This is a genomic window from Herbaspirillum rubrisubalbicans (assembly GCF_003719195.1).
Lineage (GTDB): Bacteria > Pseudomonadota > Gammaproteobacteria > Burkholderiales > Burkholderiaceae_D > Herbaspirillum > Herbaspirillum rubrisubalbicans.
In genome coordinates this window covers 3,620,793-3,736,135 of sequence record NZ_CP024996.1, presented here as the reverse complement: position 1 = coordinate 3,736,135, position 115,343 = coordinate 3,620,793, and the positions used below count along the sequence as shown (strand labels likewise).

The window sequence follows — 115,343 nt, the reverse complement described above, 5'->3', positions numbered from 1 at the left end:
TGGGCTTAGCGTATTTATTTTCTGTTTTCTGAGATGACACCTACGACATCGAAGGGAGTCGTAGGCGTCCTTTGCTGACAGGGCAGGCGCTCAGAGCTCTGATATCTGCCATGGCTTGGTCATCGACCAGAAGCGAGCAAGAAGATCGTCTCCGAGATGGCCTGCCTTTAATTCATGTAAATCATTTATAGGATTATTGGGGCGAGGCTCAGTTCAGCGCCGGCCTCGCCATCCCCCTGACCTGCCTGGCAGGTGCCGGCAAACCGCTCGCAGCCACGCCTGGCAGGGTCGCCAGCGCAGCATCCTCCAGCGTGAACATCGAGACCGCCTCGGTCAGCGCCTGTGCCTGTTGCATCATGGCTTGTGCAGCGGCTGCCGCCTGTTCGACCAGGGCCGCATTCTGCTGCGTGACCTGGTCCATTTGCACGATGGCGGTATTGACCTGGCCGATGCCTGCGCTCTGTTCTTCGGAGGCGGCGGCGATTTCCTTCATCAATGTCGTGGTGCGGCTGCTCGATTGCAGGATCTCGGCAATCGTGTCACCGGCTGCTTCGACCAGGCGCGTGCCGCTCTGGATGCGGTTCACCGAGTTCTCGATCAAGTCCTTGATTTCCTTGGCCGCTGCCGCGCTGCGTTGGGCCAGCGCGCGCACTTCGGTGGCGACCACCGCAAAGCCGCGTCCATTTTCGCCGGCACGCGCCGCTTCTACGGCAGCATTCAAGGCCAGGATATTGGTCTGGAAGGAAATGCCCTCGATGACGCTGATGATGTCAGACATCTGGTGTGAGCTCACGCTCATCTCCCGCATGGTCGTCACCACCTGGGCGATTTCGGCTTCGCCCCGGTGCGCCACTTCCGCCCCTGCACTGGCCATGCCGCTGGCCTGGCGGGCGTTGTTGGCGTTCTGCTGCACGGTGCTGGTCAGTTGTTCCATGCTGGAGGCGGTTTCTTCCAGCGAGGCCGCTTGTTCCTCCGTGCGTTGCGAGAGATCGATATTGCCTTGCGCAATCTCGTGCGCGGCCACGTGGATCGAGCTGCTGGCGTGCTTGATCTGGCCCACCAGGCCGCTGAGCTGGTCGCGCATGATCATCAGCGAACGCATCAGGCTGCTGGTGTCATGGCTTTTCAATTCCAGCCGGGCCGCCAGGTTGCCGGCCGCAATCTGGCCCGACAGCCACATCGCCTGGCCCGGCTCGCCACCCAACTGGCGGGTGAGGCGGCGGCTGATCAATAGCGCAATGGCCAGGCCGGCCACGGTGGCGGCCACGGTGAAGGCGATGATGATCCCGTGACTGCGGGTATAACTGGCTTGGCCCTGTTCGGCGGCCTGGGCGGCGCCTTGCTGGTTGATGCGGATGATCTGCTGGATCTTCGCTTCCATGGCGGTGCGCACCGGATAGAGCGTGTCCTTCATGATATTGGCGGCTTCGATTTCATTGCCTTGCTCGACGGTCTGCAGCAACTGGTCGCCGATCTGCTGGTAACGGGTCAGCAAGTCCTGCAGCTCATCGAAGGCCTTCTGTTCCTCTGGCGTGCTGATGAGATGTCGATACTGTTCGGCAGCCTTGCTGTAGCGCCCCAGGGCAGCTGCGATGCGGGTCTTGGCATCCTGCATCCGTTGCGCGTTGTTGGCGGTGAGGGCGCGGTATTGCGCCAAGTTGACCGCCCGCATTTCGGCCAGCATGGTCTGTGCTGTCGTCACGCTGGGCATCCAGTTGGTCTGGACGTCGTTGAGTTGCCTGTTGATGTTGCCCATCAGGTAAAGAGCATTGCCGCCCAGCGCGGCCATGAACAGGATCAGGATGGAAAAGCCCAGCATCAACTGGGTGGCGACTTTGGTGTTTCGGAAATTCACGATAGACCCCGGGGGATGCAACCAGCGCCCTCAAGGCGACCGGCGCGGTGGATGACGGATGCTCGGGCTGCCTGGCCTGGTGGCTTGCGCGCCTCGGCCAGTCACTATTTCCTGGCATGGTACCGACGAAGTTTTTCATCGCTATGAAGAGCGTGTCTGGCGGCTTCGTCGGGGTCGTCGGGCTACGTCTGCAGGGCATACCGGAACGCGAATGTACGTCTCACCAGGTATTGCCAGGCGTTGCTTTGGCGAGACGCGCACCGCACTTTAATGGGGGTAAAACCCAAACACAATATGTAGTTTATTGCCGATGTGCACGGACGGCAGAAGCCAACGGGAAGTGATCGCGCCCGGTGAGAAAGCGATTCGGGGCAGGGCGGAAGGAAGGCCGCCCCGGCAGGGTCGGACCTGCTGCCGTAGCAGGCAGCAGGTCGTTTCGATCAGCGCAGACGCAAGACGTAGCGTGCCGCCGTCGAGGCCGCCAGGCTCAACACCGCGCCGAAGATGACGAAGTAGCTCACCGACAGCTTGTCGCCGGTGACGTCGATGAGCCAGGTGATGATGAGGCCGGCAAAACCGCCGAACAGGGTCACGGCGATGTTATAGGCCAGCGACATGCCGGTGCCGCGCGTGGCCACCGGGAAGATGTCGGCCAACAGCGCCGGCATGGCCGCGAAGTACATGGTCATGAGCACGCCGATGACGGTCTGCAGCAACAGCAGTTGCAGGAAGCCCGGCGAGTTGGTCAGGAACACGAACATCGGATAGGTCAGCACGATGTAGAGCGCGCTGCTGGCGATCATGAAGGGCGTGCGGCCGATCTTGTCGGACAGCGCGCCCACCAGCGGCGAGCCTATGAACATGATCAGGCCGGCCACCGACATGGCGGCAAACGAGGACCAGGCCGGCAGGCCCAGTTGCTTGACCGCGTAGGTCGGGATGTACAGCGACAGGTAGACCGAGACGGTGGCCATGATGACGCTGCCGGCGCCGATCAGCAGGCGCATCTTCTGATGGGCGAAGGTATCGCGCAGCGGCGCCTTGGTCTTTTCGCTGGCTTGCTCGAACTCGGGGGCTTCTTCCAGGTTGCGACGGATGTAGATGCCGGCCGGTGCGATCAACAGGCCGAAGATGAAAGGCACGCGCCAGCCCCAGGAGGCCAGTTGTTCGGGCGTGAGCAGGTTGTTGAGCACGGCGCCGAAGACGGCGGCCAGCAGCAGGCTGATGCCTTGGCTGGCGACCTGCCAGCTGGAGAAGAAGCCGCGGCGGTGCGGTGCGTGTTCCACCAGGAAGGCGGTGGAGCTGCCGAATTCACCACCGGCCGAGAAGCCCTGGATCATCTTGCCCAGCGCGATGCCGGCCGGGGCCAGCAAGCCGATGCTGGCATAGCTGGGCATGAAGGCGATCATGGCCGTGCCGATGGTCATCAAGGTGATGGACAGCATCAGCGCCGCCTTGCGGCCGGCGCGGTCGGAGTAGGCACCCAGCACCACCGCACCCAGCGGACGCATGAAGAAGGACACGCCAAAGGTGGCAAAGGTCAGCAGCAGCGACACGCTGTCGTCCCCGGTGGGGAAGAACTGCTTGGCGATCACCACGGCAAAAGCGCCGTAGATGAGGATGTCGAACCATTCGAGCGCATTGCCGATGGACGAAGAGATGATCGCACGCCGCGCTTGCGGATGCGTGGTGCCGGCGCCTGGCGCCGTGGTGTTGCTGGTCATGGGGACTCCCTGATGGATGGCTGTGGATGGAGGAACAGCACGCTGCGCCGGCCTCTGCTGGGCCAAGATCGCGGCCTGACTATGGGTGGTTGTGGTGGGCTCCTGTGACGGTACTGGCCGTTACAGCGGGCGAGGATAGGCGGCGCGATGCGGCACTGTCAAGGCGCAGTGCAGGGGATTATCAGGGTGCAGGAAGTGCGGGTGAATTTGATAAATGATTTTCTCTTTGCGCGCGTTTTTCACGCATTCTGAACTCATTCTTGCGCCTCTTGCTGCGCGTCCTTCAACTTGCGCCACAAGGTAGTCCGGCTCATCCCCAGGTGACGTGCAGCAGCGGCCCGGTTGCCGCGGAAACGACGCAGCGCGGCGTGGATGTCTTCCAGGTCGGGGGCAGTTTCCATGTCGTCCACAGCAGGCAGTTCCGTGTTTGCATCGACCGAGCGCGCCACCAGCTCGGGTGCCACACGCTGGATCAGCGCCGCCGTCAACGCCTGCAGCGGTTCGGCGGCCAAAAACAGCGCCAGCCGCTCCATCAGGTTGCGCAGCTCGCGCACATTGCCCGGCCACTCATATGCACACAGCAGCGGCGCGCAACGCAGGATTTCCGCACTCAGGTTGGCGTGTGCTCGCGCATCCAGCGCCGCCAGCGCGTGCTTGAGATGCCACTCGGCCAGCGCCGGGATATCTTCGCGGCGCGCGCGCAAGGGCGGCAGTTGCAGGCGCAATACGCTTAAGCGGTAATACAGGTCGGCCCGAAAACGCCCCTCGCGCACCCGCGCCTCCAGGTCGCAATGGGTGGCGCTGATGATGCGCACCTGTACCGGAATCGGTCGGGTACCGCCCACCCGCACCACTTCCCGTTCTTCCAGCACGCGCAGCAGGCGCGTCTGCAAGGGCAGTGGCATCTCGCCGATTTCATCGAGCAGCAGGCTGCCGCGATGGGCGGCCTCGAATACCCCGGGGCGTCCACCGCGGCGCGAGCCGGTGAAGGCGCCCTCTTCATAACCGAACAGTTCGGATTCCAGCAACGACTCGGCCAGCGCCCCGCAATTGATGGCCACGAAGGGATGCGCGGCATGGGTCTTGCCCTGCATCAGCGGATGGGCGCGGTGGATGGCTTGCGCTGCCAGTTCCTTGCCGGTGCCAGTCTCGCCCTGGATGAGCACATTGGCCGGCGAGCGGGCAAACAGCGTAATGGATTGGCGCACCGTTTCCATCACCGCCGAGTCGCCCCGCAAATCCTTGAGGTGATGCCGGGCGCGCAGGTTCTCGGCCACCGGCAGGCTGGGGCCGCGGGTGCTTTCCAGTTGCGTCAGGCGCGCCAGTTCCAGCGCATCCTCGAAGGCTTGGCGCACGGTGGCCGCGGAATACAGGAAGATGCCCTGCATTCCCGCTTCCTCGGCCAGGTCGGTGATCAGGCCGGCACCGACCACTGCCTTGATGCCGGCGGCCTTCAATTCATGCACCACGGCGCGTGCATCTTCCTCGGTGGCATAGGTGCGCTGGACGATATCCAGGCCAAACATCTGCTGGAACTCGCTCAAGGCCGGCATGGCTTCCTGGTAGGTGACCAGGGCGATGCGCGCGCTGATCTGGCGTGCGCGCGCCAAGGCCTGCATGACGTCGAAGCCGCTGGCACGGGCCACCACCACCGGCACCGGCAGGCGGCTCTTGAGATAGGCTCCATTGGAGCCGGCCGAGATCACCACGTCGCAGCGCTCGCTGGCCAGGCGCTCGCGGATCTGCCGCACCGCTTCATCGAAGCCCAGTTGGATGGGCTCGATGTCGGCCACGGCGTCGAATTCCAGGGTGATGTCGCGGAACAGTTCCGACAGGCGCGAGACCGAGACGGTCCAGATCACGGGTTTGTCGGTATCACGATCGTAGTGGGCAGGGCGTTTCATGGCGGCAGCTTGTTTCAGCCTAAGTGTTCGATGTGTTTCAGTGAAACGTTAATGTAACACTGGTGAAACCGGGATGCTTGTGCCAGATCAAGTCCGGGTAGCCACAAAGCTTGCTCGCCGCCGACCAGGGTCGGTGCTGACATCCCCCATCTGACGTGGGTTCCAGCCTGTATGAAGGTTTATTCGCAGGACCAAGCATCCCATGCTGCACTGCGATGGCACGACCGTTGCAATAGTGAACGACAAGCACCGCAGTCGGCAGCCCCGCTACCGCTGCCACGCCAGCATCCCGTCCATCCAGCAACCTACCCTTATCAAGAAGGTGTCCACCATGGCTCTCCACTCCGCAGGCGCAGCGTTTCGCCAGGCCGTCAAGGAAGAATCCCCGCTGCAAGTCATCGGCGCGATCAACGCCAACCATGCTTTGCTGGCCAAGCGCGCCGGTTTCCGTGCGATCTACCTGTCCGGTGGCGGCGTGGCCGCCGGCTCGCTGGGCTTGCCCGACCTGGGCATTTCCAGTCTGGATGACGTGCTCACCGACGTGCGCCGCATCACCGATGTGTGCGACCTGCCGTTGCTGGTGGATGTGGATACCGGCTTCGGTGCCTCGGCCTTCAACGTGGCGCGTACCGTCAAGTCGATGATCAAGTTTGGCGCGGCTGCCATGCATATCGAAGACCAGGTCGGCGCCAAGCGCTGCGGCCATCGTCCCAACAAGGAAATCGTCAGCAAGCAGGAAATGGTGGACCGCATCAAGGCCGCCGTGGATGCCCGCACCGATGACAACTTCGTCATCATGGCGCGCACCGATGCGCTGGCCGTGGAAGGCCTGGAGGCCGCCGTGGAGCGCGCCGTGGCTTGCGTCGAGGCCGGTGCCGACATGATCTTCCCGGAAGCCATCACCGACCTGGCCATGTACCAGCAGTTCGCCAACGCGGTCAAGGTGCCGATCCTGGCCAACATCACCGAGTTTGGCTCGACCCCGCTCTTTACGGTGGAAGAATTGAAGGGCGCGGACGTCGGGCTGGTGCTCTACCCGCTGTCGGCCTTCCGCGCCATGAACAAGGCCGCCGAAAACGTCTACCAGGCGATCCGCCGCGACGGCACCCAGAAGAACGTGGTCGATACCATGCAGACCCGCATGGAACTGTACGACCGCATCGATTACCACAGCTACGAGCAGCGCTTGGATGCGCTGTTTGCCCAGCAGAAGAACAAGTAAGACGTCAATCAGTAATCCCTTCCGATAATGGTTTTCACCGAATAGCGAATACGAGGAGCACACGATGAGCGAACAACAAGCCGCAGGTTTCAAGCCCAAGAAGTCCGTTGCCCTGTCTGGCGTCACCGCCGGCAACACTGCCCTGTGTACCGTGGGCAAGACCGGCAATGACCTGCACTATCGCGGCTACGACATCCTGGATGTGGCCGATAGCTGCGAGTTCGAAGAAATCGCCCACCTGCTGGTGCATGGCAAGCTGCCCACCGCGGCCGAACTGCGCGCTTACAAGGCCAAGCTGAAAGCCCTGCGCGGCCTGCCGGCCAACGTCAAGGCGGCGCTGGAATGGCTGCCGGCCGCCTCGCACCCGATGGATGTGATGCGCACCGGCGTGTCGGCTCTGGGCTGCGTGCTGCCCGAGAAGGATGACCACAACACCCCCGGCGCGCGCGACATCGCCGACCGCCTGATGGCTTCCCTCGGTTCCATGCTGCTGTACTGGTACCACTACAGCCACAACGGCAAGCGCATCGAAGTCGAGACCGATGACGACTCCATCGGCGCCCACTTCCTGCACCTGCTGCATGGCGAAAAGCCCTCCGAGGCCTGGGAAAAGGCCATGCACACTTCGCTGATCCTGTACGCGGAACACGAATTCAATGCCTCCACCTTCACCGGCCGCGTCATCGCCGGTACCGGTTCGGACATGTACTCGGCCATCACCGGCGCCATCGGTGCGCTGCGCGGTCCCAAGCATGGCGGCGCCAACGAAGTGGCCTTCGAGATCCAGAAGCGCTATGACAATCCCGACGAAGCCGAAGCCGACATCCGTCGCCGCGTCGAGAACAAGGAAGTGGTGATCGGCTTCGGTCACCCGGTCTACACCATCTCCGACCCGCGCAACAAGGTCATCAAGGAAGTGGCACGCAAGCTCTCCAAGGAAGCCGGTTCGACCAAGATGTTCGATATCGCCGAACGCCTGGAAACGGTCATGTGGGACATCAAGAAGATGTTCCCCAACCTGGACTGGTTCTCGGCCGTGTCCTACCACATGATGGGCGTGCCCACCGCGATGTTTACGCCGCTGTTCGTCATTGCCCGCACTTCGGGCTGGGCCGCGCACATCATCGAGCAGCGCATCGACAACAAGATCATCCGCCCCTCGGCCAACTACGTGGGCCCGGAAGACTTGAAGTTCGTGCCGATCGGCAAGCGCAAATAAGCCGATCAGCCAATCAGCAATATGCAATATGTATTGATGGCAGGAAGCCAACACGCAGTGCATTGATGGGGCAAGGGAGGAAGAGGGCGCGGGAGCAGCAAGAAGAAGGAAGCGGCGGCCAGGGCTGGTCGCCGCATTCCCCAGGTGGTAGCCGATCACAACAGATTGTAGATTTGTAACAAGCGTTACATGTGGTCGAGTCCGGTGCAATAACTTGTTAAGATGCGGTCGGATCTTTTTCTTCCCCGCGTCCACCCCCGACTCTCCATGGATCATCCGATGATTGCTGCCATCGTTTCCTGCGGTATTTCCCGCCGTATTTCCCATTTTCCTTTCAAGTCCCTGGGACTGGCCGCTGCCGCTGCTGTAGCACTGGCCGCCTGTTCTTCCACCCCGGTGCCGGTCACCGAAACCAAGCCGGTCTTGCCGCAGTTGCTGCAAGCGCCCGCAGCCACGCAACCGACCTGGGCCACTCAGTTGAAGACCGGTGCCTTCAGCTGCGAGATGGGCAACAAGGTCGAAATCCGCATGGATGGCCGCGTCACCGATGGCGTCACGCTGGTGTGGAAAGGCAGCAGTTACATGATGAACCCGGTCAGCACCTCGACCGGTGCAGTACGCCTGGAGAACAAGGGCGAAGGCCTGGTGTGGATCCAGATCCCGTCGAAGTCCATGCTGCTCAATTCCAAGATCGGGCAGCAGCTCGCCAACGATTGCCGCACGCGCTAAAGGCGCAGCGCGTCGTGGTGATGAGCTGACTGCGGCGCGTTCTTCTTTCCTCCCGTTTCCTCTTCCCTTGTCATGCCGTCGGTCTTGTGCCAGCGGCATCGATTCTGCTTGCCGGTGCATTGCATTGCGTGGCGTAGCGTGGCATTGCGTCGGCAGCACCAGACTTGATCTGCATCAGTGGCAACCCGGCATGGCGCGGGCCGATTCAGCCCACCGTAAGCTTCAGGTGCAAGACTGATCAGAACGTCGCATGAAGGCCGAGCAAGCACCTTGCACGAGAGCCACCCGACGCACGACCCGCAAGCCACGATAGCCCAGGGCGACAGCCGTTTTCAATTCGAAAGTCATGAGGAGACGTCATGCAATACGAGGATTTCTATCGCCGCTCCATCGAGCATCCCGACACCTACTGGGCCGAGGAAGCACAGCGCATCCACTGGGAGACGCCCTTCACCCGCACCCTCGATTATTCGCGCGCGCCGTTTGCGCGCTGGTTCATCGGCGGCACCACCAATCTGTGCTACAACGCGGTGGACCGTCACCTGGCCGAGCGCCCCACGCAAGCCGCGCTCATTGCCATTTCCACCGAAACTAATAGCGAGCGCGTCTACGACTTTGCCGAACTGCACCGCGAAGTGCAGGCCATAGCCGCCACCATGCTGGCGCTGGGCGTGCAGCGCGGCGACCGCGTGTTGATCTACATGCCCATGATCGCCGAGGCCGTGTTTGCCATGCTGGCCTGCGCGCGCATCGGGGCGGTGCATTCGGTGGTGTTCGGCGGCTTTGCCTCCAACAGCCTGGCTTCGCGCATCGATGATGCGCAACCCTGCCTGATCGTGTCGGCCGATGCCGGCTCGCGCGGCGGCAAGGTGATTCCCTACAAGGGGCTGCTGGATGAGGCGATCAACCTGGCCCAGCACAAGCCGCAGCGGGTGCTGCTGGTGGATCGCGGCCTGGCCGAGATGGCGCGCACGCCGCAGCGTGACGTCGACTACGCGCAGTTACGCCAGCAGCACCTGGACCAGCCGGTGCCGGTCACCTGGCTGGAATCGAACGACACCAGTTACGTGCTCTACACCTCCGGTACCACTGGCAAGCCCAAGGGCGTGCAGCGCGATGTGGGCGGCTATGCGGTGGCGCTGGCCTCATCCATGCAGCACATCTTCTGCGGCCAGCCCGGCCAGACCTACTTCTGCACCTCCGACATCGGCTGGGTGGTGGGCCACTCCTACATCGTCTATGGACCGCTGATCGCCGGCATGGCCACCGTGCTCTATGAAGGCCTGCCGATCCGGCCCGACGCCGGCATCTGGTGGAGCATCGTCGAGAAATATAAGGTCAGCCGCATGTTCTCCGCGCCCACCGCGATTCGCGTGCTCAAGAAGCAGCCGCCCGAATGCATGGAGCGCTACGACACGTCGTCGCTCAAGGCGCTCTACCTGGCGGGCGAGCCGCTCGATGAAACCACCTCCAGCTGGATTTCCGGCGCCCTGAAGGTGCCGGTCATCGACAACTACTGGCAGACCGAATCGGGCTGGCCCATCATCTCGATCGCCAAGGGCATCAGCGACAAGCCCACCCGCCTGGGCAGTCCGGGCGTGCCCATGCCGGGCTACCGCCTGGCCATCCTCAATGAAGCTACCGGCGAGCCTTGCGCGGCCGGCGAGAAGGGCGTGGTGGCCATCGAAGGGCCGTTGCCGCCGGGATGTATGCAGACCGTCTATGGCGACGATGCGCGCTTCGTGAACACCTACTGGCGCAGCCTGCCGCGCGAGGTGTATTCCACCTTCGACTGGGGCATCCGCGATGCGGACGGTTACTACTTCATCCTGGGCCGCACCGACGACGTCATCAACGTCGCCGGCCATCGCCTGGGCACGCGTGAAATCGAAGAAAGCATTTCCAGCCATCCCAATGTGTCCGAGGTGGCCGTGGTCGGGGTGGAAGACAAGTTGAAGGGGCAGGTGGCCTTTGCCTTCGCCATCCCCAAACAGGCCGATGCCATTGCCACACCGGAACAGAGGAAGGCGCTGGAAGCCGAGATCATGGGCGTGGTCGATAAGCAGATCGGCGCCGTGGGGCGTCCGGCGCGGGTGTTCTTCGTCAGCGGCTTGCCCAAGACGCGCTCGGGCAAGCTGTTGCGCCGGGCCATACAATCCATCTGCGAAGGCCGCGATGCGGGCGACCTGCCCACCATCGAGGATCCGGCTGCACTGGAACAGGTGCGCGCGGCACTGCGCGATTGAGCCGGTTGAGCGGTCGCTTGTGCCATCGGAGGTGTGGCGGTCATGCGCGCAGCATGGCCGCCATGGCGGGCTTAATTTGGTTACACTGACGGCTTCGATTCCGTTTGCTCTTCCATTCGCCCATTCGCCCATGCAGCCTTCCATCCGCCCGGCCACCGCCGCCGACGCTGCCGCCCTGTGCGGCATCTACAACCATTACGTCCAGACCACCGTCATCAGCTTCGAGACCGAAGCGGTCAGCGTCGAGGCCATGGCCGCGCGCATTGCCGAGGTGCAGGCGCAGTTTCCCTGGCTGGTCTTTGAAGAGAACGGTGAGGTGCTGGGTTATGCCTATGCCAGCAAATGGAAGCCGCGCGCGGCTTACCAGCACTCGGTGGAAAGCTCGGTCTACCTGCGTCACGATGCCGGTGGACGTGGCATCGGTAAGCAGTTGTACCGTGCATTGATCGCCCGGCTCAAGCCCCTGGGCGTACACCTGGTCATCGGCGGCATCGCCCAGCCCAACCCGGCCAGCGTGGCCTTGCATGAGAGCGTGGGGTTCGTGAAGTGTGGCGTCTTCACGGAAGTGGGTTACAAGATGGGGCGCTGGATCGACGTGGGCTATTGGCAACTCAAACTGCAGGAGGCCCACTGATGAGATCGACCCGCGCCGCCAGCGCCATCGAGCGTCTCAACAATCGCACCGAATCGCGTGAATATTCCATGCTGCGCACCTCGGATGAACGTTTCATCCTGACCCGGCGCGTAGTGGGCCAGCCGCTGGAAAAGCTCAACGAAGCCATGGAACTTGACGACTTCGTCACCTTCGTCAATGCCCAGGGGCCGCAGAAGGCCAAGCGCGTGAGCAAGCTGGACGTGCAGTTCGAAAAGAACATGCGCAACAAGAAAGAATAAACGCCACCCGAGGGTGGCGTTGAGCAGGATCATCCGTAAATGATATAAATCATTTACGGATGATCTGAATCGATTTCAGTCTGCCAGCGTCGCGATCACCGGCGCGTGATCCGAAGGCTGTTCCCACTTGCGCGGCACCTTGTCGATCACGCAGGCGGTGCAACGCGGCACCAGTTCTTCCGACAACAGGATGTGGTCGATGCGCAGACCCCGATTGAGGCGGAAGCCCATCTGCCGATAATCCCACCAGCTATACATCTTTTCCGGCTGTTCGAAGAGGCGATAGGAGTCGGTGAGGCCCAGCGCCTGCAGCTTGCGGAAGGCCTCGCGCTCGGGTTCGGACACCAGCACCTGGCCTTGCCAGGCCACTGGATCATGCACGTCGCGGTCTTCGGGGGCGATGTTGTAGTCGCCCAGCAGGGCCAGGCGCGGATTGCTGGCTTTCTCCTGGGCCAGCCATTCATGCAGCGCTGCCAGCCAGTTCAGCTTGTAGGGATACTTCTCGGAGTCCAGCGACTGGCCGTTGGGAATATAGGCGCACACATAGCGCACGCCTTCGATGGTGGCGGCGATGATGCGTTGCTGTTCATCGGGGAACAGCGGATTGTTCTTGACCACGTCATTCATCGGATGGCGCGACAGGATGGCCACGCCGTTATAGGTCTTCTGGCCCGAGAACTCGACCAGGTAACCGGCCGCGGCGATCTCGGCGGCGGGGAACTTGTCGTCGGTCAGTTTGGTTTCCTGCAGGCAGAGCACATCGACCGGGTTTTCTTCCAGCCATTTCAAGACTTGCGGCAGGCGGACCTTGAGGGAGTTGACGTTCCAGGTGGCGATTTTCATGGGGACAATGCGGTGGTGAATCGGAGACAACCCTTGCGGGCGAAGGTCGCCATCTTACCGCATTCATGCCAGCCACATATCGATCGGGTTGGCGCCGGTCGGCAGGCAGAAGGGGAGCGCCGTCTCCGGTGCTCCCCTGGTTGCGACATCGATAGTCAGGACATCACCATCAACCGTCAGCACCCGCCCATCACGCCGCCATCATCTGCGCGCCGTTCATCTGCTCGCTCTTGTCACCGGACTTGCGGCGACGATAAGCCGCAAAGCCGATCAAGCCCAGGCCACCCAACATCATGGCGGTGGTCGAGGCTTCCGGCACCGCTGCCACGCTGATGTTGCCTGCGAAGCTGCCGCCCTTGCTGCCCAGCACACTGCCTGCTACCGACAGTGTGTACAAGCCGGGGTTCAGGCCATTGGTGCTCAGGCTGAAGGTCTGCAGGTCACCGCTGCTTTGTTGGATGCCGGTATAGGTGTGGCCGTTGCCGCTTAAGGTGAAGCTGCTGATGCTCACGCTGGAGATGTTGCCCAAAGCAATCGAGACCAGCGCCGAGGAGACCGAGGAGCCGACGCTGCTGACGGTGAAGGTGAATTTCTCCAGGAAGCTCTTGCCGGTGGTGCCAGTGCCGAAACTCGCATTGAAAGTGGACGTGGCATCGGTCCACACCAGTGCTTGCGAGTGTTGGATGTCTGCCGCACTGGCTGAGCAAGCCATGGCGAGGAGGGCGGATGCAACAAGGAAACTGCTCGACAGTTTTTTCATTACAACACCTCTTTCAAGTTCGATGGACTGCGATTTGACGACGAAAGCATTGCAAGGAGGAGTGCTCAGACGGGTTTCACTGTTGCTGCTGGCGAGGCCGGATTAGCAACTCCATTTGTGATATTTAGTCATGGTGATGAAATTAGATTAATATAAAAATACTAATTATCGCAACTGAATATTACGTTTTATTTTAATTTGTATTGTGGTTCGGAAACGCTGAAAGCCGCTCTGGTAAACGCTTTCAGGAATTGTGCTTGTTTTTGCAAGGCAATTTGTTTTGGTGCGGAAATTAAGTTTCCTCAGTTAATTTATTTTTCTTGTGGGCTGAAAAATAGGACAAAATTTACATGAGAAAAAGTGACGTATGAAAATATTCTAAAATGTTTCCGTGCGGATCAAGGCGTATCCATGAAGCAAGGCGCCATAAGAGGAAAGGGAAATGAGCAGGGCAATATCGCCCGCAAGAATGAGGCGGCGATGATGGAACGCAGAGGAGGAAGGCGGCGCTTGCGCCCTGTCACACGTCGCTACGCTCGTGTGACAGGGGGCGTGCAGTGGGAGGGCTTACTTGAAGTGGTAGCTTAGTGCGACGATGGCGGTGTCGTCGGTGCGGCGACGAACCAGCGGGCTGTCGCTCACGGTGTTGTCGAGCCACTTGCGGCGCCAGTGCAGGTTCAGATGCCAGTCGCCGCTTAATGGTACATCGGCTGCCAGGCCGAAGATCGGGCTGGTGGAAGAACCCACACTGTATTGGCGTAGGCCGCTGGCGGCGGACTCGCTGGCGGAGACGCCGAAGTAATAATCGTTGTAGCTGCTGCTGCGATATTCCACCCCGGCTTCCGGGTAGATGCTGACCCGGCCCAGGTCGACCTGGGCGGCATAGATGGCTTCGGCCAGCGTGCCATGCGAGGTATTGAAGTCGCGGAAGACATTGAGGAAGAAGGCGCCGAACGGAGTTTCCTGGTAGGTGCCCAGGCCCAGCGGGATGGGATTGGAGCGACGGTGCAGGCCGTGGTCGGCGTTGAAGCCTTCGACGTTCACGCGCCCAGCCAGTTCCAGATAGCCATAGCCCATGCGGGCGGTCTTGATGCCGAAGGTATCGACGCGGGCGAAGAAGCGGCCATAGTCAAAGTAGGCATAGGGCAATGCCAGCGTTTCACTGCGGCGCTTGAGGTCGTTGCGGTCGAGCCGGTAGAGGCCGGCGCCAAGGTCGCCGGTGATGCGGTCCTGCAGTTGCAGGGGATCGGTGGCACTGTCGGACGGTGCGACCTGCTGGGCCTGCACGGACAGGCTGCCGCAGGCCAGGATAAGGGCGGCGAAATAATTTTTCATGTTGGGCGGTGGATGAGAACGCAACCGGCATTGTAACGGGCCGGGGCAGCGTCTCGTACGAAATGCGTGAAGCCGCTGCAGGAAACGTCACATTCCAGCACAGCCGAAAAAACGGCCTGCCAGGTGGCAGGCCGTGCTGGGCACTCGGCGCTTGGGCCGCTCTCAGACCACCATCATGCCGGTTGCAGCGGCGGGTAATCGGTATAGCCTTCGGCGCCGCCGCCGTAGAGCGTGGCCTGGTTGATCTGGGCCAGTGCGGCACCGGCCTTGAAGCGTTGCACCAGATCGGGGTTGGCGATCCATGGCCGGCCAAAGGCCACCAGGTCGGCCAGGTTGCGCGCGCGGGCCTGGACTGCCATCTCCAGGTCATAGCCATTGTTGGCGATGTAGAGGCCCTGGAAGAGCTCGCGCAGCACCTGCAGGTCGAAGCCGCCTTCGACTTCGCGCGGGCCACCGGTGGCGCCTTCCACCACGTGCAGGTAGACCAACTGGTAGCGGTTCAATTGCTGCACCACGTAGCGGAAGAGGGCTTCTGGATTGCTGTCGGCGATGTCGTTGGCCGGGCTGATGGGCGAGAGGCGGATGCCCACGCGCTCGCTGGGTATGACCGAGGTGACTGCTTCCACCACCTCCAGCAGCAGGCGGGCGCGGTTTTCGATGCTGCCGCCGTAGGCGTCGGTGCGCTGGTTGCTCTTGTCGCGCAGGAACTGATCCAGCAGATAGCCATTGGCAGCGTGGATTTCCACGCCGTCGAAGCCGGCTTGCATCGACAGTTGCGCGGCGGTTTTGTATTGCTCGACGATGCCGGGCAGTTCGGCGATCTCCAGCGCACGTGGTTCGACGAAGGGCTTGAAGCCGCTTTCGGTGAAGGCATTGCCTTCCGGGCGGATGGCCGATGGCGCCACCGGCAGGGCGTGGCCGGGTTGCAGGTCGGGGTGGGAGATGCGACCCACATGCCACAACTGCAGGAAGATGCGGCCGCCCTTGGCATGTACGGCATCGGTGATCTTTTTCCAGCCGGCCACCTGAGCCTGGTTATAGATGCCCGGCGTCCAGGCATAGCCCTTGCCTTGCGGCGAGATTTGCGTTGCCTCGGCGATGATGAGGCCGGCCCCGGCGCGCTGGGCATAGTACTCGGCGGCCAGGTCGGTGGGGACGTCACCGGCCAGGGCGCGACTGCGGGTGAGCGGGGCCATGACGATACGGTTCTGCAATTGCACTGCGCCCAGTTGGACGGGCTGGAAGAGGTCGCTCGCGAGATGGGCATTGGCGTTGGTCATGCTGATCCTTTCTGCTTGCAGGGAGGGAAGAAGTGCGTCGGCGTTCTTGCTTTCTGACCGACCACGATTGGTGCGCAGTGTTCCGCAAAAGGAGGATCAGTCTAGACCGGAACGGTCGTCTTTGCAGCCGGTCGTCCGCACTTTGTGCAGCGGCAACTCAGGGCTGGATCGGCAGCCGGTCCAGCCAGGGGCCCAGGCGGGTGAGGGCATCCTGGCGTGCGGCCCGGTTGGCATCGATGGCCTGGCGGGCGCGCTCGGGGTCGTCGAAATCATGGGTAGCACCGGGGTAGAGCGTCACCACCGGGGCGCTGGCCTGGCGGATGGGGATGGCATGGCGCAGCACGCGCTGGCAAGTCAGCGGCGAGACTTCGGCATCGGCCGCGCCCAGCAGCACCTGGATCGGTTTATCGATCTCGGGCCTGCGCGAGAGCAGGGCTTGCGGCCCGCAGCCGGGGTAGAACACCAGGGCGGCGGCAAAGCTGGGGCTGCCTGCGGGGCGTTGCGCCTGGCGCTGCATGACGTTCAAGGCGGTGCTGCCGCCATTGGACCAGCCTTGCAGCATGATGCGGCGCGGATCGACCTCTTCGCGCCCGGCCAGCCAGGTCAGCGCACCTTCGGCATCCAGCGGACGCACGCTCAGTTCGTTGACGGCAGCGCGCTGGGGTGTGCCGTGGGTATGGCGACCGAAGCCGTGGGCCACGCCGCGTGGCCCGAAACTGTCCACCAGCAGCACCAGGTAGCCACGCGCCAGCCAGTAGGCGGCCCAGGCGCGGTGGCGCGCCGATAGGGTGCTGGCGTCGCAGGGCGAGGGAATGGCCGGGCCGATCTGCGTGCATTGGGCGTTGATGCGGCTGGAATAGAGGCCGGCGCGGCCATGCAGCAGCACCATGGCCGGATGTGGCCCCGGGCCGAACGGCGAAAACAGATAACCGGTCAGCGCGGTGCTGCCATCGGCCGACGGAAAGCGCACGGTCTGGGCCGGCGGCAAGCTGGCGGCCGGTACCAGGGCCGGCCAGGCCAGTAACAGGCCGTATATGAAGAAAAACCACCGCCAAAGCGGTGGTTTCCGGGACAGTGCCGACGGCTGCGGCGCCCAGGGCTGGCGCAGCGACAGGGCAGATAGATACGTGAATATTATTTCCACCATGTACTGCGCCCCTGCGGCGGCCTCAGGCGCGGGCCGACTTGGCGCGTGCCTGGTTGAGCAGCCAGGTGGTCAGCAAGGGGACCGGACGACCGGTGGCACCCTTGGCAGCGCCGCTCTTCCAGGCGGTACCGGCGATGTCCAGGTGGGCCCAGGTGTACTTGCGGGTGAAGCGCTCCAGGAAGCAGGCGGCGGTGATGCTGCCGGCCGGTTGGCCACCGATGTTGGCGATATCGGCGAAGTTGGACTTCAGTTGCTCCTGGTAGACCTCCTGGATCGGCATCCGCCAGGCGCTGTCGCCGCTGTCGCGACCGGCGGCCAGGAGGGCGTTGGCCAACTGGTCGTGGGCTGCATCTTCGCGGGTGAACAGGCCCGAGTTGTGGTGGCCCAGGGCCACGACGCAGGCGCCGGTCAAGGTGGCGATGTCGACCACGGCGGCCGGCTTGAAGCGTTCCACGTAGGTCAGTGCGTCGCACAGGATCAGGCGGCCTTCGGCATCGGTGTTGAGCACTTCGATGGTCTGGCCGGACATCGAGGTGACGATGTCGCCCGGCTTGGTGGCGCGGCCCGAGGGCATGTTTTCGCAGGTCGGGATGACGCCGATGACGTTCAGTTTCAAGCCCAGTTCGGCGATGGTACGGAAGGTGCCCAGCACCGAGGCGGCGCCGCACATGTCGTACTTCATCTCATCCATGTTCAGGCCCGGCTTGAGCGAGATGCCGCCGGTGTCGAAGGTGATGCCCTTGCCCACCAGCACGACCGGCGCATCCTTGGCCTTGCCGCCCAGGTGCTTGATGACGATGAACTTGGGCGGCTCGTCGCTGCCGTTGGTGACCGACAGGAAGCTGCCCATCTTCAGCGCTTCCAGTTGCTTGCGGTCCAGCACTTCCACGCCCAGCTTGAAGTCCTTGGCCAGCTTCTTGGCGGTATTGGCCAGGTAGGTGGGGGTGCAGACGTTGCCGGGCAGGTTGCCCAGTTCCTTGGTCAGGGCCATGCCATTGGCCAGGGCCACGGCTTCGGACAGGGCAGTCTTGGCGGCGGTGCCTTCGGTGGCGGCCACCAGCAGGGTGATCTTCTTGACGCCGGTGGGAGCCGGGTCTTTCTTGCTCTTCAAGGTGTCGCAACGATAGACCGCGTCGCGTCCGGCCAGCACCACGGTGCGGATGGCCCAGGCCAGGTCGCGCTCCTTGACGTCCTCGAAAGGCAGGGCCAGGGCGGCATCGCTGCAGCCCAGCGTGGCCAGGGTGCGCACCAGCGCGCCGGCGGCGGTGGCAAAGCTCTTGTCGCTGATCTCTTCTTCGGCGCCCAGGCCCAGCAGCACGATGCGTTCGGCGGCGATGCCGGTCACGCCGCGCAGCAGCAGGGTGGTGCCGGGCTTGCCGGAAATGTCGCCCGACTTCAGGGCGGCACTGATGGCGCCCAGCTTGTCCAGGGCGCCAGCGGCCTTGGATAGTTTGCGGTTTTCATAGATGCCAACGACCAGGGCGCCGGTCTTGACGCCGGTGATGGCGTTTTTTGCGTCCAATGTTTTTGTGCTAAAGTCCATCGTTCGTCCTTTATATGAATTACTTGGCGATTATAGAGCGCATTGACACGCAATGTGCGATGAGTTCGGCCAGGTGAGCCAGCCCTGGACACGATGCCGGGCCCAGGCCACGGAAGCAATGACCCCGACACCAGAGACCAATCCAGTATCCCCATGATTTTCCAGCGCGCCCTCAGACGCGAATTGACCAGCACCGCAGGTGGGGTCTTCACTACGCTGTTCACCATCACGCTGACCGTGATGCTCATCAAGATCCTCGGCCAGGCCGCGGGTGGCCAGGTGGCGTCGCAAGACGTGCTGGCCCTGATCGGCTTCCAGTCGCTGAACTACATGCCCATCATCCTGATCCTCACCGGCTTCATTTCGGTGCTGCTGGTGATGACGCGCAGCTACCAGGATTCCGAGATCGTGGTCTGGTTCTCCTGCGGCATGTCGCTCACGCGCTGGATCGCCCCGGTGCTGCGCTTCGGCTGGCCCATCATGGCGCTGGTGGCGGTGCTGTCCTTCGTGGTCACGCCCTGGGCCAATGAGCAGAGCAGCGAATATCGCAGCCGCTTCGAGCAGCGCGAAGACATCGCCCGCGTCTCGCCGGGCAAGTTCCAGGAATCGGCGGCGGCCAACCGCATCTTCTTCGTCGAAGGTATTTCCGGCGATGCCTCCAAGGTGCGCAATATCTTCGTCAATACCATCAACCAGGATGGCAAGAACAGCGTGGTGGTGGCCAAGGAAGGCGAGACTACGGTGGATGCCGATGGCGAGAAGTTCGTGGTCATGCAAAAGGGACGCCGCTATGACGGTTCGCCCAGCCTGCCGGATTTCCAGATCGTCGACTTCGAGCGCTACGGCCTGTTGATCGGCAACCAGTCGCAGACGGCAGCCGGTGAACGTTCGGCGCGCGCCCTGCAGATGAACGAGTTGCTGGCCAAGCGCGATGGCTTTGCGCGCGGCGAACTGCTGTGGCGTATTGCGCTGCCCTTGATGGCGCTGGCCCTGATGCTGCTGGCCATTCCGCTGTCCTTCGTGAATCCACGTGCCGGCCGTTCGCTGGGCCTGCTGGTGGCGCTGCTGCTGTTCGTGGTCTACAGCAATACGGTGAGCGTGTTCCAGGCCTCGGTGGCGCAGCAACGCATGAGTTTCGTGATGGCCTGGTGGCCGGTGCACCTGATCGTCGCGCTGCTGATCGTGGGCATGTTTGCCCTGCGCCTGAACATCAACCATCCTTTCCACCCATCCCGGTTGTGGAGCCGAGTGCGGCGCGCCATGACGTTCCAGCGCGAGGCCTGAGATGAGAGTCATCCAACGTTACTTCACCACCGAGATCACGCGCTCGGTATTCTTTGCGCTGGCAGCCTTCCTGGCCTTGTTTGCCTTCTTCGAGATGATGGGGCAGCTGGAACAGGTCGGTCGCAATGGCTACAAGTTGCAGCAGGCAGTGTTCTATGTGTTGATGGGCTTGCCTGGCAATGTCTATGAACTGATGCCCACCGCCGTGCTGATCGGTACCATCTATACGCTCTCGCAACTGGCGGCGCGTTCCGAATTCACCATCATGCGTGTTTCCAGCATGTCCACCGGCATGGCGGCCAAGGTGCTCTTGCGCATCGGCGTGGGCTTTGCGGTCATCACCATCATCTTTGGCGAACTGATCGCACCCAAGGCGTCGGAGTGGGCCGAGAAGCTCCGATTGCAAGCACAGGGCTCCTCGATGTCCTCACAGTTCCGTTCCGGCATGTGGGCCAAGGACGTGATCAAGGACCACGGCCTGGAAGGCAACGTCACCGGCAGCCGCTTCATCAACATCCAGACCGTGCAACCGGATGGCCGTATCGAAGGCGTCAAGCTCTACGAACTCGATACCGACTTCCACATGGCGCGCATGGTCACGGCCAAGAGCGGGATGTACGAAGGCGATCATCAATGGGTGTTGAGCGACGTGGTGCAATCGGACTTCACCGGCGACAAGGACCGCAAGATCACCGAGCCGGTCAAGACGATGAAGCTGGCGCAGATGAAGCTGGTTTCGGAGGTGACACCGGAAATCCTCTCGGTGCTCTTCGCCGACCCGGACCGCATGTCGGCCTATGACCTGCTGGCCTATACCAAGCACCTGGAAGCCAACAACCAGCGCACCGACCGCTACGAGATCGCCTTCTGGAAGAAGATCGTCTATCCGCTGTCGATCTTCGTGATGCTGGCACTGGCCTTGCCCTTTGCCTACCTGCATTTCCGTGCCGGTGGCGTGAGTCTGAAGATCTTCACCGGCATCATGATCGGGGTGTGCTTCCAGCTCATCAATAGCCTGTTTTCACACCTGGGCTTGCTCAACACCTGGCCGCCCTTCATGACGGCGGCGCTGCCTAGTCTGTTGTTCATGGTGCTGGCCATCGGCTCGTTGTGGTGGGTGGAGCGCACTTGAGTCCGACCGTTTTATCTCATTAGCCTGAAAGACCTGTTGCCCATCATGAGCGAGTCCGTCACCCAAAGCCTGATCCTGTTCGCCCACGGCGCACGCGACCCCGCCTGGGCCGCGCCTTTCGAACGCCTGCGCGCACTGACCCAGGCGGCCATGCCGGGGGCCAGCGTGCAACTGGCCTTCCTGGAACTGATGCAGCCCGATCTGCCCACCGTCGCGGCCCAACAGGTGGCTGGCGGTAGCCGGTGCATCACCGTGATCCCGGTGTTCCTGGGGCAGGGCGGCCATGTGCGTCGCGACTTGCCGGAACTGCTGGAACAACTGCGCCAGGCGCATCCGGGCGTAGAGATTCGCACGGTGCCGGCAGTGGGGGAGGATGAAGCGGTATTGCAGGCGATTGCAGCGTATTGCGTCGGGACGGCGCGTCAAGCCTGAGTAGCGGGTTGCGCTGGCTTCGCTGGCTTTTTCATTCGGCAATCAGCGTCCAGGTTACTGTTTCACGGCCCAGGTATTGGCCGTGCGGTCCCAGGGGGCGTCGTAGCGCCTGACCAAGATTGGCGAATTTTTTTCGCCAGTCAGGGTGTCGGGTTGTACGGAGTGGGATAAAAACGACGGGGTGAGGGGACGTGTTGGGTAGCCGGCACATACGTACCGCCTGTGCCGTCTCCACGCCAAACACATTGCGCAAGGCGGCATCGCGCCGTTTCAGTTCCGATCCGCCAGTGCCGGTCCGATCATTACCAGCACCGGTCCGCTGCAGGCTTGCAGCCCGGCTTCCAGGCCGGCCAGTTGCAGATGGTAGATGTGCTGGTCAGCGCGGCTGCAGTTTTCCACCACCACCACTGGTGTCTCGGGCGCATGGCCCAGGGCCAGCAGGCGTTGCGCGGTGGCCGTGGCTTCGCGGCCACCCATGTATTGCACCAGCGTATCACCATTGGGCATACGCACTTCGTCCGGTTCATCGACCCCCGTGCTGGACGTAAACAGCGAGACGCTGCGCGCAATCCCGCGCCGCGTCAGCGGGCGCTTGGCGGCGGAGGCAGCGGCCAGCGCGGCGGTGATGCCGGGGACGATCTCAAAGGGAATGTTGTGCTCTTCCAGCGCCCGCATTTCTTCATCGGCACGGCCGAAAAGCATGGGGTCGCCGCCTTTCAGACGCACCACACGGCGATACTGCTGGGCTGCCTCGACCAGCTTCTGGTTGATGACGGGCTGGGCCGTGGAGCGCTGGCCGCTGCGCTTGCCCACCGAGACCAGCACGGCTTGCGGGCACAGGGCCAGGATGTCGGGGGTAACCAGGGCATCGTGCAGCACGATCTCGGCTTGCGCCAGGAGACGTGCGGCACGCACCGTCAACAGGTCAGCGGCGCCAGGGCCGGAGCCGACCAGCCATACCATGCCCGGATGTTCCGGGCTGGGGGCGGGTGAATCGGAAGAAAGTGAAGTCGCTGCCTGTTGGGTGGCCATGGCCTGGTCGAAGATACGATTGCGGATCGAAAGAAAATCAGTCGATCCGAATCATACCAGCGGCGACCGTCTGGTGGCTCACTTCGTCGATCAGGATGAAGGCGCCGGTGGCGCGGATATCCTGATAGGCATCGGCGGCGATGGGCTGCTGCACGTTGACGCTGATGCGGGCGATGTCGTTGAGCTTCAAGGTCTCGGCCGGGCGGCGTTCCTGGGTGTTGATGTCCAGCAGCGTATCGACCTTGGCTACGCGCGCGGCCACCTGCTTGGTGGTGTGCTTGAGCCAGTACTTGCGACGCAGGTCCAGCGGTTCTTCGGACAGCCAGCACACATCGGCGTTGACGCTCTTGAGGATGGTCGAAGGCTGGGCAGCCGACGCCAGCAGATCGCCGCGCGAGATGTCCAGGTATTCGTCCAGCAGGATGGTCACCGACTGGCCGGCCGCGGCCGATTCCAGCGAGCCGTCCAGGGTCTGGATGTCCTTGACGGTGGCGCTCTGGCCGCTGGGCAGCACCACCAGCTTGTCACCACGGGCGACCTTGCCGGCTTCGATGCGGCCCATGTAGCCACGGAAGTCATTGGCTTCATGGCCGTTGTGGCGCGCCACCAGTTGCACCGGGAAGCGGAAGGCTTCTTCGTGCGCATCTTCATACACTGACAGCGATTCCAGCAGGGTGATCAGCGTCGGCCCCTGATACCAGGGCATCCGCGCGCTGGCTTCCACCACGTTGTCACCGGCCAGGGCCGACAGCGGGATGGCGTGTACGTCCTGCAAGCCCAGTTGCTGCGCGAACTGCTGGTAGGCGCCGACGATGCGGTCATAGACGGTCTGGTCGTAGTCCACCAGGTCCATCTTGTTGACGGCCACGATCACGTGCTGGATCTGCAGCAGGTGGGCGATGGTGGAGTGGCGCTTGGTCTGGGTCAGCAGTTCCACGCTGCCATCATCGCCCAGCTTCACCTTGGAGACGTCCACCAGGATGATGACGGCGTCAGCAGTCGAGGCACCGGTGACCATGTTGCGGGTGTACTGCTCGTGACCGGGGGTGTCGGCGATGATGAACTTGCGCTTGGGCGTGGCGAAGTAGCGATAGGCCACGTCGATGGTGATGCCTTGCTCGCGCTCGGCTTCCAGGCCATCGGTGAGCAGCGACAGGTCTACCGTATCGCCCACGGTACGCTTGTGCTTGGCGCGCGAGATGGCGTCGAGCTGATCGGCGAAGATGCCCTTGCTGTCGAACAGCAGGCGACCGATCAGGGTGCTCTTGCCATCGTCCACGGAACCGGCAGTGATGAAGCGCAGCAGGCCGCGTTCGTGCGATTGTGCGGAGGCCTGGGCCAGTTGTGCTTGGGTTGCGGCGGCGTTCATCAGAAATATCCTTCCTTCTTGCGTTTTTCCATTGAGGCTTCGGACGTCTGGTCGTCCATGCGGGTCGCGCCGCGCTCGGTAATCTGGGTCACTGCGGTCTCGGCGATGATGGCTTCCACCGAAGCGGCATCGGAGGCGACCGGGCAGGTGCAGGAGATGTCGCCCACGGTACGGAAGCGGACGACCTGCTTTTCCACGGTCTCGCCTTCGCGCGCCGGGGTGAGGTCGGTCAGCGGGACCAGCAGGCCATTGCGCGGGATCACTTGGCGCTCATGGGCGAAGTAGATCGAGGGCAGGGCCAGCTTTTCGCGGGCGATGTATTGCCACACATCCAGTTCGGTCCAGTTGGAGATGGGGAAGACGCGCATGTTCTCACCCGGATGCACGCGGGTGTTATACAGGTCCCACAGCTCGGGGCGCTGGGCCTTGGGGTTCCATTGGCCGAATTCGTCGCGGAAGGAGAAGATGCGTTCCTTGGCGCGGGCCTTTTCTTCATCGCGGCGCGCGCCGCCGATACAGGCGTCGAACTTGAATTCCTCGATGGTTTCCAGCAGCGTCACGGCTTGCGCAGCGTTGCGCGAATCGGTTTGCGGATTGCGCAGGCGCACGGTGCCACGCTTGATCGAGTCTTCCACCGAACGCACCACCAGGCGCTCGCCCAGTTCAGCGGCGCGGCGGTCACGGAATTCGATGACTTCCGGGAAGTTGTGGCCGGTATCGATGTGCACCAGCGGGAAGGGGAACTTGCCGGGGCGGAAGGCCTTCTCGGCGATGCGCAGCAGCACCACCGAGTCCTTGCCGCCGGAAAACAGCAGCGCCGGGTTGCTGCACTCGGCCGCGACCTCGCGCATGATGTGGATGGCTTCCGATTCCAGCCAGTCGAGGTGACGGTTGCTGGCGTTGTCCAAAAAGAGTGTGTCTACCGCTGTGTTCATGCCGGACCTTCCGATGCTTTGCTTGTTGTTGCTCTGGTTGAATTCTGGTTCAGCTCGCTGCGTGCGCCTTGATGCGCACCAGCTTGCCATCGACCACATGCAGGCCGCATTCCTTGGAGTCTGGGTTCTCCCACCACCAGCGGCCGGCGCGGATATCCTCGCCGGGCTGGATGGCGCGGGTACAGGGCTCGCAGCCGATGGACGGATAACCCTGGTCGTGCAGCGGGTTGTAGGGCACGTCGTTGGCGCGGATGTAGTCCCACACGTCCTGTTCCGACCAGTCGGCCAGGGGGTTGAACTTCTCCATGCCGTGGGCTTCGTCGCGTTCCTGCACGTGCAGCTCAGCCCGTGTGACCGATTGCGCACGGCGCTGGCCGGTGACCCAGGAAGCCTTGCCTTGCAGAGCGCGGTTCAGCGGCTCCATCTTGCGGATGTGGCAGCATTCCTTGCGCAATTCCACGCTGTCGTAGAAGGCATTGGCGCCGTTCTTCTGTACGTAGGTCTCGACCGCTTCGGGCTGCGGACGGTAGGGCGCGACTTCGTAGTCGTAGGTTTCGCGGATGCGATCGATCATCCCTACGGTTTCCTTGTGCAGGCGACCGGTTTCCAGGGTGAAGATGCTGATGCGATCCTGCAGCTTGCCGCGCAGGATCAGGTCGGTCAGCACCATGTCTTCGGCCGCGAGGCTGGAGGCCAGCGCAGCCGGGGCGTACTCGGCGGCGATGCGTTCCAGCGTGGCCTGGGTCTTGGCGATGAGGTCTTGCAAGCCTGGGTTAGCCATGGGCTGTCCTTCCTTCTTCACAATCTGGGTTCAGCGGTTCAGTCGGCGGTCTGCACGGTCTCGCGCTTGACGCGGCGGAACAGCGGGTTTTTCTCGTCCCAGGAGGTCTGGTACTTCTCGGAGAAGTCGGTCAGGCCCTTGACGGCGTCATGGATGTTCTTGTCGGCCCGCACGGCGAAGGCGTCGAAGCCCACGCGCTGCATGTAGAACAACTGGTCGCGCAGCACATCGCCGATGGCGCGCAACTCACCGGTATAGCCCAGGCGGGCGCGCAGGTTGTAGGCGATGGAATAGCCACGGCCATCGGCGAACTTGGGGAAGTCCACGGCGATGACCTTGAAGCTGTCCAACTGGCCCTTCAGTTCTTCCGGGCGCTCATCGCTGGCCAGCCACACGCCGATCTCGGCACGCGACTTCAGGGCTTCGCCCTGCGCCTGCCATACCTTGAGCGGCACGATCACGCGGCCTTGCGGGACGTTGACGTTCTCTGCGGTCTCGCCTTCAGCCAGGCGCAGCACGCTCCAGTCGTCACTGACGACGGTCTTGTTCTTGATGATTTCAGGCATTTGCGTCTTCTCCTGCGACATACTCGGCCGAACGGATCGGCGTTGCGTAAACGAATTCCTTGAACGGGGTCACACCGATGCGGCGCACGGTGTCGATGAAGCGTTCTTCCTCGGTGCGCTGCTTGACATACACCTGCAGCAGGCGGTCGATGACAGTGGGCATCTGGGTGGCCGAGAACGAGGGGCCGATGATCTTGCCCACCGAAGACTCGTTGCCCTGGGCGCCGCCCAGCGACACCTGGTACCACTCGGAACCATCCTTGTCCACACCCAGGATGCCGATGTTGCCCACGTGATGGTGGCCGCAGGCATTGATGCAACCGGAGATGTTCAACTCGATGTCGCCGATGTCATGCTGGAAGTCGATGTTCTCGAATTTCTCGGCGATGGCCTGGGCGATCGGGATCGACTTGGCATTGGCCAGCGAGCAGAAGTCGCCGCCGGGGCAGCAGATGATGTCGGTCAAGAGGCCAATGTTCGGGGTGGCCAGGCCATGCGACTTGGCCGCTTGCCACAGCGCGTACAGCTCGGATTGCTTGACGTCGGCCAGCACCAGGTTCTGTTCGTGGGTCACGCGCAGCTCACCAAAGCTGTACTGGTCGGCCAGATCGGCCACAAAGTTCATCTGATCGGCGGTGATGTCACCCGGCGGCACGCCCGGTTTTTTGAGCGACAGGATCACGGCAGCATAGCCGGCCTTCTTGTGCGCCTTGACGTTGCGCTTGATCCAGTTGGCAAAGCCGCGGTCTTCCGCCTTCAGGCGTTCATATTCGGCATCCACCGCCGGCAGGGTTTCATAGGCCGGGTCGGTGAAGAACTTGGCTACGCGTTGCAGCTCTTCTTCGGTCAGGGTGGAGGGGCCATCCTTGATGTCGGCCCATTCTGCTTCCACCTGGCGGGCGAACTCCTCGGGGCCGATGGCCTTGACCAGGATCTTGATGCGCGCCTTGTACATGTTGTCGCGGCGGCCGTACTGGTTGTAGACGCGCAGGATGGCTTCCAGGTAGGACATGGCGTGCTGCCAGGGCAGGAAGTCACGGATGACGCTGCCCAGGATGGGAGTGCGGCCCATGCCGCCGCCCACCAGCACGCGAAAGCCCACTTCGCCGGCTTCGTTCTTGATGACATGCAGTCCGATGTCATGCACGGCGGTGGCCGCACGGTCTTCGGCGGCGCCGCTGATGGCGATCTTGAACTTGCGCGGCAGGTAGGCGAATTCGGGGTGGAAGGTGCTCCACTCGCGGATCAGTTCGGCATAGGGCCGCGGATCGACGATTTCGTCAGCGGCCACGCCAGCCAGTTCGTCGGAGGTGGTATTGCGGATGCAGTTGCCGGAGGTCTGGATGGCGTGCATTTCGACGCTGGCCAGCTGTTCCAGGATCTCGGGCGATTCTTCCAGCTTGATCCAGTTGAACTGGATGTTCTGGCGGGTGGTGAAGTGACCATAGCCGCGGTCGTACTTGACGGCGATCTCGGCAAACTTGCGCAATTGATTGGAGGCCAACATGCCATAGGGAATGGCGATGCGCAGCATGTAGGCATGGCGTTGCAGGTACAGGCCGTTCTGCAGGCGCAGGATACGGAATTCGTCTTCGGCCAGTTCATCCGACAGGCGCCGACGCACCTGGTCCCGGTATTGTGCGACTCGCTCTTTGACGATCAGGTGATCGTATTGGTCATAGCGGTACATCTTGTCTTCCCTGTTAACGTCTTATGGGCGCCCGGATCAGGGTGCGCCCGATTGAAAATAAGCCTACCAAATCAGCTTGACTGCAACGCTCGTCAGCGTAATGGCCAGCAGGCCGCGCAAGAATTTCTCCGGCACCGCTCGCGCCGCGAGCGAACCGATGGTGATGCCCGGCACCGAACCCAGCAACAGGGTGGCCAGCAATTCCCAGTTGATCGAACCCAGCCACCAGTGACCCAGAGCCGCAATGGCGGTCAGCGGGACGGCATAGGCGATGTCGGTACCCGCGATCTCGGCCGGAGACAGGCGAGGATACAGCAAGACCAGCAAGGTCGCGCCGACGGCACCGGCGCCGATGGAAGAAATGGTCACCAGCGTACCCAGCAGGGCGCCGGCAGCAATGGTCGCCGTGGCCAAGGTGCTGCCCTGCAACTGACGTTGCGGATGGGCATTGAGCCAGGCTTGCATCCGCGAACGGAACAGCAGGGCGATCACGGTCAACAACACCGAAATGGCGATCGAATAACGGATGGTCAGGGCAATGCCCTCGCTGACGGCGCCGAAGTGCTTCAACAGCAGCGTGGTCACCAGCGCGGCGGGCAGGGCGCCATAAGAGAGGCGACGCACCACATCCCAGCGCACGGTACCCTTGAAGCGGTGGGCCAGGGTGCCGGCAGTCTTGGTGGCCGAGGCAAAGGCCAGATCGGTACCTACGGCCACCGATGGATGGATGCCGAACAGCAAGGTCAACAGCGGTGTCATGAGCGAGCCGCCACCGACCCCGGTCAGTCCGACCAGCAGTCCTACGGCAAATCCGCTTACTACATAAGAAACAGTCATAACACCTCGCCCATTAGTCTGCGAATCGTAATAAACTTATGTTTCAAACCAAACTACATAGTATTTATTTGCTTATATACGCCTTTGGCATATGGAAATGCGGCAAATGAAGCAGGCAAGGTCAATGAGGCTGGCGCGGGGCGCCGTCCTGCTGACCAGGTAGAAGCGAAGGAATTCCCACATGAATCTTCATCAATTCCGTTTCGTGCGTGAAGCGGTAAGGCAGAACTTCAACCTGACGGAGGCGGCCAAGGCCCTGTATACCTCACAGCCCGGCGTCTCCAAGGCCATCATCGAGCTGGAAGAAGAGCTGGGCGTGGACATCTTTACCCGCCACGGCAAGCGCATCCGTGGCTTGACCGAGCCGGGCCGGGCGGTGCTGCGGTCGGTGGAACTGATCATGCAGGAAGTGGATGGCTTGAAACGCATCGGCAAGGAATTCGCCGCCCACGACAGCGGCAGTTTCACCATCGCCACCACCCATACCCAGGCGCGCTATGCCTTGCCCAAGGTGGTACAAGCCTTCACCCAGAAATATCCCAAGGTGCATCTTTCCTTGCTGCAGGGCAATCCCAAGCAGATCACCGAGATGGTGCGCAACGACCAGGCCGACATCGCCATCGCCACCGAGGCACTGGCTTCCGGTGAAGGCCTGGTGTCCTTGCCCTGTTATCAATGGGAGCATGTGGTGGTGGTGCCGCCCGACCATCCGCTGCTGCAATCGAAGAGCCTGACGCTCGAAGAGATCGCCGCCAATCCGCTCATTACCTATGATTCCGCCTTCAGCGGCCGCAGCAAGATCGACCATGCCTTCTCGCTGCGCCACCTGAAACCGGACGTGGTGCTGGAAGCCATCGACGCCGATGTCATCAAGACCTACGTGGAACTGGGCATGGGCGTGGGCATCATTGCCGGCATCGCCTTCGATGCCGAGCGCGACCGCGGCTTGCGTGCCATTCCGGCTGGCCACCTGTTTGGCACCAATGTCTCGCGGGTGGCCTTAAAGCAAGGGGCGTATTTGCGGGGATATGTCTATACCTTCATCGAATTGCTGGCGCCGACGCTGAACCGCAAGCTGATCGCGCAGGTCATGGAGGGCGAGAAGGACATGTATGAACTTTAAGCACCGACACCAATAGAGCACAGCTAGACGAAAGAACGGCCGGATCTGCAAAGATCCGGCCGTTCTCGTTTTTACCGCTTGGCAGCCTGATCAGGCCACTGCCGTGCGCTCCAGGTCGCGGCAGCCATCCAGCAGGAAGGACAAGCCCACCACCAGCACCAGCTCACCCTCGGCCGAACGGGCCGTGCCGGTGATGCCGGCGGTGTGGATCGCGGTCAGCGGCTTGATTACCAGGTCGGCCGTGCCTTCCACTGACTCCACGCCCAGAATGTAGGGATGCGGCACCGCCATGACGATACCGACCCGCTCATTGCCCGGCTCGTAGCCCAGCACGCCGGCCAGCGAATTGACCGGCAGCGGACGGCCCTGGTCGCGCAGCACCGGGGCGCCGCCCACTTCGTCGAAGGTCTCGGGCAGCTCCACCACGCGTTCCACCACGGCCATGGGCAGCGCCAGGGGGGCGCCGGCACAGCGCACCAGCATGGTCGGGATGATCGACAGTTCGATCGGCAGGCGGATTGAGAACTTGGTGCCTTTGCCGATGGTGGATTCGATGCGGATGGTGCCGCGATGCTTTTCCACGGCGGTCTTGACCACGTCCATGCCCACGCCGCGTCCAGAAACGCTGGAAGCTACTTCCTTGGTCGAGAAGCCCGGCAGGAACACCAGTTGCAGCGCTTCGTCGGCGGTCAGTGCCTGGTGCTCATTGATCAGGCCCTTGGCCAGTGCCTTGCTGCGTAGCATGTCCGGGTCCATGCCCTTGCCGTCATCGAAGACTTCGATCATGACGCTGCTACCGGCCTGCCAGGCGTTGAGCGAGATGGTCGCCTTGTTGGGCTTGCCGGCGGCGGCGCGGTCGACTTCGATACCGTGGTCCAGCGAGTTGCGCAGCATGTGCACCAGCGGGTCGTAGAGGCTGTCCACCACCACGCGGTCGACTTCGGTGTCGGCACCGGTGATGACCAGATCGACATCCTTGCCCAGGTCCTTGGCCAGTTCGCGGACCAGTCGCGGGAATTTCTGGAACAGGCGGCCCACCGGTTGCATCCGGGTTGACAGTGTGGCGCGCTGCAGTTCGCTGGAATAGCGCGAGGCGCGGCCCAGGGTTTCAGCCAGGGTCGACATGAGCGCGGCGGCCGTGCCTTCGAACTTGAACTGTTGCAGCTTTTCCAGCAGCACCGAGGCTTGGTTGGCGGCCTGCACCGATTCGCCGGCCACTTCCAGCAGGGCATCCAGCTTGACGGCATCGATACGGATGCTTTCTTCCTTGGCACCCCCGGGGGAATCGGTGGCGCGGCGGTTTTGCTGCACGGGTGCGGCGGCCTTGGGTTCGCCTTCGGCTGCGGCTGCGGCTGCGGGTGCTGCAGCTGGTGCCGGCGTTGCAGCGGCGGCGCTGGCTGTGCTGTCGGCGGCAGCCGGCGCGGCCACTGCCGCACCCGGCACCAACGCCTGGTACATGGCCGGCCAATCCAGCTCGCCATCTTTCATTACGCTGGCGCTGCCGTCCACGCTGGCCGGGGCGGCGCTGGTGGCCTGTACTTGCGGTGCGACCGGCGCTGCGGGAGCGGTGGCCGGGGCCGCAGCGGCTTCGCTCTTGCCTTCGATGGCCTGGGTCAGGATGTCCTTCAGTTCGGCCGGCATCGAGGCCAGGCTGTCGGGCGCGGCGCCATTGGACAGCTCGTTCAACTGGTCGGCTACGAAACCGCTGGCTTGCAGTGCTGCTTCGATGGCCAGCGGCGTCACCGGTGCCTTGCCGGTACGCAGGGCATCGAACAGGTTTTCGGTCAGGTGGCAGGCCGACACCATGGCCGGCAGGTTCACGAACCCGGCGCCACCCTTGATGGTGTGGAATGCGCGGAAGACCGCGTTGAGGATTTCAAGGTCATCAGGATGTCGTTCCAGCGTCAGCAGATGCTCTTCCACGTTGGTGGCGAGCTCCAACGCTTCAACGACAAAGTCCTTGAGCATTTCGTCATCCATTAGAACCCCAGGCTATCGAGTAAGTCGTCCACATCGTCCTGTGCCATGGCGGTGCCCCCCACGGACGGACCATTCATCAGGGAAACCGGTTTTTCCGCATCCATCTGCGCCTTCACCTCGGGTGGGGCATTGTCGCGCAGCAATTGCGCCAGCTCGCGCTCGGCGGTGGCGGTGATGGCCACGATCTTCTTGATCAACTGGCCGGTGATGTCCTGGAAGTCCTGGGCCATCATGATTTCCAACATGCGGGCTTTTTCTGCTTCGGTCGATTCCATGACCGAGCTGGAGAATTTCTGCGAGTCGCCCGCCAACGCCTTGAATTCGTCGATACTCATCTGGCCGGCATAGAGCTTGGTCCAACGGGCGTTGATGTCCTTGGCCTGTTCCTGCAGGCGGTCCTGGGCCGGCATCCCGGAGTCCAGGGCATTGAGCACCTTGTTGGCGGCTTGTTCGGTGAGCGTGGCGATGTGTTCCAGGCGGCTCTGGGCGTCGCCGATCTGTTCGGCCACGTCGGTCAGCGAGCGGTCATACCCCAGTTCGCGCATCGAGTCGTGCAACAGACGCACGATGCCGCCCAGGCGTTCATACATGGGTTTGTCGCTCTGGTCCTCGGCATCCGGCTGGGCACTGTCGGCTGCCGGTTCGGTCCCGGCCGGTGCGGCAGCACCGCCGTCGCTGGCGGTCATGCCCGGTAGCGTTTGTGCGGAAATTTCGTCAAACAATGCTTCCAGATCAACGTCGTCGCTCATGATTACTGATTCTCCCAACAAATTGGGTGCGCTCGGCGGCGCACTGCTGTGCAAATTGCCCGTAGGCGGATCAAATACGTCGTTCCGGGAGGCACAGCAACTGCCTTGCCTTCGATACCCAAAAGATATCGGCAGGCAGAGGCAGAGTCTGAAGGCTCGCAGACCACGACAACGATTCAGGGATGACAGGTGAGGCCAGCGGACCAGGCAGCGGGTCCACGGGTCGACGATGCCATGGCGCCGAGTATAGGGCCGCTTGCGGCCATCTCATCGGCTAAACAGCGAGTGAAATCCCCCATTTGTTTCAATTTTTCGACCTTTGCCAACATCCTGACCAGGCAAAAATAAAAAAGATATTCGATAAGAAAATCGAATTTATTCTATATAAGAGACGGATTTTATCCGGGTTTTTCCTGAAAGCAATGCGTCGGCCCGGCTTGTGCTGATTTACATCACCTGGTCCGGGTAGCTTGTGGTGTCCACGCCGCACGCCTACAATGGCGCGGTTTTGGTGCCCGCTGGCGTGTTCGTGCCGGCAGTTAAACGGGAAACACACGCCAGGCTGCCCGCAACAGGTGGGTGACCAGGTCAAGGTGTGCTGCCCCCGCAACGGTAACCAGGCGCCGGCTGCAACGTGAAGACACGTTGCGTTTGGCCGGCAACACCATCTTTGACGCCACTGTGCATGTTGCGCGATCTCCGATCTCGGGTTGCACCGCATGGGAAGGCTGATGGTCGTGCCTGCAGCCCGGAGACCGGCCAAACCAGGAGGATGCCGCGCATGGCCCAGGCCGCAGCGGTTTTCCGTTGATTGCGGCCTGCGGGGAGGCAGGCTGCACACCTTCATCGAGTCTCTTGTTCATGTCTATTGCTGCTTTTCCGGTCCGTCACGACGGTCCGCGTCCTCGTTTTGTCCTGCGCACCTCCACTGCGCTGATCCTGTCGACTCTGATTCCGGCTTGCTGGGCGGGTGCCGCCACCGCCGACCTCGCCCAGCCGCTGTCGGCGGTGGTGGTCTCGGCCTGGCGTTTCCCTAATGACCCGGCCTTTGCGCCGGTGGCCGCTACCGTCATCACGGCCGAACAGATCCGTGAGGCCGGCATCGACAATGCCAATGAAGCGATCCGCAAGCTGGGCGGCGTCTATGGCCGCCAGAGCCTCGCTGGCCCGCAGGATTTCCCGCTGGACCTGCGCGGCTTCGGTACCAATGGCGACCAGAACATGGTGGTGCTGGTCGATGGCGTGCGCATTTCCGAAAATGAATTAAGCACGCCACTGCTGTCCTCGATTCCCATCGAGAGTATCGAACGCATCGAGATCGTGCGCGGCGGCAGCAGCGTGTTGTATGGCAGCGGCGCCACCGGCGGCACCATCCAGATCATCACGCGTCGTCCGCAAGCCAATGCCGGGCATGGCACGGTATTGGGCGAGGTGGGCAGCAATGGCCTGCGCGCCGGCCAGGCAGTGCTCGCGCGCGCTTGGGGCAATATGTCCATCGATGCCAGCTATGGCAAGTCGCACGCCGACAACTGGCGCGACAACAGCCGCGCCAACCAGGAAAACTTCGCGACCACGGTCCAATGGTTCGCCAGCGATTGGCGCTTCGGTTTGCGCGCCAACCTGGCACGTGCCGATTTCGGCCTGCCTGGGAGCCTGAGTCAGGCACAATATGACGCCAATGCACGCCAGACCACCAAGCCGCTGGACCATGGTTCTTATGATAACGACAGCATCACGGCCTTCCTGGAACGCCGCTTCGGCGCCTTCGACGTCGCTGCCGAACTGGCGCATCGCGAAAAGATTGCCCGCTCCACCTATGTCAGCAGCGGCTCAAGTTCGCAGGTCAACATCCGCAGCACGCAATTCTCGCCGCGCCTGCGCCACTTGATCGAGCGTGGTCCGTGGAAGAACGAAGCCATTGCCGGCATCGACCTGGCCGAATGGAGTTCCTTCAACAATGCCAGTTATGGCAACAGCGACGCCTCCCAGCATTCCAAGGCGCTCTACCTGCGCGATGAGATCGAGTTCGACCACAATGCCCGTCTGGCCGCCGGCGTGCGACGCGAACTGTTCACCCAGCAGAGCAATTCCGGCGCCTACGGTCGCACCAGCGCGGTCAATGCCTGGGACGTGCAAGCCAGCTATGCGCCGCTGCCTTTGCTGCGCGGCTTCACCAAGATCGGCCAGAGCTACCGCCTGGCCACGCCCGACGAAAACGGCTTCACCGCCTTGCCCACCGGCGCCGTGCTCAAGCCCCAGGTCTCGCATGATCTGGAACTGGGCGCCACCCTGGGCAATGCCGCGCGCCAGCTGACGCTGCGCTGGTTCCGTCATCGTGTGCGCGATGAGCTGTATTACGATCCGACCGCCAATGGCGGCTTCGGCGCCAACAGCAACCTGGCCGCGACTCGCCACCAGGGCGTAGAACTGGAAGGGCGCGTACAACTGAGCGAAACCCTGGGATGGAGCGCCACCTACCAGCACATCAATGCGCGCTTCGATGAGGGCGACAACAGCGGCAAGCAACTGGCGCTGGTGCCGGCCAATACCTTGTCGACCCGGATCAACTGGAAGTCCGGCCAGCACAGTGCCGATGTCGGCGCGCGCTGGGTGGATCGCCAGCGCATGGGTAATGATTTCGCCAATACCTGCGCCCGGATGCCCTCCTTTACCAGCTTCGATGCCCGTTATGCACTGCGGGTCAGCGCCTGGGAGTTCGCCGTGACCGGGACCAACCTGGCCAATCGCAAGTATTACTCGCAGGCCTATGATTGCAGTGGCGGTGCGGTCTCCGGCATCTACCCGGAAGACGGTCGGGCGATAAAATTCACTGCCCGCTACGACTTCTGAGGCGGAACTGAACTTTTCTTCATCTTTTTCTCGACCTAGCCTGGTGCCGATGCGATCTTACCTGCCCGTGCTGTGCGGCTTGCTGCTGCTGTCCTTGCTGGCCCTGTCGGCAGCCACGCTATGCGGCAGTACCGGCTGCCTGCGTCCATCGGCCCCCGCCGACAGCGTGGCGCTGCTGCTGTCGCTGCGCGTGCCGCGGGCGCTGACCGCTTTCGCGGTAGGTGGGGCGCTGGCCTTGTCGGGGGCGCTGATGCAGATCCTGTTGCGCAATCCCCTGGCGGATCCTTATGTGCTGGGGCTATCCGGTGGTTCGGCGGCGGGCGCCTTGCTGGCCATGCTGGTGGCCCTGCCACTGGGCTGGCCGCTGCAACTGGTCACCGCGCCGGGTGCCTTGCTGGGGGCCGGCCTGGCCATGCTGCTGCTGTTCGGGCTGGTGCGCCAGTCATTGCGGCACCTGGCGATTTCGCCCTTGCTCTCCAGCCAGCGCCTGTTGCTGACCGGGGTGATGCTGGCCGCCGGTTTCGGGGCGCTCATTTCGCTGGCGCTGTCGGTCGCGCCCGATGCGCAACTGCGCGGCATGGTGTTCTGGTTGATCGGCGACCTCGACGATGGACGTCTGTTGCCACTGGCAGCACTGGTGTTGCTGCTGGCGCTGCTGTGGACGCTGCGTCATGCACCGTCGCTGAACTTGCTGGCGCGCGGCGATGCCTTTGCGCAATTGCTGGGGGTGCCGGTGTTGCGTTTGCGCGTGATGAGCTTGTGCGTGGCCGCGGCCTGTACGGCGGTGGCAGTGGCCATGGCGGGCACCATCGGTTTTGTCGGCTTGGTGGTGCCGCATGGGCTGCGCCTGGTGATCGGCAACGAGCAGCGCTTGCTGCTGCCGGCCTCGGTACTGGCCGGTGGTGCGGCGCTGACCCTGGCGGACTTGTTGGCACGCACGGTGGTGGCGCCGGTGCAGTTGCCGGTGGGGGTGATTACGGCGCTGATCGGGGTGCCGGTGTTCCTCTGGCTGCTGGCGCGGAGCCGCGTATGAAGATTTCTTCACCTGTCCTCTTGCAGACGCGCCAGCTCACGGTGTGCGCCGGAGCACAGGTCTTGCTGCGAGGTCTGGACTGGCAGGTCGCTGCCGGTGAATTCTGGTGCGTGCTGGGCCGCAACGGGGTGGGCAAGAGCAGTCTGCTCCACACGTTGGCTGGCTTGCATCCTTATGGAGGCCAGATTGCTCTGCAGGGGCAAGAGTTGTCGTCACTGTCGCCGTTGCAACTAGCCTTGCAGCGCGGGCTGGTGCTGCAACATCAACAGGATGCTTTTTCGCTACCGGTGCTGGATGCCATCATGGCCGGCCGCTTTGCGCACGGCGATGGCTGGGGTGGCACGCTTGGCGACATGGCCTTGGCACGGCAGGCGCTGCAGCAGGTTGGGCTGCCCCACCTCGGCGGACAGGATCTGCTGTGTCTGTCTGGCGGTGAACGGCAGCGCGTGGCGCTGGCCACCTTGTTGGTCCAGGCGCCTGCGCTGTATCTGCTGGACGAACCCACCTCGCATCAGGACATCGCCGCGCAATTACAGGTAATGCAATTGTTGCAGGGGCTCGCGCAGCAGGGAAAAGCGGTTGTGGCGAGTTGTCACGATATTAATCTGGCAAGACATTTCGCCTCGCATATCCTGCTGCTCAATGGCTCCTCTGCCCAGGCGGGTCAGGTGGAGAGCGTCATGCAGCCGGCGTTGCTGGAAACAGCCTTCGGTTGTCGTTTCGTACCCGTCGAAAGCCCGGACGGCGTGGTGTTCGTGGCACGGTAGGGCCGCGGGGCGAGCCGCATCGATTGAAAACCTCTTCATATTCTTTGTGGAAAATATGTTGTATTTAGACAAAAAATCGTCATAAGCGACGAGAAATCTCTTTACTGATATTTACGAATTCTCACCTCCCGATATAATCGTCGCCGGGGAAAACCCTGACGTAATACTGACAAATAATATCTAGGGATAATCAGGAATGAAGAAAAATATTGCAGTTGCAGCAATGGCCACCATGATGGCCGCCGGTTCGGTGGCAGCACAGACCGTAGATAGCGGCGTCTATCTGGGCCTGGAAGGCGGGATCACCACCATTGACGGCATTAGTCCTCCCATTGGCGGTTTCAAGACCTCCGAAACCAACGAGGCTGCTACCCTGCGCGCTTTGGTCGGTTATCAGTTTAACAAGAACTTCGCTGTGGAACTGGCCTACTTCGCGACCGATGATTTCAAGCAAGACGGCTCCAACCGCACCGGTAGCGTGCGCTACAACGCCAAGGCCAGCGTCAAGGGCGGCGATCTGTCCGTGATCTACAAGTTCACCGAATTCGTGCCGGGCCTGTACCTGAAGGCAGGTGTGACGCATTCTTCCGTCGACTACAAGATCAATATCGTCAATAGCAGCCTGAGCGCCAGCAGCTCCGAAAGCGGCACCGGCTACCTGTATGGCCTGGGCTACGATTTCAGCGTCTCCCAGAACGTCGGTATCCGCGTGGGTTACACTCGTTTGGAGAAACTGGGCGGCGAAAGTGACAACAAAGCGAACCTGTATTCGGTTGGTGTGAAGTACAAGTTCTAAGAAACAATTATCTGCAGTTTGCAGGTCTTGAAAATCCCTCCTTGGTGGAGGGATTTTTTTTGGGCGTGTTCTCCTGCAAGGGATGTCTCTTATGGAGCAGGCGCTATCCGCCGCGCCTGCTCCAGTTTCCCGCACACCTCCTGCGCCGCCTCCAGCACCCTTGGCCCGGGCCGGTTCATCCAATCGGCGTTGACCGTATAGAGTTGCCCATCGCGCACCGCGCGCAGGCGGGGAAACTGTTTCCAGCGTTGCAGCGGCTGGTCGTGTGCATCGCCGGGTGTGAGGATGACTTGTGGATCGGCTGCCAGTACCGCCTCCACGCTGACCGTCGGCGCCAGTTGCGGCAGATCGGCGAAGATATTGCGTCCGCCGCACAGGCGCAGTACGGCAGAGACCATGTGCTGGCCGTTGAGCGTCATCAGCGGCTGGCTCCAGATCTGATAGAACACGCTCACCGGCGAGCGGCCCTGATATTGCGATTGCAGTTGCTGCCAACGTGCACGGAAGGCCGTTGCCGCGGCTTGTGCCGTGCTATCGCTGCCGGCCAGGTGGCCCAGCTTTTCCAGGGAGGCGGCAATCATGCCGAAGTCAGCCGGCTGGCTTTCGTAGATGGGAATGCCGAAGCTGCGCAGGCGCGTCAGTTGCAGCGGCTTGTTGCCGCTGTGCCAGGCCACGATCAGGTCTGGCTTGAGGCTGAGGATGCGCTCCATGTCCAGCGCGTTGTAGCCCCCCAGCAGCGGCAGGCGGGTAGCTTGCGGGGGATAGTCGCTGTGATTGCTCACGCCCACGATCTGCGCGCCGGCACCGGCGGCATAGAGCAGTTCGGTCACGTGCGGCGCCAGGCTGATGATGCGTCTGGCCGGTTGTGCCAGTGTGACCGTCTGGCCCAGGTCATCCTGGACGGTGAGGCTGGCGTGGGCAGCACCGCTGACCAGCAGCGCTGCCGCCGCCCCTGGCAGGAAAAAAAGCGCCGCCACGCGCATGGTTCAGATTTCCAGGTTGTCGATCAGGCGGGTCGCGCCCAGCTTGGCGGCCGACAACACCACCAGCGGCGTGCCTTGTTCCATGTCGGCAGCCGACGGTGCTTGCAGGTCGATACGCTTGCGCACGGCCACATAGTCCGGCTTCCAGCCGCGAGCGGCCAGGCGTTGCATGGCCAGTTGCTCGACCTGGGCCACATTGTGCTGGCCACCGCGCACTTCATTGGCCACATCGTTGAGCACCTGGTAGAGCAACGGCGCTTCGGCGCGTTCCTCGGCTGACAGGTAGCCATTGCGCGAGGACAGCGCCAGGCCGTCCTCGGCACGATAGGTTTCGGCACCGACGATCTCGGTGGGCAGGGCGAACTGGCGCGCCATGTTGCGCACGATCATCAACTGCTGGTAATCCTTCTTGCCGAACACGGCCACGCGCGGCTGCACGCAGGAGAACAATTTCATCACCACGGTGGACACGCCGGTGAAGAAACCGGGACGGAATTCACCTTCCAGGATGTTGCCCAGGTCATTGGGCGGCTGCACCCGGTATTCCTGCGGTTCCGGGTACATGTCCTTTTCGGTCGGAGCGAAGAGCACGTAGACGCCTTCCTTCTCCAGCTTTTCGACATCGGCCTGGAAGGTGCGCGGATACTTGTCGAAGTCCTCGTTGGGGCCGAACTGCAGGCGGTTGACGAAGATCGAGGCCACCACCGGATCGCCGTGGGTGCGCGCCAGGCGCATCAGCGAGAGATGGCCTTCATGCAGGTTGCCCATGGTCGCCACGAAGGCGGTGCGCAACTGGCCGCGCAGGTGGTCGCGGAGTTCTTCGATGGAGGAAATGATTTTCATGCGGATTCTCTGGTTACGGGATGGCCGGCGCAGGTATCGTGAGTCAGCCAGCCCGGGTTTCAGGTGTGCTGCGCCCGTTCAACTGGGCGAGTAGGACAGTCTGACATAGATGGGCGCGAAGGCTTCGGCCTGGGTGATTTCGATCAGCGTTTCCTTGGCCAGCTCAAGCAGGGCGATGAAGTTGACCACCACCACCGGCACTCCGCGCGAGGGATCGAAGAGGTCGGAGAACTCCACGAAACGAGCCGACTGCAGGCGCCGCAGGATCCCTGTCATGTGCTCGCGTACCGAGAGTTCCTCGCGGCTGATGTGGTGATGCTGGGTCAGCTTGGCACGCTTCAAGATATCGGCCCAGACCGCCTTGAGGTCATCGATGTCCACCTCCGGCCAGCGCGTGACTACGGTCTGCTCGATATGCACCTGGGTACGCACGTAGTCGCGGCCGACCTGCGGCAACTGGTCCAGCTCCTGGGCGGCCAGCTTGATCTGTTCATATTCCAGCAGACGGCGCACCAGCTCGGCACGTGGGTCTTCCGGCTCTTCGCCGGGCTCGACCTTCTTGGCCGGCAGCAACATGCGAGACTTGATTTCGATGAGCATGGCCGCCATCAGCAGGTATTCGGCGGCCAGTTCCAGATTCTGCTTGCGGATCTGCTCGACGTATTCCAGGTACTGGGCGGTCACTTGCGCCAGCGGAATGTCCAGGATGTTGAAGTTTTGCTTGCGGATCAGGTACAGCAACAGATCCAGCGGCCCCTGAAAGGCTTCCAGGAACACTTCCAGCGCATCCGGCGGGATGTAGAGGTCATTGGGCAACTGGAACAGCGGCTCGCCGTACAGGCGTGCCAATGCCACGCCGTCGATCACGTCGGGCGTGCTGTCCTGCTGTCCTGCGGGAGTGATATCGATGGCGTCGGCGCTGGGTTCCGCGCCGGCCTGGCCGGCGGGTTCGGCACCACCTGCTGGAACCGTCATGCGAACAGCTTAGTGGTTCTGGTAGACGTAGGGCTGCTGCGCCACGCGCGAGGCCTTGTCACGGGCAGTCTTGTCCAGGTCCAGCGGCTCCTTGTCCCACAGCAGGGCGCGGCCGGCGCGTTGGGACTCTTCCAGCTTCGGGTTCTTCGTCTTCAGTTCGTCGATGAACTGGGTGATTTCAGATACGTAAGTGGTCTTTTTTCCGAAGAGCATGATATTTTCAGGCCAAATGTTACACAGAAGCCGTATTTTACCTTGTCTTCATCAGGGATAATCAATTACCTATGCGTGAACCTTTATTCACCTGCCTGCGCCGCCATGCCGGCAAATGCGGGGCTTTTCTTGTCGCTTTGGCCATGTTCGGCTGCGACCGCAATGGCAATCCCATCGAGGAGTTCGGTTTGGACAAGTTGCAAAAGGGCATTTCCAGCGAAGCCGACGTGCGCGGCGTGATGGGGCAGCCCGATACCGTCTGGGAGGACGGCGGGGGCGCCAGGACGCTGGAATATCCCAAGGGGCCGGAAGGCATCCGTACCTGGATGTTCGCCATCGGCGCCTCCGGTACCTTGATCGACTACCGCCAGGTGCTGACCCAGGAGCATTTTGACACCATCCGTGCCGGCATGACGGCCGACCAGATCCGCCGCGAGTTTGGCCGCCCGCGCAGCGTGGTGCAGTTTGCCCGCAAGAATGAGGAAGTGTGGGACTGGAAATATCACTACGTGCATGAGGACCGGCTCTTCAACGTTCATTTCGACATGAATACCAGGCAGGTGGTGCGGACGTCGATTTCCGAAATCTCGGGCCATTGAGGCCCGGCCGCCTCAGCGTATCCCCGCCCGCATGAACGATTGCACGAACTGCCGCTGGAACAGCAGGAACGCCAGCAACAGTGGTGCCGAAGTCATCAGCGTAGCGGCCGTGATGACGGACCAGTCCACCCCTTGGTCGGTGGAGGAAAACACCTGCAAGCCCACCGTCAACGGGCGCGACTCCACCGAATTGGTCACAATCAGCGGCCACAGGAAGTTGTTCCAGTGCGTGCTCACCGACACCAGCCCGAAGGCGATGTAGATGGGTTTGGCCAGCGGTACGTACACCTGCATCAGGATCTGCCAGGGCGAGGCGCCCTCGACGGTGGCCGCTTCATCCAGTTCGCGCGGCACTGTCTTGAAGGTCTGGCGCAATAAAAAGATGCCGAAAGCCGAGGCGAAGTAGGGCAGGCCGATGGCGAGGATGGTGTCGCGCAGGCCCAGCAGGTTCATGGTCTGGTAGTTCTCCACGATCAGGATGTCGGGCATCACCATCAATTGCAGCAGCACCAGCATGAACATCACATTGCTGCCCCGGAACGTGAAGCGGGCAAAGGCATACGCCGCCAGGGTGGCCAGCACCAGTTGCGCGGCCAGGATCATCGTTACCAGCAGGAAGGTATTGAGGAAATAGCGCGGGAAGGGCGCGGCCTGCCAGGCGTTGGCGAAGTTCTGCAAGGTCAGTGGCGCATCCAGGACCAGACGCGTGGCATAGGCAGCCGGATGGAAGGCGGTCCACAGGGCATACAGCAGCGGTAGCAGCCACAGCAGCGCCAGTACCCAGGCGGAGATGGTTTCCAGCGCGCGATGGCGCTCGGCGAAGGGAGAAGTGGGCGCGATCATTGATAGTGGGTCCGGCGGTCAAGTACACGAAACTTCACTAGCGCGATCAGCCCCAGTAGTGCCAATAGCACTACTGTCAGGGCTGCAGCATAGGAGGAGTCCCAGAAGGCGAAGCCAACTTCATATATGTAGTAAAGCAGCAGGGCGCTGGCATTGTCCGGCCCACCCTTGGTCATCACCACGATGTGATCCACCAGCCGGAAAGCGTTGATGAGTGCGTTGATCAACACGAAGAGCGTGGTGGGCATCAGCAGCGGGAACTGCACGCGCCAGAAGTATTGCCAGCGCGAGGCCCCCTCCAGCGCGGCGGCTTCGGCTAGCACCGGTGAGATCTGCTGCAAGGCGGCCAGGTAGAAGATCATGAAGAAGCCGGCTTCCTTCCACACCGCCACCACCATCAACGCACCCAGGACCGTATCGGGATTGCCCAGCCAGTTGTGCGAGGGCAGGCCGAGCGCGCCGGTGATCTGCTCCAGCAAGCCGTATTGCGGGGTATAGAAGAACAGCCAGATATTGGCCACCGCGATCATCGGCAGCACGGTCGGGGTGAAATAGGCCAGGCGCAGCAGCCCGCGCCCGGCCAGTTTCTCGTTGACCCATAGCGCCATCAGGATGGCCAGGGCAATGGCCAGCGGGATGGTGCCCAGGGCAAACCAGAGGTTGTTGCACAGGGCCTGCCAGAACACTGGATCGTCCACCATGAGGCGATAGTTTTCCAGGCCGACGAAGACCGACGGCCGGGTTCCCTTGGGCGTGGACAAGAAACTGTGCCAGAGCGTGGCCAGTGCCGGGTAGTGCGTGAAGGCGAAGAGCAACACCATCGCCGGCGACAGCAGCAGCCAGGGGATCACGGAGGAGGGCAGGCGTTTCATGGGCAGGCCATGTGCAACGTAGGCGCCTTAATGGCCGTAGCTGCGCAGGATGCGCTCGGCTTCGCGCTGGGCATCCTTCAGGGCGGCTTGCGGCGTCTTGGTGCCGGACAGGGCGGCCTGCAGATTGTCGTTCAGAGCCTTGGTCACGCGCTGGTTGTCGTGGGTGGACAGTTCAGCCACGCCATACTTCATCTGCTCGCGCGCGACGTCGGCGGCCGGTACGTCCTGCAGATATTTCTTCATCTCCGGGGTATCCCAGGCATCTTGGCGCGGCGCCACGTAGCCGGTGGCAATCGACCACTGCGCAGCACGCGCCGGTTCGGTGGCGAAGCGGATGAACTTCATGGCGGCCTGCTGCTCGGCCGGCGAGGTCTTGTTGAAGACGTAGAAGTTGCCGCCACCAGTGGGGCTGCCCGGATGCTTGATGCCCGGCAGCATCGCCACGCCGAAGGGGAAGCTGGCATTGGTGCGGATGTTGGTCAGGTTGCCGGTGGTGGTCCAGACCATGGCGGCCTTCTGCTCCAGGAAGTCCTTGGGGGTGGTGCCCCATTCGATGGAGCCGACGGGCATCACCTTGTCGCGGGTGGTCAAATCAACCCAGTGTTGCAGGGCCTGCACCGCGCCGGGCTGGTCGAAATAGGTCTTGGTGCCGGCGCTGTTCATCAGGATCGTGTCATTGGAGGCGCTCATGGCCTGGAACATCCAGTAGCCGAAGCCGGTGGAAGGAATCTTCACACCCCACTGGCTGACGTTGCCGGAGGCGTCGCGCTTGGTCAGCTTCTTGGCGGCTTCCACCATTTCGTTCCAGTTGGCGGGGGCCTTGTCGGGGTTCAGGCCGGCTTCCTTGAACAGGTTCTTGTTGTAGTACATCACGATGGTCGAGCGCTGGAAGGGAATGCCCCAGGTCTTGCCCTCGGTCTGGCTGTTTTCCATGAAGCCCTTGTAGAAGCCGGCGATCCACTTCTTGTCGTCGGCGCTGCTGGCCAGGCTGTCGATGGGGACGATGGCGTTCTCATCGATCAGGGTGAAGAGGTCGGTCGACAGTAGCACGGCCAGGGTCGGCGGGGTGCCGCCCTTGAAGGCGGTCAGCGCCTTGACGATGCTTTCCTGGTAGGTGCCGGCATAGATGGCCTTGACCTTGATGTCAGGGTTGGCCTTTTCGAAGTCGGCCACCATGCTGTCGATGGTCTTGGTGACCGCGCCGCCCACGGCGACCGGGTAATAGAAGCTGATCTCGACCGGATTGGCGGCCAGCACCGGCGCGCTGAAAACGGCCGTGATGGCCACTGCGGCCAGGGACTTCAGGAAGGTTCTACGCATGATGCATCTCCATGAGGTGGAAGGTTGGCTTGCTGCGGAAATCGTGGTACGGGTCAGGGGCGGCGCAGGCCGCTGTGGCGCTCGAAGAAATACTGGTCCTCAGCGTGCCAGGCCAGATGGATGGCTTGGCCAGCACGGAGCTTGTGTTGCCCCGGCGCGCGCACCAGCAGGGGTGCCGTGCCGATGCGTGCCGCCACGATGGTGTCGGCGCCGAAATATTCGACGTTGTCCACCACGGCGGGCACGCCGGCGTCCGCCAGGCGGATGTGCTCGGGCCGCAGGCCCAGGTGCAACGGCGTCTGGCCGAGGTCCTTGAGGATGAGCTCGCTGCCGGCGATGGACAGCCCTTCTGCATGGGCTTCCAGCGGCAGCAGGTTCATCGGCGGCGTGCCGATGAAGCGGGCGGCGAAGGTGGTCGCGGGCTGGGCGTAGAGATCGGCCGGTGGCGCATCCTGTTCGATGCGGCCCTCGCGCAGCAGGATCACCTGGTCGGCCATGCTCATGGCCTCGGTCTGGTCGTGGGTGACGTAGATCATGGTCATCTTCAACTGCTGCTGCAGGGCGCGGATCTCGCGCCGCATCTCCTGGCGCAATTGCGCATCCAGGTTCGATAGCGGCTCATCCATCAGGCACACCGGGGCATCGGCGATGATGGCGCGGCCCAGGGCCACGCGCTGCTGCTGGCCGCCGGAAAGCTGTGCGGGGCGGCGTTCCAGCAGATGCGTCAGGCCCAGGATGTCGGCCACGCGCTTCAATCGCGCTTCGTAACCGGTACGCGGCTCCTTGCGCACGCGCACGCCGAAGAGGATGTTGTCGCGCACGTTGAGGTGCGGAAACAGTGCATAGGACTGGAACACCATGGAAATCTTGCGCTGTGCCGGTGGCAGTTGCGTCACGTCCTGGCCGCCGATGTGGATGCTGCCGCTGGTGGGTTTGTCCAGTCCTGCGATCAGGCGCAGGGTGGTCGATTTGCCGCAGCCCGATGGCCCCAGCAAGACCGTGAAGTCACCCGACTTCACCTCGAAATCGATGCCCTTGACGGCCTGGGCCTCGCCCCACTGCTTGCAGACGCCCTGCAAGGAAATGGCTGCCATGTGTCGTTCCCCTCTTGCCGGATCAGACCGACGCCGCGCCGCTGCGGATCTGCTCTACCAGCAGGCGTGCGCTCGGTTCGTCGATGATCAGTTCATTGATGAAGCCGCCGCGCAGGGCCGCCTTTAGGCCCGGTAGCTTGCCGGTGCCCGAGACCACGCACAGCGAGTGGGCGGCGCGGGCGAAGCAGTCCATGTCGGGGCCGCTGTTGCGGGCATTGATGGCGACATCGCGCCAACTGCCATCGGCGCGGAAGAATACGGTGGCGATATCACCGACCAGGCCGTCTTCACGCAGGATGCGGCGTTCTTCTTCACCTAGATAGCCAGCGGTATGAATGTAGCTTCCGGTAGCCTCAGCCCCGATGGAAAACAGCAGGATGGAGGCACGGTCCTGCAGGTCGCGGATGGCCTTGATGCTTTTTTCGCGCCACAGCGCGCTGCGGGTTTCGGGGTAGTCGAAGAAGGCCGGCACCGGCAGATGATGGGCGCGCGCGCCATAGTTCTGGGCAAAGCGCGAGACGATGGATTCGCTGAAACTGTTGATGAAGCTGGCGCCGCTGCCTGAGCCATTGAGCGCCACCACGTCCACGTCATGCACATGGCGCGGCAGCAACTGGTCGGCGATGTGCGCCACCGTGGTGCCCCAGGCCAGGCCCATGACGGTGCCGGGGGAGACCAGCGAATTGACGTAGGCAGCGGCATGGCCGGTGACGCGCTGCAGGTTTTCCTTCTCGGAGGCGGCGGCTGCTACCGGCACCACCTGGATCGAGCGCAGGCGGTAGTGATGGGAGATGGCGGCTTCCAGGCTGCCCGAAACCTGCTGCGGATCGTGTACGCGGATTTCCACCAGGCCTCGGTCCAGCGCATAGGACAGCAGGCGTGAGACGGTGGCGCGCGAGGTGCCGATTTCGTCCGCGATGGCGGCGGTGGTCATGTTCTGGAAGTAATACAGTCGCGCCACGCGTACCGCCATATAGGCGGTTTCCTGTCTATCCCCTTGGGCCATGGTATTTGTTCTGATGTCGTGAAAGTGAAGAAACGGTCCATGCCCGGACCTGCCCCCCGGCAGGCCAGACAGCACGGCCACCTGACAACGTTTTCACGATGGTAGCGAGCCATTGTTACGGCTTGATGAACAAATGTTCTTGCAGCCCGATAGGCGCTCGCTCCTGTCGCTGCGGATGCCTCGGATAAAACAAAAGCGACGCACCAGGCGTCGCTTTGAGGGGGAGAGGAAGGAAGAACAGCTGGACGGAATCAGTGCCGCATCACCCGCCGCATCACGATGGGCGGGGCTTCCTGCGGATTGGCACGGGTGTATTCCAGTTCCGGCGCGATCTCGAAGCCGAAGGCGGCGTATAGGTCGACCAGTTGCGCCTGGTCGGTGCGCACCGCCAGTCGCAGCTCGCGCACGTCGGCTGACTGGGCGCGGTGGATCAGGGCTTCCATCAGATGCTGCGACAGGCGCTCGCCGCGGAAGGCTGGGGCGATGCCCATGCGGCGGATTTCCCAGACATCGCTTTCGGTATCGAGCGGCAGCCAGCGCACCGACCCGGCCGGCGTTTCGCCACTCAACAGGATGAAGGCGCCGCCATGCTGCAAGTCTTCCTGCACATGGTCCGGCGCCTCGCGGTGGCCGGAAGAACTGGGCGCTACCTTGTTGGCCCAGCTATGACGTGTCAGTTCGGCAATCAGACTGGCGTCCTCCGAGGTGGCTTCACGTATTACCAGATTCATGACCTTCTTTCCTCCTGCTCAGGCTATGCGGCGCTGGGGACTTAACGTACCCGCATCCCCGGCTCGGCGCCCGGCCACGGGTTCAACACGTAGATGCCCGGATTGGCCTTCTCATCCTTGGCCGAGGCCGCCAGCACCATGCCTTCGGAGACGCCGAACTTCATCTTGCGCGGCGCCAGGTTGGCCACCATCACGGTCAGCTTGCCGACCAGTTCTTCTGGCTTGTAGGCCGAGGCGATGCCGGAGAAGACGTTGCGGGTGCGACCTTCGCCGGCATCCAGGGTCAGGCGCAGCAGCTTGGTGGAACCTTCCACGGCTTCGCAATTGACGATCTTGGCGATGCGCAGATCAACCTTGGCGAAGTCATCGATGGAGATTTCCGGCGCCAGTTCCTCGATGGCGCTTTCTGCGGCTTCGGTGGCAGCAGCGGCAGGCGCTTCCGGTGCTTCGAAGAGGGCATCGAGCATCTTCGGATCGACGCGCTGCATCAGGTGCGAATAGGCATTGATGACATGGCCATCGGCCAGCGGCGCGGTGACATCGCTCCACTGGAAGGGCTGGACCTGGAGGAAGGTTTCCACCTGGGCGGCCAGTTGCGGCAGCACCGGCTTCAAGTAGATGGTCAGGATGCGGAAGGCTTCCAAGAGGCGGCTGCAGACTTCGTGCAGCTGTGCGTCGCGCGCGCTGTCCTTGGCCAGTTCCCACGGCTTGTTGGCGTCCACGTAGGCGTTGATGGCGTCGGCTTGCTCCATCACCAGGCGCAAGGCCTTGCCGTATTCACGCTGCTCGTAGAGGCTGCGGATCTCGTCGGCCACGCCGCGCAGCTTGACCAGGAAGGCATCGTCAGCGGTGGCCCACTGAGTGGACACGCGGCCTTCGAAGCGCTTGGCGATGAAGCCGGCAGCGCGGCTGGCGATGTTGACGTACTTGCCGATCAGGTCGGCATTGACGCGGGCGACGAAGTCGTCCGGGTTGAAGTCCACATCTTCGACCTTGGCGTTCAACTTGGCGGCGATGTAGTAGCGCAGCCATTCCGGGTTCATGCCGATATCCAGGTAGCGCAGCGGCGAGATGCCGGTGCCGCGCGACTTGGACATCTTCTCGCCGCTGACCGTGATGAAGCCGTGCGCGAAGACGTTGGTGGGCGTCTTGCGGCCGGCGAACTTGAGCATGGCGGGCCAGAACAGGGTGTGGAAGTAGGTGATGTCCTTGCCGATGAAGTGGTACTGCTCGGTCTTGTCATCGGCCATGAAGGCGTCGAAGTCGCGGCCGGTCTTGACGAAGTAGTTCTTCAGCGAGGCCAGGTAGCCGATGGGCGCGTCCAGCCAGACGTAGAAGTACTTGCCCGGCGCGTCCGGGATTTCGATGCCGAAGTAGGGCGCGTCGCGGCTGATGTCCCAGTCGCCCAGACCGCCTTCGCCATCCAGCCACTCGCGGGCCTTGTTGGCCACTTCCGGTTGCAGGCGGTTGTTGTCCAGCGCCCATTCGCGCAGGAAGGCCACGCACTTCGGGTCAGACAGTTTGAAGAAGAAATGTTCAGACGACTTCATCACCGGCGTTGCGCCCGACAGCGTGGAGTAAGGATTCTTCAGATCGGTCGGAGAATAGACCGCGCTGCAGTGTTCGCAGGAGTCGCCGTACTGGTCCTTGGTACCGCACTTGGGGCATTCACCCTTGATGTAGCGGTCCGGCAGGAACATGTTCTTCACCGGATCGTAGAATTGGTCGATGGTCTTGGTGGAGATCAGCTTGGCCTCGTCGCGCAGGGCGCGGTAGATCTCCTGCGACAGTTGGTGGTTCTCCGGGCTGTCGGTGGAGCTCCAGTTGTCGAAGGCGATATGGAAGCCGTCCAGGTACTGCTTGCGACCGGCCGCGATGTTGGCCACGAACTGTTGCGGCGTGATGTTGGCCTTTTCGGCGGCGATCATGATGGGCGCACCGTGGGCATCGTCGGCGCCGACGAAGTGCACCTCATTGCCCTGCATTCGCTGGAACCGGACCCAGATGTCGGCCTGGATGTATTCCATGATGTGGCCGATGTGGAAAGCGCCGTTGGCGTAGGGGAGTGCGGTCGTGACGAAGAGTTGGCGAGGTGCGGAAGTGCTCATTGGCGATACGGACGATGCAAGTAGGTTAAGGCGCGTGCGCGCAAAAACAGCAAGAAAACTGCCTGTAAAGAGGGGCATTCTATCAGTCAGCGGCCCTGTGGCGCAGTAGTTGCTCCATTGGAATGTTTTTTTGCGGGTCGTCAGCGCTGTCCGGCTTGATCCGTCCACAGGGCGGCGCGGGCCTGATTGGTTTAGACTTGCGGGTTCTGAGCAAGGAGAAACAATGAGCATTACCGTGGAAGAGATCAAGGCGGCCCTGTTGCAGGTGATCGACCCCAACACCGGCCGTGACCTGATCCGTGGCAAGGAAGCCCGCAACATCCGTGTCGAGGGCGGCCGCGTGCTGCTGGATGTGGAGCTGGGTTATCCGGCGGCCAGCCAGATCGCAGCGATGCGCCAACTGGTCGAAGCGGCGCTGGGCAAGTTGCCGGGCGTCACTGGCGTGGAGGCCAACGTTACCTTCAAGATCGTGGCGCACGCGGTGCAGCGTGGCATCAAGCTCAAGAGCAACGTCAAGAACATCATCGCCGTGGCTTCCGGCAAGGGTGGGGTGGGCAAGTCCACTACCGCCGTGAACCTGGCGCTGGCGCTGGCGGCCGAGGGCGCGCGCGTGGGTATTCTGGATGCCGATATCTACGGTCCCTCGCAGCCCATGATGATGGGCATCTCCGGCCAGCCCGAGACCAAGGATGGCAAGACCATGGAGCCGCTGGAAAACCACGGCCTGCAGGTATCGTCCATCGGTTTCATGATTGACCCAGACGAACCCATGGTCTGGCGCGGCCCCATCGTCACCCAGGCCCTGCAGCAATTGCTGGACCAGACCAACTGGCGCGACCTGGATTACCTGATCGTCGATATGCCGCCCGGCACCGGCGACGTGCAACTGACCTTGTCGCAGAAGGTGCCGGTCACCGGTGCGGTGATCGTGACCACGCCGCAGGACATCGCCCTGCTGGACGCGCGCAAGGGCTTGCGCATGTTCGAGAAGGTCGGCATTCCCATCCTGGGTATCGTGGAAAACATGAGTATGCATGTCTGTTCCAACTGCGGTCATGCCGAGCCCATCTTTGGCGTGGGCGGTGGCGAGAAGATGTGCGCCGATTTCGGCGTGGACTTCCTGGGCGCCTTGCCGCTGACCATGCAAATCCGCCAGCAGACAGATTCCGGCAAGCCCACCGTGGTGGCTGATCCTGAGGGTAAAGTGGCCGAGATCTACAAGGCCATCGCCCGCAAGGTCGCCGTGAAGGTGGCCGAGAAGGCGCGCGACATGTCCAGCAAGTTCCCCAGCATCGTGGTGCAGAACGACTGATGCCACTCCCGGAGGCAGGCTGCCAGCATGGCGTGCCTGGCTGCAAAGGCGTTAAAATGACGCCTTTCCGAATTCTTTTGCTCCACCGATGGCCGGCCCTGGCAACCCAGCGCCGGCCTGGTTTTTACTCGCTATCATGACTGCCACTCAAGTTCGCACCCGTTTCGCTCCCAGTCCCACCGGCTACCTGCACCTGGGCGGCGCCCGCACGGCGCTGTTTTCCTGGGCCTATGCCCGTCGCTTCGGCGGCACCTTCGTATTGCGTATCGAAGATACCGACGTCGAGCGTTCTACCCCGGCAGCGGTGCAGGCCATCATCGAGGGGATGCAATGGCTGGGCCTGGAGCATGATGAAGGTCCGTTCTACCAGATGAAGCGCATGGATCGCTATCGCGAAGTGATTGCGCAGATGCTGGAGCAGGGCACTGCCTACTACTGCTATTGCACCCCGGAAGAAGTGGAAGCCATGCGCGAACGCCAGCGTGCCGCCGGCGAGAAGCCGCGCTACGACGGCACCTGGCGTCCCGAGCCGGGCAAGACCCTGCCGGCCATCCCGGAAGGTCGCAAGCCGGTGGTGCGTTTCAAGAATCCGCAGGACGGCGAGGTGAGCTGGAATGACGTGGTCAAGGGCCCCATCACCATTTCCAACCGTGAGCTGGACGACCTGGTGATTGCCCGTCCGGACGGCACCCCCACCTACAACTTCTGCGTGGTGGTGGACGACTGGGACATGAAGATCACCCACGTCATCCGTGGCGACGACCATGTGAATAATACGCCGCGCCAGATCAATATCCTCAAGGCCCTGGGCGGCACGCTGCCCGAGTATGGTCACGTGCCGATGATCTTGGGTGCCGATGGCGAGAAGCTGTCCAAGCGCCATGGCGCCGTGAGCGTGATGGATTATCCGGCCCAGGGCTATCTGCCTGAAGCCATGCTGAACTATCTGGCGCGCCTGGGCTGGAGCCATGGCGACGACGAGATCTTCTCGATGCAGCAGTTCTGCGAATGGTTCGACCTGGATCACCTGACCAAGGCTCCGGCGCAGTTCAACCCCGAAAAGCTGAACTGGCTCAACAACCACTACATCAAGCTGGCTGACAATGCCCGCCTGGCTGGCCTGGTCCGTCCGCTGCTGGAAGCGCAGGGTGCGGTCTTCGACGGTGCGCCTGATCTGGCGGCCGTGATCGGCTTGCTGAAGGACCGTGCCAATACCGTCAACGAGATTGCGGCGGCGGCCCTGATGTTCTACCGCCAGCCGGCCCCGGATGCAGCGCTGGTGGCGCAGCACATCACTGATGCCATCAAGCCGGCGCTGGCCGACTTTGCCCAGCGCGTGGCCACGGTGGAGTGGACCAAGGAAGCCATTGCTCCGATGATCAAGGAAGTGCTGGCCGCGCACGGCATCAAGATGCCGCAACTGGCCATGCCTTTGCGCCTGATCGTGGCGGGTCAATTGCAGACCCCGGCCATTGACGCCGTGCTGCAATTGTTTGGCCGTGAGGCTGTTAAGGCACGTTTGGCGGCATATCTTTGAAAAAGACAAATTATTTTTCAAAAACATGTTGTCTTTTGAAAATAGGTATTGCATAATCTCGCTTCTTCGCAACGGGGGTATAGCTCAGCTGGGAGAGCGCTTGCATGGCATGCAAGAGGTCAGCGGTTCGATCCCGCTTACCTCCACCAGCGACCCGCAGATGTTTGGCGGTGATATTTCAGGCGAAGCTTGAAGTGTAGAAACAAGAAGTAATGTGAAGTACCTGCTTGTCCCCTTCGTCTAGAGGCCTAGGACATCACCCTTTCACGGTGAGTACGGGGGTTCGAATCCCCCAGGGGACGCCAGATTTCGATATCTGCGCTGTCACCCAGCAGGCAGCGCAGGTATTAGCAGTACAGTGTCCCCTTCGTCTAGAGGCCTAGGACATCACCCTTTCACGGTGAGTACGGGGGTTCGAATCCCCCAGGGGACGCCAGGTTGTAGAGCAGTGCGGTTGCCGCCGTTCTGTTGATAGTTGAAGTAGCTTGATTGATCAGGCTACCTTGAGGTTGGATAGTCCGGAGTGTGGGACTTTTCCTTTCGCAGGGGGTATAGCTCAGCTGGGAGAGCGCTTGCATGGCATGCAAGAGGTCAGCGGTTCGATCCCGCTTACCTCCACCAGCGACCCGCATGGATATGTGGGGTGAATTGGCCGAAGAGCTGATTCGAGGAATATTGTAGTTGTGACCGTTTTGTCCCCTTCGTCTAGAGGCCTAGGACATCACCCTTTCACGGTGAGTACGGGGGTTCGAATCCCCCAGGGGACGCCAAATAGAAAAGCCCGCGCAAGCGGGCTTTTTTGTTTGGCGTCCCCTAGCGATGTGCTTGAGCACATCGCGGGGGGGGATTCGAAAGGTTTCGCTTGCAAGCGAAACCGGGCCCGCGGCACGTGGGCGAATCCCTCGCTCGCGCAAGCGGGCTTTTCTATATCTCATCCAGATGCGCTATCCTCCGTGCACAGCCGCAGCCCCCATCAGGGCATAACAAGGCCAACCAAGGAGCACAAATGAGCAGCGCAGCAGCCCATCTCGACATCGACCCGCGTGGCCTGGCCACGATCACCCTCAATCGCCCCGACATCCACAACGCCTTCGACGACCAGTTGATCGCCCACCTGATCGACCTCATCACCCAGGCCGGCGACGATGCCCGTACTTGCGTGCTGCTGCTGGCCTCGACCGGCAAGTCCTTCTCCGCCGGTGCCGACCTGGCCTGGATGCGCCGTATGGCCGATGCCTCGCGTGAAGACAACCTGCGCGACGCCCGCAAGCTGGCGCTGCTGATGCATACGCTCAACAGCTTCCCGGCCCCCACGCTGGCCAAGGTGCAGGGAGCAGTGATGGGCGGCGGGGTAGGCCTGGTGTCCTGCTGCGATATCGTGGTGGCGTCCGAAGCAGCCTTCTTCGCACTCTCCGAGGTCAAGCTGGGCCTGGCGCCCGCAGCCATCAGCCCGTATGTGATCGCCAAGATGGGCGTGTCGCAGGCGCGCCGCTACTTTGTCTCGGCCGAACGTTTCCCGGCCGCGTGCGCGGCTGCCATGGGGCTGGTGCATGAAGTGGTGCCGCCTGGCGAGCTCGATGCCAGGACGGCGCAACTGATCGATACCTTGCTGGCCAATGGCCCGCAGGCCATGCGCGCGGCCAAGCAACTGGTGCAGGTGGCCAATCCCTTGCAGGTCACGCCTGAATTGTCCGAATACACGGCCGGCGTCATCGCCGATCTGCGCGCCTCTGCCGAAGGACGTGAAGGTTTACGCGCTTTCCTGGACAAGGATGCGCCGGCCTGGACGCATAAGCAGCCCACAGCGGGGGCAGCATGAAGCCCTTGCATGTCGCCGTTGCCGGCGCCGCAACTGCTGGCCAGGATGGTGGCCGGCACCTTGGTAGATCCCTTCACTTCCATCGTTTTGCGCGAGCATGACTGGACTGCGGTACCCCAGCCATCGGCCCTGACCGAGGGGGTTCAGGCGCAGCGGGAATAAATCTTCATTTACGCTCTTCGCGGCAGAACATCCGGCTGCGCAGTTGGCAGCGCTCGCGTTCCTCGGGCGTCATGGCTTCCCAGCGGGCGCGCATGAAGCGGCGCTTGTCGCGCCAGCCGCCATGACGGCCACGAAAGCCGCCGAACAGTATCCGGCACAGCACCAGCAAGCCCAGGGCCCGCCAGAAGCCGATCTCGGCCACGCCGGGCAAGATCGGCGGCATCACCCAGTTCCACAGCAGCATCACCACCACCCCCAGCAGCGGCACGCACAGCAGGCACAGCGCCAGCTTGAAGCCCCAGCGGCCACGGTGACCGTGGCGGCGCGCGGGGTTGCCTTCAGCGTTGGGTTGAGGGCTGGGTTGGGGGATTGCGTTCTGATCCATTACATCTCCAATTCGTCATAAACTGCCTGCAGCCGCTCGCGCAGATGCAGTACTGCATAGCGTTTGCGGGCCAGCAGGGTATTCAAGCTGGTGCCGCTGGAGGCCGCCATTGCCTTGAAACTGAGCCCGTCGAGCTCATGCGCGATGAAGACCTCGCGTTGCGCCTCGGGCAATTCATCCAGCGCCTCTTGCAAAGCTTCGATCAGGGCGGCGCGGGCATAGGCCGCTTCCGGTCCGTCAGCGCTGGCCGGCAGCACCAGGTCCAGCCGCCAGGCGTCCTCGGCGCCATCGACTTGTTCGATGTCATGCGCCTCGGGCAGGGGCTCTTCTTTCTTCTTGCGGAAGCGGTCGATGATGCGGTTGCGCGCCACCCGGAATAGCCAGGCGCTGACCTGCTCGATGGGTTCGGGCAAGCGGTAGGCCTGGACGAACTCGTAGAACACTTCCTGCAGGATGTCTTCGGCCTCGCCGGCATCGGCCACCCGGCGCCGGATGAACCCGCCCAGCCGGCTGCGCTCGCGCATGACGGTGGCGGTGATCTCGCGGTCCTGGTCGCTCATCGGGGAGAGGGTGGATATGGGCTGCATGTCCTGAAGACGCTTCATCTTCGGACATATTGTGGACTGTCGGTAAAAAAATGCAGGAAAAGGCCAGGAGAGATGAATAAAAAGAGGCTGGCCAATACAGCAGGAGGCGGCGCGTCATGCCGCCTCCGTTTCAGTCGTCTTAGAGTTCGATACGCGTGCCCAGCACCTGCAGGAACTGCGCCAGCCAGGCCGGATGGGCCGGCCAGGCCGGTGCGGTCACCAGCTTGCCATCGGTGACGGCGGCATCCACTGCGATATCGGCGAACTGGCCGCCGGCCAGCTTGACTTCCGGGGCGCAGGCCGGATAGGCCGAGACCTTCTTGCCTTCCAGCACGCCGGCCGCAGCCAGTACCTGCGGGCCGTGGCAGACGGCCGCGATGGCCTTGTCAGCCTTGGCGAAGGCTTGCACCAGTTCGATCACCTTGGGATTCAGGCGCAGGTATTCCGGGGCGCGGCCACCAGCCACCACCAGGGCGTCGTAATCGGCGGCGCTGACCTCGTCGAAGCTGGCGTTGAGGGCGAACTGGTGGCCCGGCTTTTCGGTATAGGTCTGGTCGCCTTCGAAGTCGTGGATGGCGGTCTTGATCTTGTCGCCGGCTTTCTTGCCGGGGCAGACCGCGTGCACGGTGTGGCCGACCATCTGCAGGGCCTGGAACGGCACCATGGTTTCATAATCCTCGGCGAAATCACCGGTCAACAGCAGGATTTTCTTTGCAGTCATCGTCATCTCCTTGGGGTAGGGCCGCTGGTACAGGGAGGGCAGCGGCCGGGTTGGAACGAATTTTGTTGCAGAGGCGCCAGGCTTATTCCAGCCAGCGCATCTGGCGCGACTGGCCCATCAGGAAGTCGCGGTTGAGCTCCACGCAGTCGCGCAGGTAGCTCCACAGGGCGGATACCCGCGCCACATGGCGCTGCTCGCTGGAAGCCACCAGCCAGAAGGTGCGAGTGATGGCGATCTGTTCAGGCAGTACCGGCACCAGCTCGTCGGACTGCTGTGCCAGAAAGCAGGGCAGGATCGCCAGCGCACGGCCCGCGCAGGCCGCCGTGTATTGCGCCACCACGCTGGTGCTGCGGAAGGCCCGGAAAGCGTCTGGCGCCACCGTATCCTTGTAGCGCAATTCTTCACTGAAGACCAGATCATCGATATAGCCGATGAAGTTATGTTGCACCAGGTCATCCATGGTGTGAATCGGCGCGTGCCGGGCCAGGTAGTCACGTGAAGCATAAAGCTTCAGAACATAGTCGGACAGTTTTGTGACCACGTAATTACCCGACAAGGGCCGCTCGATCGAGACGCTGATGTCGGCCTCATGCTTGGACAGGTTCACGAAACGCGGCATGGGCAGCATGTCCACCGTGATGTGCGGGTTGCGGGCACAGAAGTGGGCCAGGTGCGGGGCCAGCACGAAGGTGCCGAAGCCTTCCGTGGCGCCCAGCCGCACCTGGCCCGAGAGCTTGCTGTTATGCCCGCCCAGCTCTTCGGTGGCGGCGTAGAGGGTGCTTTCCACCTGCTCGGCATAGTCGACCAGTCGATAGCCATCGGCGGTGAGCTTGTAGCCGTGGTTGTTGCGGTCGAAGAGCTGGCTGCCGACCTGCTCCTCGAAACGCTTCATGCGGCGCGAGACGGTGGAGTGGTCGATGCCCAGCTTCTTGGCCGCATCCACCAGGCCCTGGCTGCGCGTGAGTTCGAGAAAGATCCTGAGGTTGTCCCAGTCCAGCATGTGGTCTCCATGGTCTTTGATTTGCATCCATGCAAAATCGTTTTGTCTTTGTGGTTATTGTATCGATAAATACGCACATGCAGAATAGCGGGGCCGTGACGGCGCCCCGTGTAGAGAGGAGCGGCGTCGCACGGCAGGAGACAACGGCAAGACCCGGCGTCCATGAACGCGGGCAGGTCCGACAACAATCACAAGATGAAGGAGACAAGATGCGCAAGAACGCTTTGGGCCGTTCGCTCACGGCCGCCGCCGTGGCCTGTACCGTTTCGCTGGCCGCCACTGCCATTCCCGCCCTGGCGCAGGACGCCAACACGGTCAAGATCGGCGTGCTCACCGACATGTCCGGCCCTTATTCGGCCATGGGCGGGCAGGGCTCGGTGGTTGCTGCCAAGATGGCGGTGGAGGATTGCCTCAAGAATGAATGCCGTGGGATGAAGATCGAGATCCTCTCGGCGGACAACCAGAACAAGCCGGATGTCGGCGTCACCCGCGCCCGCGAATGGCTGGACCGCGACAAGGTCGAGGCCATCGCCGATCTCACCAATTCCTCGGTGGCGCTGGCGGTGCAGAAATTGGTCAAGGATAAGGGTGGCATCGCCATGTACAGCGGCCCGGCCACCGGTGTGCTGACCACCACCGAATGCGCGCCCAATGGCTTCCACTGGATGTTCGATACCTACTCGCAAGCGGCCGGCGCGGCCGCGGCCCTGACCAAGCTGGGCAACAAGTCTTGGTATTTCGTGACGGTGGACTATGCCTTCGGCCATTCGTTGGAGAAGGATGCCTCTGACGTGGTCAAGGCCAATGGCGGCACCGTGGTGGGTTCGGTGCGCCATCCGCTGAACGCTTCTGACTTTTCTTCCTTCCTGCTGCAGGCGCAGGCCTCCAAGGCCCAGGTGATCGGCCTGGCCGATGGCGGCACCGACGTGGTCAATGCGATCAAGCAAGCGCGCTCCTTTGCCGTCGGTGGCAAGGATCAGCGTCTGGTGGCGCTGCTGGTATTTCTCTCGGACGTGCACGCCTTGGGGCTGGAGGCCGCGCAGGGGCTGGTCTATACCGATGGCTTCTATTGGGATTATGACGACCAGACCCGCGCCTTCTCCAAGCGCTTCGAGGCCCAGTTCAAGAACATCAAGCCGACCATGGTGCAGGCGGGCGTGTATTCCAGCGTCTATCAGTTCCTGAAGGCCCGTGCAGCGGCCAAGACCTCGGACTGGAAGGTGGTGGCGCAGAAGATGCGCGAGATTCCGATCTCGGACGCTGTCATGCGCAATGCCTCCATCCGTCCCGATGGCCGCGTGATCCATGACATGTACCTGTACCAGGTCAAGACCCCGGCCGAGTCCAAGGGCCCGTGGGATTACCTGAAGCTGCTGTCGGTGATCCCGGCCCAGCAGGCCTTCCGCCCGATGGACGCGGCCTGTCCGCTGGTCAAGCAGTAATGCCTGTGGCCGGGAGCGCTGCTGCCGGCCTTGCCCTCCCCACCTCTTCACTATGGAAATCGCAATGAGCCAAGCCAACATCCCCCACGTTCCCCTGTACCTCAACGGTGAAAAGGTGCAGTCCACTGCCAAGGAGTGGCGCGACGTATTGAACCCGGCCACCCAGGAAGTGGTGGCGCGCGTACCCTTCGCCACCAAGGAAGAAGTCGACCGGGCCGTGGCCAACGCCAAGGACACCTTCAAGACCTGGCGCAATACCTCGCTGGCCCAACGGATGCGCATCATGCTCAAGTTCCAGCAACTGTTGCGCGAGAATATCGCCCCGCTGGCCGAACTGATCACCCGCGAGCACGGCAAGACCCTGCCTGACGCCGAGGGAGAAGTCATGCGTGGCCTGGAAGTGGTGGAGCACGCCTGCTCGATCACCTCGCTGCAACTGGGTGAACTGGCCGAGAACGTGGCCGGTGGCGTCGACGTCTACACCCTGTACCAGCCGCTGGGCGTGGGGGCGGGCATCACCGCCTTCAATTTCCCGGTGATGCTGCCTTGCTTCATGTTCCCCATTGCGGTCGCTTGCGGCAATACCTTCGTGCTCAAGCCCTCCGAGCAGGACCCGACTTCCTCGCTCTTCCTGGTCGAACTGGCCAATCAGGCCGGCTTGCCACCGGGTGTCTTGAACGTGGTGCATGGCGGCCCGGACGTGGCCAACATGATCTGCGACCATCCCGATATCAAGGCGGTCTCCTTCATCGGCTCCACCCATGTCGGCACCCACATCTACCGCCGCGCCAGCGAGGCCGGCAAGCGCGCCCAGTGCATGATGGGCGCCAAGAACCACTGCATCGTGCTGCCCGATGCACCCAAGGACCAGGCCATCAACAACCTGCTGGGCGCAGCCTTCGGTGCGGCCGGCCAGCGCTGCATGGCCAATTCGGTGGTGGTGCTGGTGGGCCAGACGCGCGAATGGATTCCGGAAATCGTCGAGCGCTCCAAGGCCATGAAGGTCGGCCCGGGCACGGATCGCAAGGCCGATGTCGGTCCGCTGGTCTCCAAAGCGGCCAAGGAGCGCGTGGAACGCCTGATCGCCAGCGGCGTGGAGCAGGGCGCCCATCTGCTGCTGGATGGCCGCAACTGCAAGGTGGCCGGTAGCGAGAACGGTAATTTCGTGGGGCCGACTGTCTTCACTGGCGTCAAGCCCGACATGGATATCTACACCCAGGAAATCTTCGGCCCGGCCATGTGCATCGTCGAACTGGAGACGCTGGATGAAGCCATTGCCTTCATCAATGCCAATCCTAATGGGAACGGTACTTCCATCTTCACCAGTTCGGGCTATGCCGCGCGCAAGTTCCAGAACGAGATCGACGTCGGCCAGGTCGGCATCAATGTGCCTATTCCCGTGCCAGTGGCCTACTTCAGCTTTACCGGTTCGCGGGCCTCCAAGCTGGGTGACCTCGGCCCCAACGGCAAGCAAGCCGTGACCTTCTGGACGCAGACCAAGACGGTGACTGCACGCTGGTACGCGCCCGATGAAGAAGCCGGCCAGGTCAACACCACCATCACCTTGAAGTAAGGAGAGCAGCATGAGCGCCAATATCGTCTTCATCGGCCTGGGCAATATGGGTTTGCCCATGGCGCAGAACCTGGTCAAGGCCGGCTTCTCGGTCAGCGGCCATGACTTGGTCAAGGCCAGCGTGGACAAGCTGGTGGCAGTCGGCGGCAAGACCGAAGCCGATTCCATGGCGGCCGTGGCCAAGGCCGACGTGGTCATCACCATGCTGCCGGCCAGCCGGCACGTGGAGTCGCTCTACCTGGGCGATGCCGGAGTGCTGGCCTCGGCCAAGCCGGGCGCACTCTTGATCGACTGCTCCACCATCGCCCCGGAAGCGGCGCGCAAGGTAGCGGCGGCGGCCAAGGCGCGCGGCTTCGACATGCTGGATGCGCCGGTCTCCGGGGGGACCAACGGCGCGACGGCTGGCACGCTGACCTTCATGGTGGGCGGTAGCGCGCAGGCTTTCGAGGCGGCCCAGCCCTATCTGCAAAAGATGGGGAAAGCCATCTATCACGCAGGGGAGAGCGGCAGCGGCCAGACCGTCAAGGTCTGCAACAACATGCTGCTGGGCATCCTGATGATCGGGACTTCGGAGGCCATCCGCCTGGGCATGGCCAATGGCATGGACCCGAAGGTGCTGTCGGAAATCATGTCCAAGAGTTCGGGGCGCAACTGGACGCTGGAGGTTTATAACCCTTGCCCCGGCGTGATGGAAACCGCGCCGGCTTCCAAGGCTTATGCCGGTGGCTTCGGGGTGGACCTGATGCTCAAGGATCTGGGCTTGGCCGTGGAGAATGCGCTGGCCACCAATTGCGCCATTCCGCTCGGTTCCACGGCGCGTAACCTGTATGACATCCACAGTATGAACGGCGCCGGCAAGCTGGACTTTTCCAGCATCTTCAACATGCTGGGCAAGGCGAAGTAAGACCAAGTCCATCGGTCAGCAAAAAGGGACAGCCTCTTGCGGGGCTGTCCCTTCCTTTTTCTGCATGTTGATGTGCAGCTTATTTCTTCACTTCATCCTCGATGTGGGCACGGATGATGTCGGCGAAATTGGCATCGGCCGTAAAGCCCAGCGCCTTGGCGCGCTTGGCTTCGAAGGCGCCGGGCCAGGAATTGACGATGCGCTTGATGGCTTCGTCTTCCTTCCATTCGATCAACTGGACCACTTCCTTCCCGGCCACTTGTTCCAGGGCATCGACCATGTCCTTGACGGTCACGCACAGGCCATCGATGGACAGGAAGCGCGCCAGGCCCAGATCGGCACCGTTGATTTCATGACCGTGGATCAGGTTGGCGATGGCTTGGCGCGGCGACATCAGCCACATGCGGGTATCCGGGCTGACCGGGCAGAGCGCCGGCTGGCCATTGAGCGGCTCGCGGATGATGCCCGAAGCAAAGCTCGACGCAGCCTTGTTGGGCGCACCCGGACGCACCGAGATGGTGGGCATCCGCAATGCGCGTCCGTCAATGTAGCCCTTGCGTGAATAATCCTGCACCAGCAATTCGCCCATCACCTTTTGTGCGCCGTAGGAGCTTTGCGGCATCAGCAGGGTGTTGTCCGGTACCACGGCGGGCAGTTCGCCGCCGAACACCGCCACCGAGCTGGTGAAGACCACGCGCGGCCGGGTGCCGAGGGCGCGGGCGCGTTCCAGGATCAGCCGGGTGGCGTCGAAGTTGATCTTCATGCCCAGCTCGAAATCGGCTTCGGCGTGGCCGCTGACGATGGCGGCCAGGTGGAAGATGGACTGCGTCTCGGGCGTGATGACGCGCTCGATCACGGCAGCGTCGGCGATGTCGCCGGTGACGGCTTCGATGCGCGGATCACTGAAACCCTGGGCCGGTACCACGTCCAGCAGGGTGATGCGCTTGATCTCTTGCGGTTGGCCGTCGCGGCCAGTCAGGCTGCCACGTTGCAGCAGTTGGCGCGCCAGGCGGCTACCCAGGAAACCGGCGCCGCCGGTGATGACGATATGCATGTGTTCTCCTCGTGTTCTTTGGTCGGGGTGGGGCAAACAAGATTGAAATGACATCTGCGGCGGCGATTATAGCAGAAGTTGTCATACAACTTTGCCGGGGATGAACGGGAAATCACAAAAGCCCATGTCTGCGCGGTATCATGCGCGCCATGAAGACTTCCACCTCCAGGCCGCAGGGATCGGCGCTCGCATCGATGGCCGCCGCCGCGCGCGGCAAGACCACCTTGGCCGACCATGTCACCAGTGTGCTGGCACAGCAGATCCGCAGCGGCGATTTCGCACCCGATGCGCGCCTGCCTTCGGAGATGGAATTGACCGAGCGTTTTGCGGTGAGCCGCACGGTGATCCGCGAGGCGATTTCACGCCTGAAGTCAGAGGGCTTGGTGGGATCGCGTCGGGGCAGTGGCACCGTGGTGTTGCCGGTCAGCCCGGCCACGCCGTTTCGGCTGGATCTGAAGGTCGATGAAGGTCGCGATTCGATCCAGGCGGTGTTACGAGTCATCGAACTGCGCCGTGGCGTAGAAGGGGAAATGGCGGCCCTGGCTGCGCAACGCCGTACCCGGGCGCAGAACCTGGCGATCCAGCAGGCCTTGCGGGATATCGATGCGGCGGCCGCGGCCGGGCGCGATGGCGTGCAGGAGGATTTCGCCTTTCATGCGGCCATCTCCAATGCCGCGCACAATCCGCTCTACACTTCGCTGGTGCAGTTCCTGAGCCAGTTCTTGCACGCCGCCATTCGCGTGGCGCGCATGAACGAGGCGCGCAGCAGCGAGTTCGTGCAGCAGGTGCGGGCCGAACATGCAGCCATGGCGCTGGCCATCAGCGAGGGCAATGCCGAGGCGGCACGGGCGGCAGCCTTGCGCCACATGGAGCATTCGGCCCAGCGCATCCAGGCCGCTGACAAGGCCTTCTGGGCCAGTGCCGAAGGGCAGGCCGCAGCGCGCGACCTGGCGCGGGTCAAGAGCGGGGGATGAAATGGGACTTCATCTGTTGCGGTTGAAACAGGCATAAAAAAACGCTGCACCAGGCAGCGTTTTTGATGGGCATCGACAAACAGGTCAACAATCAGCCGCGCACAACCTTCTTGTATTCGTTGGTGCGGGTGTCGATTTCGATGTCGTCATCCTGGCTCACGAACAGCGGCACCATCACGGTGATCTGGTTGGCTTCGATGGCGTTCTCGATCTTGGCTTCCTTCAGGACGTTGCCCGAGGTGTTGCCCTTGACGGCCGGTTCCGAGTAGGCAACCTTGCGCACGATGGTGGTCGGCATTTCGACCGAGATGGCCTTGCCGTCGTAGAACACGGCTTCGCACTGCATACCATCCTTCAGGTAGCCGATGGCGTCGCCCATGTTCTCGCCTTCGATTTCGTACTGGTTGTACTCTTCGTCCATGAAGACGAACAGCGGGTCAGCGAAGTACGAGTAGGTCACCGGCTTCTTGTCCAGCACCACGACGTCGAACTTGTCGTCGCCACGGAAGACGCTTTCTTGCGGGCTGTTGGTCAGCAGGTTCTTCATCTTCCACTTGTAGGTGAAACCGGTACGGGAAGAACCGTTGACGTCCGAGCGCAGGACGATCATGGGCTTGCTGTCGACCATAATGATGTTGCCGACGCGGATTTCTTTTGCAAATTTCATAGCGATGTGTCGTGAAAAGTAGGTTTTTTCAAACTGTCAGTAGCCCACTGGTAAACTTCTAAAACTTCACCGCAAGCCCACGTTCGATTGAATTCCAAATTGCGTTAAAACGATAGCCCGCTATTTTAACCCATTTTCAGCACTCTTCCAGTCTTCGGCCACCAGTCGCGCGGCGAAGCCCAGCAAATTGTCCATCCAGTCGCCATTTGCCAACATCTTTTGCAGCCATTGTTCGGCTTCTCCGTTCAATGTTGGCAATTGCGCGCGCAGGGTTTGCCAGGTGGCGTGCCAGTCCGGTTCGCCCGGATAGGCGCCATTCCAGGCACGGTTGAGGTCGACCAGGGCTGGCGTGGCGGGGTCGTAGATCTTCAGGAAGGCGTTGAGCTTGGTGTGGTGCAGGTTCTTGTCTTGGTAATAGATGTTCCAGATGAAGGGTTTGCCGGCCCACTGCGCACGCACGAAGGAATCTTCACCTCGCACGAAATTGAGGTCGCAGCTCCATAGCAGTTTGTCGTAATCCGTCTGGGGTACGAAGGGCAGTATCCGTACCGTCAGGGCGGCGCGGGTGGCCGCCGTGCCGGCGCGCATCGGCGCCCCCAGGAAAGCCTCGATCTGGGCCCGGCCCACGCCTTCCGGCACCAGGCAGGTCACCGGCAGTGGCGAGGCTTGCCAGGCGGCAAATAGCTCGGCAATGGGCGCATGGTCATAGCAGAACAGCGAGACCTTGCAGCCAGCCATCTCGTCGGGCGTGACACCCAGTCGGGCCAGGAAGGCCGGGCCTTGCTCTGCGGCCAGGAAGGTTTGCCGTTGCGCTTCCAGATCGGCTTCGAAGCTGAGGCCGCCGGTGCGTTCGTTGAAACCGGGGAAGAAGAAATACTTGATCAGCTTCAGGGATCGATGTGGCGAGGGCAGGGTGTGGCAACCCTCGACCCAGGCTTCGGCCGACAGCCCTTCCAGGTTGAACCAGACCGGCTTGATGGGGCGCTGGGCCATCGCTTCCACATAGCCGGGCGGGATTTCGCAGCCGAAGAATTCGACGACGAGGTCGGCCACGTCAGCCGTCGTATAGCTGCCTTCCTGGCTGCGCCAATGCTGGACGGTCACACCAGCCAGTTGTTGCGTCTCGGCTTGCACATCAACCTGCGGCCAGATGCGTTGGAAGCTCACCAGGTCATCCACCCACAGCCGTACCGCCAGCTTGTGCTCCTGCGCCAGTTGCCGCGCCAGGCGCCAACAGATGCCGATGTCGCCATAGTTGTCGACGACCTTGCAGAACAGGTCCAGGGAATGCAGTGGATTGGGATGGGAAGGCATGGATATGCAGGAAAAAACCAGGGCAGGCCGCATGATACCTATTTGCGACGGGGTCAGTTAAGCAGGTATGAACAACTCGTTCAATATTCTTGCAATTAAATAGCTTGCAATTTAATTTTGAGCGGTTTAATATGCAAGCCATGGACAAGACGCACACCACGACGCTGCCGGACGCGCTGATTGATGAGGCCCTGCTTCTGGACAATCAGCTGTGTTTCGCGATGTATTCGGCGTCGCTGGCCATGACCAAGGCCTACAAGAAGATCCTGGCCCCGTTGGAGATCACCTATCCGCAATACCTGGTGATGCTGGTCCTGTGGGAAAGGGATGACGTGACCGTCTCCGAGCTCGGCAGCCGGCTGTTCCTGGATTCGGGTACGCTGACCCCGCTGCTCAAGCGCATGGAAAGCATGGGCTTGCTGCATCGCAAGCGCGATGCCGGCGATGAGCGCCGGGTGGTGGTGAGCCTGAGCGACGCTGGTCGTGCGCTGCGCCAGCAAGCCAGGACGGTGCCGCAACAGATGAGCTGCATGTTGCCCGCACTGGAACAGGTGCGGCAACTGGTGGGCGAGCTCAAGCAGGTGCGCAAGGGCTTGCTGGAAGCGGAAGGTGAATGACAATGCGGTTGTGGTGTGTGATTTATGTTGTGCACAATAATATAGTGAATTATTTATAGTCTTTATCGCAGTAACTTAGGTAGCAATTTAGGTAGCAAGACAGGTAGCAAACCAGTGGTGAATAAAAGCGAATCTTTCGCGGCCACGACTCTCCAACGTAACCCGTAAGGGTGACAACCTGATTATTGAAAGGAAATACCATGCCCTCGAACAAGATCGAAAAAGCCCTCTACACCGCCACCGCTACCGCCACTGGCGGCCGTGAAGGTTCGGCCAAGTCCTCTGACGGCGTCCTGGACGTCAAGCTGTCGACCCCCAAGGAACTGGGCGGCGCCGGTGGTAACGGTACCAACCCGGAACAACTGTTCGCAGCCGGTTACTCGGCTTGCTTCCTGGGCGCGCTGAAGTTCGTCGCCGGCCAGGAAAAGGTGGCTCTGCCGGCTGACGCCAGCATCACCGGCAAGGTCGGTATCGGCCAGATCCCGGGCGGTTTCGGTATCGAAGCTGAACTGAACATCTCGCTGCCGGGCATCGACCAGGTGGTGGCGCAGGATCTGGTGAACAAGGCGCATCAGGTGTGCCCGTACTCCAACGCCACCCGCGACAACATCAACGTGACCCTGAACCTGGTGTAATCGGTTCAGTTGGATAGGCGGCGGTTCGTTCCGCTGCTGGCACCTGACGTAAAAAATGCCGCTGCGTACTTCTGGTACGCGGCGGCATTTTGTTGTCTGGAATCAGGTGCTATCAGGCGCTATCAGGTGCTTATTGGCGTAGCAAGGCCAGCAGCAAGCTGCGGGCGATACGGCGATGGAAGGGCATGATGGCGGCCAGGTAGAACTCGCCTAGCCAACGTTTGGTCCGTACCACGGTGGTGACGGTGAGCCATTGGCCATCGCTGGCCTCCTGGGCGCCATCGGGGCTCTTTTCCACGCACAGGCGAAAATCCAGGTGGTTGTCGTCCAGTCCCATCACCACCCGCGCCGGCTGCGCCATGAGCAGCGGGAAACCGGACGCCGGGTCATCGGAGGTGGCGCGTTTCCAACCCAGCGGCGCTACCAGGCGGTCGCGCAGCTGCATCAGTGCGCTGACCCAGGCCGGTTGAGCGGCCATCATCCTGGCCGTGATTTCAGTCGTGTTCAGTTGCGCCAGTTGTGGCGTGAGACGGATGCGGTAGCTGTCGGCAAAGCCGGCACCGGGCAACAGGGCCCAATGACGGGGTGCGGGGGCGATTTGTTCAGTGGGCTCGCTATGCTGGGGGTGAAAGGCAGACATGACTTGACCTCTTGGCAGGTTGCAAAAAAAAAGCCGGCAGCAGGGCTGCCGGCTGGCTTTTGCTTCTACGAGCCTACTTGCCGTTGCGCCGCTGCTGTTCCGCCGCGCGAGCGCTGGCGAAGCGCTCGTGGGTTTCCTCAGCCTTGCGCCGCCCGAAGGCGTAATTGGCTTCCAGCCACATGACGTTGATGATGCCAAAGGCCAGGGCCAGGCCGATGCCGAGTATCCAGGCGAAGTACCACATGATGTTCTCCTTGTTGCAGATTGCGATTGCGCGTAATCAATACGCGGTGTGTTCGTTCTCGTGAATGTCGCGCGCAGTGACCTTGCCCTTGACCACGCGATAGACCCAGCCGGTATAGATGAGGATGAGCGGCAGGAAGATCAGCACCATCCAGAACATCAGACCCAGGGTCTTGTGGCTGGAGACCGCATCCCACATCGTCAGGCTGCTCTTGGCATCCAGCGAGGAAGGCATCACGAAGGGGAACAGCGACATGCCGGCTGTCAAGATGATGCCGGTCACCGACAGGCCGCTGGCGATGAAGGCCAGGCGCGCACTGCGCACCAGTGCCAGCAGCGCGGCCAGCACGGCACCGGCCACACCCAGTGCCGGGAACAGCTTGGTCACCGGCCACTTGGCGTAGTTGTCGAACCAGGCACCGGTGACCACTTCTACGGTCTTGGCCAGGGGCGTGAAGGCAGTGTTGGCGTCCGGCATGGAGGTGATGCGATAGCCCGGCAGATGGGCCACCCAGAAGCCGCCGATGACGAACAGCAGCACGGTCACCAGGGCGGCGCCGATGACGGTCTTGCGCGAACGCTCGCCAATGGTGGCCTCCGTCTTGACGAAGGCGAACGCTGCGCCGTGCATCAGCAGCATGGCTACCGACAACAGGCCAGCCAACAGGCCGAACGGGTTCAACAGGGCGAAGAAGCTGCCGGTGTATTCCACCCGCATGGAATCATCGTAGTGGAAGGGCACACCCAAGAGCAGGTTGCCGAAGGCCACACCGCAGATCAGGGGCGGTACGAAGCCACCGATGAACAGGCCCCAGTCCCAGGCATTGCGCCAGCGCGGATCAGCCACCTTGCTGCGGTAGTCGAAGCCGACCGGGCGGAAGAAGAGCGAGAACAGCAACACCATCAGGGCGATGTAGAAGCCCGAGAAGGCGGTCGCATACACCAGCGGCCAGGCTGCGAAGGTAGCGCCGCCGGCGGTGATGAGCCAGGTCTGGTTGCCTTCCCAGGTGGGGCCGATGGAATTGATCAGGATGCGGCGCTCGGTATCGTCCTTGGCGGCGAAGGGCAACATGATGCCCACGCCGAAGTCGAAGCCATCGGTCAATGCAAAGCCGATGATGAGTACGCCGACGAAGGCCCACCAGATCAGCTTGAGTGTTTCGTAATCGAAGATCATTCTGCTTTCCTCATTTCTTCTGGTGGCATTAGTGGCTGCCGATGTTGGCGGCGGGGTTAAGGGGCGGCGGCAAGACGTCATCCGGGCCGCTGTCCTGATTTTTGCTTTCCCAGTAGTACTTGCCGGTGTGCAGGCTGCTGGGGCCCAGGCGGGCGTACTTGACCATCAGGATCATCTCCACCACCAGCAGGAAGGTATAGAAGAGGATGAACCCGGCCAGGCTGAAGTAGAGGCTGCCCGGTTGCAGCGAGGAAGCCGACAGGTGGGTCGGCAGGATGCCGGCGATGGTCCAAGGCTGGCGGCCATATTCGGCTACCACCCAGCCCAGTTCGGCGGCGATCCACGGCAGCGGGATGGCGATCACGGCCAGGCGCAGCAACCAGCGTTGCGGGGCCAACTGCTTCTTGGCCAGGAACCAGAACGAAGCGGCGAAGATGAACAGGAACAGGAAGCCCAGGCCGACCATGCCACGGAAGGACCAGAACATCGGCGCTACCTTGGGGATGGTGTCGTCCACGGCCAGGGCGATCTGTTCGGGCGTGGCATCGACCACATTGTTGGTGTACTTCTTGAGCAGCAAGCCATAGCCCAGATCCTTCTTGAGCTTGTTGAAGTCGGCACGTGCCTCGGGCGACTTGTCGCCGGACTTCAGTTTGGTCAGCGCGGCATAGGCCAGCATGCCGTTGCGGATACGGACTTCGTTTTCCTTTTTCAGGTCCTTGATGCCCAGCACTTGCGTATCGACCGAGCGTGTCCCGATCAGTCCCAGCACATAGGGAATCTTGACGGCATAGTCGGTGCGTTGCTCCTTTTCATTGGGCAGGCCGAACAGGGTCAGGCCGGCCGGGGCGGGGTGGGTGTCCCACTCGGCTTCGATGGCGGCCAGCTTGACCTTGTTGACTTCACCGGCGGTGTAGCCCGATTCGTCACCCAGTACGATCACCGAGAGCGTGGCAGCCAGGCCGAAACCGGCGGCCACCGCAAAGGAGCGCAGCGCAAAGGCGGTGTCGCGGGCCTTGAGCAGATACCAAGCCGAGATGCCCAGCACGAACATGGACGCCGTGACATAGCCGGCGGCCACGGTGTGCACGAACTTGACCTGCGCCACCGGGTTGAAGATGACGTCGGTCATGCTGACCAGCTCCATGCGCATGGTCTCGAAGTTGAATTCGGCGCCCACGGGATTGTTCATCCAGCCGTTGGCGATCAGGATCCACAGCGCCGACAGGTTGGAGCCCACCGCCACCAGCACGGTGACGATCAGGTGCTGCTTGCGCGAGAGCTTGTCCCAGCCGAAGAAGAACAGGCCCACGAAGGTCGATTCCATGAAGAAGGCCATCAAGCCTTCGATGGCCAGCGGGGTGCCGAAGATGTCGCCCACGTAGTGCGAGTAATAGGACCAGTTGGTACCGAACTGGAATTCGAGCGTGATGCCGGTGGCCACGCCCATGGCAAAGTTGATGCCGAACAGCTTGCCCCAGAAGCGGGTCATGTCCTTGTAGATCTGGTTGCCGGTCATGACGTAGACCGACTCCATGATGACCAGGATCCAAGACAGGCCTAGCGTCAAGGGGACGAACAGGAAGTGATAGAGCGCCGTGACGGCAAACTGCAGCCGTGACAGCGAGACGACTTCATCGATGGGAACCATGTTGTGTTACTCCGGTTGTTGTTTGGCGGATAGGTCTTGGTGTTGTGCGGTTGCCGCAGGCGGCGTGGTGAAGGACAGCATGTGCTGCTCCACCCGCTGCACCGGCATCTGCATGTGCTTGGCTTCGGGATGCGCGAAGAAGGTTTTGGCCAGCACCGTGATGAGGGCGATCTTGATCACCAGCAGCAAGGTGATCTCCGCCCCCAGCGGCAGCCGGGTCAGGCGTGGCCATTGCCATGGCCGTTTGCGGGAAGGGTGCGTGAGTTGCATCTGGCTTACTCCTTTTCACTGGCGCCGCCGACGCGGAACTTGTCGCGCACGTCCAGCAGCTTTTTGACCTTGGAACCCATCTTCATGAGCGACACCAGCGTTTCTGGCGACAGACGCTGCACGTCGTCGAACCAGGAACTGGACAGTTCGATCAGTTCATACATCTGGCGCATGCGCTTCTGCGCCTCCTTGTCGTCCTTGTTGCCGGGTGCTTCCAGCAGGGCGTCGCGCAGCATGGAGAGCGTCGGCTCGATCTCGCGGCGGCGGCGCTCTTCCAGCAGCACCTTGAAGATTTCCCAGATGTCGCCGGGCGGTTCGAAATATTCACGGCGATCATTGGGTTTGTGCAGCAGGCGCACCAGTCGCCACGACTGCAATTCCTTCAAGCCCATGCTCACGTTGGAGCGCGAAAAGCTGAGGTACTCCGCAATCTCGTCGGCGTTGAGCGCGCGCCCACAGATATAGAGCAGCGCGTAGATCTGGCCTACGGTCCGATTGATCCCCCAGCGGCTGCCCATCTCGCCGAAATGGCCGATGAAGCGCTGCATCATGGGGCTGAGTACATTGCTTTCCATGTCAAAAACTTTCGAAATTTCAGTAATTGCTGAAATTTAAAACAATTGTTTGTCCCATCGCAATGTCGCGTACCTGTGTATTTGGTGATAACAGTCATTACGGATGAGAATGACCCACGCTCAGCGCGGATGGCGCAGGCGTTGATCACGAGCAGGCGGTTGGCAGGGCGTGACGTTGGGTATCCCTTATTCGTCACGACGACATCGCGTCTTGTGAACTTCCCGGTTTCACAAGTACGCAGCCCTGTGTTGCGCTGCATGAAGATATTTTCACGCTTTCCTAGACGGACAGAAGAGCTTGGCCGAAAGGAAACATGATGCGGATCAAATAAGCTGCATTTGCAATTCATCCCTGGCGTGGGGTGGCTTGGGTGATGGTGTTGGTTGCCTGGTTCAGTGATCTGGTTTATCTGTGGGTGGCGCTGCGGCCACCGAAGGGAAGCGCAGGCTGAAGCGAATCCAGCCCGGCTGGGGACACTCCACCGTCGCCGTGCCACGGTGCAAGGCCATGATGGCCTTGACGATGGCTAGCCCCAGGCCATTGGATTCGGTCAGCGCGCTGCGCGAGCGGTCGCCGCGATAGAAGCGGTCGAACATGCGCGCCATCACCTGGGGCGTGACATTGCCGCTGCGGTTGTCTACCAGGATGCGGCTGCCGCTGGCATCGCCCTCGGCCTGAATGCGGATGATGCTATCGGGTTCGCCATAGCGCACCGCGTTGATGATCAGGTTGCTCACCGCCCGGCGCCACATATCCAGGTTGGCCTGGCATATCCCTTGTGCCTGCAGCGCGAAGTGCATCCCGCGTTCGTCGGCGATGCCCTCGAAATAGTCAGTGATCTTGGCCAGCTCTTCCTGCAGATCCAGGGCGCTGCATTCCACTGCCAGCGTGCTGTGGTCGGCCTGGGCCAGGAACAGGATGTTTTCCACGATGCGCGCCAGTCGCTGCAATTCTTCCACGTTCGATTCCAGCAACTGCTCGTAGTCTTCGGGACTGCGGCGCTGGCCCAGGGCTACCTGGCTCTGACCCATCAGTACGTTGATGGGGGTGCGGATCTCATGGGCCAGGTCGCCGGAAAACTGCGCCAAGTGGTCATAACCAGCTTCCAGCCGGTCCAGCATGGCATTGAAGGAGAGTGCCACGCGTCGCAGTTCGGCCGGCATTCCCTCTTGTTCCAGCCGGGTGGACAGGCGATCCGGCGTGATCTGGGCCGCGCGCTGGCTCATCGCCTCCAGTGGCTGCAAGCCGCGCCGCAGCAGTACGAAGCCCAACAGCGACGTCAGCAGGATGGCCGCTGCGGCGGCCCCGGCGATGCGCCAGCGGTAGCTGCGCATCATACGGTCTTCCTGCACCATCACATAGGCGGCGATGATTTCCACGGTGTCGCGGCCTTTACCCACGTCCGCCAGGGCCGAGACCCAGCGCACCCGCACGCCGTCGGCGCGCTCGCTGGTCAGCAGGCGGGCCGCGCTCACCGGCTGGTCCACGGGGGCCGGCTGCATGGCCGGGGGAACCAGGTGGTCGGGATTGCTCTGGATGAAGGGGGCTTCACCCTGGCGGCGGAAGATGCGCACATCCTGCTCGTTGCCCATCATGCTTTCGAACAGCGCCGGGCGCTGTTCCATCTGCTCGACGTTGTACAGATCGTGCATCAGGTTGCGGAAGTGCTCGACCCGGCCGATCAAGGCCTGGTCGGCGCGCTGCGCCAGGGCATCGCCGGCGGCGCGATCCAGGTACAGCCCCAGGCCGGTTACCACCAGGCAGGTCATCAGCGCGAATAGGGCGGTCACGCGGGTGGTCAGGGTCCAGCCACGTGCATGTACGGTGGCCTGGCTCATGGGTGTTCCGAAAACATGTAGCCCACGCTGCGCACGGTGTGGATCAGTTTCTTCTCGAACGGGGCATCGATCTTGGCGCGCAGGCGCTTGATGGCGACGTCGACCACGTTGGTGTCGCTGTCGAAGTTCATATCCCAGATCTGGGATGCGATCACACTGCGTGACAGCGCTTCGCCCTGGCGCTTGATGAGCAGGTGCAGCAGCATGAATTCCTTGTTAGTCAGGGCGATGTTGAGCCCCTGGCGCGTGACCTTGTGGCGCACGTGGTCCAGTTGCAGGTCGGCGATCTCATAGACCTCGGCCTCGCGCGTGACGCCCCGGCGCAGCAGGGTGCGGATGCGCAGCACCAGCTCGGTGAAAGAAAAGGGCTTGACCAGGTAATCGTCGGCGCCTAGTTGCAGGCCGCGGATGCGATCATCCACGTGGTCCCTGGCCGTCAAGAACAGCACCGGCAGATCGCGCTTGCTGCGCAGCGCGCTCATGACCTGCCAGCCGTCCAGGCCGGGCAGCATCACGTCCAGCACCACCAGATCGTAGTCCTGCTCCAGCGCCAGGTGCAGACCATCGGTGCCGGTACGCGCCAGATCCACGGCATAGCCGGATTCGCGCAAGCCTTTGCGCAGGTAGTCCCCGGTCTTGGGGTCGTCTTCGATTACCAGGATCGCCATGCTGTAGGAGAAAAATGGCCGCTGCAAAGGCGGCCGGGATCGGGGAGAATGGCTGGAAAATGCACTCGATTCTAGCAATGGCGGGATTTTTCTTCATGACAAAATTGTCATCAAACTGCCACTTGAGTGTCACCGACTCGCTTTTACCATGGCCTCATCTTGCCAGGGCTCCCGGCCTGGCACCCACCCTTATTTGCTGGAGCGCACCATGCTCATCAAGATTCGTCCCGACCAGATCGAGATTCCGACCGCCTCCGAGATCACCCCCAAGGATCTCTACTTGTCCCGTCGCAGCTTCATGGCCCGCGTGGCCGCCGGCTCGGCCCTGGCCAGCGGCATGGGCGCGCTGCCGCAGGCTTTCGCCCAGCAGGGCAGGAAGCTGCCGGCCAAGCTCAATAACGCCTACGCGGTCATGGACAAGCAGACCGCCTACAAGGACGCCACCAGCTACAACAACTTCTACGAGTTCGGCACCGACAAGTCCGATCCGGCCAAGAATGCCGGCTCCCTCAAGACCAGTCCCTGGACCATCGCCATCGAAGGCGAGGTCAACAAGCCCATGACCTTGGACCTGGATGCCTTGACCAAGCTGGCCCCGCTGGAGGAACGCATCTACCGCCTGCGTTGCGTGGAAGGCTGGTCGATGGTGATTCCCTGGATCGGTTATTCCCTGTCGGCCCTGATCAGGAAGGTGGAGCCCACGGGAAATGCCCGATATGTAGAATTCGTCACCCTGGCCGACAAGAAACAGATGCCAGGGCTGTCCGACCCCATCCTGAACTGGCCCTATCGTGAAGGTTTGCGCATGGATGAGGCCAACCATCCGCTCACGCTCCTGACCCTGGGCATGTATGGCGAAGTCCTGCCCAACCAGAACGGGGCGCCGGTGCGCATCATCGTGCCGTGGAAGTATGGCTTCAAGTCGGCCAAGTCCATCGTCAAGATCCGCTTTGTCAAGGACGAACCCAAGACGGCCTGGAACCTGTACGCGCCTCAGGAATACGGTTTCTATTCCAACGTCAATCCCACCGTGGACCACCCGCGCTGGTCGCAGGCCACCGAGCGCCGCATCGGCGAGGATGGCTTCTTCGCGCCCAAGCGCAAGACCCTCATGTTCAACGGCTACAACGAGGTAGCCAGCCTCTACACCGGCATGGACCTGCGCAAGTTCTACTGATGCCCATCGGATCGTCCATGCTGCTTCCCCTTGCCCCTGCCGCCTTGCGCAACCTGAAACCTCGCAGCGTGACCGTGCTGTGGTGGTGCTTCCTGGCGCTGGCGTTTGTCCCGCTGGTGCGTTTGGTGGTACTGGGATTCACGGGTGGGCTGGGTGCCAATCCGCTGGAATTCATCACCCACAGTACGGGTGACTGGACGCTGTACCTGTTCTGCATCACCCTGGCCGTCACCCCCTTGCGCAAGCTCACCGGGCTGAACTGGCTGGTGCGCATGAGGCGCATGGTGGGGTTGATGGCGTTCTTCTACTTGTGTTTGCATTTCACGACCTTTGTCTGGTTCGATCACTTCTTCGACCTGGGCGAGATCTGGAAGGACATCCTCAAGCGGCCCTTCATCACGGTGGGCGTGCTGGCGCTGGTGCTGTCGATCCCGCTGGCCATCACCAGCACCAACGGCATGGTGCGCCGCCTGGGCGGCAAGCGCTGGCAGGTCTTGCATCGTCTGGTCTACGTGATCGTGCCGCTGGGCGTGCTGCATTACTGGTGGGACAAGGCCGGCAAGAACCTCATCGCCCAGCCGCTGCTGTTTGCCGTGCTGGTCGGCCTGATGCTGGCGCTGCGCCTGCTGTGGCGCAAGGGCAGGGCGCACGCTGCGCCGGTGGTGCCGACTGCGCCCCCACGGCGCTGACTGGCTTGCCTATCCGATTTTTCTAGACCCGTACCGGAGATTGACCATGTCCTTGTTCAAACCTGCCGCCTTGTGCCTGGTGCTGGCGGCGGCCATCCAGCCATCCGCGTATGCCGCCGAAGCGGCGGTGGCAGTGCCCGCTCCGAGCGGCAAGGCCGTGTTGGATTCGACCGCTCCCACTGCCACCGTGGTGCTGGCTGGTGGTTGCTTCTGGGGCGTGCAGGGGGTGTTCCAGCATACCCAGGGGGTATTGCAGGCCGTCTCCGGTTATGCCGGCGGCAAGGCCGATACGGCCAGCTATTCCCAGGTCAGTGCGGGGACCACCGGTCATGCCGAAGCGGTGCAGGTGACCTACGACCCGCGCAAGATTTCCTATGGCCAGATCCTGCAGATCTATTTTTCGGTGGCGCATGACCCGACCCAACTGAACCGTCAGGGACCGGACCAAGGCACGCAATACCGCTCGGCCATCTTCACCGCCAGCGCGCAACAGCAGCAGGCGACGCTGGCCTACATCGCCCAGCTCAACGCCGCCAAGGTGTTCGCCGCTCCCATCGTGACCACGGTGGCGCCGTTGCAGGCGTTCTACCGGGCCGAGGATTATCACCAGGACTACGCCACCCTGCATCCCAACCAGCCCTACATCGCCTATAACGACCTGCCCAAGATCAGCAATCTGCAGAAGATGTACCCGGCCATCTATCGCGCCGATCCGGTGCTGGTCTTCAAGCGCTGACCTACATCAGTGCCGGGAGCAGCAGGGATGAGACAATACCCCCGTTTGTCTCCTTCTGACTGCCATGAACGCCACTGACACCCTGCGCCTCGCCCTCGACCGTTTCGACCAGGAAGACTACGCCGCTGCCGAGCAATTGCTGTTCGGCCTGCTGCAAAGCCATCCGCAGCACAAGGATGCCCTGCATCTGCTGGGTAGCGTGGCGGCCGCGCAAGGGCGCTTCGAGGAAGCGGCGCTAGCCTGGCAACAGGCCTTGCGGCTGGTAGATGCGTCCAGCGAGGAGGCACTGGCCCTGCGCTATCGCCTGGGCCGCGCCTTCTACGAACAGGGGAAATATGAAGATGCCTTCCTGCTGTATCGCGACCTGATCGAATCTGGGCAGGAGCGTGCAGAATTCTTCGTCGCTGCGGCCGCTGCCCTGCAGGGCATGTCGCCTTCCGGGAAAAACGATGCCCAGGTGCTGGCCTTGCTGGAAGAGGCTTTGCGGCGCAATCCCGATGTCCCCGACACCTGGCATCGCAAGGCGCTGCTGCACGAGCGTGCCGGCCAATGGGAAGCGGCCCGTCACAGCATCCATCAAGCCCTGCGCCTGGATGATCAGCGTGCCCAGTACTGGCTGGCGGCGGGCCTGGTCGAGCACGCCCTGGGCAGCTACCAAGAGGCGCTGCGTTACTACGACCATGCCTTGATCCTCGATCCTGATCTGGTCGATGCCCACGTCAGCCGTGGGACTACGCTGGCCCGGCTGCGTGAGCACGAAGACGCCATCGACAGTTATCGCCGCGCGCTGCGTATCGATGGCAGCGATGCCGATGCCCATCTCAACCTGGCGCTGTCGCTGCTGGCGCTGGGCCGCCTGCAGGAAGCCTTGCCGCTCTATGAATGGCGCTGGGAAGGGCGCGCCGCCGATCCCTATCGTCATGCCGACATCCCGGCCTGGAACGGCGGCAGCTCACTCGCCGGCAAGCGCATCCTGCTGTGGGCCGAGCAAGGGCAGGGCGATACCATCCAGTTCAGTCGCTACGTGCAGCAGATCGTCGAGGCGGGCGCCGAAGTGGTGTTCGAGTTGCCGGCCAGTCTGTTGACCTTGATGCAGGGCTTGCCGGTAGCCCAGCGTATCGGCCTGGTGGTCATGGGCGAAGCGTTGCCGGCCATCGATTTCCAGCTGCCGTTGATGAGCCTCCCGCTGGTCTGCAATACCACCATGGACACCATCCCGGCGCCGATTCCTTATCTCACCGTCGAGGCCAGCTTGCGCCAGCAGTGGGAAAGTCATATCGCCGCACTGGCGCCACGCGTGGCCGGCGGCTTGCGCATCGGCGTGGTCTGTTCCGGCAACCCCGGCAACGTCAACGATGCACGCCGCTCCATGGCCTTGGCGGGCTTTGCCACCTTGGCTAAGGCCCGCACCGGGCTGCAATTCTTCGTCCTGCAACCTGACCTGCGCGCCGACGATGCGCAATGGCTGCAACAGGCCGGACCGCAATGGCACGCGCTAGGCGAGCGCATCGGCGACTTCGCCGATACCGCTGCGGCGCTGTCCTGCATGGACCTGGTCATCAGCGTTGACACCGCCGCCGCCCACCTGGCCGGTGCGCTCGGCCTGCCGGTCTGGATCGCCTTGCCCTATGCCCCCGATTGGCGCTGGTTCCTGCAGCGCCATGATTCGCCCTGGTACCCGACGGCCCGCTTGTTCCGCCAGCAGCAACCGGGCGCCTGGGAGGGCGTGATGGGGATGCTGCGCGCGGCCTTGGCGACGACCGCTTTTCCCTCCTGAGAACTCGCTGATTCCGCGCTTTTTTAAATCTTCATTTCATTTCTCGAAAACCTTCTAGGAGATATGAGCATTCCTGCACCAAGGGACAATTAGTCCCTCTTGGCGTTTCCGCGATCATCCAAAGCCAATTCTTGTCCCCCGTCCTCGCAGGTCGCTGACCTGGTCCGGCGTCTTGGCGTCGAGCGAGACGGTGTCCACGGGCGAGATCAACAGAAAAAAGAGCGCAGATGAATCACGATCTTCACCACGGTGGCCGCCGCCGGCCGCTGTTGCCCCGACCTTTCCCGCGCACGTGCAGGGCCCTGATGCTGGCCGTCTCCCTGGCCGCTTGCAGCCTGCCGGCCCAGTCCATCACCCTGGGGCAGTTGGTACAGCAGGCCGCCTTCAACAATCCCGCCGCCCTGGCGCGCCAGCGTGCTGTCGAAGCAGCTGCCGAGAGCGTGTCATCGGCCCGGTGGCAGTTCTTTCCCACTCCCTCGATGTCGGTCGAGCGTGCCGGCCTGACCAGTTCGCGCGATGTCTCCTACCAAGGCGACGACACCGTCATCACCCTGCGCCTGCAACAGACCCTGTGGTCCGGCGGGCGCCTGTCGGCACAACTGGAGCAGGCCGGACACAACCAGCAGTCGGCCGAAGAAGCCTTGCGCGAGCAGCGTTTCCGGCTGGCCGAGCAGGTCATCTCCCAATACAGCTTGTGGGTGCGCTCTGATCTGGCCACCGAGGCCAACCAGAAGAACCTCAAGGCGCTCGAGGATTTCCTGGCGCAAAGCCAGCGCCGCGAGAAGGAGGGGGCCGCCGCACGAGTGGACGTGACCCTGGTGCGCGGCCGCCGCGACCAGGCGCTGACTGACCTGCTGGGCGCCAAGGCCAGCCGCCAGTCGGCCCGGCTGCAACTGGAGCAACTGGTGGGTCTGAACTTGAGCGACGATGAATTGCGCGCCGATGTGGTCAAGATGTCGGTCACCGACGATCTGCCCCTGCTCACCGAGAACATGCTGCAGAGCAGTCCGCTGCTCAAACGTCTGCGTGCCGATGCCAAGGTGCAGGAGTCGGCCATCAAGATCCGCAGCGCTTCCTACTGGCCGGAAGTCTATGCCCGTGTGGAACACCAGCGCGGCAACTTCAGCGTGCGCAATCAGCCCGACGTCAATCGTGCCTTCATCGGAATGCAGATGCAGCTGGGCGCCGGTCTCTCGCTGGGTTCCGAAGTGGCCGCCGCGCAAGGTCGCTACCAGTCTGCCGTGCTGGCTGTGGATGCGGCGCGGCTGGAACTCATTTCGCAGATGGCCGCCACCTTTACCGAATACCAGCAGTCCGAGGCGCGTGCCCGCAACCTGGTGGATGTGGGCTTGTCGGCCGAGGATGTGCTGGCTTCCTACACCCGGCAGTACCTCTCCGGCCGGCGCTCCTGGCTGGACGTGATGAATGCCGTGCGCGAAGTGGTGCAAGCCGATCTGCAAAAAGCGGATGTGAGCGCCATGATCATCGCCAACGGTCGCAAGCTGCAACTCTGGGCATATGGGCTGGATCAGGTCCGTTGAGCATCTTCCCAGTCAGCACCCGATGAGGTGCGGCGGGGAGCTGCAGCGTGACCAGGGTAGGGAGGAACATGATCAATAAAGCGCAGTTCAGGCGTGCCATCCAGCGCAAGCAATTCATCGTCGTCTATCAGCCCATCATTGCGCTGGCCGATGGGGCCTGCGTGGGTGCCGAGGCGCTGGTGCGCTGGCAGCGCGAGGATGGCGTACTGCTGTCCCCGGACCATTTCCTGGCGGCAGCGCAACGGCACCAGTGCCTCGACGCCATCACCGACCTGGTGCTGGAGCAGATCATCGATGACATGGCATTGAGCCTGCGCGCCCATCCCCGTCTGCACGTCGCCGTCAACGTGCCGGCCCATGATGTCAACAGCGGACGCATCTTGAAGGTGTTGGCCGCCAAGCTGGACGGCACCGGCATCGACCCCGCGCAGCTCTGGCTGGAGGTCACTGAAAGCAGCAGCATGGAGACTCTCCCGTGCCGGGAGACCTTGACCCAGGCCCGGCGCCAGGGCCACTTGATCGCGCTGGACGATTTCGGTACCGGTTACTCCTGCCTGCGCTATCTGCATGAGCTGCCCTGTGACGTGCTCAAGCTGGATCGCTCCTTCGTCATCAGCATCAGTGACGATGCTCCGCCGCATCCGGTACTGGGCTGCATCATCGACATGGCCAAGAAACTTGGGCTGAAGATCGTCGCCGAAGGCGTGGAGACCGTCGCACAGGCCCACTACCTGGAACAGGCCGGCGTGGATTATGCCCAGGGCTGGTACTACTCGCGGCCCATGCTCGCGGTGGAATTCGCCCGCTATTGTGCTGCTCCGGTGACCAGGCCGGCTGCATTGTCGCCGCGCCTGGGTGAGCTGTTGGTCACGCCCGTCGGGGTGGATGCATCGGCGGCTTCCTGGGTTTCCGTGGCGTGAGGAAGGATGGTTTGTCGGAGATGTGTTGACGTCTTTTGTGTCATGAATAGCTTTCAGATTGCATCATCGAAGATAGTATTTTGCCTGCACCATCGGACAGTTTCGGGGGCGTCATCGATTCGATAAAGTTAGTTTCGCGTCTCTGTCCATGGTCTAGCGGAGATGCTGTCACCAGTGCTGACTTCCTGTCGGATTACCAGGTGGCGAATGGCACCAATCTCCCCTCGTATCCGACATGGTTCGAGGGGAGTTCTCTTTTTGGAATCCAACTATGAAGAGGATTTCAACAGGTTTTCGGATTCCTTCATATCGCCGGATCAGGTCTGGAAAGTGATTGCCTCGGTCCTGCCGAATCTGCTTTTCTCTGCGCGTCTAAAACAGTGCAAATCCTGTCCTAATTAAATCGTCATTTACTAAGTTTTTGACGACAAAAAAATCTGGAATGCACTAAAGGACAATTAAATATTTATATATTTTCAAACATCATAGGGTCCATTGACGATCTGCCGCAGCGCCGAATTCCGGACGCGATTTCCCTCGGTAGTTGCCCGCTTGCGCTGGCGCGACGATGCACTATCGATGACCTGAATTCCTGATTGTTTGGGGTATCGCGCGACGCATCGTCGGAGGGGTTCTCTCCTGCTTTTCGCTCTCACTGTCGATCAAGCCGAGTATGTCCTGAAGATGCAGCCTCGACAGCCCTTCCCATGAAGGAAGGCCGATCGTCGCCGCTGATACCAACCCAAACGAATCGCCATGAGAAAGCACATTCATTCACATTCCAGTTCACCGTGCGTTGCGCTAACTTGCCCTCTGACCCAGCGGGTCGGCGTGCAGCTCGGTGACCAGCGTCTTGTCTTCATGCCGGGAGCAGGTCGATGAGCGAACTGGCGTCTTCCTTGTCGTGGGCGGTGATGACCGCCGCCCGGCGCCAAGGTGTGGTGATCGACAGTGTGCGCCTGGATGCAGCCATTGCTACTGCCATGGGCAAGAACGGCAGTGCCGCCGTCGACCTTCAGGTTTTATGCACTGCCCTGAGCCTGCCCAAGGCGCAACAATCAGACATCCCGGAGCGCGCCCAGCTCCCCATGCTGGGCGTGGTCAACGAGCGCGGCTGGGGCATCATCGTCGACCAGCGGCCCGATGGGCGTTGGATCTTCATCAGCGAAGAAGGCCATGCCCTCATCAGCGACAGTGACCTGATCGACGGGGCCTACCGACTTGACTTCGCCGCGCTGGGCGCCAAGGACGGGCAGAACGGTTTCGAGCGTGTCTTCAAGGAAGCCCTGGCCGAGTTCCGTCCCATCATTCTCGAAGTGGTCATCGCCTCGGTAGTGATGAGCATCATCGCGTTGGGTGCATCGATCTTCTCCATGCAGGTCTACGATCGCGTCATTCCTACCCACGGCGTGGCCACGCTCATCGTACTGGCCATCGGCGTATCGCTGGCCATCCTGTTCGAACTGGGCATGAAGTTCGCCCGTTCGCACATCATGGACAACGTCGTCTCGGGACTGGATGCCAAGCTTTCGCAAGCACTCTTCGAGCGCCTGCTCTCGGTGCGGGTAGACCAGCTACCCGGCTCGGTAGGTAGCCTGGCCGGCCAGTTGCGCGGCTATGAACAGATCCGCTCCTTCTACACCTCGCAGACCCTGTTCACTCTGGTCGACTTGCCGCTGGGCCTGCTGTTCGTCCTTGTGATCGCCTTCATCGCCAGCCCCTGGATGGCAATGGTACCTACGCTCTTCGGCTTGGCCGCGATTGCCATCGGCTATCTTTCCAACCGCAAGGTGGTGCGCTTGGCCGACAAGAGCGCTGCGGCCTCCAACCTCAAGACCGGCCTGCTGGTGGAGACGGTGGAAGGGGTCGAGACCATCAAGTCCGGTTCCGGTGGGTGGAAGTTCCTCTCGCGCTGGATCGACGTGAGCGCCGAATCCATCCGCAGCGACATGGCCATGCGCGCCATCGGCGATCACGCCGGCTACATCGCCGCCATGCTGCAGCAACTGAGCTATTCGACCACCGTCATCGTTGGCTCCTTTCTGGTCATCAATGGCCAGATCACCATGGGCGCGCTCATCGCCTGTTCCATCCTGGGGGGGCGCATCCTGGCGCCGGTGGCCATGATCCCCGGCCTGATGGTGCAGCGTGCCCATACCAAGGCCACCCTGGCCGGCCTGGAAAAAATCTATGCCTTGCAGACCGACCAGGGCAGCGACCGTCAGTTGACGCCCGACAGCCTGCGCGGAGAGTTCCGCGTCGAAGAAGCCAAGTTCACCTACGCCGGCAGCCTGCTCAACGCCATGACCATCGACCAGCTCACCATCAAGGCCGGCGAGCGGGTCGCCATCCTGGGGCCGATCGGTGCCGGCAAGTCCACCATCCTGCGCCTGCTGTCCGGGCTCTACCGACCGCAACAGGGCCGCATCCTGCTCGATGGTCTGGATCTGTCCAACATCAATCGGCTGACGCTGAACCAGCACATCGGCTATCTCCAGCAAGACCATCGTCTGTTCGTCGGCACCCTGCGCGAAAACCTGCTGATCGGCCTGCCAGATCCCGGCGACGAAGTGCTGCGCCAGGTAATGGAACGCACCGGCCTGCTGCGCCTGGTCTCGGCCCATCCCAAGGGCTTGGACTTGCCGATCCAGGAGGGTGGACGCGGCCTCTCCGGTGGCCAGCGCCAACTGGTGGCCTTCACCCGACTGCTGCTGTGCCGTCCTGACATCTTCCTGCTCGACGAGCCCACCGCTTCCATGGATGAAGACCTGGAACGTCACTGCCTGAACGTACTGAATGAAGAAATCAACGGTGGTCGCACCTTGGTCGTGGTGACCCACAAGCCTGCCTTCCTGCCCATGGTCGAGCGCGTCATCGTGGTGGTGGGCAACCGCATCGTGCTCGACGGCCCGCGTGACGCCGTCCTGGCTCGCCTGCGCGGTGAAGTGCCCAGCACCAATACCGGCGTACCCGGTGTGATTGCGTGAGGCCGGCCATGACCATGACATTGAACATGAAGAAAAACGACTCCCACAACCCCCTGGTCTCGGCGCGCTGGATGCTGCGCTTGTCCATGCTCAGCGTGGTCCTGCTGCTGGTCTGGGCCGCCGTGAGCCCAATCGACCAGGTCACTCGCGCCCAGGGCCAGGTGATCGCTGTCTCTCGTACGCAGTCGGTGCAGGCGCCCGATGGCGGCCCGGTCAAGCAGATCCTGGTCAAGGAAGGCGAAGCCGTCAAGCAGGGCCAATTGCTGATGGTGCTGGAGCAGGATCGCGTGCAGACCTCGCTCAACGACAGTCGCGCCAAGGTGGCCGCCCTGCGCATCAGTCTGGCCCGCCTGCGCGCCGAAGTGTATGGCCAGCCGCTGGTCTTCGATCCCGACCTGCTGGACTACAAGGAATACATCTCCAACCAGAAAGACCTGTACGTCAAGCGCAAGACGCTGATCGACCAGGACCTGCAAGCCTTGAACGACATGCTCGGCCTGGCCTCGCAGGAGCTGGAGATGAACCGTAACCTGGAAAAGACCGGCGACGTCGGTCGTGCCGACGTGCTGCGTCTGCAGCGCAACGTCGCCGACATCCGCGCCCAGATCAACAACAAGCGCAACAAGTATTTCCAGGAAGCGCTGGTGGACATGACCAAGGTACAAGAAGACCTCAACACCCAGCGCGAACAGCTCGAGGATCGCAGCCAAGTGCTGGAGCATACCGAGCTCAAGGCACCGGCCGATGGCGTCGTCAAGAACATCCGCGTCACCACCATCGGCGGCGTGGTGCGTCCAGGTGACGTGGTCATGGAAATCCTGCCGGTGGACAACCTCATCGTCGAAGTCAAGGTTTCCACGGCCGACTCCGCTTACGTCAAGGTCGGCCAGCAGGCCAACGTCAAGCTCGATGCCTACGACTATTCCATCTACGGCACCCTCAACGGTCATGTCGTCTATGTCAGCCCCGATACCTTGCTGGACGAGACACGCCAGGGCGCAGTGCCGTACTACCGCGTTCACATCGCCTTGGAGGAAGCCGTCTTCAAGGGCGAGAAATCCAGCGCCATCCACGTCAAGCCTGGCATGACGGCCACCGTCGAAATCAAGGCCAACACCCGTACCGTCCTGTCCTTCTTGGTCAAGCCCATCGCCAAGACGCTCCAGGAATCGATGGGGGAGCGATAACAACCCTCGATTGCCACTACTACCAACTACAAGGAAAATTGAATGAAACCCATCTCTCTGCCCAAGCAATCCGCGCCCGATCCGGCCTACCTGTTGCCCTGGACAGGCACCCTGGCAGTGTTTGTCATGTACGTGATGATCAACGTATGGCTTTATGAGAGCGTCATGAAGCTGATCAAACAGGCCGCCAACCCCTTCTTCGTCGTCCTGCTGGTGATCGTGACCGTGTGCGGCCAACTGCTGACGATCTGGCAGACCAGGCATCTGCTGACCGAAGGCAAGTACCTGGAATGGCTGATCCGTCGCTTCAAGTCTGCCGAGGGACAGGACCAGTCGACCAAGCTGGCCAACCTTAACGACAGCCTGCACACCGGTTCCGCCGCGCTGGAAGTGCGCGAGCTGTTCCAGCAACTGCTGCGCAAGGATGGCCAGCCCTTGACCCATGATCCGGTCCGCCTGCAACACCAGGCCGACAGTTTTGTGCTCAACATCCAGCGCCGCACCACGCTGCCGCAGTACATCGCCAACACCCTGATCGGCCTGGGCCTGTTTGGCACCTTCCTGGGCCTGATCGTGACCCTGAAGGAAGTGGCCGCCCTGATCGGCCTGTTCGGGGTCGCCGGTACCGAAGGCAGCGACATGATGGCGCAGTTCTTCCAGAAGATGAGCGGCCCCCTGGCCGGCATGGGTGATGCCTTCGTCGCCTCGCTGCTGGGCCTGGGCGGCTCTATCGTCAACAACGTCCAGTTGCTGGCCACCAAGAAGCTGCAACGAGTACTGTGTGTCCGTGCCGAACTGGCTTACATGAGTACGGCCGACGCTGTCTGCGCCCCGGCGCAAGCCCAGGATGGCGAACGACAAGCGCTCCAGCTGGCCGGCGACCCTGCCGCCGGCCTGGCGCAATTGCAGGAAATGCGCGCCATCCGCAGCGAAATGCACCAGCAGACCGACGCCATCCTGCTGGCTTCCTCACGGATGCGCCAGGTCAGCGAACCACTGACCAAGTGGCTGGAGAGCCTGGAAAAGCGGACCGCAGCCCAGGCCATGGATCGTCCCCAACTGGAACATATCGCCGCCACCATGGAGCAGCGTCTGGGTTCGCTGGTGCATAAGTTCGAAGAAACCCAACAGGCGCACCACGGCCTGCTCACCAGCGTGCGTGCGATGGAAGTCCATCTGGCCGGCATCGCCGTAGGCCAGACCGAACTCAGCGAAGACCAGAAGAATGCCTCCCGCAAGCTCGGCGAACTGCTTGCCGCCACAGCACAGGATGCCGAACTGTCGCGCCAGGCCATGCGTGAACACGCCGACAGCATCAGGAACGGCCTGGGCCAGGACATGCGCCAGGTCGCCGAACTGATCGACGCCAGCCTGCGCGAACAACGCGAACATGGCCTGGCGCTGAGCAACATACAGGGCGCTGCCAGTGGCACTCAGGTCGCTGTCGAAACGGTAGGTGCCCAGCTGCTGCAGCAAGGCCAGCAGTTGCAACCGCAGTTGATCGAAATCATCGCCCGCATCGACAAGCTCGATATCAGTATTGTCGCCAAGGCACAAGCCCAGTCGCAATGGGCCATACCGGATCTGCAGGCCTTTGCCGAGAAGCACGTGCAAGACCCGCTGCAACAATCGCCCAAGTTGGAGGGCGATCCCGGTGCCAGCACCTAAGCCGCAATAGCAGCCAGGGCCAACTTGATGTTGGCCCTGGCCTGTCTGGCGCACCGGTGCCGTCACCTATTTTTTCATTACTCACTCCCTAGACCCTAGACCAGAGAAAGCACCCTTCGTATGTCTAATGATCAAAACAAGGCTGGAATCAACCCGATCAGCAACAAGCAATTGGGCACTGCCCCGGTACCGTTGATCATGCCGCCGACCCGGCGCAGCACCAATGCAGTGGCCGGCAAGTCCGCCAAATCCGCCAAGGCTGCCCAGCAGCACGACCAGCAACAGTTGCCGGCAGAAGACCAGCCTTTGTACGATATGGCCATCGTGCCGGAAGAGGGCGCTGCCGAGCGTGCCCTGGCCAGCGCTGAAGCTGCCATGTCGGTGCGTCGCGGCGAGGACGACGAAGAGGAAGCTACCCTGGAAAAATCCTCTCACGCAGAGGGTGACACCGCTCCCATCCTGCTGGCTCAGGCCAGCAGTACCTCCAAGGCTGCTGATGCCCACGACTCCCCTGCCAGCGTGGGCGAAGAACTGCTGCGCCAGGCAGCTCCCTTGCCGAGCACACCGCCCAAGGCCGGTCCCGATGGGAGCGAAAGTTGGCTGGGCAAGGACTGGAAGTTGCCGGTGGCCATTGGCGGCGGTGCGCTGGCCTTGCTGGGACTGGCAGCCGGTGGCGGCGGAAGTGCAAACGGTAGCGGCATCAGCGCCACGCCCTCTGCTACTCCACCTTCGAGCGGCAACGATGGCGCGCCCCCCCCGCCCAGCAACACCTGGAATCTCACCGTCACCCCAGCAGCAGGCCCCTTCCTGGCCGGCGCGTCAGTGCGCGCCAGTGCGCAGAAGTGGGTAGGCGGCGCCTGGCAGGAAATCGCCAGCACCACCACGGTGGATCGCAACGGCCGGATGAGCTTCAAGATCGACAAGAGCATGGTCACCGCCCAGGACATCCTGCGCGTGGTCGTCAGCGATACCGGCGACAGCGCCGACCATCGCGACGAAATCATCGGCAAACAGACCTTGGGTGCGACTCCTCTGATTGCCGTTATCGGCGGCATGGATGCGGACCAGCAGGTCACGGCCAACCCGTTGACCACGCTGGCGGCCATGCAGATCGGCCAGAATCTGTCGCCGGACAACATGAACGCCATCCATGCTGCCGTCGCCAAGGCCTTCGGCATCAGCGTCAGTGATCTGGTCCACGTGCTGCCCGTTTTCCTGGGCGGTGGCGGCAATCCTGTCGAGACAGCCGATGGCAAGAACTACGGCCTGGCACTCGGCGTGGTGGCTGGCATGACGCAGGCCCAGCGGGCTGCCGGCGTTCCCAGCAATGATGCCCTGGACAAGGCTCTCAAGGTGCTGGCAGGTGCCTTTGTCACGGGGGCTGACGGCAAACTCGTGCTGGATTTGCAAAAGGTACGCTCGGTCGAGGTCGACAAGGGCGATGGCACCAAAGCCCAGGTCGGCCTGGATGAAGGCGCAGCCCGCCTGTATCAGGCCACGGGCGACGCTGAGGCGGGGGCCAACGGCAGCCAGGTACCCTACATTAGTATCGACACGAAAAAGGAAGTCCCGGTTGCCGGCCAGACGCTGGCCAAGGGCGTGGACGCCAACGTCAGTTATTCCAGTTTTACCGATGGCTTGACCCTGAAGATCAATACGGCGGCTTCGGCCAAGGTGGGCGACAACCTGCATATCGAATTCGTCCGCTTGGATGCAGATGGTAAGCCGATTGCGGATGCAAAACCATTCACCTATGACTATGTCCTGACCAAGAAAGACGTGGATGCGGCCGAGGCGGCGGTCAATGACCCCCAAAACAAGGGTGGTGGTTTCTTCACCTTGACGATTCCCACCCATCTCGACGACCCCGCCAAGTACAACCTGGAAAATGCTGCACGTCCGGCCGTCGGCTCCTCTACTGATTCCTCCAATTTCCTGTTGCCCGCTGAAAAAGGCGCCAATTCAGAAAGCAGTTTCTATAAGCCCAACAGTGGCAGCGCCCAGTTCCAGTTGCGCGCCACCGGCAGCGCACTGGGCTTCGCCTCGGCAGGGGCCAGGATCGCCCTGTTCAGCGATCAGATCGCCATTGAAGCCGCACCGGCCACTAGCGATCGCATCACCTTCAACGGCGCTGGGACGGGACAGACGACCTCCAACACCATCAAGGTCGTGATGACTTTGCCGTATAAGATTTCCTGGAGCCCCGGCAATGAGCCAACCTTGCTCATGAAAGTCGATGGGCGAGACCTGATGGCCACTTACGTCCCCAATGGCAGCACCGGCGACGTGCTGCATTTCTCGTTGCAGCTTTCCAGTAGCGACGCGGCTACCCGCGGCCTGGATGGCGCAATCAGCATCCCGGACAATGCCCTGCGTTTCACCAAGAGCGACGCCTTCATCTACGCTGACCTTGGCAACGTGCTGTTCAGATCGGACGCCCAGGGGAAATGGTTCAAGAGAGACGGTGCCGCCGTGCCCGGCGACGATCTGGCCAAGGCCTTGGGTGTTAAAACCCAGTTGAATACACCCTATAAAGCCGACACCACACCGCCTGCCGATCCTAATCTTGAAATTCTTGATCCCCCGGTCTTTGATAGCAGCGGCTTGCGCGCTGATGCTACTGTTCCGGTGAGCGGCAAGCTCAACGCCATTTCCAGCGCCAATCCTGAAGACGCCTTTTCTGTCGTGACCAACCAGATCAAAGGATTGAAGATCAGCGTGGCATCCGGTGCGTTCAAGGCATCCGATAATGGCACCAAGGTCAAGTTGCTGGTGACTGCGGACGGCTTCGCCGAGTTGCGTCTGGCCGAAGCCACCGTCAATGATCGCGGCGAGGCGCAATTCACGGACGCGAGCTATATCCAGGCCTCTGTCGACAGCTTGACCAGGTTTGTGAAAGGCAAATCTGCAGTGGACGGCGTGCCATTGAAGCTTTTTGCGCAATTGGTGGATGCTGCCGGCAACGAGAGTGGCAAGGTGGCGCTTAAGCTACCGACCGGTGCCGGAAGTAAAGCAAGCTTGACGCTTGATCTCTCTACGCCGGACGCCCCCAGCGAAGTCAAGCTGGATGCTTCCAGCGATACCGGCCGTGATGGCGTTGCTGGCACCAAGTTCGATAACATCACCTCCCAAAGCACTCCCACGCTGCTGGTCAAAGGGGGTTCGCCCGGTTCAGTGATACAGATCTGGTCCGATGCAGCGCACACCTCGCCCCTTGGCCAGGGTGTAGTACGCGTCTTGCCGGGGGCCGTCTCCAGCAATGGCGCCACGGTTACCTTGAGTTCGATGCTCAAGCCGGGCGACAACACGGTCTATGTCACCATCACCGACCAGGCCGGCAACACCAGCGCTGACACGAGTTTCAAGCTGAATTACTTGAAGCCCTTCGATGCGTCCTCCAAACTCGATCTCGACATCACCAGCATCACGCCTGCTGGGAACAATGGTTTTTACCGCAAGGATGACGTGATTGAAGTGACGGTGCGCTTCGATCGCCCGGTTTTCCTGAAGACAGGGAAAAATACATCGAAGGTCTATGTCATCCTGCAGTCCGACACCGAAGATGGTTCCCAGCCCCAAGATACTCAGACCGGCATGGCAGTTCTCGTAGGTGGCCTAGACACCGACACGCTCAAGTTCCAATACAAGGTCGGTCAGAACGTCGAGTTTGGTACCAAGCGTGTCTTCAAGGCCATTTCATTGGTCAATCGGGATAAGGTTCTGGAGGACGTGGCCGGTAGCACGATCGAGACGGACCAGGCCAAGGCGGTGACTGGCCAGCGGGTCATGATCGATACCATCGAGCCGACCAAACCTCAGGTATCTCTGCCGGCCGATATCGCTGACGGTGATACCTTCAGTGGCGCGGCTGCGCTCGGAAAAGGCATCAATCTCAATGCGGAAAGCGGCAGTACGGTGCGTCTGGTTTTCCGTAAAGCAGGCGTCGATGTATGGACGAAGTCCGTGACGGCAACCGGCCCAGGCCAGTCGGTCAAGTTGATCGCGGAGGACCTGGAAAAAATCGGTCAAGGTGTGGTAGAAGTCAGAGCCACCGCCACGGACCCTGCCGGCAACCGCAGTGCGCCAAGTGATACGGTGCAGTTCAAGCTTGACACCATCGCCCCCAAGGCGACCGTCGCCAGCAACCCGGGTGGCGCATTGGTCAACAAGAGCGTGACCTTCGTGATCAACTTTGACGAGGCGCTCAAGTCAGCACCGACCAAGGACTATTTCGACGTAGCCAATGGCACCGTCAACGAAGTCACGCCTGGCGACACGGCCACTAGCTGGAAGATCAGAGTCACTCCCAAGGCGGGCGTGGCCTCCGGCAACATCGAATTGCGGCTCAAGTCAGGTGTGGCATCGCCCCTGAGCGACAAGGCCGGCAACCTGGTCGACACCGACAAGATCCTGGCGACCCAGGCCATTGATACCATGGGGCCGACGGCCAGCGCGACTGCGGATGCCGGGGGCCCGGTCATGGGCGGCCTCGTGAGCTTCACCGTCGTACTGAGCGAAGCTATTCCTCCTAAGCTTTGGGGGGCAGTCGGTACCGGCAACTTCATCGCCACCAACGGTACCGTGGACAGTGTCACGCCTATAGACGGTTCCGGCGGCCTGCGTTACAAGGTGATGGTCAGGCCCAAGACCTCCAGCGGCGGCAGCGGCCCTGCCGACACGACAATCTCCCTGAGCCTGCTTGCCAATCCGGACAGCGACGGCGCCCTGATCCGCGACGCCTTGGGCAACCAGATCGATACGGGGAAATCAGCTGGTCAGCCCCAGATCCTGGACCTGCTGGTCACTCAGGTCGTCGATGTTACCCCACCCACGGTGGCTCAACTCACCCTCAGTGCCAAGGCGACGGGCAGCCTTCCGCCCAAGGACGGTTACTACCATGTCGGTGACGTTGTCACCGTCGAGGTCAAGTTCAGCGAAGCCATGAAGATCATGGGCCAGCCTACGGTGGATATCGATCTGGGAGGTAGCGCGGGCATCCGCAGGGCGGTTTTCAACAAGCTCAGCGACGACAAGCTCAGTGCCTTCTTCGACTACGTCATCGTCGCCGGCGACAATGCCAGCACCGGTATTGGCTTGCCCGCCAATGGCATCAAGCTGGCCGGCGGCGGCATCACCGACCTGGCCGGCAACCCGGCCGTGCTGGCTTCGCAGGCCAAGGCCAGCGATCCCGCTGGCGTCAAGATCGACACGCAGGCCCCGTTCATTGCCGAAGCAAAGATCGACTCGGCCAACGTGCTGGCCAGCACTGGTCTGTACAAGGCCGGTGCGGAGCTTAAGGCATCCGTGCGCTGGTCTGAAGAGATCAGCATTGACACCGCAAAGGGCAGCCCCGAACTGACCCTGAACGTGGGTGGGAAACCGCGTACCGCAACGTATACAGGCCTGGCTGCCGATAAGAAGACCTTGCTCTTCACCTACACCGTCGCCGCCGATGACAACGATGCCGCGGGCATCACCATTCCAGCCGGTGCCGTCAAGCTGCAGGGGGCGGTCATCACCGATGTCTCCGGCAATGCTGCCGTCATGGATTACTCCGGCAGTCCCGCCAATGCCAGTTTCAAGGTCGATACCACCGCGCCTGGCGTAGCCAGCGTGGTCGTCAACGGTCGCAGTGACGATGTTGGCACGTCCAGTGGCATCTACCGTGTCGGTGACAAGGTCATCGTCACGGTGAGCTTCAATGAAGACATGCGCCTCAACACCGACGGTGGCAGTCCCACGTTGAGCCTGCAGGTGGGGGCAAAGTCTCGCGTGGCCACTTACGTTGCAAACAGCGCCAACGGAAAGAACTTGACCTTCAGCTACACCCTGGCCGGCGACGATGCCGCCCTTGAGGGGGTCGCCGTGCTGGCCAACGTCCTGGCGTTGAACGGTGCCAGCCTCACCGACCTTGCCGGCAATGCCTCCCAGCTCACCTATACGGCCTTGCCCGCCAATGCGGCCGTGAAGGTGGACAATGCGTCGCCCACCCTCCTCAGCTTTAGCGCAACGGCTGACAAGAAACTGCTCATCGATGACGTGCTGCAACTGCGCGCCAAGGTTTCGGAACCCCTGCGTGCTGGCGCCTCACTGACGGTCAAGTTGAGCAATGGCGGCGAGGTCGTACTCAGTGCCGACTCCAGCGATCCCACTCAATTGGTGGGCAGCTACAAGGTACTGCCTGGTCAGAATAGTAGCGATCTGAAAGTGACCAGCGTCAGTGCCACCACGGGCAAGGATCTGGCGGGCAATGACCTGAGCACCGTCGTGCCGAGCAACGGCAGCATCGCTGCCCCCCGACCCATCGAAATCGATGCTGCAAGGCCACCCAAGCCTGGCGTTTTCCAATTGGATGCGGCCAGCGATGCCGGCATCTCCAACGCTGACGGTATCACCAATGTGACCCTGCCAAGCTTCTATCTGGATGGGCTGGTGATTGGTGCCAAGGTGGTGGTCACTGCCACCAATCCCAGCGGTCAAATGGTCAAGCTGCTGGAGTTTACCGCCACGGCCACCAGCCAGACGGTAGCCATGAGTGGCACGGCGTTGACTGATGGCGTCTATAGCAAGGTGATGGTGCAGCAGCAAAACCCCAGCAGCAATTTCAGCGAGATGACGCAGTTGGGCAATACCAAGACCCTTGGCCAGTTCGAGATTTCCACGGTGGTTCCCTCCACCCCGAACAGCCTGGTCTTCGACCCGATCCAGGACAGCCTGGCCGAGAACGAGTACGGTAACTACCTCAAAGAGCCCGACAATGCCAAGACTCCTGGCGTTAAACCTGATCGAAACTATGGTACGACGATCCGGGAGCCGCGTTTCTACTTCCTCGGCGGTAAGGACGGCGAGGTTGCCGTGCTTTTCCGCGATATGAACAAAAACAACCGCTTCGATGAAGGGGATATCCTGCTGGGCCGCAAGACCATTGGCTCTGATTCGCTAGCCCCTGATTACACGCTGACCATTAATTCGCCGGATACGAAGAAAAACGGCCATTACGTCGATGTCGAGGCAGAAAACGCCCTGGCCAACGCCCTCTATACCGACATCAATCTCGTGTTGCAAAGCCAATCCGGCACGTATGGCCAGGCCTCCGGATTTGCTTACGGTAATCTTAAAGTCTTCAGTTCAGCGCTTCCCACAACACTCAGTGGTGCCAGGGTCACGGAGGCTACCTCCGAGACTGCGACCAGGGCCAGCACCTTGAGCTTCAGCGTTGACAACGGCCAGGAGGGCGCGCGGGTGAGCTTTAGCGCAGAGCTGGTTGGTGCCGATGGTTCCAGGAGAACTGTCGATATCGGCAGCGGTATATTGAGTGCCGCCAAGACGGTGCTCATCAACACCTCGGCCCTCAATGGACGTTACGAGAATTTCACCGCCAAGCAAACCTATGCTGGCATGACCGGCACCGCGATTGCCGTCACCAAGCAGGCCGGCGGCGACCTGGTCATGGTGTGGGATCACCTCGCTCCCACGGTCCAGGTGGCGGTCAAGCCTGGTAATGGGCCCACGCGTCCCGGCGATCTGGTGGAACTGGTCTTCACTTTCAGTGAAGAGATCAAGGACTTCACGGTGGACGACATCGTGGTCAATGGCGGCACCCTCATCGACTTCGCAGGCTCCGGTCTGACGCGCACGGCGAAGTTCAAGCCGAACGACGGCAACGTCCTCAAAGGCGACGTCCAGGTCAACGGGGCGTCTTATACGGACGTGGTCGGCAACGCGGGCGTGGCCAGCAACAAGCTCGACATCGTCTTCAATCGTCCGGGAGCGATCACGCTCAGTGGCATCAGCGGCAGCGCGCCGCAGGTGGGCGAAACCCTCAGCGCCGCCGTGAGCGATCCCGACGGCAACCCCGCCGGCACGGTCAGCTACACCTGGACCGTGGGCGACACCACGGTGGCCGGCAACAACACCGCCACCTACAAGGTGAAGGACGCGGACAAGGGCAAGAAGATCAAGGTCACGGCCAGCTATACGGACGGAGCCAACACGCCGGATACCGCTTCCTCGAGTGAGACTGCCCAGGTAACCGGGCCGAACAATCCGCCGCAAGTTGTGTTCAAGGTCAACGGTGTGGTGGTGGACCCCGACAAGAACAACGTGCTGCGTTATGGCGATACGGTGACGGTCGAGGTGAACGATAAAGATGGCATCGCCACCAGTCCGGCTGCGAAGTATTCATGGCTGGACAGTCATTCCTTCACCCAGGGCCAGATTGCCGACGCACGCAACTTTGTGGTCACCAAGGATATTCTGGCCAAGGATGCGCTTATTCACTTCCGTGCTCAATACACTGATCAGGCAGGCAACAACGAACTCTGGACACAAGAAGCTCAGAGCTTCAGGGTTCGCCCGAAGCAGCAGCCGGGAACGGTCAGTATCAAACTAATTGACAATGACGGCAAGGAAGTCGTCCCTAGTGGCGATCTAAAGCTTGGCGATGAGCTCAAAGCAGTTGTTCAGGATGAGAACGATGCGGGCAAGATCGAGTATCACTGGATAGTCGGCGGCGAGGACCGCGGCGTAGGCTCTGGCAGCCACTATCAGGTCGGGTCGGGCGACTACGGAAAGGATATCAAAGTCCAGGCGATCTACGTGGACAAAGACGGCGGACAGGAAAGCCCCACCAGCACTACCTCCTTTACGGTCGGACCCAAGCCCGGCAACAAGCTGCCTACTGGTGACGTTACGATCAGCGGCGACGGTATGCTCGGCACGGTGCTCACTGCCCAGCCCGACAATATCAAGGATGATGATGGCCTGGCTACCAATCCTGCCTACACCTACAAGTGGTATTCGGTAGTCAACAAGGTCACTGGTGAGAAGACCGAGATCAGCGCTGCCCACTTCCAGGGCAACGATTCCTCCAAGCTGGTCGTCACGACCGATCTGCTGGGCAAGGACATTCAGGTCGAGGCACAGTTCAAGGATCTAGCCGATTTCGACAACAAGGTAACGGGAAGCAAGACCATCTCCCCGAGCCTGCCAGGAGTCTTTACCGTCACTGCACCGCTCAGTTTCACAGGCTTGATGGACCAGGACACCAAGGCCAAACTGCTCAAGGTAGCCCCGAACAGCAACCTCTATATCCTGGACGTGGACGGCAACGGCACGATCGACCAGAACGACGCGCGCACCTACATCGGCAATCTGGACGCCAACGCCAGCATTGGCGTCACCACTGCTGGCGGTCAGGGTCGTGCGACGTTGCTGGGCAAGGACAGTACATGGTGGAGCCGTTTCGATGAATTAGACAAGGACATCTTGGGCACTGCCACCGGTGCCAAGGGCGTCATCGGTAGCGGGGACACCGCGGACGTGCCGGCCAAGGACTTCTGGACCGCCTCCGCCGTCAATGCCAGCGGCAATTCGCACTTCGTCTGGACCAAAGACGGCGCCCCTTACGCCAAGGCCAACATCTCCTATGAGGGTGACCCCAACCGTTCGCACTACTACTTGTTCGAAGTGAAGGTCAATGCCGGCGGCGTGCTGCCCGGTTGATGTACCCATGACGTGAATCTGACGTAAAGACCAGCCACACCAAATACACAATAAATAAGAGAGGGAACCCACCATGACTACCACTGTCCTCAAGCTATCTGAAGTCACCGCCTATCTGAAGAAGTTTTCGATCCGTTCCATCAAGGATGTACGCGCACTGGATGTGGATCTGCTGGTCGTCTTTGCCAGCGGTGAACGCATCATCATCAGCGGCGGCGCCATGCAGGCCTTGAGTGCCCCCGAGACCCTGCTGCACTTCGCCGACGGGCAATTGCAGTTGGGGCGGATGTTCCAGCAGATCGACCAGATCAACGTTTCCGCCGAAGCGAACCTGACGGTCAGTTCCAAGGAAATCACCCGCTACAACCAGAACAACGTCAAGACCGACAAGGCCAAGACGCAAGAGGACGAAGCCGACAAGCCCATCATCGTCGAGCATGGAGAAAAGACCCCGCAGGCAGCGGTGGCTACCAGCGGTGTGGCTGGTAATACGTCGACCCCTGAATTCACGCCCGTGAAGTCCCCCGACAACCAGCAGCAACTGGCCGAGGTTGAGATCAACTCCCAGCATGAAAAGAACTGGGGCGTGCAGTGGCCCATCGCCGCTGGCGCCTTGGCCTTGCTGGCGGCAGCCGGCGGTGGGGGAGGCGGTGGAGCGGCGGCGGCCGGCAGTACGGGGGGCAATACCAGTCACGCCGGTAATGCCGCCAGTGGTGCCGGTGCCAGTGCAGGCGGTGCTGTCGAGGGTACCGTGGCCGGCGCTGGCATCTCCAACCAGCCGGAAGTCAAGGCCACGATCTCGGGTGCCGCCATGCTGGGCCCGCTCAACAATGCGACTGCTATCGCCTACGACAACCAGGGCCATGTCCTGAGCACGGCGGCGCAGGTGATCGATGGTCGCTATTCGCTGGTGCTCAATGATCCGGCCTATCGCGGCACCATCCTCATTGTCATTCGCGACAATACGCCCGGCCTGCCCGATAACTACGCCGATGAAGCCACGCTCAAGCTCACCGACCTGGGCAGTACGCCCTTGCGCGCGCTGGCCACGGCCACCGGTGCCAACCAGATCGTCAACGTCACCGCTCTGACCGAACTGGCTGTGCTCAAGGCCGGGCTGGACGTGGGTTCGATCAACCCCTCCGAAGCCACGGACCTGAGCGCCGAGCGCATCGCCGCCATCAACAATGCGGTGGGTGGCTTCTTCAAGGTCGATGTCGTCGGCGGCGAGGTGACGCCGACGGTAACCCAGAACGCCAATGGCCAGGTCATCGCCAACCCCGGCTTCAACCCCGGCATCAGTGGCGAAGCCTATAACTACGGTGCTGCGCTCAAGGCCATCTCCAACCTGGTGCAGCTCGATGGCAAGGCCTATTCCAGCCAGATCGATGCCATCCAGAAGCTGGCCAAGACCCTGCAATTCGTGGACGACAGCAATACCGCGCTGAAGTGGGCCACCAATGCGCGCGGCCAGTCGCTGGCCTCTTCCAACCTGTTGCAGTCGCATCTGTTTAGCGAACCGCTGCTCAAGATCATCAACAATCCAGACAGCAGCGCCGATGCCGTGGCCACAGCACAGGGCCGTTACGACAATCTGCAAAAGTTGCCTGGTGGTGCCACCATCGCCACCTACCTGCAAGAGAACCACGTGGCCATTGCCGAACCGACGCTGCTCATCAAGCAGGCCGTGATGAGCAACCCGGAGCTGTGGCAGAGCGCGCCCTTGAACAACACCCTGCAATTGGATCAGGGCGATTTCCTGGAAGGGGGGCTGAGCGTGAAGACGCCGCCCTATGCGACCGTGAACGTGGTGCTCGATGGCAAGGACACGCTGGGCCGCGACCTGCGCATCAGCCTGCCGGCTGCGCGCTCCGATGACGCCGGCCAGGCCGTGCTGGTGTCGGACGACGATACCACCCAGCAGTTGCTGCAATTGGATCACTCCCAGCCCATCATTGCCGAGATCACCGTCTCCGATGGCTACAACAACCGCACCAACTACACGGTGTGGAAGAACAATGACGTGCGCGTGGACCTGACCACGCCGGCCGGCATGACCGATTTCGCCCAGTCGGCTCCCGCTTTGGTCAGTGACAGCAGCTACAGTGGCCGTGCTGGCGACGACCCCAATCATGTGCCCGCTGCGCAGGGCGACAGCGACAAGATCACCCAGGACGGCAGCCTGCGCGTGCGGCTCACCAAGGCCCTGGTCAATGATGAACGCCTGCAGTTTGCCGTGGCCACCGCTCTGGATAGCAATGGTCATCCTCTCTTCGGTCTGTGGAAGGAGGCCGGCAAGCTGGTCCAGTCCTCCACCAATGCTCGCGGTGAGGTCGACTACATTGCCAGCGACGTGGTGCAGGCCAATGGCAGCAACTGGGTCAGGGCGCGTGTGGTGCTGGTGGGGAGTTCCTACACCGGCGGCTATGGCAACGCCAATACGGCTGCCGACACCTTGCAGTTCACCCTGGACACGGTCGCGCCGCCGCAATCGAGCCTGCAGTTCGAGTTCAACAAGGACGATGGCTTGAGCACCAGCGACGGCGTGAGCAGCCAGCGCGGCGCGCAACTGCTGCCGCAGGGAGCGCTCGAGTCGGGGGCGCAATTGCACTTCCGGCTGGTCGCCGGCAATGGCACCGATGCCCGCACCCTGCAATTGCAACTGGCCGGCGGCACCACCCAGCAGGTCACGCCGGGGAACTGGTACACGCTCGGGGCAGGGGACCGCCTGCTGCTCAACGGCGACACCCTCACCGGCAATGGCAAGGCGCAATTGAACCTGCGCCAGATCGACGTCGCCGGTAACTTCAGCGAGAACACCCAGCGTTTCGTGGTCGATAGCACCGGGCTGATCCAGCATACGGTGCAGCTGGCCAATAGTGAGAAAGCCGTCAACGAAGCGCAGGCTGCAGTCAATGCTGCGCAAGCCGCGTTCGATGCGGCCGACGCCTCTACCCGGTCGGCCAAGCAGGCCAACCTGGCCGCAGCGCAAACGGCGCTGGCGCGTGCGCAAAGCGCTGAAGAAAACGCCATGACCCAGGCGCGTGCCGCCCTGGTCAATGCCGATGGCAGCACGCGCCTGGACGGCATCATGGCCACACCGGTGGACAAGGACTACGTGCCGGCCATCATCAATGCCGTGGCCGCCACCGCCGACGCCGACAAGGTCAGCGACGCCGTCTCGCTCAAAGCCCTGGTGAGCGCGGCCATCCACGCCGCTGATGTGGCCGTGGCCAAGGCCGCCGTGTATGGTGACGATCCTTCCTTCCCGGCTCCCACCCTGGCCGACTTCAAGGCCATGGGCGTGGTCGGCGTGACCAATGCCCAGCAACTGGCCAGCATCAACGATGCACTCAAGGCCTTGCCGCAGGCGGCGTCGAATTCGATCGGAGAAATCCAGGCCACCGTCAACGCTTATTACAAGGTGGTGGCGCTGGCTGATGGCAAGGCCGGTAACAGTGACCTATCAGCCTACCCGAGCGCGGCCGACTATGCGGCGCTGGGCGTGACGCCCGCGCTGTCGAGCGTGGGCGCACGCCTGTTGAGTGGTGCCATCGACGGCAAGAGCGCTGCTGATGTGTCTACCGTGGCGCGCATCAATGAACTGGCCCATGCTGCCCAGCGCCTGGCCGAACAGGTGGCGCTACCGGCTGGGCAGATCCTGCCGGTGCCGCTGACGGCGGCTGACTTCGCGCGCCTGGGCGTGACCGGTACCAGCGATGACAACGTCGCCGAGGTGGCCGCCAGCCTCAATAGCGTGCCGCAGGAGTTGCGTGACAACGGTAGCGTGGTGGGTGACATCGATACCCTGGCCGAGGTGCAGGCACTGGTCTCCAGCAAGATCGGCTCGCTGCAGACCATCCTCAATTACGCCAAGGATCTGACCCCCATCAACCCGCTACGGCCCACCCAAACCGAACCGCTCTTGGCCGATTACCAGAGTTCCCTGCTCACCGCCAATGCCGCCACTCAGGTGACCGCGGCCAACCTGTCCAGCATCAACAGTGCCGTTAAGGCGGTCGGGGTGGATGCCATCTCTTCGTGGAAGAAGCTGGGTGCGCTGGTACAGTCCTACAATCTGGTGCTGGCTGCCGCCGATGGCGTGCCTGGCAATGCCCTGCAATTGCCCAGTGCCGACGACTATGCGCGCATCGGCGTGCAGGCGCTGCAGACCCTGTTCCCGGCTGCTGGCGCTGTGCGCAACAATGCGTTGAGCCTGTTGAACCAGGTGCTCGATGCCGTGCCGCGTAGCGAGGTCGATACCGTTGCCAAGCTGCAGTCGCTGGCCAGCGTAGCCGCGCGTGTGATCGCCCTGGGTGCCGGCCAGAGCGTGGTGCTGGGCGCCGATGAACTGAACCAGTTGCATCTGCCCGCGCCGATCACGGCCGCGCAATTGCCGGTGGTGCTCTCGGGCATCGCCGGCACCGCCGATAATGGTGCCGACCTGCGCTCACCGGCCATGGTGGCCGACGTTGCGGCGCGGGCGCTGGCCGCCTCCGCCAAGATCGTCGCCTATGCCGATGATGTGGCGCGGCCAGCGCCTGTGATGGTCGACTATCACGCCCTGGGCATCAAGGGGGTGGAGGACGACCTGCACCAGAATGCCCTCAATTCCTCGCTGGCGACCCCGACCGTGGATGGCAAGCGGGTGGCCGTGCCGTCGCAATTGCAGGAGATCGCCGACGCCTATGGCCGCATTCTCGGCCAAGCGGGTGACGTAGCGGGCTTGCGTACCGATCCGGGGCTGAAGGATTTTGCCCTGATCGGCGCGACCGCGCCGCGCGATGACAACGCCAAGACCCTGATCAATTCCGCACTGGTCGGCAAGACCCCGCGCGAGCTGCTCAGCGTCAGTACCGTGAGCCAACTGGTGGGGGCGGCCAATGCGATCGAAGCCCTGGCCGCCGGTGACGATAGCGCACTTGCCGGCAGCACGCCGTCCGACCAGGCCGCCGATCTGAGGGCCAAGCTGGATGTGCTGGGCGTGGTCAACTTGAATGAGGCCTTACAGGCCTCGGTGACTCAGGCCATCATCGCCAGCCCTGACGATGGTAGCGCCATCAATACCCTGGCCAAGTTGCAGGCGCTGGTGGATGGTGCCATCCAGGCGCAACTGAAAATCAACGCCTACGCCGACGATGCCAGCCGCGCCGTTCCGACCGTCGCGGACTATGCCGCCATCGGCGTGACTGGTGTGACTGTCGACCATCTCGATGCCATCAATTCTGCATTGGCCAGCGCGCCGGTGGGCTCTGCCCAGACCGGTACGCCGGCCCTGGTGCAGGGCATCGTCGATGCCTATGTTCGCATCCTGGCCGCCGCCGATGGGGTGGCCGCCAATGCGGCACACCGGCCGCAACCATTGGATTACCAGCGGGTCGGTTTGCCGGCCGACCTGGTCGCAGCCTTGCAACCGGGGGCCGATGGCGTGGCCTCACCCTTGCTGGGGGTGCTCGACACCCTGGTCGATATCGCCCACCCGGCCAGCGTCAATACGCTGCCGGCGCTTTCGCGCCTGGCCGCTACCGTGCAACACCTGGTGGCCCAAGCCAATGGGGCCATCACCGATGCGTTGGTGACCCAGGCCGAACTGGCCAGTGCCGGTATTACCGGCCTGGACGCCCATACCTTCCCGGCCGTCTTGGCCGCCATTGCCGCCAGCGCCGATGATGGCAGCGGCATCATCGGCACGCTGCCTGCCGGTGGGCTCAAGTTGCAAGCCCTGGCCGACAATGCCAACCGCTCGCAGTTGAAGATCGAAGCCTATGCCGACGGCGTGGCCAAGGCCGCCGTACCGACCTTGCTCGACTTCAAGAGCGTGGGCCTGGACATCGCCGCACGCATGACGCACGTCACGCCGGAGCTGGCCTTGAAGGCCGTCAATTCCGTGTTGCAAACGGTCAGTATCGGTGCGGCCCAAGTGAACCCGCCTTCCAAGTTGGCGGCCATTGCCGATGCCTATGACCTGGTATTGGCCGCCGCCGATGGCGCAGCCCCGGTCGATGGTTCTGCCAGCCCCCAGGCCCAGGCCATCAGCGCCGATGTGTTCGGTAAGCTGGGCGTGACCGGCTTGGTCGCAACCGATCCAGCCATGCAGGCACTGTTGGTGACCAACATGCAAAGCGTGCTGGACGCCATGAAACCGGCTGCCGCCGCCGATGTAGCCAATTTGCAGGCCAGCGTGGACGTGCTGGTCAAGATCAGTCACCTGGCCGATGGCGTGGCCGGCAATGCCGCTGCGGTGGATCAGTTCAGCAATGCGCTGGTCGCCTTGCAGGCGGCGGGGGTGAGTATCACCGATGCCACCGTCGCCACCGCGGCGGCCAATGCCATCGATGCTGCCGACTATGCCAAGCTGGCCAGCCCGGCCAAGCTGCAGGCGCTGGTCGATGGCTATGCCCGCATCCTGGCCGAGGCCAACGAAGCCGAACCGGCCAGTGGCGCTGCGTATGGCAATCAAGACAAGGTCGCCGATGCCACCCCCGGCAGCGATCCCTCGCTGCTCGACTTCGCCGCCATCGGTGCCCGTCTGCCGGGTCTGACGGTCAACCCCGGCAGCGCTGCCGAACAGGATGTGGGCCTGAAGCTCACCGATGATGTATTGAAGCGCAAGGCGCGTTCCCAGGTCGATACCGTGGCCGAGATCGAGCAGATCGGCCAGGCCGTGGAGCAACTGCTGCACCTGGCCGCACAGCCTGCCGGCACAGCCTTGCCGGCCCTGAGCAATGACGACCGCCTGCGCTGGGATGCCAGCTTCCGGGCCTTGGGTGTCAGTGGTGTGGATACCAGTGCTGACGGCAACCTGGAACAGGTGCTCACCCGCATCACCGGGGTGGGCATGGCCAGCCTCAATGCAGTAGCCCCGATCCAGACCCTGGTCAACAGCGTCAATGAAGCCTTGATGGTCATCATCAACTACGCCGAGGACAGCGACAAGAACCCGGCGCCCACCGTGACCAACTACCACGACGTGGGTGTGGACCGCGGTACCGCAGCGGCCGCTGTGAATGCCGGCAACCTGGACAGCATCAATGCTGCCGTGGCCCGTCTGGAGCGTAGCGACGTCGATAGCCGCCCCAAGCTCAAAGCGCTCATCAATGCCTACAACGCCATCCTCTCTGCGGCCGATGGCAAGAGCGGCGATACCTCCGGTACCGGCCTGTTGCCGGAGCAGTACCTGGCCATCGGTGTGCCGCTCTCCAGCTCGTTGATCGGCATGGGCAAGCTGGTGAACCCGGTGGGTGGTACCAAATCCCTGGACCAGGTGGACATCGACAAGCTGGCCCTGTTCAACAGCGTGGTGGGGGCCCAAGGGCGCGACGGCGTGGCCACTCCCGACAAGCTGACTGCCCTGGCCGCCACGGCGGCGGACCTGATCCGCACCGCCCGCGAGAGCAAGGACGATCCGGTGGTCGGTGGTAGCACCACCACCCTGAGCGTCAAGAGCCTGCAAGCCCTGCGCCTGGATGCCATCACCGGCAATGCGGTGCAGGCGGCCTTCCTGGATGCGGTGCGGGTCAAGGGTAATAGCATCGACCCTGCCACCAGCCAGCCGACTTCGGCTGACACTCCTGCCACCCATGATGTAAGCGGGGTACGCAGCATCGAGCAATTGACTCCTATTGCCAACAGCTATGCCAAGGTGCTGGCCTATGTCAATGGTGGCGGCAATGTCGCCGATGCGCCCACCATCGCCGACTACCAGAACATCGGCGTGGCCTTGCCGCATACCGTGGCGGCTACTTCGGGCAGTGCCATGAAGCTGTTCAACAGCGTCGTCCATGCTCAGGACAACACTGCCAAGGTCGATAGCGTGGCCGAGCTCAACCGGCTGGCACTGACCGTGGACCAGATCATGCAGGTGACCGCGGTAGCCCCCCTGGCGGACCGCTATCCGGTGCAATATCCGCCGGTCAGCAGTACCCTCAAGCCGGCCGATCTGAGTGCGCTGGGCCTGACCGGGGTGGACAGCAACAGTTTGGCCTGCTTGCTCAACAAGTTGCAGACCACCGCCGATGACGGCAGCGGCGCGCTCACGGTGGCCGCGCTGCAAGGCATGATGGATGCGGCCATCGCGGCCGAGCGCAAGATTACGCAATTCGCGCGCGATGACGTGGGCGATGCTCCCACCGTGGCCGATTTCGATGCCCTGGGCCTGCAACTGCCGGTCGATGGTAGTCGCAGCAGCGCGCCATATCTGAACGCGATCAACGATGCCTTGAAGTCGTCCAGTATTTCGGCGGCCCAGGTGCAGACACCGGACCAGTTGCAGGGCTTGATCATTGCCGCCCAGCACGTGGTCGATGCCGCCAACGGCATTGCTGGCGATGCCTCGCCCAAGCCCACGGCAGCCGATTTCCTGGCACTGGGCCTGGCCAAGAGCAAGCTCGACGATGCTGGTGCGACCGGTGTGGCCATGCTGGCCGATACGGTGGACGCCAATACCCTGCATAGCCTGAGCACCGACGAATCCGGCCACCCCATCGCCTTGCCCGACAAGCTGGCACAACTGCTGGACCTGATCCAGGCGCTCATGGTCACGGCCGCAGGCGGCGTGGCCAATCCGCCGCTGGACGCCGCCCAATTGGGCCGGCTGGGCGTGAGCTTTACCAGCGTGGCGCACAATGCTGATGGCAGTGCGCAGAACTGGTCGGCCATCCTGGCCGCCATTGCCGGTAGCAAGAAGGATGGCTCCGAGGTCAACACCCTGACCAAATTGCAAGCCCTGGTCAATCGTGCCGATGCGGCGCAGACCAAGATCCGCTTGTACGCCGACGATGCCGTCTCGGCCACCGAGGCGGCCACCATGCCCTCGGTAGAGGATTACCGCAACATCGGTCTGGTCAATCCGGTGGCCGATGCCTCGGGCGTGCGCCCCTCTCTGGTCACCACCGACAACCTGGTGGCCATCAATGCCGCCCTGCGGACTTCCACCATCAATGCCGCCCAAGCAGACACGCCGGCCCATGTGAAGCAAGTGGTCGATGCCTACCTGGCCATCCTCAGTCGTGCCAACGGTGCCTTGCCCGATGCTGGCTCGGCATTGAGCGCTGCGCAATTCAAAGCCATCGGTGCGACCGTCGACGGGGTGACCAATCCCACCGGCAAGGCCACCGATGCGACCGCGTTGAGCCTGCTGGATGGCGTCATCGGTGGCAAGCTGCCCGAGGCCGTCAATACCCCGGCCAAGATCAATGCCTTGGGTGTGCTGGTCAACAAGGTACTGGCACAGGCCCAGGCCAGCGATGACACGCCGCGCCTGACTGCCGCCGAGCTGGACCAACTGGGCCTGAGCGCTGCCGACGGCACGCTCTTGAGCGCGCAGAAACCAGCTGCCGTGGCCGCTGCTCTGTATGCCATCCGCGCTGGCGCCGACAATGGCAGCGACGTCAATAGCCTGAGCAAGCTGCAGAACGTGGTGTCCAAGGCAGTCACGGCCTATCAGAAGATCCAGGTCTATGCCGACCTGACTGCGGTGCCAGGTGGCTTCCCGGAAGATGCTGGTCGTCCTGGCGTTGACGATTTCAAGGCCATGGGCCTGAAGGTGAGCGCCAGCGTCGAGGCCGACAAGGCTATCGGTGCTTCGGCCACCTTGCTGACGGCGGCTTTCGGCGCGGCCCAGATCGATACCCCGGCCAAGCTGCAAGCCATCCTCGACAACTGGGACAAGCTCTTTACCCTGGTCAACGGCAAAGCCGATACCCCGGCCTTGACCGATACCACCCGTGCCGCCTTCAGCGCGCTGTTGAGCGGGGTAGGGGTGACAGTCGATGCCACCACTCGTCCGGCTGCGCTGGACTTGTTGCGGACCGCGCTGGACGAGCAGTCCAGCAAGACCATCATGGATACGCCGGCCAAGCTGGAGAGCTTGCTGGCGACCGCCCAGGGCTTGCTGGCGCTGGCCGGTAACGCCCAAGTCTTCGCTGCGGAACGTCTGCCCACCAGCTTGGCGGCAGCCGACCTGATCGCGCTGGGTGTAGCACCTGCGGCCACCTCGGACGCGGCCGCAGCCGCCGTCTTGAGTGCGGTCGCGGCGCACGCCGCCAGTGCCGTGGACAGCCTGGCAGAAGTGCAGACCGTGGCCAACCTGGCCATCAAGGCTCAGGCCAAGATCAGTGCCTATGCCGACGACGCCGCTCAACCTGCGCCTGCGATCCTTGATTATCTGGCCGTGGGTCTGGCCAAGAGAGACGGCACCGCGCTGGTGGGCAGCGACAACTTGGGCGCGATCAATACTACCCTGGCTAGCACTGCCATTACCGGGGCACTGGCAGCCGATCCGGCCAAGCTCAAAGGCATCGTCGATGCCTATACCCACATCGTCGCGGCGACCGCGACCGGTGCTGCTGCACCGACCCTGGACGACTATGCGAGCGTCGGTCTCTCTGGTCTGAATCTTCAGAACAAGGGCTTGCTGGATGGTGCATTGCCGCGTCTGGGCGTTGACAAGGTGAAGGATCATTCACAGCTGCAAAAAGCCGGCGAGGCCGCGGTCAAGATCGCCGCGCTGGCCGATGGCAGCGCCAATACGGCAGCCAATGGGTTGCCGCTGGCGACCGACTATGCGGCGCTGGGCCTGGCCATGGGCAACGCCAGCGCTGCCAGCGATGCCGATGGCTCCGGTGCAGCGCTGCTGGGCAGTGTCATCGATGCCATGCCGCTGACCAGCGTCAATACGCTGGACAAGCTGCAGGCCTTGATGGACGCCGTCAACAAGCTCATGGACAGCGCCGCCCGCCTGCCGGCGGCAGCCACCCCTACGGTAGCCGACCTCAAGCTGCTGGGCATCGATATCAGCAGCAAGAGCGCGGCCCAGCAGGGCGCGATCCTGGCTGCCATTGGCACCAGCGGTACTGACGGCAGCCAGATCAAGTCGCTGGCAGCACTTACGACACTGGTCCAGAAGGCCATGGATGCCTTGGCCAAGATCAGCGCCTACGCCCAGGACAATACCGGTGCCTCGCTGGGCGTGCCGACCGTCGACGATTACATGGCCATGGGCGTCTATGGCGTGACCAGCACCAGCGTGGCTTCCATCAATGCGGCATTGGCCACTACCTTGGTCGATGGCGCCCACGCCAATACCCAGCCCCTGGTGCAGGGCATTGCCAGCGCCTACCTCAAGATCCTGGCCGCCGCCGACGGCAGCCGCGCCAAGCCCGATCCGATCGGCTCGGCGACCGTCCCCACCGAGGCCGAGCTGGAAAGCCTGGGCGTGGGCGTGACGGCTGCCACCAACAGCCATCGCATCAGCCTGCTGGCCACCGCCCTGGATGCCTTGAGCCGCGACAAGGTCGATACGCCCGCGCGCATCGACCTCATCAATGCCTCGGCCGGCAAGATGATTGCCGCCGCTGGCAGCGCCGATGCGGCTGCCCTGTTGAGCATGAATGACTTCACCAACCTGGGCGTGCAGGGGGTGGATGTGGCTTTCCTTTCCAATGTGCAGGCCCTGGTGGCCAGTACCGATGTTAGCCGCATCGACAGCAGTACCCGCCTGCAAGTGCTGGTGGATGGCTTGCTGAAGGATCTGAAGATCATCCGCAACTACGCCGACAATGTGAACAATACCGATGCCTCCCTGGGTGCCGTCGGCACAGTATTGCCGCCTACCGTGGACAACTATGCCCGCGCGGGGGTGACTGGCGTGACTGTCGATACGCTGGGATGCATCAATGCCTCGGTCAAGACCCTGGCCAGCTCCAGCCTGGTGGACAGCAAGAGCAAGCTGCAGGCCATCGTAGATGCCTACCAGCACGTGCTGCAGGCCGCCGATGGCGTAGCCGGCAATCTGGCGCGCCCCATCACCCGGGACGAACTGATCCGCATCGGTGTGCCTGCGGCCAAGCTGCCCGACCCCTCGGCCAGCGGCCTGTCGGCGGCCGATGTCGCCCTGGCGCGCGGCACCATCGGCCTGCTGGTGACAGCCCTTGACGCCCAGCCGTCCGACAAGAGCACGGTATCGACCCCGGCCAAGATCGCCGACTTGGCCGAGACTGCTGGCCGCGTCGCCGCCTATGCCGCCGGCACCGCTACCTCGACCACGCCCTTGACCAACGACTTCGTGGCGCTGGGCGTGAAGAATCTGGTGGCCCAGGTCGATGGCAATACGCCCTCGACCGTGGGGCTGATCAATAGCGGTCTCAAGGCCCTCGGCACCGATGCCCTGGCGGCATTGAGCCTGTCGCAGGTCCAGATCATGGCGACGGCCGCAGCCAAGCTGCGCAATCTGGCCTCGGCCAGCAGCATCATGGCCGACGCCAAGCGTCCGGCCGCCGATGCGGTCAATCCCGATGGTACGCCCCAGGCCGGCGCGCCCCTGACCTATGACGAATTCCATGCGCTGGGCATGGCCTTCAACAATGCGCCGGCCAACCTCAAGTTGCTCAACGAGGTCTTCAATGCCCGGCCCAATTTTGCGTCCGTCTCCGATCTGGGCAAGATCAATGCGCTGAACCTGGTCGATATCGTCAACCGCGTGATGCGTCAGGCCGATGCCGATGTGAAGCCGGATGACGCACCGGCTGGCATCACCGTGGCCGAACTGACCACGCTGGGCCTGTCCAGCACTGGCGCCACGCCGGACGTGAATGCGGCCTCGCTGTCGGCCTTCATGGCCGCGCTCAAATCGCGCGCGCCGGCCGATGTCGATACCCTGGCCGAACTGAAGTCGGTAGCCTCGGCGGCCCGTGCTGCCCAGGCCAAGATCATGAGTTATGCCGAGCGCCAGAGTTCGGGCGCGGTCGCGCAGGCCGGGTCCGATACGGTCACTCCGGTGGCAAAAGACTTCAGCGACATGGGCGTGAGCGGCGTCGGCAAGTACGGCACCGGCACTCCTGATCGTCCGGATGCCATGCCCGAGGGCTTGTTCGCGGTACTCTCGGCGCTGGCCTCCAGCGCCGTCAACGGCACTCGCGCCGCCACGGCAGAACTGGTGCAGGGCATTGTCGAGAGTGCCAACAAGCTGCTGGGACTGGCCGATGGTGTAGCCAACACGCCGGCCGCTACCCCCACACTGGAGGACTATCGCCTGCTGGGCGCCGACCTGTCCGGCCTGGGCCGCACCAGCGTCAAGAGCGACTACCTGTCGCTGCTCAATTCGGTGATCGACCGTCTCGCGGCCGACAAGATCGATACCCCCGCCGAGGTGCTGGCCCTGGCCAATACCGTCACTCGCGTGCTCGACAGCGCCGCCGGTGTGGGTGGTACTGCCCCGGTTCGTGCTGACCTGGAGCAACTGGGCGTCTCCGGTCTCAGTGACCGCGACATGCCCGCAGTATTGGCCAAGTTGCAACAGGTGCCGGCGGACAAGCTTTCCACCATCAATACTTTGCCGGGCCTGCAAAGCCTGGTGGACAAGGCTGTCGCAGCGCAAGACAAGATCCGCGACTACGCCGGCGACAACACCAAGCCCTTGCCGATCGCGCAGGATTACGCCGACATGGGCGTGCTCTTGCCGACCGCGCCCAAGGCGGTGGCCGATAGCATCCTGAGCGCCACCAACAAGGCGCTCGCATCCGGCCCGGTTGGTGCCGATCAGGCCAGCACGCCCGAGCTGGTGCAAGGCATCGTCAACAGCTATGCCAAGCTGTTGACCCTGGCCGATGGCAGCATCAGCACCGCTGCGGTCGATCTGCCGGTGGCACAGGATTACGTCCGCGTGGGCCTGGACAAGACCCTGACCGACAAGCTGGCCACGCCATCCAACCTGCTGCTGCTGAACCAACTGGTCGATGGCGCCGCCAATACGGCGGCCGTGGACAGCCCCGCCAGCCTGAGCGCCCTGGCCACCATCGCCAACAAGGTGCTCAACATCGCAGCGCAGCAGACCGGCGATGTGGTCTCGCCGGCGGATGCCTTGAGCGCAGCCGAGTTCAAGACACTGGGCCTCAATGGTCTGTCGACCGTAGAGAGCGATGCCGTGGTCGCGGCCCTGCAATCGCGCGCCGTGGCCGATGTCGATACCGTGGCCGAGATTCAGGACGTGGCCAAGGCCGCGCGCACGGCCATCAATCGTATCGTCACTTATGCCGACAGCAACAGCGGCGACGCGCCCACTGTGGCCGATTTCCAGGCCCTGGGCGTGATCGGGGTGAGCGAGGTCGGCCCCAGCGCCAACAAGGACGACATCCTGGCCGCTCTGGCGACAACCGGCGTCGATGGCACGGACGTCAGTTCGGTGGCAGGCATCCAGGCGCTGGTCAACAGCTATGTGCGCTTGCTCACGCAAGCCGATGGCGTGCCCAGCAACACTACGGATGCCAACCTGGCCAAGCAGGCGGATTTCGACCGCATCGGTGTAGATATCTCCGGCATTCTGGCGCTGGACAGCGGCGCTGCGGGTGCCAGCGTCAACATCCTGCAGTTGCTCAGTTCCATCGTGGATAGCCGTACCACAGCCGAGGTTAATACTCCGGCCAAGATCGCCGCGCTGGCCGAGCTGGCCAGCAAGGTGGGACTGGCCGTGCAGGGTGACAGCAGCAAGCCCCTGAAGGCAGAGGACTTCGCGACCCTGAAGATTTCCGGTGTCAATGCCGGCAATCTGGCCAAGGTACAGGCGCAACTGGCCAAGCAGGCCGATGACGGCAGCACCGTCAACACCTGGGCCAAGCTGGCTGATGCGGTCTTTACCGTGACCAACGTGCCAGCCATGAATACGGTGGCCGGTGACGATATCATCAACCTGTCCGAGCGCTCTGCTGGCGTCACCCTGACCGGCACGGCCGGCAAGGATGATACGGTCACGCTGTTCTATCCGGACGGTAGCGTCATCAAGAGCGGCATCGTCACGCGTGACTCCGGTACCGGCACCAGTGTCTGGAACTGGAGCTATACGCTCACCGACGCCGACTGGCTGGCCTTGGGTGCCAATGGCGCCAATGGTGTGGACAAGGTGATCGGCATCCAGTCGCACAACACTGTCAAGGGCATCGATTCGATCAAGGTCATGCATACGGTCACCATTGATACCGTCGTGCCTGTCTTCGGTGCGCCCATTGCGCTCTCGCGTGATACCGGCACGGCCGGGGATGGCATCACCAGTGATGGCAAGGTGCTGGTGTCAGGCCTGGAGGCCGGTGCTAGCTGGGTCTACAAGGTCGATAGCGGCGACTACCAGCCGGGCAGCAGTGGCAGCTTCACCCTCACCGGCGAAGGCAGTCACGCCATCAAGGTGCGTCAGACCGACAGAGCTGGCAACAACAGCGCTGAACAGAGCTTGTCCATGACCCTGGATACGGTGGTTCCGGCCAAGTTGAGTGCCACGCTCGCAAGCGACACCGGCAGCGGCAGCAGTGATGGCCTGACCTCGGATGGCACGCTCAACATCGGTGGCCTGGAGAGTACCGCGACCTGGCAATACAGCCTGGACAACGGTATTACCTGGAGCGCTGGCAGCGCTGCCAGCGTCAAGATCAAGGGGGCCGTCGCTGGCGCCGGCAATGTCGATGGCATCAAGAATGTCGTGGTGCGTCAGACCGACGTGGCCGGCAATGTCGGTGCCACCAGCGATGTGGTCAGCTTTACGCTGGATACCACCTTGCCGGCCAAGCCCACGCTTGGCCTGGCCAAGGACAGTGGCAATGGCTCGGACCGCATCACCAATGAAGGGACGGTCAACGTGAGCAAACTGGAGGCCGGTGCCAGCTGGCAGTACAGCGTAGACAACGGTGTGACCTGGAGCTATGGCACTGCCAACAGCTTCAGCTTCACCGCCGCCGCCGGGGGGGCGGGGGGCAGCGACGGAGCCAAGAACCTGCTGGTGCGTCAGACCGATGCCGCCGGCAATACCAGCCTCAACAGCGACAAGTTCAGCTTCACGCTGGATACGTCCTTGCCGGCTCCGCCGAACCTGTCCCTGGCCAGCGACAGCGGGGTTCGGGATGACAAGATCACCAATGACGCCATTTTCAACATCAATGGGTTGGAAAGCGGTGCGGCCTGGCAATACAGCCTCGACAGCGGTGCCACCTGGACCAATGGTTCTGGCGGCAGCGTCAGGCTGCGCGGTTTGGCCGATGGTAGCAAGACCATCATCGCGCGGCAGATCGACGTGGCCAGCAACATCGGCAACAGCAGTGACACGGTGAGCTTCACGCTCGATACCACCGCGCCCGTCAAGCCAACCCTGGCCCTGGCACGCGACAGCGGCAACTCGCCGACCGATCGCATCACCAATGATGGCACCCTCAATGTGGGTGCGCTGGAAGCGGGCGCCAGCTGGCAATACAGTCTGAATGCTGGCGCTACCTGGGCCGACGGCAGTGGTTCGAGCGTGCGTATCAAGGGCGCGGCCGATGGCAGCGGCAACACCGACGGCGTCAAGGCGGTCATCGTGCGCCAGACCGACGTGGCGGGTAACATCGGACCGAGCAGCGACAGCTTCAGCTTCACGCTGGATAGCACGCTGCCCAGTAAGCTTTCTCTGTCGCTGGCCCACGATACCGATGTCATCAACGACAAGATCACCAGCGATGGCACGGTCAACGTCACCGGGCTGGAAGCTGGCGCCACCTGGCAATACAGCGAGGATAATGGCGTGAACTGGTCACGCGGCAGCGGTTCGAGCTTCGTGCTGGCCGGTGACGGCGACAAGAGCGTGGTGGTGCGCCAGAGCGACGTGTCCGGCAACGTCGGGCCGAGCAGTGATCCCTTCACCTTTACGCTGGATGGCGGTCCCCCGGATCGTCCCACCATGGCACTGGCCACCGATAGCGGTAGTTCCAGCATCGACAAGCTTACCAACGATGGCACGGTCAATGTCAGCAAGCTGGAGGCTGGCGCCAACTGGAAATACAGCCTGGATGGCGGCACCACCTGGGTCAACGGCACAGGCAGCAGCTTCAAGCTCAAGGGCGCCGTCGATGGTGGGACCAACACCGATGGCCTGCGCAACGTGGTGGTACGCCAGACCGATGCGGCAGGCAATTCCAGTCCCAACAGCGACACGCTGAGCTTCACGCTGGACACCACGGCACCAGTCAAGCCCACCTTGTCCTTGCAGTCCGACAACGGCAGTTCGCCCACCGACAAGATCACCAATGACGGCACCGTCAAGGTCGATGGCCTGGAAGTCGGTGCCAGCTGGCAATACAGCACCGACAGCGGCGTCACCTGGAGCGCTGGCAGCGGCAGCAGTGTCAAGCTGAGCGGCAATGGCAGCAAGACGATCCAGGTGCGGCAGACCGATACGGCTGGCAATCTGGGCGCGGCCAGCGACAGCTTCAGCTTTACGCTGGACGCCACCGCGCCGGCCAGTCCCACCGCTTCGCTGGCCACCGACAGCGGTAGCTCGCCCAGCGACAAGACCACCAATGACGGCACGGTCAGCGTCACCGGTCTGGAAGGTGGCGCCAAGTGGCAGTACAGCACCGATAATGGGACTAACTGGGTTGATGGCAGCGATAGCAGCGTCAAGCTCAAGGGGGCCGCCGATGGCAGCGGCAATACCGATGGTGCCAAGAAGGTACTGGTGCGTCAGATCGACGTGGCCGGCAACACTGGCGCGGCCAGCGCAGCGCTGAGCTTCACGCTGGATACCACCGCGCCGGCCAAGATCAATGCGGCCCTGGCCAGGGATAGCGGTGCCTCGGGCGACAAGATCACCAACGACGGCACGGTCAATGTGAGTGGCCTGGAATCCGGCGCGAGCTGGCAATACAGCACCGACAATGGCAGTAACTGGACCAATGGCAGCGGCAGCAACATCAAGCTCAAGGGGGCTGTCGATGGCAACGGCAATACCGACGGCAGCAAGTCGGTGCAGGTGCGCCAACTCGACACGGCTGGCAATGCCGGCCCCAGCAGCGATGCCGTGTCGTTCACGCTCGATACCACCGTGCCGGCCAAGTTGGGCCTGGCGCTGGCAACCGACACGGGAACCGCTGGCGACAAGATCACCAGCGATGGCACTCTCAACATCACAGGGCTGGAAAGCGGCGCGACCTGGCAATACAGCACCGACGATGGCAGCAACTGGAGCAGTGGCACCGGCACCAGCGTCAAGCTCACTGGTGATGGCGTCAAGAAGGTCGTGGTGCGGCAGACCGATGTGGCCGGCAATAGCAGCGTCAAGAGCGATACCGTTGAGTTCACGCTCGATTCCAAGGCCGTTGCGCCGACCATCATCCTCAATTCGTCCGCCGGCACCACCGCGGGCGGTGCCAGCATCACCACCGCTGGCAGCTTCGTGTTGAGCGGAGTGGCGGAGAAGGGCGCGCAGGTCGCCGTCAAGCGCGGTGACGGTACTGCGCTGGGGACGGTCACCGCCTCAGCCACCGATGGTGCATGGTCGCTCAACCTGGCGGCTAGCCTGAAGATCAGCGGTCTGAAACAGACCGATGGCAGCGACAGCACCGCCAACGGCACCTACAGCCTGCTCTCGGCCAATGAGCAAGCGGCCCTGCTCAATGCCTTCAGCGGCGACTTCGTGGCCAGCGGCAAGGGCTTGCTGGACCTGTCCAAACCGGTCTATACCAGCGGTAGCGGCGCGGCGGCCTGGTATGTCTGGGCTGCGCAGGATGGCGGTTACGTCATCTCGCACAAGGCGGGCACCGATGAGTGGTACCGCGAAGCTGCGGACGGCGCAACGCTGGCGGGCCAACCGGAGAACGTGCACACCTGGAATGCCCTGGATATCAGCGCCGGCCTGGTGCAGGCCGAACTGCTGCAGAACGGTGACGTCAGCGACAACGAAGCGCCGCTGGCGGGCGTGAGTCTGGTCAGTACCCATGGTGCGCGCGACACTGCCTGGACCTATACGGCCGAGCAGACCGATGTGGCCGGAAACACCAGCTCCAAGGGTAGCCTCAGCGTGTTGGTCGATACTGCTACGCCGCCGCTGTTGGACATGGATGCGCTCACTGACGACCTCCAGTCCAGTGCACAGCGGCAAGCCTCGACCAGCGAATTGCGCTCGGGCACGGCCTTCGTCGCCAACGTGGTACCGCCTGCCAAGACCACGGCCTCGGCCATCGATGTAGTCTTCAGTGGCAGCGGTCTGGATCTGGTCAACGATCGCCTGTTGATGGATGCCTTGGTGGCACTGGATGCCAACCTGGCTCAGGTCAGCGGCAAGACCGTGGGTGGCGTGGCCGATGTCAGCTACGTCTATACCACGGCCACGCGTACGTTGAATATCACCAAGACCAAGGGCGGCGCCTTCACCGCTGCCGAGGTAGAGGCCCTGGTGGAAAACATCAAGCTGCAAAATCTGACGCCCACGTCAGGCAGCCGGGTGATCACCTTCACCTTGCGCGACGAAGCCGGGCTGGTCAGTCCCTCCATGCAGGCTACCCTCAGCGTGGGCAGCGACAGCCTGCTGCTGGACCTGGACCCGACCACCCCTGGAGTGCAGCTCGTGTCCAGCCAGAATGTCACCGATGCGACTCGTCTGGCCGCTGGTGTCGCCTTCGACACCAGCGTGGCTGTGCCGACCTCGACCCAGGTCACCGCAGTGAAGGTGGTGCTGGGTGGCGTGGCTCTGGATGTACTCAACGATCACCTGATCCTGGATACGGCGCTGGCCCTCAACACCGACCTGGCGATGGGGGCCGACAAGACGGTAGGCGGCGTGACCGGTCTGAGCTATGGCTATGACAGAGCCAGCCGCACGCTTACCCTGAGCAAGGCCGGGGGCGCAATCTGGAGCGGCAGCGAGATGCAATCGGTGCTCCAGGCCATCAAGCTGGGCGGCAGCAGTAGCCACGATGGTCTGCGCACGGCCAGCTTCAGCCTGGTCTCCAGCACC

80 protein-coding genes, 5 tRNA genes and 1 riboswitch (1 of these 86 only partly in view) are annotated in these 115,343 nt (G+C 62.4%); of the genes, 41 read left to right on the top strand and 44 right to left on the bottom strand.

Annotated elements, in window-relative coordinates; genetic code table 11:
- Positions 1-208: 208 nt before the first annotated feature.
- From RC54_RS16560 to prpR, 3 genes are all read right to left on the bottom strand, one after another.
- Positions 209-1,855, bottom strand: coding sequence for a methyl-accepting chemotaxis protein (locus tag RC54_RS16560; protein WP_058896160.1), 1,647 nt, complete (start codon positions 1,853-1,855; stop codon positions 209-211).
- Positions 1,856-2,295: 440 nt separating this feature from the next.
- Positions 2,296-3,579: an MFS transporter gene (locus RC54_RS16555; protein WP_058896159.1), complete on the bottom strand. Its 1,284-nt coding sequence runs from the start codon at positions 3,577-3,579 to the stop codon at positions 2,296-2,298.
- Positions 3,580-3,833: 254 nt separating this feature from the next.
- Entirely contained in the window at positions 3,834-5,483 is a 1,650-nt protein-coding gene (prpR, locus tag RC54_RS16550; protein WP_061789000.1) for a propionate catabolism operon regulatory protein PrpR, read from the bottom strand.
- A 331-nt stretch (positions 5,484-5,814) separates the two neighbouring features.
- Here prpR and prpB point away from each other — a divergent pair, with 331 nt between their 5' ends.
- The 6 genes from prpB (at position 5,815) to RC54_RS16520 (ending at position 11,793) form a co-directional block, all read left to right on the top strand.
- Entirely contained in the window at positions 5,815-6,705 is an 891-nt protein-coding gene (gene prpB, locus RC54_RS16545) for a methylisocitrate lyase (protein ID WP_061789012.1), read from the top strand.
- Positions 6,706-6,769: 64 nt separating this feature from the next.
- Complete coding sequence (prpC, locus tag RC54_RS16540) at positions 6,770-7,924, top strand: bifunctional 2-methylcitrate synthase/citrate synthase (protein WP_058896157.1); 1,155 nt, start codon at positions 6,770-6,772, stop codon at positions 7,922-7,924.
- Between the two features lie 279 nt (positions 7,925-8,203).
- Positions 8,204-8,653, top strand: a complete 450-nt coding sequence (locus tag RC54_RS16535; protein ID WP_061788999.1) for a hypothetical protein — start codon at positions 8,204-8,206, stop codon at positions 8,651-8,653.
- A 359-nt stretch (positions 8,654-9,012) separates the two neighbouring features.
- A complete protein-coding gene (locus RC54_RS16530; protein WP_061788998.1) occupies positions 9,013-10,899 on the top strand; it encodes a propionate--CoA ligase in 1,887 nt (628 codons plus the stop codon).
- Between the two features lie 130 nt (positions 10,900-11,029).
- Positions 11,030-11,533: an arsinothricin resistance N-acetyltransferase ArsN1 family B gene (locus RC54_RS16525; protein ID WP_058896154.1), complete on the top strand. Its 504-nt coding sequence runs from the start codon at positions 11,030-11,032 to the stop codon at positions 11,531-11,533.
- Complete coding sequence (locus RC54_RS16520; RefSeq protein WP_058896153.1) at positions 11,533-11,793, top strand: hypothetical protein; 261 nt, start codon at positions 11,533-11,535, stop codon at positions 11,791-11,793. The genes RC54_RS16525 and RC54_RS16520 overlap by 1 nt, the downstream gene beginning before the upstream one ends.
- 75 nt (positions 11,794-11,868) lie before the next feature.
- On the opposite strand, the gene xth is transcribed toward RC54_RS16520, so the two are convergent.
- The 6 genes from xth to RC54_RS16490 all read right to left on the bottom strand — a co-directional run bounded on the left by xth (position 11,869) and on the right by RC54_RS16490 (position 18,701).
- Positions 11,869-12,636, bottom strand: a complete 768-nt coding sequence (xth, locus tag RC54_RS16515; protein WP_058896152.1) for an exodeoxyribonuclease III — start codon at positions 12,634-12,636, stop codon at positions 11,869-11,871.
- A gap of 190 nt (positions 12,637-12,826) precedes the next feature.
- Positions 12,827-13,396, bottom strand: coding sequence for an FxDxF family PEP-CTERM protein (locus RC54_RS16510; RefSeq protein WP_058896151.1), 570 nt, complete (start codon positions 13,394-13,396; stop codon positions 12,827-12,829).
- Positions 13,397-13,963: 567 nt separating this feature from the next.
- Complete coding sequence (locus RC54_RS16505) at positions 13,964-14,731, bottom strand: MipA/OmpV family protein (RefSeq protein ID WP_061788997.1); 768 nt, start codon at positions 14,729-14,731, stop codon at positions 13,964-13,966.
- Between the two features lie 173 nt (positions 14,732-14,904).
- Complete coding sequence (locus RC54_RS16500) at positions 14,905-16,011, bottom strand: alkene reductase (RefSeq protein WP_061788996.1); 1,107 nt, start codon at positions 16,009-16,011, stop codon at positions 14,905-14,907.
- 157 nt (positions 16,012-16,168) lie between these two features.
- A complete protein-coding gene (locus RC54_RS16495; protein WP_244216361.1) occupies positions 16,169-17,158 on the bottom strand; it encodes a dienelactone hydrolase family protein in 990 nt (329 codons plus the stop codon).
- A gap of 22 nt (positions 17,159-17,180) precedes the next feature.
- Positions 17,181-18,701, bottom strand: a complete 1,521-nt coding sequence (locus tag RC54_RS16490; RefSeq protein WP_058896148.1) for a leucyl aminopeptidase — start codon at positions 18,699-18,701, stop codon at positions 17,181-17,183.
- Positions 18,702-18,854: 153 nt separating this feature from the next.
- Here RC54_RS16490 and lptF point away from each other — a divergent pair, with 153 nt between their 5' ends.
- The 3 genes from lptF to RC54_RS16475 are packed head-to-tail and all read left to right on the top strand — an operon-like array spanning position 18,855 to position 21,549.
- Positions 18,855-19,985, top strand: a complete 1,131-nt coding sequence (lptF, locus tag RC54_RS16485; RefSeq protein WP_061788995.1) for an LPS export ABC transporter permease LptF — start codon at positions 18,855-18,857, stop codon at positions 19,983-19,985.
- Position 19,986: 1 nt separating this feature from the next.
- Complete coding sequence (lptG, locus tag RC54_RS16480; protein WP_061788994.1) at positions 19,987-21,117, top strand: LPS export ABC transporter permease LptG; 1,131 nt, start codon at positions 19,987-19,989, stop codon at positions 21,115-21,117.
- Positions 21,118-21,162: 45 nt separating this feature from the next.
- Positions 21,163-21,549: a sirohydrochlorin chelatase gene (locus RC54_RS16475; protein WP_174526074.1), complete on the top strand. Its 387-nt coding sequence runs from the start codon at positions 21,163-21,165 to the stop codon at positions 21,547-21,549.
- Positions 21,550-21,819: 270 nt separating this feature from the next.
- On the opposite strand, the gene cobA is transcribed toward RC54_RS16475, so the two are convergent.
- From cobA to RC54_RS16440, 7 genes are all read right to left on the bottom strand, one after another.
- Complete coding sequence (gene cobA, locus RC54_RS16470) at positions 21,820-22,581, bottom strand: uroporphyrinogen-III C-methyltransferase (RefSeq protein ID WP_061788993.1); 762 nt, start codon at positions 22,579-22,581, stop codon at positions 21,820-21,822.
- Positions 22,582-22,618: 37 nt separating this feature from the next.
- Entirely contained in the window at positions 22,619-23,950 is a 1,332-nt protein-coding gene (locus RC54_RS16465; RefSeq protein WP_058896144.1) for a sulfate adenylyltransferase subunit 1, read from the bottom strand.
- Positions 23,950-24,885 carry a sulfate adenylyltransferase subunit CysD gene (cysD, locus tag RC54_RS16460; protein ID WP_058896143.1) on the bottom strand — a complete coding sequence of 312 codons (936 nt, stop codon included), beginning with the start codon at positions 24,883-24,885 and terminating at the stop codon, positions 23,950-23,952. Before cysD ends, RC54_RS16465 begins: the two co-directional genes overlap by 1 nt.
- 49 nt (positions 24,886-24,934) lie before the next feature.
- Complete coding sequence (locus RC54_RS16455; protein WP_058896142.1) at positions 24,935-25,666, bottom strand: phosphoadenylyl-sulfate reductase; 732 nt, start codon at positions 25,664-25,666, stop codon at positions 24,935-24,937.
- Between the two features lie 38 nt (positions 25,667-25,704).
- A complete protein-coding gene (locus RC54_RS16450; RefSeq protein ID WP_058896141.1) occupies positions 25,705-26,232 on the bottom strand; it encodes a DUF934 domain-containing protein in 528 nt (175 codons plus the stop codon).
- Positions 26,225-27,922, bottom strand: coding sequence for a nitrite/sulfite reductase (locus RC54_RS16445; RefSeq protein WP_058896140.1), 1,698 nt, complete (start codon positions 27,920-27,922; stop codon positions 26,225-26,227). Before RC54_RS16445 ends, RC54_RS16450 begins: the two co-directional genes overlap by 8 nt.
- A gap of 63 nt (positions 27,923-27,985) precedes the next feature.
- Positions 27,986-28,759 carry a sulfite exporter TauE/SafE family protein gene (locus RC54_RS16440; RefSeq protein WP_017451664.1) on the bottom strand — a complete coding sequence of 258 codons (774 nt, stop codon included), beginning with the start codon at positions 28,757-28,759 and terminating at the stop codon, positions 27,986-27,988.
- 181 nt (positions 28,760-28,940) lie between these two features.
- Between RC54_RS16440 and RC54_RS16435 the strand changes: the two genes are divergently transcribed.
- The gene (locus RC54_RS16435; RefSeq protein ID WP_017451665.1) at positions 28,941-29,882 is read left to right on the top strand and encodes a CysB family HTH-type transcriptional regulator; all 942 of its coding nucleotides are present in this window, start codon (positions 28,941-28,943) and stop codon (positions 29,880-29,882) included.
- A gap of 90 nt (positions 29,883-29,972) precedes the next feature.
- Here RC54_RS16435 and RC54_RS16430 read toward each other — a convergent pair whose 3' ends face one another.
- Complete coding sequence (locus RC54_RS16430; protein WP_061788992.1) at positions 29,973-31,862, bottom strand: chemotaxis protein CheA; 1,890 nt, start codon at positions 31,860-31,862, stop codon at positions 29,973-29,975.
- Positions 31,862-32,611 (bottom strand): protein phosphatase CheZ, encoded by a 750-nt coding sequence (locus tag RC54_RS16425; protein WP_058896137.1) that lies wholly within the window; start codon positions 32,609-32,611, stop codon positions 31,862-31,864. Before RC54_RS16425 ends, RC54_RS16430 begins: the two co-directional genes overlap by 1 nt.
- 492 nt (positions 32,612-33,103) lie before the next feature.
- A riboswitch (cobalamin riboswitch) is annotated at positions 33,104-33,389 on the top strand.
- A gap of 83 nt (positions 33,390-33,472) precedes the next feature.
- On the opposite strand from RC54_RS16425, the gene RC54_RS16420 reads away from it, so the two are divergent.
- From RC54_RS16420 to RC54_RS16405, 4 genes are all read left to right on the top strand, one after another.
- Positions 33,473-35,461 carry a TonB-dependent receptor family protein gene (locus RC54_RS16420; RefSeq protein ID WP_061788991.1) on the top strand — a complete coding sequence of 663 codons (1,989 nt, stop codon included), beginning with the start codon at positions 33,473-33,475 and terminating at the stop codon, positions 35,459-35,461.
- A gap of 49 nt (positions 35,462-35,510) precedes the next feature.
- Positions 35,511-36,494 carry a FecCD family ABC transporter permease gene (locus RC54_RS16415; protein ID WP_174526073.1) on the top strand — a complete coding sequence of 328 codons (984 nt, stop codon included), beginning with the start codon at positions 35,511-35,513 and terminating at the stop codon, positions 36,492-36,494.
- Positions 36,491-37,261 carry an ABC transporter ATP-binding protein gene (locus RC54_RS16410; protein WP_061788989.1) on the top strand — a complete coding sequence of 257 codons (771 nt, stop codon included), beginning with the start codon at positions 36,491-36,493 and terminating at the stop codon, positions 37,259-37,261. Before RC54_RS16415 ends, RC54_RS16410 begins: the two co-directional genes overlap by 4 nt.
- Before the next feature lie 196 nt (positions 37,262-37,457).
- Positions 37,458-38,057 carry an outer membrane beta-barrel protein gene (locus tag RC54_RS16405; protein ID WP_082803066.1) on the top strand — a complete coding sequence of 200 codons (600 nt, stop codon included), beginning with the start codon at positions 37,458-37,460 and terminating at the stop codon, positions 38,055-38,057.
- Between the two features lie 89 nt (positions 38,058-38,146).
- Here the strand turns inward: RC54_RS16405 and RC54_RS16400 are convergent, their stop codons facing one another.
- The 4 genes from RC54_RS16400 to RC54_RS16385 all read right to left on the bottom strand — a co-directional run bounded on the left by RC54_RS16400 (position 38,147) and on the right by RC54_RS16385 (position 41,071).
- A complete protein-coding gene (locus RC54_RS16400) occupies positions 38,147-39,040 on the bottom strand; it encodes a cobalamin-binding protein (protein WP_061788987.1) in 894 nt (297 codons plus the stop codon).
- 3 nt (positions 39,041-39,043) lie between these two features.
- Positions 39,044-39,883: a pantoate--beta-alanine ligase gene (gene panC, locus RC54_RS16395; protein ID WP_017451673.1), complete on the bottom strand. Its 840-nt coding sequence runs from the start codon at positions 39,881-39,883 to the stop codon at positions 39,044-39,046.
- Between the two features lie 78 nt (positions 39,884-39,961).
- Positions 39,962-40,858, bottom strand: a complete 897-nt coding sequence (locus tag RC54_RS16390; RefSeq protein WP_061788986.1) for a segregation and condensation protein A — start codon at positions 40,856-40,858, stop codon at positions 39,962-39,964.
- A gap of 9 nt (positions 40,859-40,867) precedes the next feature.
- The gene (locus RC54_RS16385; RefSeq protein WP_017451675.1) at positions 40,868-41,071 is read right to left on the bottom strand and encodes a DUF3460 family protein; all 204 of its coding nucleotides are present in this window, start codon (positions 41,069-41,071) and stop codon (positions 40,868-40,870) included.
- A gap of 71 nt (positions 41,072-41,142) precedes the next feature.
- On the opposite strand from RC54_RS16385, the gene RC54_RS16380 reads away from it, so the two are divergent.
- Positions 41,143-41,670 carry an outer membrane protein assembly factor BamE gene (locus tag RC54_RS16380; protein WP_017451676.1) on the top strand — a complete coding sequence of 176 codons (528 nt, stop codon included), beginning with the start codon at positions 41,143-41,145 and terminating at the stop codon, positions 41,668-41,670.
- Positions 41,671-41,682: 12 nt separating this feature from the next.
- Here RC54_RS16380 and RC54_RS16375 read toward each other — a convergent pair whose 3' ends face one another.
- From RC54_RS16375 to metG, 7 genes are all read right to left on the bottom strand, one after another.
- Entirely contained in the window at positions 41,683-42,513 is an 831-nt protein-coding gene (locus RC54_RS16375) for a carbohydrate ABC transporter permease (RefSeq protein ID WP_061788985.1), read from the bottom strand.
- The gene (locus tag RC54_RS16370) at positions 42,510-43,385 is read right to left on the bottom strand and encodes a carbohydrate ABC transporter permease (RefSeq protein ID WP_058896130.1); all 876 of its coding nucleotides are present in this window, start codon (positions 43,383-43,385) and stop codon (positions 42,510-42,512) included. The genes RC54_RS16375 and RC54_RS16370 overlap by 4 nt, the downstream gene beginning before the upstream one ends.
- Positions 43,386-43,412: 27 nt before the next feature.
- Positions 43,413-44,705, bottom strand: a complete 1,293-nt coding sequence (locus tag RC54_RS16365; protein WP_058896129.1) for an ABC transporter substrate-binding protein — start codon at positions 44,703-44,705, stop codon at positions 43,413-43,415.
- A gap of 53 nt (positions 44,706-44,758) precedes the next feature.
- On the bottom strand, positions 44,759-45,799 hold the full coding sequence (locus RC54_RS16360) for an ABC transporter ATP-binding protein (protein WP_061788984.1): 1,041 nt from the start codon (positions 45,797-45,799) through the stop codon (positions 44,759-44,761).
- 22 nt (positions 45,800-45,821) lie between these two features.
- The gene (locus RC54_RS16355; RefSeq protein WP_058896127.1) at positions 45,822-46,805 is read right to left on the bottom strand and encodes a sugar-binding transcriptional regulator; all 984 of its coding nucleotides are present in this window, start codon (positions 46,803-46,805) and stop codon (positions 45,822-45,824) included.
- A gap of 251 nt (positions 46,806-47,056) precedes the next feature.
- A complete protein-coding gene (locus tag RC54_RS16350) occupies positions 47,057-47,536 on the bottom strand; it encodes a GNAT family N-acetyltransferase (protein WP_013235036.1) in 480 nt (159 codons plus the stop codon).
- Between the two features lie 41 nt (positions 47,537-47,577).
- The gene (metG, locus tag RC54_RS16345) at positions 47,578-49,644 is read right to left on the bottom strand and encodes a methionine--tRNA ligase (RefSeq protein ID WP_061788983.1); all 2,067 of its coding nucleotides are present in this window, start codon (positions 49,642-49,644) and stop codon (positions 47,578-47,580) included.
- A gap of 223 nt (positions 49,645-49,867) precedes the next feature.
- Between metG and apbC the strand changes: the two genes are divergently transcribed.
- The 9 genes from apbC to RC54_RS16300 all read left to right on the top strand — a co-directional run bounded on the left by apbC (position 49,868) and on the right by RC54_RS16300 (position 54,474).
- The gene (apbC, locus tag RC54_RS16340) at positions 49,868-50,956 is read left to right on the top strand and encodes an iron-sulfur cluster carrier protein ApbC (RefSeq protein ID WP_061788982.1); all 1,089 of its coding nucleotides are present in this window, start codon (positions 49,868-49,870) and stop codon (positions 50,954-50,956) included.
- Positions 50,957-51,092: 136 nt separating this feature from the next.
- Entirely contained in the window at positions 51,093-52,493 is a 1,401-nt protein-coding gene (gene gltX / locus RC54_RS16335; protein ID WP_058896124.1) for a glutamate--tRNA ligase, read from the top strand.
- A gap of 73 nt (positions 52,494-52,566) precedes the next feature.
- A tRNA-Ala gene (locus RC54_RS16330) sits at positions 52,567-52,642 on the top strand.
- Between the two features lie 80 nt (positions 52,643-52,722).
- A tRNA-Glu gene (locus RC54_RS16325) sits at positions 52,723-52,798 on the top strand.
- A 55-nt stretch (positions 52,799-52,853) separates the two neighbouring features.
- A tRNA-Glu gene (locus RC54_RS16320) sits at positions 52,854-52,929 on the top strand.
- 109 nt (positions 52,930-53,038) lie between these two features.
- Positions 53,039-53,114: transfer RNA gene (locus RC54_RS16315), tRNA-Ala, on the top strand.
- Between the two features lie 73 nt (positions 53,115-53,187).
- Positions 53,188-53,263 (top strand) — tRNA-Glu (locus tag RC54_RS16310).
- Between the two features lie 236 nt (positions 53,264-53,499).
- Entirely contained in the window at positions 53,500-54,312 is an 813-nt protein-coding gene (locus RC54_RS16305) for an enoyl-CoA hydratase-related protein (protein WP_058896123.1), read from the top strand.
- 9 nt (positions 54,313-54,321) lie between these two features.
- Positions 54,322-54,474: a hypothetical protein gene (locus RC54_RS16300; protein WP_244216360.1), complete on the top strand. Its 153-nt coding sequence runs from the start codon at positions 54,322-54,324 to the stop codon at positions 54,472-54,474.
- Positions 54,475-54,478: 4 nt separating this feature from the next.
- Here RC54_RS16300 and RC54_RS16295 read toward each other — a convergent pair whose 3' ends face one another.
- The 4 genes from RC54_RS16295 to RC54_RS16280 all read right to left on the bottom strand — a co-directional run bounded on the left by RC54_RS16295 (position 54,479) and on the right by RC54_RS16280 (position 57,167).
- Positions 54,479-54,859, bottom strand: coding sequence for a hypothetical protein (locus RC54_RS16295; RefSeq protein ID WP_061788981.1), 381 nt, complete (start codon positions 54,857-54,859; stop codon positions 54,479-54,481).
- Positions 54,859-55,446: an RNA polymerase sigma factor gene (locus RC54_RS16290; RefSeq protein WP_058896121.1), complete on the bottom strand. Its 588-nt coding sequence runs from the start codon at positions 55,444-55,446 to the stop codon at positions 54,859-54,861. Before RC54_RS16290 ends, RC54_RS16295 begins: the two co-directional genes overlap by 1 nt.
- Before the next feature lie 139 nt (positions 55,447-55,585).
- Positions 55,586-56,167, bottom strand: a complete 582-nt coding sequence (locus tag RC54_RS16285; RefSeq protein WP_061788980.1) for a DJ-1/PfpI family protein — start codon at positions 56,165-56,167, stop codon at positions 55,586-55,588.
- Between the two features lie 82 nt (positions 56,168-56,249).
- Complete coding sequence (locus RC54_RS16280) at positions 56,250-57,167, bottom strand: LysR family transcriptional regulator (protein WP_061788979.1); 918 nt, start codon at positions 57,165-57,167, stop codon at positions 56,250-56,252.
- Between the two features lie 209 nt (positions 57,168-57,376).
- On the opposite strand from RC54_RS16280, the gene RC54_RS16275 reads away from it, so the two are divergent.
- The 3 genes from RC54_RS16275 to mmsB all read left to right on the top strand — a co-directional run bounded on the left by RC54_RS16275 (position 57,377) and on the right by mmsB (position 61,086).
- Entirely contained in the window at positions 57,377-58,609 is a 1,233-nt protein-coding gene (locus tag RC54_RS16275) for an ABC transporter substrate-binding protein (RefSeq protein WP_058896119.1), read from the top strand.
- A gap of 64 nt (positions 58,610-58,673) precedes the next feature.
- Positions 58,674-60,182: a CoA-acylating methylmalonate-semialdehyde dehydrogenase gene (locus RC54_RS16270; RefSeq protein WP_061788978.1), complete on the top strand. Its 1,509-nt coding sequence runs from the start codon at positions 58,674-58,676 to the stop codon at positions 60,180-60,182.
- Between the two features lie 10 nt (positions 60,183-60,192).
- Entirely contained in the window at positions 60,193-61,086 is an 894-nt protein-coding gene (mmsB, locus tag RC54_RS16265) for a 3-hydroxyisobutyrate dehydrogenase (protein ID WP_058896117.1), read from the top strand.
- 79 nt (positions 61,087-61,165) lie between these two features.
- Here the strand turns inward: mmsB and denD are convergent, their stop codons facing one another.
- Positions 61,166-62,140 (bottom strand): D-erythronate dehydrogenase, encoded by a 975-nt coding sequence (gene denD / locus RC54_RS16260; protein WP_058896116.1) that lies wholly within the window; start codon positions 62,138-62,140, stop codon positions 61,166-61,168.
- 140 nt (positions 62,141-62,280) lie between these two features.
- On the opposite strand from denD, the gene RC54_RS16255 reads away from it, so the two are divergent.
- A complete protein-coding gene (locus RC54_RS16255; protein WP_061788977.1) occupies positions 62,281-63,114 on the top strand; it encodes a FadR/GntR family transcriptional regulator in 834 nt (277 codons plus the stop codon).
- Between the two features lie 91 nt (positions 63,115-63,205).
- Here RC54_RS16255 and RC54_RS16250 read toward each other — a convergent pair whose 3' ends face one another.
- Together RC54_RS16250 and earP are read right to left on the bottom strand one after the other, a co-directional pair.
- Positions 63,206-63,781: an elongation factor P gene (locus RC54_RS16250; RefSeq protein ID WP_017451702.1), complete on the bottom strand. Its 576-nt coding sequence runs from the start codon at positions 63,779-63,781 to the stop codon at positions 63,206-63,208.
- Between the two features lie 120 nt (positions 63,782-63,901).
- The gene (gene earP / locus RC54_RS16245) at positions 63,902-65,095 is read right to left on the bottom strand and encodes an elongation factor P maturation arginine rhamnosyltransferase EarP (protein ID WP_061788976.1); all 1,194 of its coding nucleotides are present in this window, start codon (positions 65,093-65,095) and stop codon (positions 63,902-63,904) included.
- 131 nt (positions 65,096-65,226) lie between these two features.
- On the opposite strand from earP, the gene RC54_RS16240 reads away from it, so the two are divergent.
- Positions 65,227-65,712 (top strand): MarR family winged helix-turn-helix transcriptional regulator, encoded by a 486-nt coding sequence (locus RC54_RS16240; RefSeq protein ID WP_058896113.1) that lies wholly within the window; start codon positions 65,227-65,229, stop codon positions 65,710-65,712.
- Between the two features lie 200 nt (positions 65,713-65,912).
- The gene (locus tag RC54_RS16235; protein ID WP_058896112.1) at positions 65,913-66,347 is read left to right on the top strand and encodes an organic hydroperoxide resistance protein; all 435 of its coding nucleotides are present in this window, start codon (positions 65,913-65,915) and stop codon (positions 66,345-66,347) included.
- A 130-nt stretch (positions 66,348-66,477) separates the two neighbouring features.
- Here RC54_RS16235 and RC54_RS16230 read toward each other — a convergent pair whose 3' ends face one another.
- From RC54_RS16230 to RC54_RS16195, 8 genes are all read right to left on the bottom strand, one after another.
- Positions 66,478-66,987 (bottom strand): DUF2867 domain-containing protein, encoded by a 510-nt coding sequence (locus tag RC54_RS16230; RefSeq protein WP_058896111.1) that lies wholly within the window; start codon positions 66,985-66,987, stop codon positions 66,478-66,480.
- Positions 66,988-67,060: 73 nt separating this feature from the next.
- Positions 67,061-67,231 carry a cytochrome bd-I oxidase subunit CydX gene (gene cydX / locus RC54_RS16225; RefSeq protein WP_017451707.1) on the bottom strand — a complete coding sequence of 57 codons (171 nt, stop codon included), beginning with the start codon at positions 67,229-67,231 and terminating at the stop codon, positions 67,061-67,063.
- Between the two features lie 36 nt (positions 67,232-67,267).
- On the bottom strand, positions 67,268-68,407 hold the full coding sequence (cydB, locus tag RC54_RS16220; protein WP_061788975.1) for a cytochrome d ubiquinol oxidase subunit II: 1,140 nt from the start codon (positions 68,405-68,407) through the stop codon (positions 67,268-67,270).
- Between the two features lie 28 nt (positions 68,408-68,435).
- Positions 68,436-70,058, bottom strand: a complete 1,623-nt coding sequence (locus RC54_RS16215; protein WP_058896109.1) for a cytochrome ubiquinol oxidase subunit I — start codon at positions 70,056-70,058, stop codon at positions 68,436-68,438.
- 6 nt (positions 70,059-70,064) lie between these two features.
- Complete coding sequence (gene cydP / locus RC54_RS16210) at positions 70,065-70,328, bottom strand: cytochrome oxidase putative small subunit CydP (RefSeq protein WP_017451710.1); 264 nt, start codon at positions 70,326-70,328, stop codon at positions 70,065-70,067.
- A gap of 5 nt (positions 70,329-70,333) precedes the next feature.
- The gene (locus tag RC54_RS16205) at positions 70,334-70,903 is read right to left on the bottom strand and encodes a GbsR/MarR family transcriptional regulator (protein WP_058896108.1); all 570 of its coding nucleotides are present in this window, start codon (positions 70,901-70,903) and stop codon (positions 70,334-70,336) included.
- Positions 70,904-71,296: 393 nt separating this feature from the next.
- Positions 71,297-72,742: a heavy metal sensor histidine kinase gene (locus RC54_RS16200; RefSeq protein WP_058896107.1), complete on the bottom strand. Its 1,446-nt coding sequence runs from the start codon at positions 72,740-72,742 to the stop codon at positions 71,297-71,299.
- Entirely contained in the window at positions 72,739-73,410 is a 672-nt protein-coding gene (locus RC54_RS16195; protein WP_017451713.1) for a heavy metal response regulator transcription factor, read from the bottom strand. Before RC54_RS16195 ends, RC54_RS16200 begins: the two co-directional genes overlap by 4 nt.
- A gap of 208 nt (positions 73,411-73,618) precedes the next feature.
- Between RC54_RS16195 and msrP the strand changes: the two genes are divergently transcribed.
- The 11 genes from msrP to RC54_RS16140 form a co-directional block, all read left to right on the top strand.
- Positions 73,619-74,587, top strand: coding sequence for a protein-methionine-sulfoxide reductase catalytic subunit MsrP (gene msrP, locus RC54_RS16190; RefSeq protein ID WP_061788974.1), 969 nt, complete (start codon positions 73,619-73,621; stop codon positions 74,585-74,587).
- Positions 74,587-75,276, top strand: coding sequence for a protein-methionine-sulfoxide reductase heme-binding subunit MsrQ (locus tag RC54_RS16185; RefSeq protein WP_058896105.1), 690 nt, complete (start codon positions 74,587-74,589; stop codon positions 75,274-75,276). The genes msrP and RC54_RS16185 overlap by 1 nt, the downstream gene beginning before the upstream one ends.
- Positions 75,277-75,322: 46 nt before the next feature.
- Positions 75,323-76,012 carry a peptide-methionine (S)-S-oxide reductase MsrA gene (gene msrA / locus RC54_RS16180; RefSeq protein WP_123020463.1) on the top strand — a complete coding sequence of 230 codons (690 nt, stop codon included), beginning with the start codon at positions 75,323-75,325 and terminating at the stop codon, positions 76,010-76,012.
- 64 nt (positions 76,013-76,076) lie between these two features.
- Entirely contained in the window at positions 76,077-77,789 is a 1,713-nt protein-coding gene (locus RC54_RS16175) for a tetratricopeptide repeat protein (protein ID WP_061788973.1), read from the top strand.
- 227 nt (positions 77,790-78,016) lie between these two features.
- Complete coding sequence (locus RC54_RS16170) at positions 78,017-79,330, top strand: TolC family protein (RefSeq protein WP_231738690.1); 1,314 nt, start codon at positions 78,017-78,019, stop codon at positions 79,328-79,330.
- 68 nt (positions 79,331-79,398) lie between these two features.
- A complete protein-coding gene (locus RC54_RS16165; RefSeq protein ID WP_058896102.1) occupies positions 79,399-80,250 on the top strand; it encodes an EAL domain-containing protein in 852 nt (283 codons plus the stop codon).
- 878 nt (positions 80,251-81,128) lie between these two features.
- Complete coding sequence (locus RC54_RS16160; RefSeq protein WP_058896101.1) at positions 81,129-83,237, top strand: ATP-binding cassette domain-containing protein; 2,109 nt, start codon at positions 81,129-81,131, stop codon at positions 83,235-83,237.
- A gap of 8 nt (positions 83,238-83,245) precedes the next feature.
- Positions 83,246-84,424, top strand: coding sequence for a beta-barrel domain-containing protein (locus tag RC54_RS16155; RefSeq protein ID WP_244216359.1), 1,179 nt, complete (start codon positions 83,246-83,248; stop codon positions 84,422-84,424).
- Between the two features lie 42 nt (positions 84,425-84,466).
- On the top strand, positions 84,467-86,092 hold the full coding sequence (locus RC54_RS16150) for a hypothetical protein (RefSeq protein WP_061788971.1): 1,626 nt from the start codon (positions 84,467-84,469) through the stop codon (positions 86,090-86,092).
- A 198-nt stretch (positions 86,093-86,290) separates the two neighbouring features.
- Positions 86,291-95,596, top strand: coding sequence for an Ig-like domain-containing protein (locus RC54_RS16145; RefSeq protein ID WP_244216494.1), 9,306 nt, complete (start codon positions 86,291-86,293; stop codon positions 95,594-95,596).
- 73 nt (positions 95,597-95,669) lie between these two features.
- Positions 95,670-115,343 carry the 5' portion of a cell wall anchor protein gene (locus RC54_RS16140; protein ID WP_244216358.1) on the top strand. Its footprint extends 2,058 nt past the window's final position, so only the first 19,674 of its 21,732 coding nucleotides appear in the window; the start codon lies at positions 95,670-95,672; the stop codon falls past the right edge of the window.

Bases quoted from the DNA above. Each gene is read 5' to 3' on its own strand.
- RC54_RS16555 (WP_058896159.1), bottom strand. From the start codon at position 3,579: ATGACCAGCAACACCACGGCGCCAGGCGCCGGCACCACGCATCCGCAA.
- prpR (WP_061789000.1), bottom strand. From the start codon at position 5,483: ATGAAACGCCCTGCCCACTACGATCGTGATACCGACAAACCCGTGATC.
- prpB (WP_061789012.1), top strand. From the start codon at position 5,815: ATGGCTCTCCACTCCGCAGGCGCAGCGTTTCGCCAGGCCGTCAAGGAA.
- prpC (WP_058896157.1), top strand. From the start codon at position 6,770: ATGAGCGAACAACAAGCCGCAGGTTTCAAGCCCAAGAAGTCCGTTGCC.
- RC54_RS16535 (WP_061788999.1), top strand. From the start codon at position 8,204: ATGATTGCTGCCATCGTTTCCTGCGGTATTTCCCGCCGTATTTCCCAT.
- RC54_RS16530 (WP_061788998.1), top strand. From the start codon at position 9,013: ATGCAATACGAGGATTTCTATCGCCGCTCCATCGAGCATCCCGACACC.
- RC54_RS16525 (WP_058896154.1), top strand. From the start codon at position 11,030: ATGCAGCCTTCCATCCGCCCGGCCACCGCCGCCGACGCTGCCGCCCTG.
- RC54_RS16520 (WP_058896153.1), top strand. From the start codon at position 11,533: ATGAGATCGACCCGCGCCGCCAGCGCCATCGAGCGTCTCAACAATCGC.
- xth (WP_058896152.1), bottom strand. From the start codon at position 12,636: ATGAAAATCGCCACCTGGAACGTCAACTCCCTCAAGGTCCGCCTGCCG.
- RC54_RS16510 (WP_058896151.1), bottom strand. From the start codon at position 13,396: ATGAAAAAACTGTCGAGCAGTTTCCTTGTTGCATCCGCCCTCCTCGCC.
- RC54_RS16505 (WP_061788997.1), bottom strand. From the start codon at position 14,731: ATGAAAAATTATTTCGCCGCCCTTATCCTGGCCTGCGGCAGCCTGTCC.
- RC54_RS16500 (WP_061788996.1), bottom strand. From the start codon at position 16,011: ATGACCAACGCCAATGCCCATCTCGCGAGCGACCTCTTCCAGCCCGTC.
- RC54_RS16495 (WP_244216361.1), bottom strand. From the start codon at position 17,158: ATGGTGGAAATAATATTCACGTATCTATCTGCCCTGTCGCTGCGCCAG.
- RC54_RS16490 (WP_058896148.1), bottom strand. From the start codon at position 18,701: ATGGACTTTAGCACAAAAACATTGGACGCAAAAAACGCCATCACCGGC.
- lptF (WP_061788995.1), top strand. From the start codon at position 18,855: ATGATTTTCCAGCGCGCCCTCAGACGCGAATTGACCAGCACCGCAGGT.
- lptG (WP_061788994.1), top strand. From the start codon at position 19,987: ATGAGAGTCATCCAACGTTACTTCACCACCGAGATCACGCGCTCGGTA.
- RC54_RS16475 (WP_174526074.1), top strand. From the start codon at position 21,163: ATGAGCGAGTCCGTCACCCAAAGCCTGATCCTGTTCGCCCACGGCGCA.
- cobA (WP_061788993.1), bottom strand. From the start codon at position 22,581: ATGGCCACCCAACAGGCAGCGACTTCACTTTCTTCCGATTCACCCGCC.
- RC54_RS16465 (WP_058896144.1), bottom strand. From the start codon at position 23,950: ATGAACGCCGCCGCAACCCAAGCACAACTGGCCCAGGCCTCCGCACAA.
- cysD (WP_058896143.1), bottom strand. From the start codon at position 24,885: ATGAACACAGCGGTAGACACACTCTTTTTGGACAACGCCAGCAACCGT.
- RC54_RS16455 (WP_058896142.1), bottom strand. From the start codon at position 25,666: ATGGCTAACCCAGGCTTGCAAGACCTCATCGCCAAGACCCAGGCCACG.
- RC54_RS16450 (WP_058896141.1), bottom strand. From the start codon at position 26,232: ATGCCTGAAATCATCAAGAACAAGACCGTCGTCAGTGACGACTGGAGC.
- RC54_RS16445 (WP_058896140.1), bottom strand. From the start codon at position 27,922: ATGTACCGCTATGACCAATACGATCACCTGATCGTCAAAGAGCGAGTC.
- RC54_RS16440 (WP_017451664.1), bottom strand. From the start codon at position 28,759: ATGACTGTTTCTTATGTAGTAAGCGGATTTGCCGTAGGACTGCTGGTC.
- RC54_RS16435 (WP_017451665.1), top strand. From the start codon at position 28,941: ATGAATCTTCATCAATTCCGTTTCGTGCGTGAAGCGGTAAGGCAGAAC.
- RC54_RS16430 (WP_061788992.1), bottom strand. From the start codon at position 31,862: ATGGATGACGAAATGCTCAAGGACTTTGTCGTTGAAGCGTTGGAGCTC.
- RC54_RS16425 (WP_058896137.1), bottom strand. From the start codon at position 32,611: ATGAGCGACGACGTTGATCTGGAAGCATTGTTTGACGAAATTTCCGCA.
- RC54_RS16420 (WP_061788991.1), top strand. From the start codon at position 33,473: ATGTCTATTGCTGCTTTTCCGGTCCGTCACGACGGTCCGCGTCCTCGT.
- RC54_RS16415 (WP_174526073.1), top strand. From the start codon at position 35,511: ATGCGATCTTACCTGCCCGTGCTGTGCGGCTTGCTGCTGCTGTCCTTG.
- RC54_RS16410 (WP_061788989.1), top strand. From the start codon at position 36,491: ATGAAGATTTCTTCACCTGTCCTCTTGCAGACGCGCCAGCTCACGGTG.
- RC54_RS16405 (WP_082803066.1), top strand. From the start codon at position 37,458: ATGAAGAAAAATATTGCAGTTGCAGCAATGGCCACCATGATGGCCGCC.
- RC54_RS16400 (WP_061788987.1), bottom strand. From the start codon at position 39,040: ATGCGCGTGGCGGCGCTTTTTTTCCTGCCAGGGGCGGCGGCAGCGCTG.
- panC (WP_017451673.1), bottom strand. From the start codon at position 39,883: ATGAAAATCATTTCCTCCATCGAAGAACTCCGCGACCACCTGCGCGGC.
- RC54_RS16390 (WP_061788986.1), bottom strand. From the start codon at position 40,858: ATGACGGTTCCAGCAGGTGGTGCCGAACCCGCCGGCCAGGCCGGCGCG.
- RC54_RS16385 (WP_017451675.1), bottom strand. From the start codon at position 41,071: ATGCTCTTCGGAAAAAAGACCACTTACGTATCTGAAATCACCCAGTTC.
- RC54_RS16380 (WP_017451676.1), top strand. From the start codon at position 41,143: ATGCGTGAACCTTTATTCACCTGCCTGCGCCGCCATGCCGGCAAATGC.
- RC54_RS16375 (WP_061788985.1), bottom strand. From the start codon at position 42,513: ATGATCGCGCCCACTTCTCCCTTCGCCGAGCGCCATCGCGCGCTGGAA.
- RC54_RS16370 (WP_058896130.1), bottom strand. From the start codon at position 43,385: ATGAAACGCCTGCCCTCCTCCGTGATCCCCTGGCTGCTGCTGTCGCCG.
- RC54_RS16365 (WP_058896129.1), bottom strand. From the start codon at position 44,705: ATGCGTAGAACCTTCCTGAAGTCCCTGGCCGCAGTGGCCATCACGGCC.
- RC54_RS16360 (WP_061788984.1), bottom strand. From the start codon at position 45,799: ATGGCAGCCATTTCCTTGCAGGGCGTCTGCAAGCAGTGGGGCGAGGCC.
- RC54_RS16355 (WP_058896127.1), bottom strand. From the start codon at position 46,805: ATGGCCCAAGGGGATAGACAGGAAACCGCCTATATGGCGGTACGCGTG.
- RC54_RS16350 (WP_013235036.1), bottom strand. From the start codon at position 47,536: ATGAATCTGGTAATACGTGAAGCCACCTCGGAGGACGCCAGTCTGATT.
- metG (WP_061788983.1), bottom strand. From the start codon at position 49,644: ATGAGCACTTCCGCACCTCGCCAACTCTTCGTCACGACCGCACTCCCC.
- apbC (WP_061788982.1), top strand. From the start codon at position 49,868: ATGAGCATTACCGTGGAAGAGATCAAGGCGGCCCTGTTGCAGGTGATC.
- gltX (WP_058896124.1), top strand. From the start codon at position 51,093: ATGACTGCCACTCAAGTTCGCACCCGTTTCGCTCCCAGTCCCACCGGC.
- RC54_RS16305 (WP_058896123.1), top strand. From the start codon at position 53,500: ATGAGCAGCGCAGCAGCCCATCTCGACATCGACCCGCGTGGCCTGGCC.
- RC54_RS16300 (WP_244216360.1), top strand. From the start codon at position 54,322: ATGTCGCCGTTGCCGGCGCCGCAACTGCTGGCCAGGATGGTGGCCGGC.
- RC54_RS16295 (WP_061788981.1), bottom strand. From the start codon at position 54,859: ATGGATCAGAACGCAATCCCCCAACCCAGCCCTCAACCCAACGCTGAA.
- RC54_RS16290 (WP_058896121.1), bottom strand. From the start codon at position 55,446: ATGCAGCCCATATCCACCCTCTCCCCGATGAGCGACCAGGACCGCGAG.
- RC54_RS16285 (WP_061788980.1), bottom strand. From the start codon at position 56,167: ATGACTGCAAAGAAAATCCTGCTGTTGACCGGTGATTTCGCCGAGGAT.
- RC54_RS16280 (WP_061788979.1), bottom strand. From the start codon at position 57,167: ATGCTGGACTGGGACAACCTCAGGATCTTTCTCGAACTCACGCGCAGC.
- RC54_RS16275 (WP_058896119.1), top strand. From the start codon at position 57,377: ATGCGCAAGAACGCTTTGGGCCGTTCGCTCACGGCCGCCGCCGTGGCC.
- RC54_RS16270 (WP_061788978.1), top strand. From the start codon at position 58,674: ATGAGCCAAGCCAACATCCCCCACGTTCCCCTGTACCTCAACGGTGAA.
- mmsB (WP_058896117.1), top strand. From the start codon at position 60,193: ATGAGCGCCAATATCGTCTTCATCGGCCTGGGCAATATGGGTTTGCCC.
- denD (WP_058896116.1), bottom strand. From the start codon at position 62,140: ATGCATATCGTCATCACCGGCGGCGCCGGTTTCCTGGGTAGCCGCCTG.
- RC54_RS16255 (WP_061788977.1), top strand. From the start codon at position 62,281: ATGCGCGCCATGAAGACTTCCACCTCCAGGCCGCAGGGATCGGCGCTC.
- RC54_RS16250 (WP_017451702.1), bottom strand. From the start codon at position 63,781: ATGAAATTTGCAAAAGAAATCCGCGTCGGCAACATCATTATGGTCGAC.
- earP (WP_061788976.1), bottom strand. From the start codon at position 65,095: ATGCCTTCCCATCCCAATCCACTGCATTCCCTGGACCTGTTCTGCAAG.
- RC54_RS16240 (WP_058896113.1), top strand. From the start codon at position 65,227: ATGCAAGCCATGGACAAGACGCACACCACGACGCTGCCGGACGCGCTG.
- RC54_RS16235 (WP_058896112.1), top strand. From the start codon at position 65,913: ATGCCCTCGAACAAGATCGAAAAAGCCCTCTACACCGCCACCGCTACC.
- RC54_RS16230 (WP_058896111.1), bottom strand. From the start codon at position 66,987: ATGTCTGCCTTTCACCCCCAGCATAGCGAGCCCACTGAACAAATCGCC.
- cydX (WP_017451707.1), bottom strand. From the start codon at position 67,231: ATGTGGTACTTCGCCTGGATACTCGGCATCGGCCTGGCCCTGGCCTTT.
- cydB (WP_061788975.1), bottom strand. From the start codon at position 68,407: ATGATCTTCGATTACGAAACACTCAAGCTGATCTGGTGGGCCTTCGTC.
- RC54_RS16215 (WP_058896109.1), bottom strand. From the start codon at position 70,058: ATGGTTCCCATCGATGAAGTCGTCTCGCTGTCACGGCTGCAGTTTGCC.
- cydP (WP_017451710.1), bottom strand. From the start codon at position 70,328: ATGCAACTCACGCACCCTTCCCGCAAACGGCCATGGCAATGGCCACGC.
- RC54_RS16205 (WP_058896108.1), bottom strand. From the start codon at position 70,903: ATGGAAAGCAATGTACTCAGCCCCATGATGCAGCGCTTCATCGGCCAT.
- RC54_RS16200 (WP_058896107.1), bottom strand. From the start codon at position 72,742: ATGAGCCAGGCCACCGTACATGCACGTGGCTGGACCCTGACCACCCGC.
- RC54_RS16195 (WP_017451713.1), bottom strand. From the start codon at position 73,410: ATGGCGATCCTGGTAATCGAAGACGACCCCAAGACCGGGGACTACCTG.
- msrP (WP_061788974.1), top strand. From the start codon at position 73,619: ATGCTCATCAAGATTCGTCCCGACCAGATCGAGATTCCGACCGCCTCC.
- RC54_RS16185 (WP_058896105.1), top strand. From the start codon at position 74,587: ATGCCCATCGGATCGTCCATGCTGCTTCCCCTTGCCCCTGCCGCCTTG.
- msrA (WP_123020463.1), top strand. From the start codon at position 75,323: ATGTCCTTGTTCAAACCTGCCGCCTTGTGCCTGGTGCTGGCGGCGGCC.
- RC54_RS16175 (WP_061788973.1), top strand. From the start codon at position 76,077: ATGAACGCCACTGACACCCTGCGCCTCGCCCTCGACCGTTTCGACCAG.
- RC54_RS16170 (WP_231738690.1), top strand. From the start codon at position 78,017: ATGAATCACGATCTTCACCACGGTGGCCGCCGCCGGCCGCTGTTGCCC.
- RC54_RS16165 (WP_058896102.1), top strand. From the start codon at position 79,399: ATGATCAATAAAGCGCAGTTCAGGCGTGCCATCCAGCGCAAGCAATTC.
- RC54_RS16160 (WP_058896101.1), top strand. From the start codon at position 81,129: ATGAGCGAACTGGCGTCTTCCTTGTCGTGGGCGGTGATGACCGCCGCC.
- RC54_RS16155 (WP_244216359.1), top strand. From the start codon at position 83,246: ATGACCATGACATTGAACATGAAGAAAAACGACTCCCACAACCCCCTG.
- RC54_RS16150 (WP_061788971.1), top strand. From the start codon at position 84,467: ATGAAACCCATCTCTCTGCCCAAGCAATCCGCGCCCGATCCGGCCTAC.
- RC54_RS16145 (WP_244216494.1), top strand. From the start codon at position 86,291: ATGCCGCCGACCCGGCGCAGCACCAATGCAGTGGCCGGCAAGTCCGCC.